This window comes from Acinetobacter sp. ANC 4910 (assembly GCF_004331035.1).
GTDB lineage: Bacteria > Pseudomonadota > Gammaproteobacteria > Pseudomonadales > Moraxellaceae > Acinetobacter.
Genome location: NZ_SJNT01000009.1, coordinates 1 through 115,343, shown reverse-complemented (window position 1 = coordinate 115,343; position 115,343 = coordinate 1). Strand labels below are relative to the sequence as shown.

Genomic DNA, 115,343 nt, shown 5'->3' with positions numbered 1-115,343 from the left:
CGGTTCAAGCTTTGGAAATGGAAAAAATGGTTCAGGTGGCAGCGTGGATACTACAGGTGCTATTGGCCAGAGTAATTTTGCTTATCGTTTCATTGCCGACTATTCAGACCAAGATTATTGGCGCAATTTTGGTTATAACCAGCAAACTTTAATTGCACCATCGTTGGCGTGGGATAATGGTCAAACCCAAGTGAACCTGAGCTATCAATATCGTGATTTTGATGTGCCTTTTGACCGTGCGACAGTTTTTGATCCGACAACCAATAAGGCATTGCCTATTTCAAAATACACGCGTTTAGATGAAGCCTTTAACCAAACCAATGGTGAAGATCATCTGGCTCAGTTAAGTATAGATCATCAAATCAATGATCAATGGTCTGGGCATTTGGGTTATAGCTATAATTATGAAACTTATGATGCGAATCAATTACGTATTACCAAACTGAATACCAGTAATCATACCGTTACACGACGGACTGATGGCACATTAGGCGCTGAAAGCGTTGATAGTGCGGGTCAAGCGTATTTAGAAGGGCACTTTAATGCGCTCGGATTTAAACATGACCTTCAAATTGGTTCTGATATCGAATACCGAAAATATTATCGACCAAACATGGTTCGAGCTGAAAACACCACAACACTTGATTATTTAAATCCTGTTTTTGGTAAAGTGACTGCATCTAGCAGTATTGATGCAAATGCCAGTGAACAAACCGATAAATTGCACACGTATGGCTTCTATTTGCAAGATGCAATTCATTTAACAGATCAATGGATTGCCGTTTTAGGTGGTCGATATACCTATTATCAGCAAATGGCGGGACGAGGACGACCATTCAGTATTAACACCAATACCAATGATGATGCATGGTTACCACGTGCAGGTTTGGTGTATAAATGGAATGATCAGTTATCTGTATACACCAGTTATACTGAGTCGCTGAAGCCTAATTCTTCAATTGCACCGCTAAGTGGTGGTCAAATTGATTCAGATGTACAGCCTGAACAAGCCAAATCCTATGAGGTTGGTTTGAAATATGAATTAGATGATCGTCTAAAGGCCAATTTTGCTTTATATGACATTAAAAAACGCAACGTACTGGCCAGTGTAACCAACACAACAACAGGTGAGAATGAGTTACATACCTCTGGCAAAGTGGGGTCTAAAGGCTTAGAACTGGATGTAACAGGACAGATTACCGATCAGTTAAATGCAACCTTGACCTATGCATATACCGATGCAAAAGTGCTACAGGATGAAGATACAGATTTAATTGGTAATCGCTTAAATAATGTGGCTAAAAATACTGCATCTTTAAGTTTTACCTATGATTATGGTCAATTGGGTCTTGGAAACCTAAGAATGGGACTCAGTGGTAATTACGTTGGTAAGCGAGTTGGAGATACTGAAAATAGCTTTACTTTACCAGAGTATACTGTAGCCAATGCTTTTGTGAGTTATGACACCCAAATTGCCAAGCAAGATGTCAACTTTAAACTCAATCTCAATAATCTCTTTGATACGACCTATTACACAGCCAGTGTCAGCAATTTAACGGTTTCACAAGGTGATGCGCGTCAGGCAGTATTAAAAGCCACCATGAAGTTCTAAAGATATTTTTGTTTATCATTATAGAAAAGGGCGTCTAAATGACGCCCTTTTGATTTTGATTACCACATTAAATCATCTGGAATAACATAAGCAGCATACGGATCTTCTTCATCTGTGACTTGCTCATTCTTTTCAGAATTGTTCACAATAATAAAGCCCGTCATTTTTTCATTAATACGATCTGCCAGTGCTTTAGGCAAATATGCATAACTGTCTTGATCTTTGGCAATGACTAAACTGCCAGATACTAATGCGTTATAGACTTGCTGCTGTAAATACACTTTTTTGATTTTGGTTTCATCAATAAATTGATAGACCACATCACCAGCAACATCTTTAATTTTATGTTGTTGAATCATTTGTACAATTGAAGCTTTTAATTCTTTCTCTTGTAAAATACTTTTCTTTTCTTGCTCAAGGGCTTGATCTTTTGCCATTTTCTCTTGTTTGTCTTGGGCAATTTTTGCTTTGATATCAGCATCGTCATTTTGTCCAGTGCGTTGCTCATGCACCGCCTGTTTAGACAGTTTTTTTGCCTTTTTGTTGTCTACCAGACCAGCTTTTAATAACTGTGCCTGTAAAGCATTTTTAACCATAATAAATTCCAAAAGGGTTAATGATGACGATATTGAAAGTAAATGATCCAGTACACCAGACTTAAGCAGAAACTTAAACCGACTGGAATGAGATACGCGTTTAATTTTAAATAAGGATAAATCAGGCTTGCAAGCAGTCCACCTAGCAGAAAGCCAAATAAAATGAGTAAATGTAAAATTATTCGCCGCCGCCCAACTTTTAAACCGATCAATCGGTAGCCTAAGGCAAGTCCTAAGTCAGTGAGAACACCAGATAAGTGGGTGGTACGAATAATAGTTCCCTTGTAATGACTGACCATTGCATTCTGGATTCCCATAGCCGCACAAGCCCACAATAAAGCATAACGCGGTAAATAGGGCAAAATGAGCCAACACAGTAGGATAAAGAGAGCAACTAGACTCAGTGGAACACCATAGCGTCGACCCAGTTGGAACGTGCTATTTCCAAGTATAAGTCCGCTATAGCAAGACCCCGCGACATAGCAGAGGATAACCAGAAAGAGATAGAGAATTGAAGCAGGATCCCAATGGACAATTGCCATCGATAACATACTCACATTTCCAGTCATATGAGAAACAGACTGGTGCAATACTGTCACCAGTCCGAGTACGTTAATCATGCCCGCATTAATTGCGAGGAAGAATGCCCCTAGTTGCATCCAAAACGGTAAAGTTTGAAATGGCATATCGCGATACAACCATCCAATAAATGTCTAAATTATTATTTATAAAATAATATTAACGTGACGCACGATCAACAGCTACAGTAAATAAAACATCTGTAGATGAGTTTAATGCAGTTTCAGTTGAGTCTTGTAGAACGCTAATGACCATACCAATAGCGACCACTTGCATTGCGATATCAGAAGAAATACCAAATAAACCACATGCAACTGGAATTAACAATAATGAACCACCCGCAACACCCGATGCACCACAAGCCGAAATTGAAGCCACAACAGATAAAATTATCATGGTTGTAAAATCAACTGAAATACCCAAAGTATGTACTGCTGCTAAAGTTAATACAGTAATGGTCACCGATGCACCAGCCATATTCACAGTAGCCCCTAAAGGAATGGCAACACTAGCTGTTGCTTCATTTACCTCTAAGCGTTTTGCCAAATCAAGGTTGACAGGAATATTGGCAGCAGAACTACGTGTAAAGAATGCGGTAATACCACTTTCACGTAAGCATTGGAATACAAGTGGGTAAGGATTTTGACGAGTTGTTAAAGCAACCAAAATTGGGTTAATCACCAACGCAACAAAGAACATTGTTCCAATCAAGACTGCTAAAAGCTGAGCGTATGCCGATAATGTTTTTAAACCAGAATCTGCAAAAGTTACAGCGACTAAACCAAAAATACCGACTGGTGCAAAGTTAATCACAATACGGATGACATGATTTACAGCATTTGCCGCATCTGCAATAAATACTTTGGTGCTGTCATGTGCGTGACGGAAGGCTAAACCAAGAGCAATCGCCCAAGCTAAAATACCAATAAAGTTGGCTTCGCTAATTGCTGTAACAGGGTTTGCAATAAAACTTAAAAGTAAATTCTTTAAAATCTCTGCCAAATTTCCTGGTGGTTGCAATTCCCCTTGTGCAGGAACGTCCAAAAATAAAGTACTTGGGAAAGCTAAGCTTGCAGCCACAGCACTGAACGCAGCTAGCAACATGCCCACTGCGTATAAGATCATAATTGGGCGAAGGTTTGCACTATGTCCAACTTTAAAATTGGAGATGGATGCCATAACCAATACAAAAACTAAAATAGGCGCAACAGATTTTAGGGCCTTAATAAATAGGTCACCTAAAAGGCTCAAATAAGGAGCAGCATTGGGGAACAAGAAGGCAACTGCCATCCCTAAAATAATGGCGATGATGATTCGCGTAACTAAACTTAAACGCGCAAAAGCTGAGAACATAGGTTGACCTTGTCAGTACTACGAGGGCAGAGGATAAAATTAAGTGTGCAATTCTATACCTAAAATTTAAAATGGATAAAATATATTTTGATATAAAAACTAACTTATTCTTTTTAAAGTTGATATTTTTTGATTTAAAACAAGGAAAAACCGAATTTTATTGCAAAAAATGCCTTTATGAAGGCAGCAAATCTGAAATAACAGCTTTGAAATTATTTACTTAGCTTTTCAAGTTAAACTTAAAAATTCTGGATTTAAAGCCTGAATGGCTTGGTAATGGGTTAAATGAATGCGTCCATCTAACTTCTCATAAAGTCGGGAATGAATGAGTTTATCCATTACAGGTCCCTTGACTTCGGAAAGGTGCAGTTGAATATTGAGTTTATGCAGTTCAGCATCTAATTCTTCTAATACTTCCAAGGCACTATAATCAATACTACTGACCCCAGAGCAGTTAACGACTACAAATTGCACATGTTTCTGTTCACTGACGGCATTAATAAAAAAGCTTTTGAAACTACTGGCATTTAAAAAGTTCAAACCTTCATCGATCCGCAAGGAAAGAATAGAGTCGACGGTTTTGACTGGATAGCGTTGTTGATTCCGAAAATGCTGAGTCCCTTCGACCAGTCCAATCACAGCCATATGCGGACGACTAATACGCCAGAGCATTAACAGAAAGGTTGAAATAACCCCTAAAATTAAACCTGTAGAAATATCGACGCAAATCACCCCAAAAAATGTAATCCACATGGCAATACCATCTGCTTTAGAATAATGCCATGTTTCAAAAAATGTTTTTAAATCAACCAGTTTCCAAATTGAAACTATAATTGTTGCAGCGAGAATAGCTAAAGGGAGGTTTTTAAAAAATCCTGTAAAAAATAAGCTGACAACGACAATAAAACAGGAAGATAAAATACCAGCCATCGGCGTTTTGGCACCAGCATCGGCATTTACGACGGTACGTGACAAACTTCCCGTGACTGGAAAGGCAGAACTTATACCTGCACTCAAGTTCGAAAGCCCTAATGCAATTAGCTCTTGATTAGTATTTAAAGCACTACGTTGCTGTAATGCTGTCGCTTGAGCAATTGAAAGCGATTCGACAAAACTAATCATGGCAATCATGCTTGCGCCAGGAAGAAGTTGTAATACCAAATCCCAATCCCAGTTCGGAATTTTTAAAGGTGGAAAGCCAGAGGGAATTTCACCTACTGTTTTAATCCCTACATTTTCAAGTTGTAAAACAGAAACCAAAGTAATAGACAAAACCACGAGCAGCAGCGGTATCGCTTTAATCAAAAATCCTGAAAATTTAAACCGTTGTTGGATATGACCTAAATTTAGCAATTTGGGTATATAAATTAAAAACAGCATGGCTGCCATGCCAAATAGCAAAGTACCTAAATGTGCATGCTTTACATTCTGATAAAAGCTGATGATTAGTTCAGGGATATTGTTTGATTGAAGGGGGATATCCAGTAAAAACTTGATTTGTCCCAAAGCAATAAGTAAAGCCGATGCAATAATAAAGCTATGGATAACAGGGTGGCTGATCAGTTGAATGAGAAAACCAAATTTGAAGATGCCCAATAAGAAAGAAATAATCCCCACCATCATTGCCAGTAAACAGGCTGCTTGAATATATGCTTCTGAACCTGCCTCAAAAAATGGCGTTAGTGTGGCAAAGGTCATCATCGAAATAATGGCCACAGGGCCAATCGAAAGTGTCGGACTACTGCCAAAGAATGCATAAACAATCATGGGCAACATGCTGGCATACAAGCCTGTAATTGGGGGTAAGCCTGCGAGCATTGCATATGCCATGCCTTGTGGCACCAGCATGGCAATTACAATGACGGCGGAAAGCAGATCAGATTTAAAGTTGGAAAAATTGTAATCTGCAAGCCAAGTAGAAGCTGGAAAATATTTTGAGTATGATTTCTTTGAATTAGACATAGACTGATCTAAAGCGCAACTTTAAATATATTATGCACAGAAATCACAACAAGAAAGGAAATAGAATAATGATTTTATTTAACTTAATACAGACTTGGTACAATACAGTTCATATAAAGTTTGCAGTACCTGTACTAATTTTTCATCTTTAATGGAATAAAAAATTTGTTTTCCATCACGGCGCGTACTAACAACATCACTTTTTCTTAACATCATGAGTTGCTGAGACAGCGTAGGCTGAGTAATTTGAGTGATTTGTTCAATTTGCGAAACATTCAGTTCTTGTTTTGCCAAATGACATAAAATAAGTAAACGATCCGTATTAGCAAGTGATTTTAAAATACTCACCACATGTTCAGCAGAATTTCGCATCGATGTAATTTCAAAATCATTTTCCATTGGTACGTCTCATTAAAATCAGCTCACTATTATAAGCGCACAATGTGCAGATTACATGTAGCTAAAATTTCAATCTAGATGGTTTTTAATGAAAACAATTATTAGATTTTCTTATAAGTAATCCTGATTACGGCATGCAATTTGATTAAAATTACATGCCGTAATTGATGGCACTTAACTTTTTTTAACTTTTACACTGTCATAAAAATGTTTAAGTTCTTTTTCATTAAATAGGCTTGCATGATCAAATGCATCTTGGTGATCTTGTGCATACCATGCTAAACGATGTTGCATCTGGGTCACAAAATCTGGCGCGAGTAATAGATGTTCGCGGGTAACCTCAGCAAGTCCCAACTTTTTCAAAGTCGTTAAATATCCTTTTAAAGTAGCACTGTCGAAATAGTAGCCTTGAGTAATGACTTTGTTTTGACTTAATTGCTGCAATGCTGCTTTTGCCATTTTCTCAAACACTTTTTCAGAGAAGGTTTGCGTATTTGCATATTGAGTAAATATGCTTTGCATGACAACGAAGTTATTTAAGCTATGCTCTGACAATGCTGCAAGCGTTTGTAATCCTGCGACATGGGCTGGCAATTGCACGACTTGTGTTGCATGGCGTTCAATCCATTGCGAATCCACAAAATGATCTAAAATAGTGTGGATCTGCGTTTCTACATCTTCTGGTTGCCATTTCAAAAAGAATTCTTCTTGAACAAATGGATATAAAGACTGTACCAATTGAATTAACTGAGAAACCTCAATTTTTTCATAATGTTGGATAATACGTGCAACCAGAGCCGGTAAAATAAAGCAATGCAGAATGTTATTGCTGAAATAGCTCAATAGAATTTTTTGGCTCTCTGCAACGCGCACCCATGTTTCTGAGTTTTGATGATGGATTTCAACTTGCTTTAACTTTAAGGCGTATTGAATGATTTCTGCACTAGAAAGTTCAGAAATAATCATTCGATCATCATAACGGTTGTGTTGCAGTAATTTCCGATACTGATCAAGCGCCGTAACTAAACTTGATTCAGTCAATTGATGTTCTGGCGCGTTCAGTAGAATTAAAGAAATGATGGAAATCGGGTTAATCACCACCGCTTTATTGATATTTTCTAAAATTGATTGTGCTGTTTGATCGACTGTATTAACCACTGAAGCAGGCAGTTTATCATTGAGTTTTAGTTTAATTTTTTCAGCATCTTGCTGTTTTAATACATCATCCAGAAAAACAGGCTCGCCAAAGTTAACGTACACTTGCCCAAAAACTTTCTCAATTTTACGCGCTGAACTTAAAATACCCCAAAGTGATTCGGCCTCTTTGGGCTTGCCACTGAGTTCATTTAAGTATGAAGTGCCTTCCAATAGTTTTTCATAGCCAAAATAAGTCGGAATAAAAACAATAGGTTTGGAATTTCCTCTTAAATGGCTTTGAATGGTCATCGACAACATGCCTTTTTTGGCTGGTAACAATAACCCTGTACGTGAACGTCCACCTTCAATAAAATATTCTAAAGGGGTATTACGCATTAGTAGACTATGTAAATACTCTTTAAATACAGAAGTATAAAGTTCATTGCCATTGAAACTTCGTCGAATAAAGTAAGCACCCGCACCACGGAACAATTGGCCGACAATTGGTAAATTCAGGTTAATGCCTGCTGCAATGTGCGGCACCATCAAACCACGGTTAAAAATCACATAAGACAACAAGAGGTAATCGATATGACTACGATGGCAGGGGGCATAAACAATTTCATAGTCCTGAGCCAACTCACGCACGGTATCAAAGTTATGAACTTCAATGCCATCGTAAAGTTGAGTCCATAGTTTGGTTAAAGCAAGATAGCCAAAGCGTAGCGTGGAATAGGAAAAGTCAGAGGCAATTTCAGTTAAATAGTGTCGTGCACGATGTTCAGCTTCAAACATACTGATATTTTCATCGATACTTTCTTTGCGAATAGCTTGTTTAACGCCATCGCTAATCAAAAGGTTATTAATGACATTACGACGGTCAGATAAGTCGGGTCCTAAAATTGCCTCTTTATATTTATTAAAATTAGCATTCAGTTCTTTCATTACATGATGTGCAGGCGAGAAATTAGGACTTAATTCCTTCGCCTCGGTTATTAACTTTCTTAAAGAAAGTGGCTTGTGAAATTCCAGATAATTTTCACGCCCATACAAGGAAATATTCATGGCTTGTTTGAGTGGCGATGGCGTTGACCATGCATCTGCAAACAAGGCTTTATACCAAGAATCCTCGTATTCAGGAGCACGTCCCCACAGCATAGTCACAGGAACTAAGTCGACATCCAATTCTGGATTTTTCTCTAAAACTTCAATTAAATGAATGAGTTTAGAAGGGTAATGCAATCCTTGTTTAAGATGGTTCTTTTCATTCAAAACTAAAATGGAATCTTCTTCTTGAACCGTTCCAATCTTTAAGGGCTGATAGACTGAAGGTAACTGTCTCTTTTGCGCTTCATTATCAATCAGTACGGTATTACTGAGAGAGGCATCTTGTAATACATAGCAAATAGGGGTGTCGGACGAAGCTGAATATTGCTGTTCCAGTTCAGAGGTCGTGCCTAATACTTGTGGACTCACCACTTTATTTAGAATTTTCTGTGTGAGTTGACGATAAAATTGGCGATAACCTTTATTGGACATTGTTATTCCTATGAACCATGTTTCGAGGATTATTTTGTTCAATGTTGTCTAAGAATACAAATGCTTTTGCTGCTAAATAGAACATAAAGCATGTAACAGATCGTATCCTTGAAGAAATACGACAATAAACAGCACATGAAGATGAAAGCGAATCGGCATATTTTTTGCTGAACTCTAGGAAACACATTTTTCTTAGAGGTCAATCATTATGCATTATCAGGTTTTTCCATCACAAAAAATATCCGCTGAATATATCATTTTATCGGCGGGTTTAGGTGGACATGGGCAGTTTTGGACACCGCAAATACAAGCACTACAACAACATTTTCATGTGGTGATTTATGATCAAGAGGGTTGCCATAAAAATGCGGTCATCCTTAATGAAGACTATAGTATGACCCACTTGGCCAAACAGGTCATGGATTTATTATCCATGTTGAACATTCAAGAATTCCATTTTGTTGGGCATGCTTTAGGGGGTTTTATTGGGGCGGAACTGGCTGTTTTACTTGAAAAATCTGAAAAAACCATGTTGTCTCTCTCAGTTGTAAATGGCTGGCAACAGTTAGATGCACATACACACAAGTGCTTTAGTACACGAATCGCCTTATTACAATATGCGGGTGTCGAAGCGTATGTCCGAGCACAGGCATTATTTTTATATCCTCCTGCATGGATTTCTGCACATATTTCAGATTTAGAAATTCAGGAAAATAAGCAGATCGAACAATTTCCGCCTTTGCTGAATGTCTTCACGCGTTTGAGTGCTTTAATGAGTTATGAACTGAAGGCTGAAACGATTTCGAGTTTAAATAAAATTCCAATGTATTTAATTGCGACTGAAGATGATTTTCTAGTTCCTTATCAGCAAAGTCATCATTTAAAACAACTATTTATGCATGCTGAATTAGATATTTTGCCACATGGGGCGCATGCAATAACTGTTACGCAACCTGAATTATTTAATCAACTACTATTAGAAAAATTGATCAAACAATCAGCTTTAAATTTAGCAGCAAGTTAACAAGCTTGGTTCATTTTCACCATCATATAGATTGATATAAATATTCAAAAAGGCACTGCTTGGTTCAGTGCCTTTTTATTTCATTTATTTTTCCATCTGGTCAAAAAAATGCACAAATTTAGATCATGAATCACAAAAAAAGTGCATGTGAAAAATAGTTAATTTACCCTTTGGTAAAATACGTAAATTTTATAATTATTTTAAATTATTGATATAAATAGAAAATATAAAGTTGGCACACTCCATGCACTCATAAAATTAAGAATATAAAAATTTATATCCCAGAAAATAACAGGGTATAGGTTTTGAGAAATTTCATAATTGAATGAGGATGTAACACATGAAAATAGGTGTCTTTTGCCCAATCGGGAACAATGGTTGGTTACTTTCTGAAAATGCTCCACAGTACATGCCGAGCTTTGAACTCAACAAAAAAATAGTACAACGTGCTGAGCATTATGGTTTCGATTTTGCCTTATCTATGATCAAACTGCGTGGCTTTGGTGGCAAAACTGAATTTTGGGATCATAACTTAGAAACCTTCACACTCATGGCGGGTTTAGCTGCGGTTACCAGCAAAATTAAAATTTATGCGACCGCAGCAACTTTGGTGATGCCACCTGCAATTGTTGCACGTATGGCTTCAACTATTGATTCTATTTCGAATGGTCGCTTTGGTTTAAATGTCGTGACAGGCTGGCAAGCGCCTGAATATACGCAAATGGGTATGTGGCCAGGTGATGAGTACTTTGGTAAGCGCTATGATTATTTATCTGAATATGTACAAATTCTTCGTGAACTGTGGGCTACAGGTAAGTCAGATTTCAAAGGCGAACATTTTGAAATGCAGGATTGTCGTGTTAGCCCAACCCCACAAGCAGATATGAAAATTATCTGTGCAGGTCAATCGGATACAGGGCTCGCATTTTCTGCACAATATGCGGATTACAACTTTGTCTTTGGGAAAGGTTTAAACACACCAACCGCTTATGCAGAAATCAATGATCGCTTAAAAGCACATACGGATAAAACAGGACGGGATGTTCAGACTTATGTGCTGTTTATGGTGATTGCCGCTGAAACTGACGAAGAAGCATTGGCAAAATGGCAAAGCTATAACGATGGCGCAGACATGGAAGCAATTAACTGGTTGATGAATCAAGGCGGCAAAGACACCACTTCAGGAACCGATACCAATATTCGTCAAATGGCATCGAGCGTATCTCCCGTCAATATCAACATGGGCACTTTGGTCGGTTCTTATGAAAAAGTCGCAGCCATGTTGGATGAAATTGGTGACATTAAAGGCACAGAAGGCATTTTATTGACCTTTGATGATTTCGTTCAGGGTGTGGAAGATTTTGGTCAAAAAATTCAACCGCTTATGCAATGCCGTCAACACATTGTAACGGATCTTACACAACAAGCACCTGTAACTGTTTTGGAGAAATCAGCATGAGCCAAATCCATACACATACAGTCATCAGTGATTTTACCGAAGCCACAGGTCAAGGCAAAACCTTAAAAGCAGAACCTGAAAATATTCAGTTTGCGCCTGAGCAAACTGCCTTAATCGTCATTGATATGCAGAATGCCTATACTTCAATGGGTGGCTATCTGGATTTAGCCGGTTTTGATATTTCAGCGACCCAACCTGTGGTGCAGAATATTAAAAAAGCAGTTGAAGCAGCACATGCAGCCAATATTCAGGTGATTTACTTTAAAAACGGCTGGGATAATCAATATGTGGAAGCGGGAGGACGTGGTTCACCAAATTTTCATAAATCCAATGCGTTGAAAACCATGCGTAAACAACCCGAACTACAAGGCAAATTATTGGCAAAGGGCGGTTGGGATTTCGAACTGATCGATGAGTTACAACCTTTAGCCCAAGATATCGTGATTGAAAAACCTCGTTACAGCGGTTTCTTTAATACCGCATTAGATAGCATGTTACGTGCACGAGGAATTCGTAATTTGGTTTTCGTGGGTATTGCGACCAATGTTTGCGTGGAATCGACCTTAAGAGATGGTTTTTTCCTTGAGTACTTTGGGGTGGCATTAAAAGATGCGTGTTATCAGGCGGGTTCAGCAGAAATTCAAGCTGCAAGCCTCTACAACATCAAAACCTTTTTTGGTTGGGTGTCCGATACAGAAAGCTTTGTAGACACTTTTGTTCCCAATATTGACCAACTTGCCAAATCTGCCTAATACGGAGCGATCACCATGCCTAAACAAGTCATTATTCCAGCAGGAACATCAAAACCATTAGCACCCTATGTTCCAGCCACCCAAGCAGACAATATCGTCTATGTCTCAGGCACATTGGCTTTTGATGAAAATAACAATGTGGTTCATGTGGGAGATGCGGCTGCACAGACCCGACATATTTTAGAAACCATTCAAAAGGTATTAAAGGAAGCGGGTGGTAGTTTGGAAGATGTGACCTTCAACCATGTTTTTGTTAAAGATTGGGCGGATTATGCCGCGATTAATCAAGTCTATGCCGAGTATTTCCCGGGAGATAAACCTGCACGCTACTGCATTCAGGTCGGTTTGGTTAAACCTGATGCTTTAGTTGAAATTGCCAGTGTTGCTCATGTCGTTACCGTTTAATTGGTCGCGAGATTAGAACCCAACAGGAGAACAAAAATGAATGCTGAATTGCTTAAGAGCTTAATCAAAGAAGAATGTTTACAAAAAATCTATAATACGCAAAAAACTACACATATCGAAGTCGATCAAAAAGCCTTCCGCGAAGGCATGTCAAATCTGGGGGCAGCAGTCAATGTGATTACGACTTCTGGACCAGCAGGCGTCGCAGGCTTTACTGCCTCTGCCGTATGTAGCGTGACAGATACACCACCTACGTTGTTGGTGTGTCTTAATCGTTCTGCATCTGTATTTGAGACTTTTAAGACCAATAAAGTGTTATGTGTTAACACTTTGGCTTCTCATCAAATGACTCTTTCCAATGTTTTTGGTGGCAAAACGCCAATGCCTGAACGCTTTGCTGCGGGTCAGTGGGAAACGTTGGCTACGCAGGCGCCTGTTTTACAGGACGCCTTGATTAGTTTTGACTGTGAAATTGTGCAAAGCATGAGTGTGGGGAGTCATGATGTTTTGTTCTGTCGGGTCAAAGCTATTCAACACACTCAGGGCTTAAATGCGCTAATGTATTTTAACCGTGCTTATTGTGAACCACACCGTATGTGCTAAAAACACACCTTAAAAGAAGGAGGGGAAACCCATGCAAGAAAAACAATCGTGGTTTCCGAAATTTAAGCCTTATCAAGGCGACTTAGATACAACACCTGTTCAAATTGATGAATATCTTCCAGTAGGACGCAGTATCGTTCTAGGCTTGCAACATGCTTTTGCCATGTTTGGAGCAACGGTACTGGCACCGTTGCTGATGGGGTTCGATCCTAACTTAACCATCTTCATTACGGGGATAGGCACGATTTTATTCTTCCTGATGACGGGTGGTCGTATGCCAAGTTATCTGGGGTCAAGTTTTGCCTTTATTGGAGCTGTCGCGGCCGCAACAGGTTACGCTGGTGCAGGTTCAAATCCGAACATCGCTTTAGCCCTTGGGGGAACAATAGCTTGTGGTTTGGTGTATGCAGGTATTGGCCTTGTGGTAATGAAGACGGGAACAGGTTGGATCGAAAAGTTGATGCCGCCGATTGTCACAGGTGCCATTGTCATGATCATTGGTTTGAACCTTGCACCCATTACCATTAAAAGTGTATCGACCAATACATTTGATACGTGGATGGCGGTAATTACCATTGTTTGTATTAGTGCGGTTGCGGTGTTTACACGTGGTATGGTGCGTCGCTTGTTGTTACTGATTGGGCTGTGTTCTGCTTATTTTGTGTACTTCTTGCTTGCCAATGTCATGGGTTTCGGTAAACCTATTGATTTCTCAATTATTGGCAATGCTGCATGGTTTGGATTACCGACGTTCCATGCACCCGTCTTTAACGCAAATGCCATGTTATTGATTGCACCTGTGGCGATTATTTTAGTGGCGGAAAACTTGGGACATTTCAAAGCAGTTTCAGCCATGACAGGGAAAAACCTGTCGCCGTATATGGGACGTGCATTTTTCGCAGATGGTATATGTACCTCTTTATCTGCTTCAGTTGGCGGTACAGGCATGACCACCTATGCAGAAAATATTGGCGTAATGGCAGTCACCAAAGTCTATTCAACCACTATTTTTGTAGTCGCAGGGATCTTCGCTATTTTACTTGGTTTATCACCAAAATTTGGCGCCGTGATTAGCACCATTCCTGTTGCATTGTTAGGTGGAGCATCCATCGTTGTATTCGGGTTGATTACCGTAGCTGGAGCAAAAATCTGGGTCGATAACAAAGTAGATTTTACCCAAAACAGCACCTTAATTATTGCAGCCGTGAGTTTAATTATGGGCGCAGGCAACTTCAGTTTACACATCGGTTCATTTGACTTGGGCGGTATTGGTACTGCAACACTGGCAGCAATTCTACTCAATCTCTTCTTAAACCGTGGTGAAGAGACTGTAGCAAAAGTTCAAAGTGTGGAAAGTGAAGCGAACAACAGCGTTGTGCAAGGTTCTTAATGAACCTGAATGGAGAGATCAATTGAGTCAAAGTATTGCTTTTATTGGATTGGGTGCGATGGGTTGGCATATGGCTTCCCATCTTCCTAAGCTCGGTTTACCTGTGTATGTCTGGAATAGAACGACCGAAAAAGCCGAACAGCATGCACAGCAATTTGCTACGCAAGCCGTAAGTTTGGAACACGCCGTACAAGCCGATTTTATTATTTCCTGTTTGCCGACCAGTGCGGATGTTGAACAGCTTATTGCACAATATCCTCCTAAAGCGGGCAGTATCTGGATTGACTGTACCAGCGGTGTGCCAGATTCAGCACGCAAGTTATCTCAGCAGCTTGGGCAAAATCAGGTTACTTATTTAGATGCACCTGTTTCGGGCCAAACGATTGGTGCGGAACGGGGAACCTTAACCGTGATGTTGGGTGGAGATGAGCAAGCCTACCAACGCGCGTTACCGATCATTTCTGCATTTTCAGGCTTGGTTGAATATGTTGGAGATAGTGGTTCAGGTTTTGCGGTGAAAGCAGTGAATAATGTGTTGATGGCCACCCATTTGTGGGCTTTGGCGGAGGGATTAACTATTCTTAAACAACAGCAAGTTGATGTTAGGGCTGCCTTAAACTGTATTAATCATTCCAGTGGTAAAAGTACGGTGTCTGATTCGATCATGGCGCAGAAGGTGTTGAACCGTAGTTTTCCTAAAACCTTTGCCTTGAATTTATTGCAAAAAGATATTGGCATAGGCTTAGATTTAGCACAACAGCAAAATTCAAACGTGCCAATTTTTGAAAGTATTCAAGCGTTGTTTAAAGAAACTCCAACAGCGCAAGCCGAGCAGATGGATTTTACCGCGGCTGTGTCTGTACTCGAACAATGGAACCAAACGACATTAGAAGCCTAAAGTTGAAATGGCATAAGGACATGCCAAAATCTTCATCGTGAAATAGATGCATTAAAAGAGAAATCAACAGAAATTTTCAACTGTATTCTGTATTTGCTAAAAATTGGTTGTATGATGATTTAGTTATAAATAGTGAATAAACTTAGGGATATAACATGACGACTGATTCAGCCTTTCCAACACCCAATAATTTAGGGATTGCAGTTTATAGTAACAATGCAGAAGCGATTGGTAATACACCATTAGTACGCATTAATCGCGTTATTTCTGGTGGCGCGAATGTGTTTGCCAAAGTTGAAAGCCGAAACCCTGCTTTTTCAGTGAAATGCCGTATTGGTGTGGCACTGATTGCAGATGCAGAAAAACGTGGCGTATTAAAAGCGGGCATGCATATTGTAGAACCGACCAGTGGTAATACGGGTATTGCTTTAGCATTTGTTGCTGCGGCAAAAGGTTATGACATTACTTTAACCATGCCAGCGAGCATGAGTATTGAACGCCGTAAAGTGTTAAAAGCATTGGGTGCAAACTTAGTATTGACCGAGCCAGCTAAAGGTATGAAAGGTGCTATAGATGAAGCTGTACGTTTAGCGGCTGAGCAGCCAGAGCTTTATTTCCTCCCGCAACAATTTGAAAATCCTGCAAACCCACAAATTCATGAAGATACAACGGGTCCTGAAATTTGGACAGCAACCAATGGTCAGGTCGATATTTTAGTTGCAGGTGTCGGTACAGGTGGCACAATTTCAGGAATTTCACGATTCTTTAAAAAAGTAAAAAACCAAGCATTGTATTCAGTTGCGGTAGAACCTGCTGAATCTGCAATTATTGGACAAACCAAACGTGGTGAAGCGATTACTCCTGCACCGCATAAGATTCAAGGCATTGGGGCAAACTTTATTCCGAAGAACTTAGACCTTGATTTGGTGGATGAGGTTGTGGCAATTACCAGTCAAGATGCAATTGATTGGGCGCGTAAAATTGCGACTCAAGAAGGGATTTTAGTGGGTATTTCAAGTGGTGCAGCGATGGCAGCAGCAGCACAATTGGCAGCGCGTCCTGAAAATGCTGGCAAAAACATTGTGGTGATTTTACCTGACAGCGGTGAACGCTATCTATCTTCAGTTCTGTTTGAAGATATTTCTGCTGATTAAGTTGGTTTGATCTAAATGAAACGTAAATCAGCCGCTGTATAAGTGGCTGATTTATAGGTTATATTTGTTAAGCACAACGCGTTTGTAAATAGGCATTAGCATAATTTGATGGATTTTGACGGTCTAAACGTTGACTAATGTTTTGACTGGCTTGCATCAATGCTTCAACATCAATGCCAGTTTCAAAGCCCATACCATTGAGTAAATACAACAAATCTTCGGTACTGACGTTACCCGAAGCGCCTTTGGCATAAGGACAACCACCTAAACCCGCAATTGAAGAATCAAAAACACGAATGCCTTGTTCTAAGGATTGGTAAATATTGGCAATGGCCATGCCGTAGGTGTTGTGAAAATGTCCTGCCATGAATTGAGCATCTAATTCGCTTAAACAAGCTTCCCACATGTTTTTGACACGGTTGGGGGTTGCTGTACCGATGGTTTCACCCATAGAGACTTCATAACAGCCCATATCAAATAAACGGGTGACAACTTTGCTGACTTGTTTCGGATCAATCGCACCTTCATAAGGGCAATCAACCACGCAAGACACATAACCACGAACTTTTATGTCATGTTCTTTGGCTGCTTTTAGGATGTCGGCAAATTTTTCAAAGCTTTCATCAATGGAACAATTAATGTTTTTTTGCGTGAAGCTTTCAGAAGCTGCGGTAAACACCGCAACCTCTTTACAACCGACAGCCAAAGCAGATTCAAAACCCTTCATATTTGGCGTGAGCAAACTGAATTGAACATTCGGGTCCTTGGGCAATTGAGCATAGAGTTCATCACTCAATGCCATTTGTGGCACCCACTTCGGAGACACACAAGAACCGACTTCAATGGCTGTAAGTCCAGTTTGCATTAAATCCAGAATCAGGTGTTTCCGATCTTGAAGGGTGAGTGAGGTTTTCTCATTCTGCAAACCGTCACGTGGACCGACTTCGACAATTTTTACAAATTCAGTCATGCCACTTCCTCTGCTAAAGCTTGAAATTCAACCAGTTCATCACCTGCTTTGACTTGATCACCGGGTTGGAAGTAGGCCGAAGTAATCACACCATCGCGTGGAGCACGAATGGCGTATTCAATCTTCATGGCTTCTAAAGTGAGTAAGATGTCATCTTTTTTCACTTGTGAATTAGCTTCTACCAAGACTTGAGTAATCACGCCCGGCATTGGCGCTTTCAGATTGCCCTCATTTTGTTGAGTATCATCATGACCATAGTTTGGACGCATATAGGCAAACTTGTGCGTTTGACCATCTTTGAAAATGGTTAAGTGGTCTGCATCTACACTAAAGGCTAATTTCGATTGTTTGCCATTCAGATTGAGCTGACCTGAATGAGCATCAAGCAGTTGCCCTTGAATTGGGTATTCCTGACCTTGATAGTGTGCAACAAAGCCATTCTTAATCGCTGTAAAACGAACTTCTATGCTGTGTTGATTGAGCTGCAATTTAACGCTGTATTGTGTAGTGACATTGACACGCCAAAACGGTGCTGATGACCACACAGAATTCGCATTTTGCTGCTGATGAAAGCGTTTTAATAATTCAATAAATGCGGCAGAAACAATGGTTTCATCTGAAGCTGTTTCTGCATTCATTAAGAAAGCATCTTCACGTTGGATTAGGTTGGTATCCAGTTTGGCATTTTTAAATGAATCACAACGGATAATACGGTCTAAGAAGGCAATGTTATTGCCTAAACCTTCGACATGAAACTGACTTAAGGCATGGTGCATTTGAACCAATGCTGCTTCACGGTTTTCGCCCCAAACAATTAGCTTGGCAATCATTGGGTCGTAGAACGTGGTAATTTCATCGCCTTCAACAATTCCGCTATCCACACGTACATGCTGATTTTGATTTGGATAATGTAAATAACTAATTTGACCAATCGCAGGAAGGAAGCCTTTTTCAGGTTCTTCTGCATAAACCCGCGCTTCAATCGCATGACCATGAATGTGTAATTCATGTTGTTGCTTTGGTAAGGGTTCACCATAAGCCACGCGTAATTGCCACTCGACCAAGTCTTGTCCTGTGATCATTTCAGTTACAGGATGTTCTACTTGTAGGCGAGTATTCATTTCCATGAAATACGCCGTACCATCTTGTTCCACAATGAATTCCACTGTACCCGCACCAACATAATCTACTGCACGTGCAGCATCAATTGCAGCTTGGCGCATCGCCTCCAGTTTATGTTGTGGCATCAGTGGCGCAGGTGCTTCTTCCAGTACTTTCTGATGGCGACGTTGTACTGAACAATCACGTTCGAATAGGTGCACATAATTACCGTGGGTATCACCAAAAACTTGTACTTCAATATGGCGCGGTTGTATCACATAGCGTTCAATTAACACGTCATCATTGGCGAAACTCGATTTTGCTTCACTTTTACAAGATGCAAGTGAACTTAAAAAATCAGCTTCGCGTTCAACCAAACGCATCCCTTTACCACCACCGCCAGCACTGGCTTTAATTAACACTGGATAGCCAATTTGATCTGCTTGCTGTTTTAGGAAAGCTGCATCTTGATTGGTGCCATGATAACCCGGAGTTAAGGGCACACCAGCTTTTTCCATTAAAGCTTTAGAGGTCGCTTTTAGACCCATAGCTAAAATGGCAGCAACAGGAGGACCAATAAAGGTAATGTTGTTTTTTTCACAAGCTTCTGCAAACTGGTCATTTTCAGATAAAAAACCATAACCCGGATGAATCGCTTGTGCCCCTGTAGTTAGAGCTGCTTGAATAATACGATCAATCTGTAAATAGCTTTGAGAAGCAGGGGATTCACCAATATAAATGGCTTCGTCTGCTTGTTTGACATGTTGTGATTGAGCATCGGCATCTGAATAGACGGCAACTGTCGCAATGCCCATTTTTTTCGCAGTGCGAATAACACGACAGGCAATTTCACCACGGTTTGCAATTAGAATTTTTTCAAACATTGTTCTGTCCTTATTATCGTTATGCCGTTGCCTTAATCCAAGCTGGGCTATGTTTGTTTAAAAAAGCATTCAGTCCATTTTTTGCTTCTTCGCCTTGACGCACATGGGCAATATGTTGCGCGGTTTTAAGCAATAGGCTTTCATCGACACTTTGTTGATTCACCATATGAATCAGTTGCTTCGATGCAGCTTGTGCTTCAGGTCCACCTAATAATAAGGCTTGTATCATGTCATCAATTTTGGCATCAAGTAATTCAGGTGTGGTCACTTCATGGACTAAACCAATTTGTAGCGCTTGCTCAGCCGTAATACGTTCAGCCGTAAGAAAGTAACGTGAAGCCTGACGTGCGCCAATTGCACGAATTACATACGGACTAATGGTTGAGGGTGCCAATCCCAAACGAACTTCTGACGTTGCAAATTTTGCATCTGTACTGGCTACACAAATATCACAAGCCGAAGCAAGTCCCATACCTCCACCAAAGGCGATGCCTTGTACACGCGCAATGGTTGGTTGCTTTAAAGTTGCTAAGCTTTGCAGCATTTTCGCAAGTTTTAACGCATCTGCTTCATTGTCTGCTTGAGAGGCTTGTCCTGCTTGTTTCATCCAGTTTAAGTCAGCACCAGCAGAAAAGCTTTTACCACGACCCGCCAAAACCACCACGCGAATATCATTACGTTCATTCAACTGTTGAAAGCAGTGATGTAGTTCCTCAATCACTGTCGTGTTGAACGCATTATGAAGTTCAGCGCGATTGATCCAAACCGTTGCTACTTGCTGTTGCTGTTCGAGTTGTAAAAATTGATAGTCCATTTTTCACCCCTTACATGCGGAACACGCCGAACTTGGTTGGTTGAATTGGCGCCGTCAGTGCCGCAGCCAAACTTAAACCTAACACTTGACGAGACTGAGCAGGGTCAATTACGCCGTCATCCCACAAACGTGCAGAAGAGTAATATGGATGACCTTGACGTTCGTATTGATCACGAATGGGTTGTTTGAATTCATCTTCTGCATCGGCAGACCAAGATTCACCTTTTTGTTCAATTTGGTCACGTTTGATGGTCGAGAGTACACTCGCTGCTTGTTCGCCCCCCATCACCGAAATACGTGAATTTGGCCAAGTCCATAAAAAACGTGGGGAGTAGGCACGACCACACATGCCATAGTTTCCTGCGCCAAATGATCCACCAATAATCAAGGTCAGTTTAGGCACATTGGCGGTGGCGACGGCCATGACCAGTTTGGCACCGTGTTTAGCAATCCCTTCATTTTCGTACTGACGTCCGACCATAAAACCCGTGATGTTTTGTAAGAACAATAATGGAATATTGCGTTGTACACAAAGCTCGATAAAGTGCGCGCCTTTTTGTGCTGACTCAGAGAATAGAATGCCGTTATTGGCAATAATTCCGACAGGCATACCATAAATTTTGGCAAAGCCCGTAATTAAGGTTGTTCCAAAGCGTGCTTTAAATTCGTCTAAACGCGAACCATCGACAATACGGGCAATAATTTCACGCACATCAAAAGGTTTACGGGTATCACTTGGCACAATGCCGTAGAGTTCTTCGGCAGGGAAAAGTGGTTCTTCAATTGCTTCTGCTGTTTTATTCGGCTGAATATTTAAATTCGCTACAATATTTCGCGCAATCTGAAGGGCATGTTCATCATTCTCTGCCAAATGGTCAGCGACACCAGAAAGGCGGGTGTGTACATCACCTCCACCAAGGTCTTCGCTGCTGACCACTTCACCTGTTGCCGCTTTCACTAAGGGTGGACCACCCAAGAAAATCGTACCTTGGTTACGCACAATAATGGTTTCATCCGACATGGCAGGGACGTAAGCACCACCTGCGGTACAACTGCCCATCACGACGGCAATTTGAGCGATACCTAAGCTCGACATACGGGCTTGGTTATAGAAAATACGCCCAAAGTGATCACGATCTGGAAACACTTCATCTTGCATAGGTAAATATGCACCGCCTGAATCCACCAAATAAATGCAAGGCAAGCGGTTTTGTTCTGCAATTTCTTGTGCACGTAAATGCTTTTTCACCGTCAGTGGATAATAAGTTCCGCCTTTTACCGTTGCATCATTGGCAACGATCATGCAGGTGACACCATTCACTTGACCAATCCCAGCCACTACACCTGCAGCAGGAACATCATCAGGATAGACGTTATGTGCCGCCAATTGTCCAATTTCAAGGAAAGCGGTTCCTGCATCAATCAGTTGATCAATTCGATCACGCGCCAACAATTTGCCACGAGCAATATGTTTTTGGCGCGCGCTTTCACCACCACCTAAGGCAATTTTCTGGCTGATCTGTTTTAAATCTTGCACAAGATTCAACATCGTTGCCTGATTGTTTTTAAATTCTTCACTGCGGCTGTTCATTTTACTTTGCAGTTGGTTTAAATCTGAGCCTTGGTTTGCAAAAGTGATGTTTTGATTGCTCTGTTTTGGCATTTTCACCAGATTCAACTCTTCATGACCGCTTTGCATTTGGGTTTGTAATTGATTCATATAAACTTCCTTGTATAAAGTGAGCCAGAAGCATTAAGCCGTTTCGTTAAATAATTCACGACCGATTAACATGCGGCGGATTTCAGAAGTTCCTGCACCAATTTCATAAAGTTTTGCATCACGCCACAAACGACCTGCTGCAAATTCGTTGATATAGCCATTGCCACCCAATGCTTGAATGGTTTCACCTGCCATCCACGTGGCTTTTTCAGCAGCATAAAGAATGGCACTGGCAGCATCTTTTCTTAAGCTACGGCTATGTTCAGCTTTGTCGCATTCAGCACCCACTGCATACACAAGCGCTTTACAAGCTAACCAAGTTGAATACATATCAGCAATTTTGCCTTGCATGAGCTGGAATTCACCAAGCGCCTGCCCAAACTGTTTACGATCATGAATATAAGGAATCACGGTATCCATGCAAGCATCCATAATGCCAAGCGGACCAGCACTCAGTACCGCACGTTCATAGTCCAGACCACTCATCAGGACTTTTACGCCATTCCCCACACCACCTAACACGTTTTCTTTGGGTACTTTTACATTGTCAAAAAATAGTGGATAAGTATTTGAACCACGCATCCCTAATTTATCTAAATGGTTACCATAGCTAAAACCAGGCATGTCTTTTTCAACCAAGAATGCCGTCATGCCTTTAGCACCTGCTTGTAAATCGGTTTTGGCATAAACCACCAAGACATCGGCATCACCGCCATTGGTAATCCACATCTTTGAGCCATTTAATAGGTAATGATCGCCTTGTTCTTCTGCTTTTAATTTCATGCTGACCACATCAGAACCTGCATTCGGTTCAGACATTGCCAATGCACCGACAAATTCACCAGAAATAAGTTTAGGCAAATAACGTTGTTTTTGTTCTTCGTTACCATTTCGCTTAATTTGGTTCACACATAGGTTAGAATGTGCTCCGTAAGACAATCCTATAGCGGCAGATGCGCGTGAGATTTCTTGCATAACAATAATATGCGCTAAATAACCGAGGTTGGAACCACCATACTCTTCGCTTACTGTTAAACCATGTAAGCCCATGTCACCCATTTTCTTCCAAAGGTGTGCAGGGAATACATTGTCACGATCCACTTGTTGAGCAATTGGTGCAATTTCTTTTGCACAAAATGCAGCAACCGAATCACGCAGTGCGATTAATGTTTCATCTAAACCGAAACTTAAGGTTTGTAGATTAAGTTGTAATGGAACGTGTGCGTTCATGCTGTTCATCCTGAGGTTATATTTGTTGTCCAATAAGCATTGTTGTTGTGCTTGTAGTTTTACAATACATCTATTTTTTAAAAAAGTGAACTAAAATTCACAAAATGATTTACAATTCATTTTATCTGGATGAGAATAAGATTATGAGCTATAAAAGATCGACATTGATGCAAGAGCGAATGGAACAAAATCGACAGTCGATTTTGCAATCTGCGCGAGAACTTATTGCTCAAGGGGGATTTAAAGATGCCCAAATTCAAGCGATTGCGGAACGTGCAGGCGTTTCTAGTGGCTTGGTTTACCGCTATTTTGATAATAAAAGTGAAGTCTTAATTGAAGTGTTGTCTGAAGCGATTCAGCATGAGGTTCATATTTTGAATACGATTGCGAGCAGTGAAGAACTTACAGCACAACAAAAATTACATAAGGCAGTCACGACCTTTGTTAAGCGGGCACTGAATAGTCCTCAACTGTCGTATTCACTTATGTTTGAACCTGTAGATCCAATTATTGAACATGAGCGTTTTCGCAGTAAACAATTGATTAAGCAAAGCATTAACGAGATTCTTGCCGAAGGGAAAGTCAATGGTGAGTTTGGTTTTGAAGATTTAAATACGGTGGCGTTATGCATTGTCGGAAGTATGACTTTTGTCGTGATTGAACCTTTAAATCCATCTCGTAATGTGATGTTTGATCAAAACTACAAAGATTACTTTGTGAAACAGGTTGCAGACTTTTGTGTACAAGCTGTGCAATTACAGGAACGTAATTAGATAGTCTTATATGCAAAGGAGGGAAATCCGTACAAAGTAATCTCTGTGATCAAAATAAAACAGTAAGAATCAGAATTACAAAGAATCAAGGAGAGTGATTCAAATGACACAGGTACGGTTAAGCTATGCGTATGGAACCAGCAGTCAACCTTTACTGGGCATGACCATTGGTGAAAAATTTGATCAGGCATGCGTGCAATATGCAGATCAGGATGCTGTGGTCAGTGTGCATCAGAATGTACGGTTAAGCTATAAAGAGCTACAAGCACAGGTGAATGCTTTTGCTTGTAGCTTACTCAAACTGGGATTCAAAAAAGGCGATCGTCTTGCCATTTGGTCACCCAATTGTGTGGAATGGACCATCACTCAATTCGCTGCATTTAAAGCGGGTATTATTCTCGTTAACCTAAACACTGCGTATAAAAGTAACGAGCTAGAATACGTACTGAATAAGGTGTCGTGTAAAGGTTTAGTCATTGCATCGCAATTTAAAACCACCAATTATCAAGAGCTTTTATTAAAAATTGCACCTGAAATTCAAGAGGCTGAAAATAAATTATTAAGTTCACTACGCTTACCTCATTTAAAACACGTGATTAAAATTGATGATGCCGTGCATACAGGTATTCATCGTTTTCAAGATCTTTTGGGGCAACCTACAGCAAAACAACTTGATCATTTAGAAGGGGTTGCAAGTGAGTTGCAGTTTGATGAAACCATTAATATTCAGTTTACTTCTGGGACGACGGGCAACCCGAAAGGCACCATGCTTACGCACAATAACATTTTAAATAATGGTTATTTTGTCGGTGAAGCGATTCATTTAACTCCGCAAGATCGCGTGTGTATTTCAGTCCCTTTGTTTCATTGTTTTGGCATGGTGATGGGGAATTTAGCCTGTATTACACATGGCTCAACCATGGTCTACCCATCGGCTGTGTTTAATCCTTTAGATAGTTTAAAAGCCATTCAGCAAGAAAAATGTACAGCAGCTTATGGTGTGCCCACCATGTTCATTGCCACTTTAGAGCATGAACAATTCAATGACTTTGATTTGAGTAGCTTACGTACAGGCATTATGGCAGGTAGCCCGTGTCCGCGCGAAATCATGCAACGTGTCATGGAGCGAATGCACATGACGGAAATTACCATTTGTTATGGCATGACCGAAACAGCACCTGTGAGTGCACAAAGCTCGACCAGTGATACGGTTGAACAACGTGTCGGTACAGTAGGTCGTGTACATCCGCATTTAGAAATCAAAATTGTGGATGAAGCAGGCAAAGTCGTGCCGCGCGGCAAACTCGGGGAACTCTGTGTTCGTGGTTATTCAGTGATGTTGGGCTATTGGGAAGATGGTGAAAAAACCCAAGAAGTGATTGATAACGCACGCTGGATGCACACAGGTGATATTGCTGAAATGGATGATGATGGCTTTGTAAAAATTAAAGGTCGCATCAAAGATGTGGTGATTCGCGGTGGTGAAAATCTGTTCCCGAAAGAAATTGAAGATTTCTTATATACCCATCCAGATGTCAGCGATGTACAGGTGATTGGTCTGCCAGATGCACGTTATGGTGAAGAACTATGTGCTTGCATCATTTTGCATGAGCACCATGAAACCACAGAAGAAAGTATTCGACGTTACTGTGCTGAACATATTTCACATAATAAAGTGCCACGTTATGTGCGTTTCTTTACCGAGTTTCCAATGACCGCTTCAGGTAAAGCACAAAAATTTCGACTTCAAGAATTCATGCGTAAAGAGCTGAATTTACTGGAAGATATTGCATAACGTAATCATCTGACTCGGAGTTTCCCTTTACTCTGCTTTAGGGTAAAGGGAGAAAACGAAAAAGTCTGAATAAATCAAATAGAATAAGGAAATCATGATGCAACTTCGTCACGATTGGACTCGCACAGAAATACAAAATCTATATCAGCAACCCTTTTTAGATTTGGTTTTTCAGGCACAACAAGTACATCGACAAAATTTTAATGCGAACCAGATTCAAGTCAGCACTTTGCTTTCTATTAAAACAGGAAAATGTCCTGAAGATTGCAAATATTGTTCGCAATCTGCACGTTATGATTCAAAACTAGAAGCAGAAAAGCGTATTGCTGTAGACAAGGTCATTAGCGAAGCCAAAGAAGCATTAGCGTCTGGTTCTTCTCGCTTCTGTATGGGGGCTGCATGGCGTAACCCGCATGAGCGCGATATGCCTTATGTACTAGAAATGGTTCGTGAAGTAAAAGCTTTAGGTTTAGAAACGTGCATGACTTTAGGCATGTTAAATCAGTCTCAGGCTGAACGCTTAAAACAAGCAGGTTTAGACTATTACAACCATAATTTAGATACCTCACGGGAACACTATCCCAATATCATCAGTACCCGTACTTTCGATGATCGTTTAAATACGCTTGAATATGTACGTGGTGCAGGCATGAAAGTCTGTAGCGGCGGTATTGTGGGTTTGGGTGAAGACACTGCCGATCGTATTGGTCTATTACTTGAACTTGCGACTTTACCTATTCACCCAGAATCCGTGCCAATTAACATGCTTGTTCCAATTGAAGGCACGCCATTGGCAGATGTTGAAAAACTTGATGTCACTGAATGGATTCGTACCATTGCTGTTGCACGTATTATTATGCCAAAAAGCTATATTCGTCTTTCTGCGGGTCGGGAGTCTTTAACTAACAGTGATCAGGCCTTGGCATTCATGGCAGGTGCAAATTCCATTTTCTCGGGTGAAAAACTGCTGACGACGCCTAATGTCGCACAGGGCAAAGATCAACAATTATTTCAAAAATTAGGTTTAACGGTTGAGAGACCAAAACCATCCATTGCGGAACTGACTTTGGATGCAATGTCGGTAGCTTAAGCAAAATCTGAAAGCAGCACGCAATGATGAAAAAGCATTTAGCACATTCATATCATCTACATAACAATTAAATAGAGTGCAACATGGCGAAAGACTTTAATAACCAACAAGTGGTGGATGGATACGATGAACATATCCGCAAGCTTATTCCAGGCTATGAGTTAACGCATCAGCAAGTCGATGCCATTTTAACTCATCATTATGCCGAACAAGAACATGTAGATATTTTGGTGGTGGGCTGTGGAACAGGATATGAAATTCAATATTTGGCGCAAAAGCATCCAACTTGGAACTTTACTGCGCTAGATCCATCGCATGTCATGTTATGTAAGGCAAAGCAACATCTAGAAAAGCAAGGTGTTTTAAGCCGTATTCGCTTTATTCATGGCGATACAAAATCTATCGGCACAACTCATACTTTTGACGCAGTATTATCCATTCTGGTGGCTCATTTTATTCCATTGGAATCAAAGCAAAACTTCTTTAAAGACATCTTTACTCAACTAAAGCCCAATGGGATGCTGCTGACTTATGACTTAATGAAAGAAACAGAAGCCCATGAAATTTTTGTACTGAAGCAACTTTGTGAAAATAATGGCTTAACAGAAGGTCAGAGTGAAAAAATGGTTGAACGTTTACAGCAAGATTTTTTCTTGGTCTCGCCAAGAATGGGGCAGCAGCTCTTATCCAATGTTGGCTTTAAAAAGGTTAAAACCTACAGCCAAATTCTAAATTATTACGGATTTTGTGCAGTGAAATAATGCTCATTGAAACAACAAACTTAATTTAGGAATACACAAAAGAATAAGGATATGAATATGCCTGCTTATTATCGTTTAATACAACGCGAACAACATGTGGATGGAAGTGTAACTGCACATTATCAATCAAATATTCATGCACAAGGCGCTTGGAATCCGCATGAGCAACATATGGCACCTGCAACAGGCGTAATTTGTGCAGAATTGGAACAATTTTTACCTCGAGATGACATGCGAATAGGGCGTATTAGTCTCGATATTTTTGGTCTAATTGGATTTGGCGATTTTAGTATTACCACACGTTTGATTCGAGGTGGAAAAACCATTGAGCTGATTGAAAGCGAAATGCAAGCCAATGGTAAAACCTGTATTGTGGCCCGTGCATGGAAAATGCTCACCCAAGACACGCATAGTATTGCGGGACTTGAAGATCAAAAAGTTCTACATCCAGAGCAATTACCTGTTTGGGATGGCATGAAGTGCTGGCCAGGCGGTTATATTCAGAGTATTGAAACCCGTGCTGAAGCGTCCCGCAGAGCAGGAAAAGGACTCGTTTGGCTCACCAACCCATGTAATATGGTGGAAGGTAAAACCACATCAGATTTTGTCAAACTCATGGGTATGGTGGATACTGCAAATGGTGTTGTGCCACGCCAAGACCCTCAAGCGGGCTGGGCATTTCCAAATTTAGATTTGCAAATTCATTTGTATCGTATTCCTCAGGGACAATGGTTAGGTTTAGACGTCGAACAGCAATATGGTACAGATGGCATTGGTTTGACCAGTGCAGTCCTGCATGATGTACATGGCCCCTTTGGTCGCAGCGAACAAATCTTAACCTTGCGAAAACTTTAATCTAAGCCATAAAAGCTAAAGTTGAATGATACATTGCTGACTTAAATTTTTAAGCTCAGCATGATTCACTTGAACATTGCTCCATTTCGCCATTTGCTGAATCAGCCATTCAAAATCTTCAACTTTAGGGGTGGCTGTATCTTCTATGAAATTTCGAATAATATTTTGAATTTTATAAAATTCTTGAACGTGGATACGATCGGAACATTCAAATTGTAAAACCTCATATTCGGTTAATAATGCCCAAATTTGGCTAAAATCCTGCATGGTTTTGATTTCACGCTGGGCTTTTTGAATGGCTTGAGTAATCGCTTTTAAGGTATTCGGATGGGCTGTCGCCCATTCTTTGGTCACAGCTAACACTTTATCGGCAACTTCAGGAATAATATTCTGGCTAGAAGCCACAATTTGACTCAATCCTAAGACTTCACCTTGCGTATTCCAAGGTTCCCCGACACAAAACCCATCAATCACCTGATTATTTAAGGCTTCTACCATATAAGGTGGCGGTAAAATTCTGAGTTTAATGCTTTGGGCTAATTCTGCATCTGCCAGTGCGAGCCATTCACGAATACAAAAATGATGAATGGAATTGGCAAATACATGTGCCAATTGAATATTTTGCCCGTGTTGAATCGCGGTCACAACTTTAGCTGCGACTTCCTTTGCGGTGTCATTATGGGTAATGCCCAGATCAAAACATAATTTTTGACTTAAACTGATATAAGCGCGATTTACACTTAAAACCAAAGGGGTTTGAAATGGAATGCCAATATGATCTGTACCGATTGAGGCTGCAGGTAAAATACCTGATAAACAGTGTGCTGCATCTAATAATCCAAAAGCCAAACGGTCTCGCAAACTGGCCCAAGAGGCTTCTTTAACCAGTGTGACATTTAATCCAAGTTCATCAAAATAACCACGATGTTTTGCCCAAAGTATGGAAATACAATCGAGCAATGGAATATAGCCAAGTTGAATATGTGTTTTTTCTAATGTAGCCATAGCTTAATCCTTCAACTTGGTTTGTAGTAATTCTTGCGCATCGAGTAGGCGACGCGCCATTTCTCCCATGGTAATCCGATGGCTCATGGCATTTTTACGGAGTAACTGAAATGCTTGATCTTCAGTGAGTTGATGCAGTTGCATCAAAAGAACTTTGGCTTTTTCGACATCTTTCCGATCGGCGAGTTTACTTTTGGTCTCTTTCAAATCTGCCAGTAATTTCTTATGTTTTTTGAACTGCTCAATCGAGATCTCTAAAATACTGTCCAATTTTGCAGGATCAATACCATCGACAATATAAGCGGTAATTCCAGCATCAATGGCACTCTTAATCATCTCTTTTTGGCTATTTTGGGTAAATAGCACAGTCGGTAAATCAAACTGACTCACACAACTTTCAATAATGTCACGATGTGGATGATCCATATCCAGCAAAATGACATCGGCCTGCAAATGTTCTAATTTGAACATATTTAAATGATCGATGGTTAAGCAGGCCACCACATCAAAATCGTGCTGAAGCAGTGAATCTTTTATATAGTTGGCACGATCTTGATCATCATCAATCAGGGCAATTTTAAGCTTTGGCATATTTGAGCGATCGCTATTGGGCTGCTAATCAGGGCAGAACTGATGTTTATTTTGTAGCATTAGTAAGCAATAAACATGCCGATGTGCCATTTTGGTGATTAAACATACAAAATAATACAAATAAGCAAATTCTAAAATTCATCTGTGCACCATTACAAAGCAAAATGTGCAATTTCGTGGCAAAAACTCACATGATGGGGTGTTTCGATAGTAATCATTCAATCTTTGAGATTGAGCATAATTTCAGCACTAATATAAAAAACAATCGTTATTTATAAAATTATCTAACTAAAACAGTATCTTAATTGAATAACACCAATATTGGCATAGCAATTGCATTATTCATCTTGAGTCAAAGACGACTCTTAAAAAATTTGTAAGACGGCCAACGATGTCCGTTCTGATCGACCTGTAAAGCAGATCACTCTGCCGAGCAGGAATTTATATACGTTCAGTTCAGGAAGGAGAGGGTTATGTCTTCAAATTTATATGAGAAAAAAGCCACAACAATAAGTCTTTTTAATTTTAAGACTTCAGCGATGCGGGCCTTCCACATGAGTTGGCTCGCTTTTTTTGTCTGCTTCTTTGCATGGTTTGCCTGTGCACCGCTCATGCCTGTCATTGCAGGCGAATTTCATCTAACTAAAGATCAAATTGCGAATATTAATATTGCAGCCGTTGCGATTACGATTTTGGTTCGCTTGATTGTTGGTCCACTCTGTGACAAATACGGTCCACGCAAAACTTATACTACTTTACTTATTCTTGGCAGCATTCCTGTATTTGGTGTTGCATCGGCCAACAGTTATGAATCTTTTCTATTCTTTAGATTGCTCATCGGTGCAATTGGCGCAAGTTTCGTCATCACTCAATACCATACTAGCATTATGTTTGCCCCGAATGTTGTCGGGACTGCAAATGCTACTACTGCGGGTTGGGGAAATGCGGGGGGCGGTGCCACTCAAGCTTTAATGCCACTGCTACTTTCAGCTTTAGTGATGTTCGGTGTCGAACAAGCTATGGGGTGGAGAATTGCCTTACTTGTTCCTGGTGTCATGATGTTGATTGTGGGCGGGCTGTACTGGAAATACACACAAGATTGTCCGCAAGGCAACTTTAAGGAATTACGTGCTCAAGGCATTCAAGTTGGTAGCGAGAAAAAAGGTGGCCTAAACATCTTAATGCATGCAGCCCGTAACTATCGTGTCTGGATTCTATTTGGCTCTTATGCCGCATGTTTTGGTATCGAAATTTTCATTCATAACATTGTCGCTATGTACTACGTGGAAAACTTTGGCTTTGGACTAAAAGAAGCAGGTTTGGCTGCGGGTATTTTTGGACTTTTGGCACTGTTTGCCCGTGCTCTGGGTGGCATTATTTCGGACAAGGTTGCAACTAAAAAAGGCTTGGATGGGCGCACTAAAGTCTTGTTCGGCATGATCCTGATGGAAGGTTTGTTCCTGATTGTATTCTCACAAATGAACACTGCGGTATTGGCCATTTTAACCATGACGGTGTTTGCTTTGTTTACTCACATGGCTTGCGGTGCGACCTATGCACTGGTGCCATTTATTGATCGTGATGCCTTAGGCGGAGTTGCAGGTATTATCGGTGCGGGGGGCAACGTGGGTGCGGTTGCAGCAGGTTTCCTACTTAAAGGTGTCTTAGATATTCAAACTTGCCTCATGGTTCTGGGTGGATTGGTGGTGATTGCAGCAAGTTTTGTGCTCATGATTCGCTTTTCGGTCGAACATAAAGAGAAAGAACAACGTTTATTTGAGCAAGCCGTGCTTGATCGTAACAACATGGCATAAGTAAAAAAAATTTAAGGAGAAAGAATATGAAACTACTTATGATTGGTCACGGTATGGTCGGGCACAAGTTCATTGAGAGTGTACTTGAGCAGGCAGGTGACGAAGTAGAAATTACCATTTTGGCAGAAGAACCACGTTTGGCATATGACCGCGTGCATTTAACTGAATACTTTTCTGGAAAAAGTGCAAAAGATTTATCACTTGCACGTGCAGACTTTGCCGATGCCTATGGAATTGACCTACGTTTAAATACCAAAGCTACTGCAATTGATCCAGAAAATAAATTGGTGACCACCAATCAGGGTGAAACACTTAGCTATGACAAATTGGTTTTAGCCACAGGTTCTTATGCTTTTGTACCGCCAATTCCGGGTAATGAACGTCAAAACTGTTTTGTTTACCGTACCATCGAAGACTTAGATGCTATTAAAGCTGCAAGTTTAAATGCAAAAACAGGTGTGGTGATTGGTGGTGGCTTATTGGGACTTGAAGCAGCAAAAGCACTTTGTGACCTGAACCTAGAAACGCATGTGGTGGAATTTGCGCCACGCTTAATGGCCGTGCAAATTGATGACTTAGGCGGCAAAGTACTACGCACTAAAATTGAAAACCTCGGGGTTAAAGTTCACACCCAAAAAGCCACTCAATGTATTGAAGATGGGGCATCCGCAGTTCATGTAATGAAATTTGGCGATGGCTCAGAACTCGAAACGGATATCGTTTTATTCTCGGCAGGCATACGCCCACGCGATGAACTGGCACGCTCAAGCGGTTTAGCCATTGGCGAGCGTGGCGGTATTGTCATTAATGATTATTGCCAAACCAGTCATGACGATATTTATGCCATTGGTGAGTGTGCGCTTTGGAACAATAAAATCTTTGGTTTAGTGGCACCGGGCTATGACATGGCACGTATTGCAGCCAAGCATATGATGCAGCAAGAATGTAATATTTTCGCTGGTGCAGACATGAGCACTAAATTGAAGTTAATGGGTGTAGATGTCGCATCCATCGGTGATGCACATGCCATGACTCCAAATTCGTTAAGCTATTTCTATGCCGATGAAGCTGCATTGGTATATAAGAAAATTGTGGTCAATGCAGAAAAAACCAAACTTTTGGGCGCGGTATTGGTGGGTGATGCCAAAGAATATAGCGACTTGCTGCAAATGATGTTGAATGGTCTGGCATTACCTGAAGTCCCAGAAAGCCTTATCATGCCAGGGTTTACCGACTCAGGTGCCAAAGCAGGCGGCAGTGGCGTCGATTTACTGCCAGACAGTGCGACGATATGTTCATGTAATAACGTATCGAAAGCCGATATTTGTCAAGCGATTAGTGACGGCTCGACCTCTTTGGGGGCATTAAAGAAATGTACCAAAGCTGCGACGGCTTGTGGGGGGTGTGCACCATTAGTAACGCAGGTATTGAAATCTGAATTACAACGTCAAGGCGTCACGGTCAACAATCATATTTGCGAACACTTCCCGTACTCGCGCCAAGAGCTGTATCACTTGGTTCGTGTGAATGAAATTAAAACCTTCGATGACCTGATTCACCAGCATGGGCATGGTTTGGGTTGTGATATTTGTAAACCAACGGCTGCAAACATCTTGGCTTCTTGCTGGAATGATTTTGTACTTGAACCAAGTCATGCAGGCTTGCAAGACAGTAACGACTACTACTTAGGAAATATCCAAAAAGATGGTTCTTACTCCGTTGTACCACGTATGGCAGGGGGTGAAGTCACACCAGATGGCTTAATTGCTGTAGGTCAAATTGCTAAAAAATACAACCTGTACACCAAAATTACGGGCGGACAACGTGTTGATATGTTTGGCGCACAAGTGCATCAACTGCCGTTGATTTGGGAAGAGTTGAATGCCGCAGGTTTTGAGTCTGGTCATGCTTACGGTAAATCATTACGTACGGTTAAATCTTGTGTTGGCAGTACATGGTGCCGTTATGGTGTAGATGATTCAGTCGGTTTGGCCATTTTCCTCGAAAACCGCTACAAAGGTTTACGCTCACCACATAAATTAAAAATGGCAGTTTCGGGTTGTACCCGTGAGTGTGCAGAAGCTCAAGGTAAAGATGTAGGCGTGATTGCCACTGAAAAAGGTTGGAACCTTTATGTTTGTGGTAACGGCGGCATGAAACCACGCCATGCAGAACTAATCGCATCTGACTTAGATACCGAAATGCTGATTCGCTATATCGACCGTTTCTTTATGTTCTACATTCAAACCGCAGATCGTTTACAACGCACCAGCGTATGGCGCGACAACATGGAAGGTGGTTTGGATTATCTGAAATCTGTGATTATTGAAGATTCACTGGGTTTAGCCACAGAACTAGAACGTCGTATGCAGCACATTGTTGGAACCTATCAAGATGAATGGCGTACTGCGGTTGAGAACCCTGAAATTCGTAAACGTTTCCAAACCTATATCAATGCCAATGCTGAGCAGCAAGCTGATCCGCATATTCAATTTACCCAAGAACGCGGACAAATTCGCCCATTAAACAGCGCAGAACGCGCTGAAGACCGTATTCCAATGGTTGAAGCATAATAAGGAGAACATAAATGACTATTTTAAATGATAAAAATATGCTTCCAGATCAAAACTGGGTTGAGGTCTGTGATTTAAATGACATCACCCCGAATACGGGCGTAGGGGCTTTGGTTGAAGGACAAGCGATCGCTTTGTTCCGTGTAGGGACAGAGAAACGCGTTTATGCGCTGAGCAATAAAGACCCTTTCAGCCAAGCCAATGTCATGAGCCGTGGCATTATTGGCGACTTGCAAGGTGAACGCGTCATCGCATCACCCATTTATAAGCAGCATTTTAGTTTAGCCACTGGACGTTGCTTAGAAGATAAAGATCAAAAACTACTGGTGTTCCCAACCAAAATTCAGGATGGACGTGTTTGGGTGAGTCCAACAGCGCAAAAAACCTATATCACCAACAATGGGCCTTCTTCAGAAAAAATGCAGTTGGTTTTGGTTGGAAATGGTTTGGCAGGTATGCGTTGTCTTGAAGATTTATTGGATATGGCACCAGATCGTTATGAAATTACCGTAATTGGTGAAGAACCGTGGGGTAACTATAACCGCATTATGCTGTCGCCCGTGTTATCAGGTGAAAAAACCGTAGAAGACATTATGTTGCATCCACACGCATGGTATAGCGACAAAGGTATGCGTTTTATTGCAGATGATCCTGCCGTGAAAATAGATCGTCCACGCAAACAAGTACATACCCAAACAGGCATTGTGGTGGATTATGACCGACTCATTTTAGCCACAGGGTCTAAACCTTTTGTGCCGCCAGTAAAAGGCGCAGACCTAAAAGGCGTCGTAAGTTTCCGTGATATTTATGACGTCAAAACCATGCTGGAATATTGTGAAAACAAACCTAATGCAGTGGTGATTGGTGGTGGTTTACTCGGTTTAGAAGCTGCCTATGGCTTAAAACGCCGTGGTATGAATGTCACCGTTTTACATTTAATGAATCGAATTATGGAACGTCAACTGGATGATCGTGCCAGTCAAATGCTTCGTCATAGTATTGAGCAAAAAGGCATTCGGATTATTACCGAAGCCAATACTGAAGAGCTAATCGGTACTGATGGTCAAGTCAGCCAAGTGCGTTTAAAAGACGGTACCGTATTAGATGCAGATTTGGTGGTCTTTGCAGTCGGTATTCGCCCGAATATTGGCCTAGCGCAAAGCGCAGGACTCAGAACCAACCGTGGCGTCATGGTGAATGACACCATGCAAACTTTTGACCCAAGTATTTATGCAGTGGGTGAATGTATTGAACATCGCAGTCAAACCTTTGGTTTAGTCGAGCCTTTATGGGGACAAGCTTTTATTTGCGCGAGCCACTTGGCAGAACATGGCAGTCTGACCTTTAAAGCCCCAACGGTTCCAACCCAATTAAAAGTCAGTGGTGTCGATGTGTTTTCGGCAGGGAATTTTGAGCCTAAAGATGATTTTGAAGACATCATTTTAAATGATGAAAAACGTCAAATTTATAAGCGCATCATTATTCAACAGGACAAAGTCATTGGAGCTGTTTTGTTTGGAGATACGGAAGATGGTGCTTGGTATGCCGAATTAATTGCAGATCAAACCCCAATTTCCAACATTCGCAATAAGCTGCTTTTTGGTCGGGATTTTGCATTAAAAAAAGTAGGCTAATTCAACAACCATTATATTTTTGCTGCCATGAGTTTAAACCTAAGAAGAGGGAGCACCGTATGACCAGTATTCCATTTGTGGAACTCCAAAGTTCGACTGCTCCAGTCACCGAGAGCACAAAAACCACCTGTCCGTACTGTGGTGTGGGTTGTGGTGTAGTTGCACATGTCAAACATACGGCGCAAGGTCAAGTTGTGAGTGTAGAGGGGGATGCATCACATCCCTCCAACTATGGAAAATTGTGTATTAAAGGCAGTAATTTGGCGGATACCCTTGGCTTAGAAACGCGTTTATTACAGCCCATGCTCGGAAGAAATACACAGCAAAAAATCACAACTTGGGATACTGCACTCAATCAAATTGCACAGCAATTCCAAAGCTGTATAGAGCAATATGGGGCTGAAAGCATTGCATTTTATGTATCGGGGCAATTACTGACCGAAGATTACTATGTGGTGAATAAATTCGTGAAAGGCTACTTAGGTACAGCCAATATTGATACCAATTCCCGTCTATGTATGTCGTCTGCTGTGGCCGCACATAAACGGGCTTTTGGTGAAGACATTGTTCCTGCCAGTTATCAGGATTTTGAACAAACCGATATGGTGGTTTTGGTGGGTTCAAATACGGCGTGGTGTCATCCCGTATTGTATCAACGGATTATGCAAGCCAAAGCCGAACGCGATATTTTTGTGGTTGTGATTGATCCACGTTTTACCAGTACTTGTGAACAAGCCGATTTACATTTGCCCATTCTTCCAGGGCAAGATATTTCTCTCTTTAATGGACTCCTACAATATTTACATCAAAATGGGTGTGCTGATCAATCCTTTATTGATGCATATACGCAAGGTATTGACGCTGCTTTGCAGAGCAGCCAAGCAGAACAAAATCCAGAAGATGTCGCAAAACAAACAGGAATTACACTGGAGAAATTACAACAGTTTTATGCAAAATTTGCACAGACTGAACGAGTAATGACCCTATTTTCAATGGGGGTCAATCAGTCTTCGCAAGGCGTGAATAAAGCCAATGCCATTACCAATTGCCATTTATATAGTGGAAAAATTGGGAAAATTGGGGCAGCACCATTTTCAATGACAGGTCAGCCGAATGCGATGGGTGGCCGTGAAGTGGGTGGTTTAGCCAATATGTTGGCAGCTCATTTAGATATTGATAACCCTCAACATCAGCAATTGGTACAAAACTTTTGGCAAAGTCCCGTCATTGCTAAATCTGCTGGATTAAAAGCAGTTGATTTATTTGAAGCCGTTGAAAGTGGTAAAATTAAAGCGCTTTGGATTATGGCCACCAATCCTGTGGTGAGTTTACCCAATGCAGATCAGGTCAAACGTGCCTTAGAAAAATGTCCTTTTGTGGTGGTTTCGGATATTTGCCAGAACACCGATACGACAGCATTTGCCGATGTTTTACTGCCCGCTTTAGGTTGGGGAGAAAAAGATGGCACGGTGACCAATTCTGAGCGACGTATTTCCAGACAACGGGCATTTTTAGATGCGCCGGGAACGGCTAAAGCAGACTGGTGGACAGTTTCGCAAGTGGCAAAAAGAATGGGATTTTCTGGTTTTAATTTTGAAAATGTCAGCGAAATATTTAACGAGCATGCACAACTTTCAGCCAGTGAAAATGTACCCTTAGCACAACGTGATGAATCAAAGACTTTCCGTTATTTTAATTTACAAGGTTTAACAGGGCTAACGGAACAAGAATACGATGATCTCAATCCCATTCAGTGGCCAGTATGGGATAAACAGCAGTCCATTGAAACAGTACGACATATCTATGCTAACGGGCAATTTAGCCATCCTGATGGTAAAGCCAAATTTATTGCTGTTGAAAATATTGCTCCTGTAAATGCCTGTACCAGTGAATATCCTCTGGCTTTGAATACAGGTCGTATTCGTGATCAGTGGCATACCATGAGTCGAACAGGCTTATCGGCCAACTTAAGTACGCATCGTGCAGAACCATTTTGTGAGATTCATGCACAGGATGCTTTGAAATATGGCTTGAAAGAAGGGGACTTGGTCGAAGTGTCTTCGACTTGGGGACGCTGTGTCTTAAAAACTTCTATTTCGCAAGGTATCCGTCGTGGGCAAATTTTTGCTCCCATCCATTGGAACGATCAAGTCGCTTCAGATGCCCGCATTGGTCGAGTGGTCAATCCTGTGGTAGATGCTATTTCAGGTGAGCCAGAATTTAAGCACACACCCGTGATGCTACAACCTTTTTATACTCAATGGCAGGGCGTATTTTATGCTCGCAATGAGTACGCCGCTATGGTCAAGGCCTCTATGGAGGCCTGTGTGTGGTGGACCAAAGTAACTACTGCCAAAGCTGTTCGTTATGAACTGGCAGACCGCCGTAAATACGATGACATTACCAAACATTTAAAAGAACTTTTACCGTTTCAAGATGAAAGTTTTGAATGGTTAAATGTCGACGATCATTCGGCACAAATCAGTCATAGCATTGTCTTAAAAGATGGCATTTTGATAGCCAGTTTATATATTGCCCCACGTGCTTTACTGCCAGACCGAGACTGGGTTGCAGGATTATTTAAGCGTGAACGATTGAGTGCCATGCACCGTAAAGCGTTATTGGCGGGTCAACCTATTTCGATGAACAACAATGAAGGCCCATTGGTGTGTAGTTGCTTTAAAGTGGGTAAAAATCGAATTATTGAAACTATTAAAGAGAAAAACATTAGCAATGAAAAGCAAGTTACAGCTTGCTTAAAAGCAGGAGGCAATTGTGGTTCTTGCCTACCTGAAATTCGCGGCTTAATTAAAGCCTGTCAAACGGAGGATGTGGAATGATTCAAACTTATCCTACCACTGATCTTGTCATTCTTGCAGGAGGACAAGCGCGACGTATGAATGGGATGAATAAACTTTTACAAACTTTTGATGATCAGATTCAGCTTTTAAAAATTCATCAAACCCTAAAACATAAAGTGAATTCTATCTGGGTGAATAGTCATCGTGACTATTCACTTTACCGCGCATTGGTACCGAGCATTGCCTATTATCAAGATGAGGAATCTGGGTTTTTAGGTCCACTGATGGGCATGAAAAGCGCTTGGACACATGTCCCATCGGACTATGTTCTATTTATTCCTTGCGATGTGACCTATATTCCATCCCGTGTACTTGAGAAACTTCATGCCGTACTGGCAAAAAGTGCACAGGCAGAAGTAGCTTATGTCGAATTGAATGGACGCGCACTATATCCCTTCTGTTTGTTAAAACGCAGTGCGTTAGAGCAATTAAACCGAAACATTGAACTAAAACAGTTCAGTCTAAAAAAGTGTTTTGCTGAACTGCACCCTCAAGTTGCACGGTTTAATCATAAAAACCTATTTTTTCACAGTATTAACTCACTTGATGAACTACAACAGTACCAACAATTAAAATTTCTTAACTAAACCCAGAGATAGCACAAAGTTGGAACACTTATTGCTAATTAATTCATAGCTATGAGCACAATGAAAGTGCAATCGGTAAATAAGCACAATCATTGTGCAATCGGTCATTCCCAACTGGAATAACACGTATGACAATATCAACACTTAAAACAAGGGCTGCTTTTATTGACCAATTTGGTCGCAGCAAGCGTAAACTCAGAATTTCAGTGACCGATCGCTGTAATTTTAAGTGTGTTTATTGCATGCCTGAACATCCAGAATGGATGAAAAAACATCAGATTTTGAGTTTTGAGGCATTGTTTCAGTTTTGCCAATTTATGGTGCAAAACGGGATTGAACATATTCGCATTACAGGTGGAGAACCTTTAATGCGTCAGGGTGTTGTACATTTTGTTGCAGAACTGCAAAAACTGAAAAAAATAGGGCTGAAACAAATTTCGATGACCAGCAATGGTCATTACTTAAAAAAATATGCACAGGATTTAAAACTCGCGGGGCTAGACAATATTAATGTCAGTTTAGACAGTTTAGATGCAACACAGTTCTTTCAGCTTACCCAAAAACAGCTTCAACCTGTATTGGAAGGCATTCAGGCTGCTTTAGAGGTCGGTTTACCTCTTAAAATCAATAGTGTACTGATACAAGGCCAAAATGAAGACCAAATTATTCCCTTGGCGCAATGGGCAAAAGACCTCGCTATTCCACTGCGTTTTATTGAATTTATGCCTTTGGATGGAGACCGACATTGGAACGCTGAACATGTGGTCAGTGAACAGCAAATTTTAGATATGCTTGCAACCAAATTCAGCATAAAACCCTTAACAGAGCATACGCGTAGCCCAGCAAGACAGTATTGGGTCGACGGACATCAAATTGGCATTATCTCGACCATTACCCATGCTTTTTGTGGTGAGTGTGATCGCGTTAGGCTTACTGCTCAAGGCGAGTTTTATAACTGCCTGTTTGCCACACAGGGGCTAGCACTTAAACCTGAAATTGAGCAACTTCAGACAAAACAAAATGCAAGTCTGTTACAGCAGAAACTTGAATCTTATATCTGGAACAAAAAAGCAGGGTTTCATGCCATTCAGGCCCAGCAAACCCATAGAAAAATTAGTATGCACATGATCGGAGGTTAATATGTTGCAATCAAATTCAACCATCCAAATTAAAATTGAAGCTTATGGTGCCGTTGAAAAATTATTGCCTGAAAACCTTGTGATTTACAGCCCGCCCAATAGTGATATCGGGGTAGCCTTAAACCAAGTCATGTCACTTTATCCTGAAGCTAAAACCCTGATTGAGCGCTGTGCCTGTGCAGTGGGTGAAGACATTATCCCGCGTCATTTCACTATTGAACATGCAATGACACTCGTATTGCTATCGCCAGTGGCAGGGGGTTAAGTCAGATGAGCCTGAAGAATTTCCCACGAGTTCAAACCACCGCATTAACGCAAAGTGACTTTGATGGTATTCAACATTTTCCTGAATGTGGTGGCATTGGCATCTTTATCGGGACAGTACGTAATCACCATGAAGGCAAAGTGGTCAAAGCATTGAAATATACCGCTTATGCACCTGTTGCCGAAAAAATGATTCGTGCCATTGAGCAAGAAATTCAAGCCAAATACCAAGTGTCTTATGTTCGGGTGGTTCACCGCATTGGTGCTTTAGATATCGGCGATACTGCAATTATTGCCATGGCTTATGCAGCACATCGTCGAGAAGCCTTCCAAGCCTGTGAAGAAGCGGTGGAACGAGTCAAGCATGAAGTCCCTGTCTGGAAGGAAGAGTTTTATGTAGATGGTTCGAGCCAATATGTAGAAGGTTGCTGTATCCGTAAAGATCAGGATTATGTTGCCGTTACAACGCCTGTTGCGTCACAGACCCATCATGGATCATGCCAACACCATCATCACACAGCAACGGCAGCCGTTTAATATTTAGCAATAGGAAAGCATCATGAAAAATGTAGGCATGAAAGCCGAAAGCTATAGAACCGCAGTAGCAACAGGTATTTTGTATGCGCCTGCACATTGTATTGAACTGCTCCGCAATGGCAATACTGAAAAGGGCGATGCGCTAAAAACTGCCCGTATCGCAGGAATTCTTGCAGCAAAGCGTACTGATGAACTGATTCCCTTGTGTCATCCCTTACCCATTTACCGTGCAGATGTGGAATATGAACTATTTGAGCAGCATGTCTTAATTACGGCAACCGTTGAAACCATTGGCCCAACAGGCGTGGAAATGGAGGCTTTAACCGCGGTGAGTCTGGCAGGATTAACCCTCTATGACATGCTTAAACCACATTGCGAACCAGAAGATTTATGCTTAGACCAATGTAAACTGGCGAAGAAAAAAGGGGGCAAGTCTCACTATACTCGCGCACTAAAAGATGCCATTCCCGCGTCAATCATTGTCCTCTCCGATACTGTTGCCGCAGGCAAAAAGCCTGATACCGCAGGTTTAAATGTGTTGGAAATCCTTCAAGAAGCCAATTTTAAAGAGATTGCGTATCAGGTGATTCCAGACAGTCCTGAACAACTGTTGGCATTAATCGAACAGCAAAAAAATGAGTATCCTCTTATTCTGACCGTGGGTGGAACAGGGCTTGGTCCGAAAGATCTTACTGTAGAAACCCTACAGCCATTAATGAAACGAGAAATTCCGGGGTTGATGGAAGCCTCTCGTAGTTTTGGTCAGAAACGTACACCCTATGCAGCGCTTAGTCGTGGTGTTGCAGGTTATATCGACCAGAGTCTAGTGATCACTTTACCGGGAAGCCGTCAGGGTGCGAAAGAATCCCTCATTGCAATTCAACCTGCATTAATTCATCTGTTTGATGTACAGAAAAATATTCCCCATGCAGGAGGGTATCAATAATGTCGGGTTGTGGTGCTGAAACAGGATTGATGAGTGTAGATCAAGCCCTTGCGACGATGGTAGATCGAGTTCATACATTAGCCAGTGAAAGTATTCCATTGCAACAGGCATTGAATCGATACTTAGCAGCAGATATTCACTCTGAAATTGATTTGCCCTTGTTTAGTCAAAGTGCGGTTGATGGTTATGCCATATGTAGCAATCAGCCAATCCTAGAGAATTCCAAGTTTGAATTGATTGGTGAAATCCGAGCAGGGCAAGACACAAATTTGACCTTAAATCACGGACAGGCACTACGTATTTTCACAGGCGCAAAAATCCCTGAAGGTACAACAACAGTTGCAAGGCAAGAAATTGTCACATCATTGGGTCCTGATCAAATTCAAATCAATATCGCCTTAGAAATACATGCCGATATTCGTGATGCAGGAGAAGAATTGAGTCGTGGACAACGACTGGCAAACCAGGGACAGCATTTAAGTGTTGGGGCCATTGCTGCATTGGCGATGGCAGGAGTTCAACAGGTTGAAGTCTATCAATTTCCCAAAGTTGCTGTGGTCATTACTGGAGATGAAGTTGCTAAAACACTGGATGATTTTACTTCGGGTAAAATTTTTGATGCGAATGCCCCGTTAATCCAAGCATGGTTTGAACAACAGCAGCAAAACGTCAACATTTATCATGTCGAAGATACCAAACTGGCGCTACAACAATTGATTCAACAACTCAAACAAGAGTGCGACGTCATTTTGACCACGGGTGGAGTTTCGGTTGGGGATTATGACTTTGTGCGACCCGTTGCATTAGCGCAGGGCTTTCAGCAAATCTTTTGGAAAGTGAAACAGAAACCTGGTAAACCGATGCTCTTTGCAGAATATCAACGTGCATCTGGTGATGCCTGCTATTTATTAGGACTGCCGGGTAATCCCGCTGCGGTATTTGTCGGCATGCAAATTTATGGTGCTACTTTATTAAAAACATTACAAGGTCAGACTCAATTACCTAACTGGTTTAGTGCAACCTTAAAGCAATCCATTAAAAGTGATTCGAGAGAACGTTTTCTGAGAATGTTTGCTCATTTTGAGCAAGGGCAATTATGGGTCGAAAATTTATCGAAGCAGCAATCACATATGCTGAGTAATCTGATGCACGCCAATTGTTTGGTTCGAATTCCAGAAAATCAGGTTTTAAGTGCAGGATCAACGGTACAAGGGCTTTTCCTTTAACTTCACGATAAGATCATCTCTAAATGTAGGAGTTGTCATTCAATGAAAATTAAACATGTATTCATGATTGTCATAACCTCTATTTTGAGTATTCCTACACATGCCAATACGGTAAAAGTCTATGCCGCAGCCAGTTTAACCAATGCTTTAACTGATATTTCCAAACAGTATCAAGCACAATATCCAAAAACTAAAATTGTGCCTGTATTTGGCGCATCTTCTGCTTTAGCCAAACAGATAGAAGCAGGGGCAAGTAGCGATATCTATTTCTCTGCGGATCTGGATTGGATGAATTATCTGGTACAAAAACAGAAAATTAGCGGTAAGCAAGTCCGTCCTTTTTTATTGAATCAATTGGTCGCAATTAGCTCGCGTCAATTAAATATTCCGTTTCAAGCCAAACCAGCATTTAACTTTGCAGGAGCTTTTCAGGGATACCTGTGTACAGGGCAAATGGAATCGGTTCCTGTGGGGAAATATGCCAAGCAAAGTTTAATTAAACTGAATTGGTTCAATCGATTGAAAGGTCGAATTGTAGGAACCGATGATGTGCGCGCTGCTTTGGCATTTGTTGAACGCGGGGAATGTGTTGTTGGAATTGTCTACAAAACCGATGCACTCATTAGCCAGAAAGTAAAAATTATTGGGACTTTCCCAGCCAATTCACATCATCCAATTATTTATCCCATTGCACTGACTCAGCAAGGTGCAGCGAATCAAGACGCCAAACAATTTGAACAATATGTGCGTACGAATAGCCAAGCCAAGCAAATTTTTCAACGCTGTGGTTTTGTTTTAAAACAATAGGACTGAATCCATGTTAAGCCCAGAGGAACTCAGTGCATTATATTTATCAGCCAAAGTTGCATTGTTCGCGACATTGCTGAGTTTACCCTTTGCAATTGCATTGGCTTGGGTTTTAGCACGTTATGAGTTTCGGCTTAAATTTTTGTTAGAAGCCATCTTACAAATGCCGATGGTATTACCTCCTGTGGTTTTGGGCTATTTACTCTTGGTTTTATTTGGACAACAAGGCTGGATTGGGCGCTACTTAAATGAACTCGGTATTCAGGTGGTTTTTAATTGGAAAGGCGCTGTGCTCGCTTCAATGATTGTAGCTTTTCCTTTGATGGTACAGCCCATTCGTCTGTCTTTTCAATTGATTAATCAACAGCTTGAACAAGTAGCGGCAACTTTAGGGGCAAGTCCGATACGGGTGTTTTGCAGTATTAGTTTACCTTTGGCAATTCCAGGTATCATTATTGGGAGCATCTTATGTTTTAGCCGTAGTCTGGGTGAATTTGGTGCAACCATTACTTTTGTTGGCAATATTCCAGATGAAACCCGCACGATACCGATTGCAATTTATTCATTTCTGCAACAACCCAACGGTGAAGAAATGGCAATGCGCTTAGTTGCACTTTCTATGCTGTTGGCCTTTAGTGCATTAATTGCCAATTATGTGATTTTGCAAAAATATCAAAAAAGATTAGGAGTTTAAGTCATGTTGAGCTGTAAATTCCGTTATCAACGAGCTGATTTTAATTTAGATATCCAACTTGAAATGCAGCACCCAATTTTAGGCATTGTCGGTTCATCGGGAAGTGGTAAAACCACCTTGCTCAAAAATATAGCAGGATTACTCAATCCGCTATCGGGTGATATTCAATTGGGTTCTCAAACTTTATTTGCTTCATCTCGGAAGATCAACTTAGCTCCCCACCAACGACAAGTTGCTTTAGTCTTTCAACAAGCTTTGTTATTCCCTCATTTAAATGTTCAACAAAACCTAAAATATGCAGAAAAACTTCAAGATCCTCAGAATATCAAATTTCACTCTGCACAAATTGTAGAATTATTAGAATTAGAACACCTGATTCAACGCAAAGCCCATCAACTTTCAGGGGGCGAAGCCCAGCGTGTTTGTATTGGACGCGCATTACTATCATCACCCAATTTATTACTTTTAGATGAACCACTTACAGGTTTAGATCGTCAACTCAAGCAACAAATATTGCCTTTTTTAAAACGCATTAAAGATGAACTGAATTTACCCATGATTTATGTCACACATCATATGGATGAATTAAAAAGTTTAGATGCGGAGATTCTAACCATGCATGAGGGCAGATTATTAATTTAAATAATTAAGAAAATACATACAATCACTGAAAAAGATAGAATTTGATATTGGCGTAAATCCGAAAAAAAGCGATGATATATGCCTATTGAAATAAGATTAGGATTTCTATTTTAGTGTTCGAACTTGACTGTAAACTTCTTAGCATTTTTTTCTATGTGTATAAATTTAAAAGTGTTTCGGTTGCTGCAGAACAACTCTGCATGAGCCAACCTGCGGTCAGTAATAGCTTAAATAAAATTCGTCAACATTATAACGATCCGTTATTTTTACGTATTGGCAATGAAATGATGCCAACGGAACTTTCCAAACAGCTCTTTCCTTTGGTGAGTGAAGCCTTAAACCGAATTGAATTAATTAATAATTTCACCATCGATTTTGATGAAATGAATTCTCATCAGCAATTTAACATCGCCATGACAGATGTATCGCATTTGGTGTTATTGCCTAAGATGTCACAATACCTGAAACAGCACGCACCCCATGTAAGATTAAATGTGCGTCCGATTACTTCCGAAACCAGTTATCAAATGGCGAATGGTGAAATTGATCTGGCAATTGGTTTCTTGCCACATATGGAAAATGGCTTTTATCAACAATTGTTATTTGAACAATACTATGTGGTAATTGCCGCGAAAAACCATCCACGTCTAACACCAAATCATTTGACCATTGAACAGTATTTGGCAGAGTCACATATTGATATTGATGCAGGCATTGGTCATTATCATATTGAAAATGAACTGTTAAATTTGGATTTAAAACGCAATATTATCATGCGCTTACCAAGTTACTTGGGTGTCGGTTTGGTGGTACAAGAGTCCGATGCGATTGCAACTGTGCCTTATTACCTGAGCGAAGTATTATTGTCGCGTGGCAATTTACAAATTTTTAATGCACCAATCGCATTTCCGACGTATAGCGTAAAGCAATTTTGGCATATGTCATGTCATCATAAGACCAGCCATCAATGGTTAAGACAAATGTGCCATGAAATTTTAGCGCGATAAAAATTTCTCAAAATATAAAAAAGAGGTCTAATTAGACCTCTTTTTATTGATGAATTTTATAGTCTTGATTACTGTTGTGTGTCGCATTCATTAATAATTTGCCCTGTATGCTTAGGCGTGATTAATGGTGCTGTCGGACGTGGGCCTGTGTACTGTAGGCCAATTCCTGCATAAACATCATCTGCCGCAACTTCTGTTTCAAAGCGTTCTTTGTCACGTTCTCGGATTTCACGACTAATTTCTTCAACCTCATTTAGGTCAACGCCGAGTTCTTCTAAAATCGCACCACCAAATACCATAGCCGACTCAAAAGTCTCCCGAATCATGTAATCGACATTTTGTTTGGCCAAATGTAAGGCATGTTCACGGTCATAGGAGCGTACCAATAGTTTAGTTAAAGGAAATTCATGTTGTACCAACTCTACAATTTTATTGGTGGTGTCTTTATGGTCTACACACACCACAATGGCTTCAGCCGTATCCGCTCCTGAGGCATGTAAAATATCTAAGCGAGAACCATCTCCATAATAAATGGTAAAACCAAAGCGTTCCGCGTTTTGAATCATGTCGATATCATTATCAATAATCGTGACATCCACCCCTCGTGCGAGGAGCAATTGACTGGTCACTTGCCCAAAACGACCAAAACCAATCATCAGTACTTTACCCGAAAGCCCATCTGCAATGCGTATATTGTCTAATGAAACTTGTGCTGTTTTTTGGGTAAATCGTTTAAATAGAATACCGATAATTGGCGTAAGAATCATAGACAAAACCACAATTGCGGTAAGATTCGAGCGTTCGACAGCACTAATCACTTGTGCACTCATTGCTGCGGTAAACAGTACAAAAGCAAATTCACCGCCTTGCGCCATCAATAATGCCCGATCAAGTGCTTCGGTATGCGGGCTTTTGGTTAAACGCGCGGTAAGATAGATCATCACTGCTTTAACACACATCAATGCAATGACGGCACTGAGAATGAGTGGCCAGTTACTTTTCACCACGTTTAAGTCTAGGGACATGCCAACACCGAGGAAAAATAAGCCAAGTAAAATCCCACGGAATGGTTCAATATCAGCTTCAATTTGATGGCGGAAGGTTGATTCTGAAAGTAGTACGCCCGCTAGAAAAGCACCCATTGCCATAGAAAGCCCACTAATTTGCATGAGTAAAGCTGCGCCTAATACAACCAATAATGCTGCTGCGGTCATCACTTCACGTGCTTTCGCTGCTGCTAATAGACGGAATAGGGGGTTGAGTAACCAATAGCCCGCTGCGATTAAACCAGCAATTGAAATTAACCCAATACCAATATTTTGCAAACGCACCGAGGTGCTTTCAACAACATGATTTGGTGCAATAAACGCGACTATTGCGAGTAAAGGAACAATCAGTAAATCTTCAAATAAAAGAATAGAGACAATTTTTTGTCCGCGAGGTTGTGCAATATCGCCACGATCGCCCAAAAGTTGCATCACAATTGCGGTAGAAGTGAGGACAAAACCCGCAGCACACACAAAACTCACTTGCCAAGGATAACCATAAACTAAGCCGACGCCAGTCAGCCCAAGTGAACACGCGATAATTTGCAAAGTTCCGAGTCCGAAAATCTCCTTTCTTAGACTCCATAAATGTGAAGGACGCATTTCTAGCCCAATCACGAATAGATACATCACAATTCCAAGTTCAGCGATATGTAAAATTGATGCTGAATCATAGAAAAAAGCCAAACCAAATGGCCCAATAATTAATCCTGCAATTAAATAACCTAAAACAGAACTCAACCCCAAGCGTTTGATCACTGGTACAGCAATGACTGCGGCTGTAAGCAAGATTACTGGGGAGATGAGACTAAGAGAATCCGCTTCTGCACTCATATATTTCACATATTTATTGAATTATTTTGAAAAATATTAACTGATTATGCGGTCATAGGACATCATAATTTGAGCTTGAATCAGATTGAAGTACAGAACTATAGACGCCAAATTGGCTTTAAGAATATTTGATGAGTCTGATTTAACATCATAATTTGTATTGCATCAGAATCAAATTTGAAGATTTCGATTCTGATGCAAATATCACGTAGGGTCGTGTTAGAGTTATTTTGTACTGTGATATCAAGGCATAAATGCTGAGTCGGCATTCACCACAAAAATTACACAGATACAAAAAAATGCACAGTATAAGAAAAACCAAACAATCATTCGCTTAAAGGCTTTATCCGAAATAGAACTGTCCGCATATTTTTCTGGCTTTCTTGAACCTTGATCATCATTCATCTCAAAACTCACTCTATTATGGCTTGTAATGATTATGGCTAAGTTTTGCAGATTGAAGTAGATACACTTTCTGAATAAAAAACTATAACAGAGAAAAGTGATTTTAAGCTTCTGTTATGTTTTTTATGTGAGCGATCCATGTTTTAAATCCATTTTGCTCACTTGAGCCTTATATAAAATGACGTATCTGTCTTTTATTGAATAAAGGTTTTGGGTCTTGAATAAAGCATTCTATTTTCCTTTAAACTCAGGTTTTCTTTTTTGTACCATTGCCATTACACCTTCATGTGCATCTTCTGACTGGAACAAAGCAGGTAAGTAGGATGCTAAATTTTGTAAGGCATAGGCTGTGCCTCTTTGTTGAGCTTCTTGTGCAGAACAGATTAAAGCTTGAACTGCCAAAGGTGCCGCTATAGAAATTTCCTGAGCAATTTGAGTTGCTCGAGCAAACTGCTGACCACAAGCGACTTTCTCAGAAATAAGATTCAAATCTAAAGCAGTCGCAGCTGTAAAACTTTTTCCAGTCAATAAGTATGGCATCGCTTTTTGCCAACCCGCTGCTTGAACAAAGCGCACTGTTGCGCCGCCAAAAGGCATAATGCCACGTAATACTTCCATTTGTGCAAACGTACAATCTTCACTGGCAATCACAACATCGGCATTTAACATCAGTTCAATTCCTGCGGTAAAACAGGTACCTTGTACAGCAACGACAACGGGCTTGGTTCTGGGTTTACCACTAACTCCCCAAGGGTCAATCTGATCAGCCGTAAAATTAAAAATGCCTTGAGCCAATTTATCTTGCAGCTCAAGTAAATCCAACCCTGCTGTAAAATGATCACCATGTGCAAAAATAATGGCACATCTTAAAGATGGATCTGCTTCATATTCAGTGAGTGCCTGAGATAATGCCAAGATCATATGACTATCAAAAGCATTTCGTTTACTGACACGGTCTAAGCCAATGAATAAAAGATGATCTTGGACTTCACGACTTACGGTTCCATTTATTTTATTCATCGTCATACACCTGAGTTATTGTGTTTAGTAATCTGCTTTTATTATGGAATGACTTTGATGAAGATAAAGTGAAAAACTGTATGCAAATGATATTAGGTCAACTCCACTGCAAAATTGCAGCAGAATATAAAAATTACTTTTTAATCAGAATAATAAAAAATTAATTGGATAAATTTTTCTTCTGGGAAGATACACTGCGTATTGAATTGATTGAGTATACAGACGAAAAAAAAGGAACTTATGACTAAGTTCCTTTTTTTGAGCTATTGCATAAAAATATTATGCAGATTGCTTAGGATGTACCATGTTTTGTACTGAAAGTACGTCTGCTAAAACTTCATCAGAAAGCAAGTTTTCAGCTTTAATGAGCGCCAAAATACTTTGACCAGATTCGTTCGCTTCTTTAGCAATACGAGTCGTCGTTTCATAGCCAAGGTATGGGTTCAATACAGTAATAATACCAATTGAGTTATCTACCAAGTGTTGGCAATGTTCAGCATTCGCCACAACATTTTCAATACATTTCAATTGGAACATACGCATTGCTTTACCCAACAAATCAATTGATTCGAAAAGTTTAAAGGCAATTAAAGGTTCCATTGCATTTAACTGTAATTGACCCGCTTCAGCAGAAAGGGTAATCGCTAAGTCATTTGCAATAATTTGGTAACACGCCAAGTTCATTGCTTCAGGAATTACTGGGTTCACTTTACCTGGCATGATTGAGCTACCTGGTTGGCGTGGTTCTAAGTGAATTTCATTTAGACCTGCACGTGGACCACTCGACAATAAACGTAAGTCGTTGGCAATTTTAGCAAGTTTAGTCGCCGTACGTTTTAAGAAGCCTGACAATAGAACGAAATCGCCCATGTCTGAAGTTGCTTCAATTAAGTCAGGAGAACTTGAAATGTTCTTTTGCGTAATTTGTGACAACGCTTCAATTGCGTGTAAACGGTATTCAACTTCAGTGTTAATACCTGTACCAATTGCTGTACCTGCTAAATTCACAACACTTAATGCATTCGGCATGATGCTGTAAAGCATATTCAAGTCATTTTGTAAGGTATTAGCAAATGCACCAAACTCTTGACCTAAAGTCATAGGCACAGCATCTTGCAACTGGGTACGACCCATTTTTAAGATATGTGCAAATTCTTCAGATTTCACACGGAAGCTGTCAATTAAGCTTTGGAACGGTGTGTTAAGTTGATCTAAAGAAAACAATAAACCGACTTTAATGGCTGTAGGGTATACGTCATTGGTTGACTGTGACATATTTACATCATTATTTGGGTGTAAATATTTATATTCGCCTTTTGCATGTCCCATGTATTCCAAGCCAATATTTGCAATTACTTCGTTTGCATTCATATTGGTTGAAGTACCAGCACCGCCTTGAATCATATCAATTGGGAATTGATCATGATATAAATCATTCATCAACTGCTGGCAAGCATGTTGAATTGCATTGTATTTATTTTCTTCTAATTTATTTAATTTAAAATTTGAAACTGCACATGCAGATTTAACCATTGCCAAAGCTTTAATGAAAATTGGGAAATGGCTTAATTTATTCGGACTTAAATTGAAATTTTCCAATGCACGTAGCGTTTGTACACCGTAGTAACAATGGAATGGGACTTCTTTAAAACCGAGTAAATCTTTTTCAGTCCGTGATTTAATTTCAATATTCATTAAGAAATGCTCTATAGCGGGAATAATTTTATCTTAGAGCGAGAAGACCTAGCCTGACTAATGTAAAAAAATATTTATCCATGCAATTTTTGCATAACACTGTATAATTATTAACATCGCTTAGATTATGGACAGCGCAAATGTCATTGGAAATTCGTTGGATTGAGGATCTACTTGCTTTAGAACAAGAAAAATCCATCTCAAAAGCGGCCGAACTCAGACATGTAACACAATCTGCCTTTACACGCAGAATTCAAGCTATTGAAGATGCTTTAGGTTTTCAAATTTTAAAACGCTATAGCAAAAATGTTGACTTTACGGATGCCGGTCAAATTCTGTTATCATCGGCAAAAAATATACAAAATCAATTAGATACAACAATTAAGTATTTGGAAAAAAATATTAAAAACAATGAGCTTTCTATCAAGTTCGCAGTATCTCATTCACTCATTACCCAATTTTTCCCCAACTTCATTCACAATTTATATACAGATATTAAAGATCTACAACTTGAAATTATTGCAGCCAATATGAAACAGGGCATGCGATTATTGAAAGAAGGTTCATGTGATTTCTTAATTTGCTATTGTGATGAAGAAACTCTAAAACAGTTAGACCATGCAATTTTTGCATTTCATAAAATTGTGAAAATGGAAATTCTTCCTGTGGCTTCTGCACGTGATAAATACGAAAAATACAGTTTAGATCAACATTTTCCTTTGCTGTCTTATAGTAAGCAAGCTTATTTAAGAAAATGCGTTGACCGTGAAATTGAAGATAAATTGGATTATCGAATTTTATATGAAACAGATAATGCTGGAGATCTAAAAGCTTTGGTTTTACAAGGACTAGGCGTTGCTTGGTTACCTAAACTTTTAGTAGAAGAAGAAATTTCTGAAAATAAATTGCGTGTCTTAGATGGTTATCACTTCTTCCAAGATATTTATATTATTCGCAGTAAAGTTATATATTCTCAACGTATGGACTATATCTGGAATACTTTAATTAATTAATAATATTTAGGCATTGAATAAATAATTTTTTATCTGTTAAATTTTTATTTATTCAATGCCTAATTGTAATTTTTTGAGCGTAAATAACACACATAAATCTTTATTTTTTGTCGGGGTTCACATTTCTAAATTTCCCCCAACGATTGCTTTACCGTACAACTTTTTGAATGTTTTTTATCAATCTGGTCTTAACAATGTGGGTTCTTGTTCCAATTTTTGAGCAAGAAATTCAATCAATACTTTTAGTTTTGGTGGCAAATGTTTTGTCGCTGGGTATAACAGCCATGCTCCACCACTATAATAGGTTTTAAAATACCAGTCTGGCAAAACTTGAATTAACTGCTTATTTTTCATTACTTTATTTGCTACAAAGAACGGTAAACTGGCAATTCCAAGATGCTGTAAAGCAGCCTCAAGTCGTACTCCAGTATGATTCGCAGCGTAGCGACCTTTGACATGGACTGAAAGGCTTTTATTTCCTTGTTGAAATTTCCATTTGGAATCAATTGCTTGTTCACCCAAATAGATACACTGATGTTCTTTCAAATCATGTGGGTGCTGAGGTGTACCAAACCTTGATAAATACTCAGGGGTTGCACAAATTACATGATCTATTTCTAAAAGTTTCCGCCCCATCAAACCATCATGCGGCTTTTCCGTAATACGAATAGCAAGGTCAACTTGATCTTCAATTAAATCAATGTATCGGTCTTCTAAAAGCAGTTGAATATCAATTTTAGGATAAAGTCTTAAAAATTCAGGCAAATAGGGATGAATAAGATAATGTCCAACTGCTTTAGGCACACTCATTCGAATTTGACCTTGAGGCTCTGAGTGGAATTTTTCTGAACTTTCCATCACAGCTTGAGCCGCATTGACCATATCTAGACATCGCTCATATACGGCTTGCCCACTTTCACTTATACGTAACTTACGGGTTGTTCTTTGTAGTAGTCGAGTCCCTAACGCTTTTTCTAGACGTGAAATCGCTCGACTGATTGCAGAAGGCGTTGTTCCAAACTGACGTGCTGTTTCAGAAAAACTGCCTGTTTCAACCACTTTTACAAATGTCACCATTTCATTCAGTAAGTTTAAATTTTGATTTGTGCTCATGAGGCAAAAGTTATTTGATAATTTTCTAGATTATCACCCCATAGACAAAGTTATACAATTTTTTCATATTTAGATACTGTTGTTATTTCATGGTAAAAAATCTTTATTTATCTGGTGTTACTGAAAGTTACGTCGAAGTTGTGGCTTGTACTTTACTGGAAAATGGTCAATTTGAAATTAAATTAGAAAACACGCCATTTCATCCTCAAGGCGGGGGACAACCGAGTGATACAGGATATATTGCAGAAAGTGAAGTTCTGCATGTTGCATTTAAAAATGGAGCCATTGTTCATCTCTGTAAATGCGCTGTAGCCTTAGGTCAGGTATATGCAAAAGTTGATATTCAATCCCGTCAACTCCATAGTCGCTTACACAGTGCAGGACACTTAATTGGGCATATTATTGAAACTTATGGTTGGCAGCCAATCAAAGCACAACACTGGCCCAATGATGCAAAAGTACAGTTTTCAGCCACTGAAAAGAGTGAGCTTCTAGATTCTATTTATTTACAAACCCTGATTCAGATGTTTGTAGATGCTGATTTACCAGCAAAACTTACGCTTAATGAATCTGGATTTCGTGAAATTCAGTTTGGTGAACTGAATGCTTATCCTTGTGGCGGCACACATGTCCAATCTTTATCTGAAATTGGTCCTGTCGACATTCTTAAAATGGAAATGAAGAAAGGGAAACTTTCTGTACATTATGCTTTAGCTACAGGTATTTCTGGATGAGTGTGTATTACCATGAATTTCTAACCTTGGCGCTCATACATTTTCTTGCAGTGATTATTCCAGGCCTCGATTTCATTATTAGTGTGCGGCAAAGTACTCAACACGGTTATCGAATCGGTTGTATGACAGCCGTGGGAATTGGTTGTGGCATTTCCGTTCATGTGTTTTATACCCTAATGGGGGTTGGACTGGTTCTGTCACAAAATCATATTTTCATGAGTCTTTTTCAAATAATTGGTGCCTTATATTTACTGTATTTAGGCTGGAATTGTTTGAAAGGAGGGTCTACACCAATTGAAATCAATATGGAGGCTGCTTCTGGACACATAAAAATGTCTTATCATCAAGCATTCATGACAGGTTTTTGGACCAATGCACTGAATCCCAAGGCAACCATTTTTTTCTTGGCCATTTTCACCAGCATAGTCAGTACAACTACACCTTTGTTCACGCAGATACTGTATGGCGGATGGATGTGTCTGGTGAATACTTTGTGGTTTATTGTTGTCAGTTTGATCTTTACACAACCTAAAATCAGATCAGGCTTTCTAAAATATAACTTTCTTTTAGAAAAAGTGATGGGGCTATTATTGGGCGCGATCGCAATACGGTTAATTTTAGGTGTTGAATTTTAATCATCAGCAAAGCTTAATTTTATGATAATACGATTTAAATCATCATCTTAAAAACAAAATAAAATTTTTATAATGCAACTAGGTGAGATGTTTTGAAGCACCTAGTTTTTCAATTTAGACTGTTTGATAAATGCGAACGAGAGTCTAAATAAGTCTAATTTTGGACCTTGAACTGACCCAATACAACGCTATTCGCTAATATCATTGGGTAGAAAGAACGCATGGGCAAGCATTTACAGCCATTAAAGTTGAATAATGTTTTACAGCTTTTAAATGGAATCGAAATGACAAGTTTTTTTGATTGATCGAAACAAAGAAAGAGCTATGTTTAACTCTTTCTTTATTTCTAAATACTTATTTTAATTACAATTTACAGCTAAAATTCTCGGCTTGCTCACTGTCGCCCTGACCGTTATAACGTGCAATCAAAGGATATGGACAAAGTGGACGAGTACGGTTTGCTGACCAATCGCTAGGCAATTCCATATTCACTTGCCCACTGGCATTACCTTGACCGCGTGCACCAGCAATAATTCGGTCTGGTGCCTGACCATATTCAACCCAGTTGACCAGTGCCTTGAGTGCGTCAAACTGATCGGTTGAGATGCCACCACGAGAGTGGTTCATACCCGGAACACGGAAAAATCGGACAAAACTCGGAGCATCGCCAGAGGCATTATTTTGATATTTGAACAGTAGCTTGTCATACCAGTTTTGTGTGTCATCCACTGAAAACACCCCGTCGGCCGTACCTTGTACCACAATCATTTTGCCGCCACGTTGATGTAACTGATCCAGACTTAATTCATTGGGCGGAATCATGAAAGACATAGCACTTTCTTGATAGGTTTCATTCGTTGCCGATAATTTTGCATAGTCCACGTCAAAATTAAAATTGAAGGCAAATTGTCGAGAGTTTTGTATCATGCTTGGATCTGGTGGAACCTGAAAAATAATCCCAACAGCCACAGGGTCACGCGCTGTCCCAACAGAAGAGTCAAACTTCCAACTGGCCCAATTACTGCCCACTAGTCCTGGATCAAAAGGTTGTGTGGCATATAATGCTTCACCACTCGAATTGACAGGACCACGATAGATATTCGCAAGTACGTCAATTTGATCTGTGCTTAAACAACTTCCATCACGCTCAACTGCACACACAGGCACATCACGATGAATATCAAAAGCAGTGCGACAAGCTTCTACATCTTGAACTAAGCCATCGTTAACACCATCTAAACCATCACATTGACCTAGAATGGCTTGTGCAAGAACTTTTCGTTCCGATAGCGTAAGGGCTGTACTCAAATCATTTTCATCCGTAGCCACACGGCGCAATTGTTGTGCGGTATAGAGTTGAGCTGCAGCAGCACGTGGTAGATGGAAACCCGGGGTACTGGCGAGAATGCCATCATACTGATCTGCCAAACGGGTTGCTGCCATCATGGCATGGCGTCCACCGTTTGAGGTTCCACCTGCATAAGAACGGTCTGGGAGTTTTCCATAAGCAGCTTGAATTAGATTTTTTGCCATGGGGGTGAGTTTGGTAATTGCACCGTAACCATAGTCTATTCGAGCTTGTGGGTCTAATCCGAACAATGGATTTTGTGAAGCATTGTGTCCAGCATCAGATGAAATAACAGCAAAACCATCATGCAGTGCATTGGTCAATGGGCCACCGCTGCCCACTTGCCCCGTAGCTGTGGCAATATTGCCATCGGTTCCGCCATTGCCTTGATAAAGAAAGCGGCCATTCCAGTCTAGTGGTAAGCGCATTTCAAAACCAATTTGATAGCTTTGGCAATCAACAGGGCTGACCCGCGGGTACATGTAGCCTGTAATACGACAGTGTGCCGCAATATCTTGACCTGCAACTTTTAAGCTACCTGCTGCTTCTAAGCTTGCAGAAGTAATACTGGTGTTTGCATATTTAAACCCTTGTAAATCCGCGCATGCACCTTTTAAGTTGGTTCCGACGGCTGGAGAAAGTTTCGGAATTGTAGCTGTGGCTTGTGTGGTATTTGAGCTGTCATTATCGCCACAGGCTGAAAGACCAACACATAAGGTCAATACACTTAACGGTATGAACCAATTTTTTTGTTTTAACTGCTTTTGCATGATTGAAGTTCCATATCAAACAATGTCGTAGGTTAGGGGTTAAGTACCATAAAATTTGCAGTACTTCTGGCAATAAGTTTCTGGTTTTGCCATGCTTCGCTTTCAATATTGAGAATGACTTTGCCTTGCTTGATAAAGCGACATTTGGTGAGTACCGTACCGACCAAGCAAGGGCGTAAAAAATCCATCGTGAGATTAATGGTGGTGGCAGGTGTTTGCTGATTGGCCAAATAGGCAAATAAACCCATCACATCATCCAACATGGCGCAGACCATGCCACCTTCTACGCTGCCTCTAGGGTTAGTAAAACTGTCGAGTGCCACGTAGCTAATTTCTAGTTCAGTTTGATCTGCATTCCATTGAATGTTATGACCTCCCAGAAGACGATGAATTGGGGGAAGGTTTGTTAAAGTGTTTGGGGTCATAATGAAAGATCCATTTCTCGAATAATGCCTAAAAGATAGATAGAGCTTCGATGCTTATTGCAGCGTGTAAGCATCATAAATTACGGCTTTACCTAAACGCATAGCACTCCCTACGGCTACCGTTTGGTTCAACCAAGCATATTTGGGTGAGCTGGTTTCAAATTGCATGGTGATTTTGAAATAGTATTTGTTCGGATCGACATCTTGACCCTCTGCAAGTTGTTTCAATACTTCGGTTGATCCATGTCGATAACCTTTGGTTTGAAGATAAATCAACGCGCCATCTTCAGTTTCAAGTAAGTATCGAGTGTCAATGATGGCAAGACCTTTGCTATCGACAATTTGCCAGTCGGCACCATTATTTAAAATGCGACCTTTAAACGCGTTGCCTACAAATGATCCACCCGTGATTGGAATAATGCGGCGTTTGCCACTATCACTGGTATTTCCCAGCTCCCAAACGGGCGCATTCAGATCGACACTAAAAGTAGCCAAAGGTTTAAGATGAAGCGGTGGTGGTTGATTGTATGTTTCAGCTTGAGCGAAGGTCATCAAACTTAATCCAAACAACAGTACCAAGACTTTTTTCATGAATTTCCCCTAAAAAAATGGAGGTTCTGACCCATGCAGAACCTCCATTTGCTTATTTAAACTTCCATGTGTAATCGATATTGATGCGTGTTTCGTTGGATGGTTTAATGTTGGCAGTAGAGAGCATATTGTTGTCATACATCGCGTAGCGAGCACGTAAACCCAGATTTTTTAATGGCCCGTTTTGTACCGTATAACCAATATCAAAATCAGTTTCATGTTCTTTTAAATCGGTTCCACCCAGTTTTGGCGCATAAATATTGTCCCCTCTGGTGTAACGGGTCATAAAGCGTAAGCCCGGTACATAGTTTTTGAAGTCGTATTCATAACGTAAGCTATACACATGCTCTTTAGGGTTCAAAAACTCCGCAGGCCAAGTGTCAATTAGCAGTCCCGTTTCTCCTCCAGTTAAGTAAGGAAATGCGGTGTCACCGCTATGATGGAAAGTCGCCAAAATAAACTTATGGTTTTGATGTTTGTATTCAAAATAGGCATGAATCAGATCATTATCCACTAAACCTGCTTTGGCTTGACCTTCATCACGGCTGCGGTAGTAACGCAATTGTGAACTTAAATTATTGTTCTCATTGAACTTATGATTGTAGGTAACCCCAAACATAGATTGGTCATATAAGTCTTCGACATTCATATAAAAACTGGTGAGTTTAGTATTGGGAATGAGTTGGTAATGACCTCCCAAATAATAAAGTCCATCTGTTTCTGCACTTTTAAAGCGCCCATTTACACCTGATATTTTAATGTTTTCGTAATTGCTTGAATCACGATGATTGACCTGATCAATATAAGCCGATTGAAAATCCAGATTTGGAATATCTTTCGATTCTAAAGAAATCCCGCGATAGGTTTGTGGCAACAAACGCGCAGGTGAGGCGACCAGTACAGGATTCATTGGTCGAAGTGTTCCAACCTTTAATTCGGTTTTACTGATTTTAGATTTACCTGTGACTCCAATTTCTCCATAACTTGAAGCAGGTTCATTGGTCACAGTATCTCGTGGTAAGTTTCCTGTTCCTGCATAATCTGCACTGGCATTCAGTTTAAACCCAGCCGTCGCTAATATATCCAAGCCAAAACCAACTGTTCCTTCGGTATAGCCCGAATTGGCTTTTAGAATAAAGCCTTGCGTCCAATCTTTGGCGGCAGGGTATTTAGATTGTTCTTGATAATCACGATCAAAATAAAAATTTCGTGTGGTTAAGTCGACCGTGCTGTTATCAATAAAGCTACCTGCAAATACTGAGCTGGAGAGCATAAGGGTAGAGTACATCCATAATTTAGACTGCATTGCATTTCTTCCTGAAATATCATTGTTGTTTTACATTCAGACCTCGGTCCGAGGTCTGTTCTTCATTTCTTGTTTAAACGAATTATTTTCCGAGTAATTCACGCGCGACAATTTCTTTCATAATTTCATTGGTGCCGCCGTAAATTTTTTGTACACGTGCATCGACAAAAAAACGTGAAATCGGGTATTCCTGCATGTAGCCATAGCCGCCAAACAGTTGTAGTAATTGATCAATCACATCGCATTGGGTATCGGTAATAAAGCATTTCAAAGCAGCAACATGGCTGACGCTTAAAGCATCTCGACTGTATTGTTCCGCACATTGATCGACAAAAGCCTGAGCCGCTTTGGCCTTAATTTGTGTGTTGGCCAATACAAAACGCGTGTTTTGCATATGACTTAAAGGCTGACCAAAGGCTTTACGTTGCTGCACATAATCACTGGTGATTTCAATAGCGCCTAAAATTGAACCCAGAGCCATCATAGAAATACTTAAGCGCTCACGAGGTAACTCCTGCATCAGGTAGGAAAAGCCTTGACCTTCTTCGCCCAGTCTTTGGTTCTTAGGGACTTTGACCTGATCAAAAAATAACTCAGCGGTGTCTTGGGCATGGAGTCCAATTTTTTTCAAAGATCTGCCTTTTTCAACACCTTCTAATGCAGCATCAACCAGTAGCAAAGAAATGCCTTTTGCTCGCGCTTCAGGATTAGTCTTTGCCACCAATACAATCAGGTCAGCATGTATCCCATTGGAAATAAAGGTTTTTGAACCATCCACCAAATAATGGTCTTGATTCAGAATAGCTTGGGTGCGAATGGCTTGTAAGTCCGATCCTGCATTGGCTTCGGTCATGGCAATGGCTGTTACGACTTCACCTGTAACCATTTTGGGAAGCCAATATTGCTTTTGTTCTTCACTGCCTAAGTTTTGAATATATGGAGAAACCAGTTCATTTTGCCCTCCAATTGCAACGGCTAAAGAGGTAAAACCTGCTTGTGCAGTTTCCTGTACCAGCATCAGTGAGTAATGAACAGGTGCGCCATAACCGCCATATTCTTCAGGAACATCGACACATAAAAAGCCATTTTCTCCAAGCAGATTCCATAAGCATCTTGGAATAAGCCCGTCCTGTTCCCACTGTTCATAGTGCGGTGCGACATATTCTTTTAGAAAGCGTCGATAATTATCTCGAAACAGTTCAAATTCAGTATCTTGCTGCATACTTAACCTTTTTTTGGCAAAAATAAGGGTAAAGCCCAAAATAAATTGAGCTTTTTTACTGTTATTTCAGTGGTTTAGTTGTTTAAAGTTGGGACTCGAATAATCAGCGAATTCTCGGTCTGTTTTTGATACAACTCTTCAATTTTCTCGGCACGACGCTTAATGATATTGCCTTGATTAAGATTACCTTTATCGGTAACTTCACCCGCATCCAGTTGCGGCGCTTCAGTTTGCAGATACAGCATAGAGACGCGATTGGAACTTCCTGTTGCATCCTTGTTGTAGTGCATTAAAAATTGACGGAACCATTGCTGGATTTTTGGGTGTTTCAAAATTTCTTCAGCGCGATGTTCTGATAAAGACAGCCCTGCATATTCGGCACAAGCATCTAATTTAGGGAAAATCAAAAGGCCAATTGCATTTAGATTTGAACCAGTAATACAGACATCTTGAATCAGTCGATTGCCTTGAATTAAAACCTTATTGCGAAGGGTTCCGACATTTACAAACGTACCTGTATTGAGTTTAAAGTCTTCTGCAATACGGCCATCGTACATTAAGCCCTGAGTTGGATCATTGACATCAACCAAGCGGACTGCATCTCCAGTGTGGAAAAAGCCTTCTTCATCAAAAACGATGCTTTCTTGGTCTGCATTTAAGCGCCAATAACCTTTCATGACATGTTTACCACGGACACAGAATTCAAGTTTGTCGCCATAAGGAACCAATTTAATTTCGCAGCCCGGTGCTGGGTAGCCAATAAAGCCTGCCATAACACGCGGCCCTGTGGTAAACGCACAAGAGGGGGCTGTTTCCGTCATACCAAGCCCACTCATAATGCGGATTTTTTCACCACAATGTTGTTGTGCAATTCGGTCTAGTCGGTTCCAGCCTGCCTCGGATAACGCAGCACCAGCAAAAAACAAAATTTTTACTTTGGCAAAAAAACGATCACGCAGTTCAGCATCTTTTTCCAGTGCATCGGTGAGTTCTTCCCAGCCTTTGGGTACGTTTAAATAAACTGTAGGTGAAATTTCTTTTAAGTTTCGAATCGTTTCATCGAACTTACCTGCGACAGGTTTGCCATCATCAATATAAATGCTTCCACCGTTATATAAGGCAATACCGACGTTGTGGCTACCGCCAAAGGTATGATGCCACGACAACCAATCAAGCAATACTGGTGGTGTTTCTTCAAACTCTGGGAAGGTTTGTAACAACATTTGCTGATTCACGCTTAGCATCAAATGCGTGGTTGGTACAGCTTTCGGCAGTTTAGTCGAACCCGAGGTAAATAAAAACTTGGCAATTTGATGTTCATCTAAACGTTGATAATGCTCCTGCACATTCGTGACAGGCGTATCTAAAAGTGATTGAAATGAAGTGCAACTATGTTCACCTAGAATCCCTTTATTGGTAACAACTTCAATCTCCGTTTGGGCACAACTTTGAATGGCTTTGGCGAAGGCTTGACCGTCACTGGCATAGACCATGCCCGGAGTAAGCACGTCAAACACATGTTTGAGTTTGCCAAAATCTTGTGAAATCAGTGAATAAGCAGGGGATATGGCAGAAAATGGAACACCTGCCAACATTGCAGCCATCGATAAGGTTAAATGCTCAAGATCATTACCCGATAAAATAAGCAAAGGGCGTTGTTCGCTCAAATCGCGATTATGTAAGGCTTGGGCAATATGCCAGGCACGTTGTAAGGTGTCGGCATAACTGAGTTTGACCCACTCACCCTGAGAATTTCGTTTTGCCGCAAAAATATGTTCTGGTTTGGTTTGTGCAAAATGAATTAAGCGATCAGTCAGTTTTTGTGGGTAATTTTTAAGTTGTTCTTTAGGGTGAAGATACAAGACCTGATCTCGATAAACATAATCGATATCATGGCTCCCCAGTTTTACGAAGCGTTCGCGATCTTGTGATTGAGTAGCATTCATTTGCATTGGTTTCACTCCATGGAAAGCGCATCACTGCGCTTTAACTTTTGCATCATGCATTTTTATTGAATATTAAAGTCGGATCCAATTGTTAAATTGGATAATGACGCGGCTGTGTTTGTATGGTGATCCAACGCAATTCTGTAAATTCGGCAATGGATGCTTTACTCCCAAAGCGCCCATAGCCACTGGCTTTGGTTCCGCCAAAAGGCATCTGCGCTTCATCGTGCACGGTTGCACCATTAATATGGCAAATACCCGAGTCAATTTGTTTCGCCACATCTAGTGCTTGTGCAATATTTTGACTAAACACAGCAGCAGATAAACCAAACTCACTGTCATTTGCAAGTTTAATGCCTTCTTCAACACTGCTAAAACGTTGTACCGTGCACACTGGGCCAAAAGATTCTTCACGATACAGCAGCATGTCTGGATGAATATTCAAAACCAAGGTCGGTTGCATAGCAGTGTCTTGTACATGAATGCCAAGCGGTAAGTCAGCACCTTTGCTTTGAGCATCCTCTAGCAAATATTGAATGCGATTTGCTGCGCGTTGGCTTTCCAATACACCTAGTGCGTGCCCTTTAAATGTTGGATTTCCTGCATGAATGGTACGGGTCTTTTCAATCAGTTTTTCAATAAATTGATCTGCAATTCCATCTTGAACGAGTACGCGTTCGGTAGACATACAGATTTGCCCTTGGTTGAAGAACGCACCAAATGCAACCGCATTGACAGCTTCATCAATGTCAGCTTCATTAAGAACGACAACTGGGGCTTTACCGCCAAGTTCGAGTAGAACAGGTTTTAAGTATTTGGCTGCGGTTTCTGCAATAATTTTCCCGACTTTGGTAGAGCCAGTAAAATTAATTCGTTTGACCGCAGGGTGCGAGATCAAGCGTTCCACAATTTGTGGTGCGTCTTCAGCAGCATGAGTAATGACATTTACCACACCATCGCCAAGTCCTGCTTCATGCAACACTTGACCAATTAAACGCTGTGTTGCAGGGCAAGCTTCAGATGCTTTGAGTACCACAGTATTACCGCAGGCTAGTGGCATCGCCAACGCACGAGTCGGTAAAATTATAGGAGCATTCCAAGGCGCTATGCCGACTACAACCCCGCACGGAACACGGATCCCCATTGCCATATTGCCCGGCACATCGGACGGAATAAGGCTGCCATCCATTTGTGTGGTCATGGCTGCTGCTTCACGCAACATATTGGCAGCAAGCTGGACATTGAACCCATACCATGTCGCAGTTGAACCTGTTTCACGCATCCCAATTTGAATAAATTGATCCGTTCTGGCATCCATCAAGTCCGCTGCTTTGAGTAAACGTAAACGGCGTTCAGTCGGGGAAAGTTTCGACCAAACAGGAAAAGCCTTTGCCGCAGACTCTATAGCTAAATCGACATCTGCCAAAGTTGCCGCCGCCGCAATACTGGCGACTTGACCATCAATCGGGCTAATTCGTTCAAACGTCGCCTGATTCGATGCATCGACAGATTGCCCGTGAATCAGCAATTGCACCTTATGAATGTTTGATGTGTCTACAGATTCATCTTGTTTTAACTGTACATTGTGCATGGGTTGTATCCTTACTTAACCATTTTAAAAACCAGAAATTAGCCAGTACGCTTGTAGCTTTGTAAACCCGGTTTAATAGATTTTTCATCTAGGAACTGTTTCAGACCTTCTTGGCGTCCGCCTTCGGTATCGCGATGGTTACATTGATCTAACTTGGCATATAAATAGTCTTCATTTTGATCCCAAGTGAGTTCACGACAGCGTTTAAAGCCATTTTTAGCAGTACGCAATACCACAGGATTTTTCTCTAGTAAAATATTGGCAAGTTCAGTGACTTCTGCTTTAAGTTGAGCCAAAGGCACACTTTTATTGACCAAGCCCATATTTTCCGCTTCTTTTCCGCTAAAAGTCTTGCCCGTCATAATGTAATACAGCGAGGTACGGTGTCCAACGGTATCTGCCATTGCTTTACTGACCAAGTTGCCCGGTGGAATTCCCCAGTTAATTTCAGATAAACCAAAGGTTGCTTCGTCTGCTGCAATGGCTAGATCACAGGCCACTAAAGGAGAGAAGCCGCCACCGAAACACCAACCATTAACCATAGCGATGGTTGGTTTTGAATACATACGCAATAATTGCCACTGCCAGCGGCAAGAATCACGACGGATACGTTCTTGTACAATTTCTGGTTGGCTATCTACTTCACGGAAATATTCTTTCAAATCCATGCCTGCTGTCCAAGAGTCACCAGATCCTGTTAATACCAACACGCGAGCGTCTTGATCAAGTTCTAATGTTTCGAGAACATCAATCATTTCACGGTTTAATGTTGGGCTCATGGCATTTTTCTTTTCTGGGCGGTTAAAAATAACCCATGCAATACCATTTTCAATTTTTACATCAACAGTTTCCCAACGGTTTTCATATGTCATGTGCTTGCTCCTTGAATGACAGTCTGGTTGTTCTTCACTTAAATTAATATCAGTTAAACTTACATTCAAGTGTTTTTTGAATTATTTTGCATAAATTTTTTATATTATTGAAAAATATAATTAAAATATTTTTTATAAAAAATAAATGAATTTTGGTATTGATTTTTAAATCAGCCTAACTGATATTCTACAGGTGTTCGATGAACAGCACAAAACAACAAGATGTCATGGAAATATCAAAAGAAGGATTTAGTTATGGATAAAGTGCATCAGCCCTCGGGAAGGGCCAAACTCACTTTGCTGTTATGTTTTGCGATCGCAATTTTTGAAGGTTTCGATCTTCAATCTATGGGGGTTGCCGCCCCACGTATGCGTGCAGAATTTATGTTGGATAATGCCCACATGGCTTGGGCTTTTAGTGCAGCCATTATCGGAACCTTACCAGGTGCGCTTATCGGTGGGCGGCTTGCCGATATTATTGGTCGTAAAAAAGTATTAATTTTCAGCATCTTAATTTTTGGCGCGATGTCATTAGTGACTGCCTTTGCTGCAAATTATGAACTACTGTTAGCCATTCGTTTTTTGACTGGACTGGGTATGGGCGGTGCTTTACCAATGATGATTACCTTGGCATCAGAGGCTGTATCGTCTGACCGTAAAGGCACAGCGGTGAGTATTATGTACAGTGGTATTCCCTGCGGTGGCTTACTCACTTCTGTAGTTGCGATGCTTTTGTCTGGTGATGCAGAGTGGCGTCATATCTTTTATGTGGGAGGGATTGCCCCGATTTTATTAATTCCACTGTTGATGAAATTCTTACCTGAATCAACAGACTACCTAAAACATAAAACCCAATCGGCAACGCCTTTTTTGGAAGTGCTATTTGCTAAAGAACGAAGAATGTCGACGATTCAAATTTGGATCAGTTTCTTCTGTACGTTGGTGGTGCTGTATTTCTTACTAAATTGGCTGCCTCTATTGATGGGCGCTCAAGGCCTGACTAAGCTTCAAGCCAATTATGTGCAAATGGGCTATAACGTTGGTGGGTTTTTTGGCTCAATTCTAATGGGCATGATGTTAGACAAAATACGCATGAGTTTCGTGATTAAATTTATTTATCTCGGCATTTTGGTGTCTTTGTGTTGTCTGTCTTTTTCTCCAACCGTGGCGGTGCTGGCACTCTCAGCGGTGGGTTGTGGGTTATTTATTGTAGGTGGACAGTCTGCATTATATGGACTTGCTGCCATTTATTATCCAGCCGAAATGCGAGGCACGGGTGTAGGGGCAGCGGTTGCCATCGGTCGTATAGGGTCTTTTGCGGGTCCATTGCTTGCCGGTTTTTTACTGTCATTGGGGCAAAGTGCTACGATTGTGATTGGTTCAAGTATTCCAGTGATTCTGATCGCAGCAATTTCTGCCTTGATGCTTGTCAGAAAGCCTAAACAGCCTGTACAGTTAATACAAAGTACGACAGCTCGTTAAATACAAAGAAGTATGAGAGTTCACTCTCATACTTCTTTTTTAGTTTTAGCTTTTATGATGAAAAATTATGATGCGTTCAAATACCGTTGATAAAAAAACAGAAGATGGCCCACGTTTAAGCTATACCATCGCACGTATAGATCGGGTAATTAGTAAATATTTAACAGAACATTTAAAAGATTTAGACATCAGTTTGCCGCAGTTCACGGCGTTATCTGTTTTGGCCTCTAAAAATAATTTATCGAATGCCAAACTCGCAGAGCGTTCATTTATTAAGCCACAATCGGCCAATAAAATTTTACAAGATTTATTGCAACATCAATGGATTGAGAAAACCCCAGATCCAACTCATGGTCGTCGTATTTTGCTTACAGTAACAGAAAGTGGTTTGGCTAAATTAGCCGAGTGTAATGCGGTAGTTGAAGCATTGGAAACTAAAATGTTGCAAGGGGTCGATATGAACTTGGCTTATTTAATTCGCAATAATTTAGACATTATGGTCAATAACTTAAAACAATCTAAAGTTAAAACACCTTTAGAATAAGCCAAGATGAGGCTTTAATATCCCCATGCATAGATAGAGATGTTTTCTCTGTTAGAAATATATTGTCACTTGATGATTGATCTTGCTAGCATGACTTTGAAATCTTTTAACAAGTGTGGCTAGGGATGTCTTCAGGGCAACAAGTTTTAATTAAATTAAGAAAAATGATTATCGCGGGTGAGCTTGAAGGCGGCAGTCGCATTGCTGAAATTCCAACGGCAGAGTTGCTTGGGGTATCTCGTCAGCCTATTCGTATGGCCTTCCGCTTGTTGGAACAAGAAGGTTTATTGATTAAGAATCCAACCCGAGGTTATACGGTCCGTGAAATTTCCAATCAATTGGTCAATGATGCCTTGGAAGTTCGCGGAGTACTGGAAGGTTTAGCTGCTAAAACCTTAGCAGAACAAGGTTTATCGGAACAGCAGCAGCAAACTTTAAAAAACTGTATAGAACAAATAGAGCAACTCTTTGCAGAGCATACTGAATTTGGGGATGAAGAGTTAGAACGTTATCATGAGTATAATGTCACCTTTCACGACACAATTATTCAAGGCGCACAGAATGTTGCGCTTATTCAAGCCTTAGCAAAAAATAATCAACTTCCTATGGCTTCCGTTCAAGCCATTACCTATGACGAATCACGAGCCTTATCTGAATATCGCCGCTTACACTACGCACATTTGCAGCATTGCTCTATTTATGAGGCTTTGCTTCAGCGTCAGTCGGGCCGTGCCGAAACTTTAATGCGAGAACATAGCAGTGTTGCGTTGTTAGGCGAAACGGTCAAAAACATATTGACTGAGGTGTAATAAGAAACTCCCGCTCAATGCATTTGAGCAGGAGTAAAACGAGTGTTCCTATAACTCAATCACCAAATGTTTGGATTTAGCGCGAGAGCAGCAAGGTGTGAACTGATTATTCAAGGCACGCTCTTCATCCGTCATAAATACATCTCGATGATCTGGAATACCTGAAACAACACGGGTAATACAAGTACCACAAATGCCTTGTTCGCAGGACACAGGCACATCAAAACCATGCGCTAACAAGGCATGAGTTACGGTCTGTTCTGGATGAATTTCAATTCGCTGTCCTGTGCCAGCAATTTCCACAGTAAATGCTTCATCATTTTCCTGCTTGCTTTGCTGTGCTACAAAATGCTCCTGATGCAGTTGTTCGGCTTGCCAACCCGCTGTTTCAGCCGATTGCATGACAAATTGCATAAAGCCTGTTGGCCCGCAGACATATAGGTGTTTACTTGAATCGGGCTGTTGCAATACCTTTGCCATATCACATTGAGTATCAGCTTGGTTTTGAATGTGAAAATGAGCTTGATCTGCAAAGTGTTGGGTTAAATTTCCATAAAAAGCGAGCATTTCATGACTACGTACAAAATAATGCAGTTCAAATGGAATCTCTAGTGCTTTTAAACGGTAGGCCATTGAAAGAATAGGGGTAATTCCAATTCCACCCGCAAACAGCATTGCTTTTTGTGTTTGGTTATGTAGCGCAAATAAATTACGTGGCTGCCCAATACTTAATACATCACCTTCTTGATAGTCATTATGTATGCAACGTGAACCACCTCGTGAGTTTTCATCGTGTAGCACCCCAATCACATAGCGATTTTTTTCACTCGAACAGTTAGAAAGTGAATATTGCCGTGTAAGTCCATTTTTAAGATGGACATCAATATGCGACCCAGCCTCAAACGATGGCAGGGCCGAACCAGATGTGGGAATAAGTTCAAAGGCACGAATTGAGGGCGTAAGCTGATGAATTTTATCAATAATAACGTCCATGTTTTTATCCTTAAATCACATGAATATTTGGAATTTGTGCTGTATGGCGAGTTACCGTTGTTTGTCTTTCTTCGGCAAGCAAACGCTCAATCACTTTGCGTGATTGCACACCACCTGCATCAATATTCAGCATCAGTAATTTACGCTGGGGATTATTGAGAATGTTTTGCTGTTGTTGTTCCAGCATTTCCAAATCTTCAGTAAAAATTTTGCCTTGTCCTTCACGAATTTGATCAGTGAGTTCTGTATTTTCAGGCTGAAAGTTACGTGCCATTCCCCAGAAATACCAATGTGAAGTTTCAGTTTCAGGCGTAATAAAATCCACCACAATTGAAGACACTTTCTTGTCTTTTGGTGCGTCATAGCCACCATGACCTGCATGTGCGACACCCACTTCAATATGTACATTACTAGGGGCGAAGAAATGACAACGCTGCCAGCGATCTACAGGCACATCATCTGCAAGATGATTACCTCGAAGTGCCATTTGCCAAAAAGGAGGGGCAATCACATTGTCCATATAACGTTCGGTAATGACATGATCACCTTCTACCTTTGTGATTGGCAGTGATTCATCAATCTCTTTTTGACCAATACTGCTGGAATGCACATAGGTTTCATGGGTTAAGTCCATGAGGTTGTCAATCATCAGGCGATAATCGCATTGAATATGAAATAAGCCTCCGCCATAACTCCACTCAGGATGATCGGCCCATTCTAGTACAGGAAGTTTAGATTCATCTGCAAGATTTTTCTCACCCGGCCACACCCAGACAAAGCCCATTTTTTCAACTACAGCATAGGCTTTATTGCATGGGAAGCCGTTCACGCGTTGTGCTGGCATTGCTACAGTTTTTCCTTCACAGCCCATGACCAGTCCGTGATATCCACAAACTAAATTGCCATCTTCAACATAGCCGAGTGAAAGTGGTGCGCCACGATGCGGACAGAAGTCTTCAACAGCAGCAACTTTATTTTCTTTGCCACGATAGAAAACAATTTTTTCACCGCAAATAGTACGACCTAATGGCTTATCTTGAAGTTCTTCAGGGCGGCATGCGACATACCAAGCATTTTTTATGAACATTATGATGACTCCGTGTCAATTATTGGATCCAATTTATGTCTCTTTAATCGTTTTGTCAAATGTGATTTGGGTGTTTTTTATGAAAATGGCGCTAAAATTATTCACTTCAACAGAGTTTGTATTTTTATAAGATTCAACTATGGATCCATTTCACTGTTAAATTTAGATGCTTAGGTTTTTATTAAATGGATCCAGATATATTAATTTTGAAAATTTTAAAATCATTTTCGCCTTTATATTAATAAAAATTACAAATTAATGATTTGATTTATATAGTTTTTTAACTGTGATATAAAAAACCAAATAAATTAGTTGATTTTATGGATCCAATTATACAGTATAGAAAAAGAGCAGGATGCTTCATAAAAATGATCTCTATGTATAGAGGATCACTTTCATTCTTAATTATCCCTTCTAGGCAATTATGGATATGGATATGCATAATCACCCAATGTTGTGTTCCCACATGGTCGTGTGTATTTCCGTTCCTAATTGGGAGTTACACAATGCAAAGAAATGTTTTAGACGAAATTAACAATACTAAAATGAGCCGTTACCAATGGTTCGTGATTCTGATTTGTCTATTTCTGAATGTCATTGATGGTTTTGATGTCATGGTGATGGCGTTCACAGCACCGTCAGTATCTGCGGAATGGGCTTTGTCTGGTGCACAAATCGGGATACTCCTCAGCGCGGGTCTATTTGGTATGGCCGCAGGTTCCATTTTCTTGGCACCATTAGCAGATAAAATTGGCCGCCGTTTCTTAATTCTGATTTGTTTGATTATTGCAGGGTTGAGCATGTCTGCATGTGGGCTTGTGCAAAGTCATAGTATGTTGGCTGCACTACGGTTCATTACAGGTGTTGGCGTTGGCGGGATCTTGGCGAGTAGTAACGTACTGGCAAGTGAATATGCAAATGCACGTTGGAGAAGCCTAGCGGTAAGCTTAATGTCTACAGGATATGGTATTGGCGCAACGTTAGGAGGCGTACTTACCTTTGTTTTAATTGAGCATTTGGGCTGGCGTTCAGTCTTTTTAGCGGGTGGTATGACCACGCTGATCATGTTCGCTTTTGCTGTGTGGTTATTACCTGAATCACTTGATTATTTGTTGGCAAAAAAACCTGTCCGTGCCTTGGAAAACACAAATATGATTCTGCAACGTATGCAGTTGATGTCTTTAAACGTGCTGCCAGAGTCTGTACAAGTTGAACAACAAAAGGGCAGCGATGTTGCGAAACTGTTTCGTGGCCATCTAGGATTCCAAACCTTGTGTTTATGGTTCGCCTTTTTCTTGGTCATGTTTGGTTTCTACTTTGTGATGAGTTGGACACCTAAAATTTTAATTGCGATGGGCATGTCGCGAGATCAAGGCGTCAGTACAGGTATTCTAATTAGTATTGGTGGTATTTTTGGTGCAGCAATTATTGGTCTTTTAGCTTCACGGATTAAAATTTTCTACGCGCTCAGCTTATTTTTAGGCTTAACAGCACTCTGTATTTTCCTATTTGTTGCAGTTTCATCACAAGTGAGTATTGCACTGCTGGTCGGTTTATTACTCGGTATACTTATTAATGGCTGTGTTGCAGGACTTTATTCAATTTCACCGACCATTTATGAAGCGGATATTAGAAGTCGGGGTGTGGGGTATGCAATTGGATTTGGGCGTATTGGCGCCATTTTATCTCCAACCATAGCAGGTCTATTTTTAGATCAGGGTATGACACCACAGCATCTTTATGCGTACTACGGCATTGTATTTATCTTGGCAATTTTCCTGATTTTAATCTTGGGTAAAGCGGTGTATCGACATCAAAAAACTCAAAATTATTCACTCAATACATCAATCTAAATATCTGTTTAACAATTAAAAGCTGAGATAAAAATGAAAAAGACATCTTTATGGATGGGGATCTGCTTGTGCCCAATTTTTGCCAACATGGCACATGCACAGTTCATTGCAGACAGTCAGGCCGAAATCACATTACGCAACTTCTATTTTGATCGGGATTATAAAAATGATCCTTATCCTTATACAGCAGCTCGAGATTGGGCTCAGGGTCTTATCTTTAAGGGACAATCGGGTTATACCGATGGAACCATAGGCTTTGGTGTAGATGTCCTTGCCATGGCTGGTTTTAATTTATTGGGAAGTCAAGCAGATGATTACGCACGGACTGGTTTATTAGCTGTCAATTCGGACAATTCAAGAGATGATTATTATGCAAAAATTGGTGTAACGGGCAAAGTCCGATTGAGTAAAAATGAACTTTTTGTAGGAGATTTGGTTCCGCAACTTCCGACAATATTTTCTTCGCCGGCAAGACTACTCCCGCAGACTTATCGTGGTGTGAGATTCGTTTCTACAGAAATTCCTAAACTGCAATTGGAAGGGTTTTATGTCGATAAAGTCCGCCAACGTGATTCTATTCACTATACCGATGTGGGTATTGATAATATCAATCATCGTTTTGATCGGGCTGCAACCACTGATCATTTCTATACGCTTGGGGGAGCTTATCAACTCAGTGATGCCTATCGCATCCGTATGTATCATGCTGAATTACAGGACATTTATCAGCAACAATTTCTGGGTATTAATGGTAAGCAACCCATTTCAGATCAGTACAATTTTTTAACCGATGTTCGCTTTTTTAACAGTAATGATACGGGAAGTGAAAAAATAGGCACTGTGGATAATCGTCACGTCAGTGGGTTGTTTGGTCTCAACACACAGGGACATACGCTCTCAATTGGTTATATGCAGTCTTTTGGTAATACAGGTCTGCCATTTTTATCAGGCGCTGAAAGTCCAGTTACCCTAGATTTTATGAGTTCGGACTATTCAAATAAAGATGAAAAAGTGGTTTCTTTACGTTATGACTATGATTTTAAAAATGTCCGTCTAGGTGAAACTTCACTCAATGGTCTGCGCTTTATGACACGCTATGCCAAAGGGGATGACATTGATTTATTAGCATATGGCAGCCAACGTTTTGAAGAAGAGTCTTTAGAGTTTGAACTGGGTTATCGCATACCAGAAGGGAGTTTAAAAGGCTTGGGGCTTAGAACACGTTTTTCTCATTATCGGAATGATATGCCAACCAATATGACCTTCCATTCAGCAAATGAAACACGTATTAATGTGGATTATAGTTTTAAATTTTAATACGATTTTTCCCTAGTCTTTTTAAAAGATAGCTTATTGATATTACATATGAATAAGCTATCTCACAGCAGTTTAAATCATAAAATTAACTTATATAAATCAAAAAATTAGACAAAAATCATTTGCTAAGAACAAAACTTCATTCAGTTTTTGACATCGTCCTATAGAAGCCCAAGATACCTAAAACAGGACCAAGCAAAAGAATCCAAGCAGAATCTAAACCTATATGATCGAAAGCATAGGTCGTAAATGCAATGGATACGATGGTTATCGCAAAGCCAATAGAATTCTGAATAGAAAGTGCTGCGCCCAGTTTTTCTGGTGGGCATGCAACCGAAGCCAATGCAGAAAATTGTGGTGAGTCTGCAATGACAGATGCACTCCATACCATAAGAACGATTAGCAGTGACCACGCCGGTAAATAACGCCAAGCCAATGCAAAAATCAGACAACATAGACCAGAAAGGAATAAAGCGCCCATAGCAACGCGATCACTACCATACTTTTTTGACCAATATCCACCTAAAAGACAACCGACAGCACCACATGCCATAATTAAAAATGTCGCCAATGGTACATTCGATAAGCCTAGGGCTTTTAAAACGCCGGAGTGAGCAATAAAAAGTGGCAATATCGTCCAAAAAGCATATAACTCCCACATGTGACCAAAATATCCAAGTGCGGAGGCTTTAAATTTTTTGATTTTAAAGACCTGAAATGCATTTCCAGTCGCCATGTTTTTTTTAGCAACTTTCGCACTTTGGTCATCACCCAATATAAAAATAAGCAATGCGGCAACTAATGCCAAAATGGATGAGAAAGTAATCACATAATGCCAATTTAAATTGGCAGATAAGCCATTCAGTGCATGGGGTAATGCAGTACCCAATGTGAGCATGGCGACTAAAAGTGCCAAAACTGCTCCAGCTCGATGAGGTGCCCATTGCACCACCAACTTCATCCCAATGGGGTAGATGCCAGCCAAACAAATCCCCACACAAAAGCGGTAAATCATGCCATCGATTAAACCTTGTGCTAACCAAGCAAAACACAAATTAAACAATGCACCCAACAGTGCTGCACCAGTAAAAATAGAGCTTGCTTTAAAGCGATCTGCAAAACCCGTAAAGGCAATCAAGAAAGTACCAATGATAAAACCAGCTTGTACGGCATTGGTTAACCAACCAATATCAGCGATGCGAATGTGCCATTCTTGAATTAAATTGGCTGCTGCACTATTTGCACTAAACCATAAGGATGTTCCAAAAAGTTGGGCAAAAGTAATAATCAGGATTGCGTGTGAAGAAAAGAAGTGATGGGCTTTGCCGTGTATCTTAAAATCCATACGCGCTATCCTTAGCTTGTTGGTGTGAATAAAGTCTTTTTAGACCAATACAATTCTATTCTTATACGAATAAAACTTTTATTGCCTTATTCATTTTATCGGTATTTTATTATTTTAAAATTTGATTTTCATCATAAAGCATATAAGCACTGCCATTAAACTACTTATTAAAGAGCATGATGCAGTCGAGATTTAATCGTGGAAATACAGGTGATAAAATCCAAGACCGATCAGAAAAGAATAGAGGAAACTGGACTTTTAGCATTAGAACAATTTCTTCTAGATGTTTTAACCTGCACAACCACAATCAATACTGGTTCCTGCGCGAGCATTGTCGCCCATTGTTTGGTAACCATCTCGTTTCCACCAGTCTAGACCACCAATCAGTTCTTTAACCTGAAAGCCTAAAGTTGCCATTTTTAGCGCTGTTTTGGTCGAGGCATTACAGCCAATACCATCACAATACGTTACATACAGCACAGATTGGTTCAAATGCGCCAATGTCTGCTGTGTAATACTTCGATGAGGGATATTAATAGCATGCGGAATATGTTCATGTTGATAAGCTATTTCGCTGCGCCCATCCACAACTATGATCTTTTGTCCCTGACTTAATGCTTCAAATAAATCCCAAGAGTCCATTTCATAATTTAATTTGGCTTGATAGAATTCTAATGGTGATACAGCCATACTTATATCTCCTTGTAACGTATAAGATTATCTCGTTTATATCCTAACATTACTTTTCATATTTTCTTGCCCGTAATGTTATATAAGTTGAGTCTTAAATATAAATCCTAGAAAATCTAAAATTTTCATTGTTTATAGTATTTTAAATAACATCTTCAGCATTAAATAAATCAGTTTGTTTAATGCTTGCAACGCTTCAATTAATAGCACAATTTTATTGATTAAAATACTTTAAAAAACCAATCCATGAAAGTAGATGAATTTTAGTTCATATGATTGAAGAGCCAATATTCATCTATATCAAGGGTTGTTAAGCATTCTGATCACGAGAATACTTAAATGTAATTTTTATTAAGATTAGGTTTTAAAAGTTGAGAGTAAGATACTGGTTTCACTATTATAAATACCAGAAATACATCGAATTCTTTCTAGGACTTTATCAAAGTTTTCTAGAGAGTCTGCTCGAATTTCAACCAAAATATCCCATTTCCCATTGGTTTTATGCAAGCGTTCAACTGCTGAATCTAGACGTAATTCGCTAATGACTGATCTGGCTTTAGTGCCTTCCACCATAATGCTCATCCAGGCGCGAATAATATTTTTTTCCACATCTGGACGGTAGCGCACGGTATACCCCGTAATCATGCCAGATGTTTCCATATAGTCGATTCGGCTCCTGATAGTCGGACGAGATACCCCCGTTTTTTCCGCTAAATCTGTGACAGACATTCGGGCATTTTCTTTTAGAAAACCGAGAATAATTTGATCAATTTCACTCATTTTGCATCCTGCAATTGTCAATTTGGAAAAAAATAATTCATTTTAGAAAAAAGTACAAATTTTTTAAGTCATTTTGATTTTGAATAATATACAAATGCGCTAAGCCTGCTGAAGATTCAGTTTCATGTAAAACTTAAATTCAGCTCGAGATCGAATCAATATCGTGTTGATCAACATGTATCTCTAAGGGTTTTTAAGCGCATATGGAAGCTTCAGTCGTTAAGGAAAAATAGATGACTACAAACTTAGAAAATCATACTCGTAAGGCGATTGTAGGCACTTTTCCTCAATCCTTGATTTCACATGGTCTAAAAAAACTGTCCACGTCAGTTTTTGTTTTCTATAACGAAAAGCTACACGAAATTTAAGTCCATCGCACAGGAACATTAGGAAGCAGCTTGAGCGATTTTGGTGAAAAACCAAAAAATGAATTTAGAAGATATTGGAGAGACAGCAGAATGAATAACTTAGCATTGACACGCCAAAACTTTAATGATTGGATGGTTCCAGTTTTTGCCCCAGCAAATTTCATCTTAGTTCGTGGTCAAGGTTCTCAGGTTTGGGATCAGGATGACAAGCAATATATTGATTTTGCAGGTGGCATTGCAGTAAATGCTTTAGGTCATGCACACCCTGTGGCGGTACAAGCCCTGACTGAACAAGCGACTCAACTTTGGCATATTGGTAATGGTTATACCAATGAACCTGTTCTTCATTTAGCAAAACAGCTCGTCGAAAATACATTTGCAGACAAAGTGTTTTTCTGTAATTCGGGCGCAGAAGCAAATGAAGCCGCTTTAAAACTGGCACGAAAAGTTGGTTTGCTAAGTGGTCATGCAAATAAAAATCAAATTGTTGCTTTTAAAAATGCATTTCACGGCCGCACGTTATTCACTGTAACCGCAGGTGGTCAACCGAAATACTCTCAAGATTTCGCACCTTTACCAGAAGGTATTCAACATACTGCTTTTAATGACTTAGAGCAGGCAAAAGCAGTGATTAATGAAAATACTTGCGCTGTTATTGTTGAACCTATTCAAGGTGAAGGTGGTGTACTGCCTGCAGATATCGAATTTTTAAAAGGCTTGCGTCAACTTTGTGATGAACATGGCGCCGTACTGATTTTTGATGAAGTCCAAACAGGTGTTGGTCGCACTGGCTCACTGTATGCCTATATGAATACAGGTGTTACCCCTGACATTTTAACGACTGCAAAAGCTTTAGGCGGTGGTTTCCCTATTGGTGCGATGATTACCACGAATCAATACGCAAACATGTATGCGGTAGGGGATCATGGGACGACCTATGGCGGTAATCCATTGGCGTGTGCAGTGGCAAATGCAGTATTCGAATTTATCAACACGCCTGAAGTTCTAGAAGGCGTTCAGCAACGATTTGATTATTTTGTCACTGGTCTAAATAAGATTAATGCGAAATTTAATGTCTTTGAACAAATCCGTGGTCAAGGTTTACTCCTTGGATGTGTCCTAAAGGCAGAACATGCGGGTCAAGCCAAAAATATTGTCACTTTGGCAGCCGAGCAAGGCTTACTGGCACTGGTTGCAGGCCCTAATGTTGTCCGTTTCACGCCTTCACTGATTATTCCATTTGAAGATATCGATGAAGGGCTAAGCCGTTTTGAGCAAGCCCTAGAAAAATTTTCTCAAGAATTGAAGGAGTGTGCATAAATGATGATTATTCGTTATATCCGAGAAAATGATATCAATGACATCTACCAACTTGCCGAAAAAGCAGGCTATGGGCTTACATCATTACAGCCAAATCTGGAAATTTTGTCAGCAAAACTGAAACGTGCATGCGATACAGTACGAGGTAAACTGAGCAAAGCAGATCAAGGCTATTTCTTCGTTTTAGAAGATACCAGCATCAACAAAGTGGTCGGACTCTGTGGTATTGAAGTTGCTTTGGGCTTAAGTGAACCTTGGTATAACTTCCATGTTGGTACTCAAGTACATTCCTCAAAAACACTGAATGTGTATAAGTCACACCAAACCTTGTTTTTAAGCAATGACCATACTACGTGCAGTGAATTATGTACGTTGTTCCTCGATCCTGATTATCGTAAAGAAATGAACGGAAAATTTCTTTCAAAAATCCGTTTCTTATTTATTGCAGCGTTCAGAAATATTTTTGAAAAACGCATCGTTGCAGAAATGCGCGGATATTCAGATGAAGTCGGTAACTCTCCGTTCTGGGATGCAGTCGGACATAAGTTCTTCGATATGGAATTTAGAAAGGCAGATTATCTCAGTGGTACAGGCCAGAAATCTTTTATTGCAGAACTGATGCCACGCTATCCTTTATATGTCGATATGTTGCCTGCGGCAGCCCAAGAAGTGATTGGCAAAGTCCATCCAAATACCTTACCTGCATATAAATTATTGTTAGGTGAAGGTTTACGTTTCCAAGGTTATGTCGATATTTTTGATGGTGGTGCGACTTTAGAAGCCGATGTAGAGAACTTACGTTCAATTAAAGAAAGTGCAGTTCTCCAAGTTGAAATTGTTGAAACAGCAACTTTGAATGAAGCAGAACCGTATTTAATTTCAAATGACCATTACCAAGACTACCGTGGTCTTTTGATTCAGCATGATCCTGAACAAGAAACCATACAGTTAACTCAAGCGCAGGCTGAGCAACTCCAAGTAGCTCAGGGTGATGTAGTTCGTGTGTTGTCCTTAAATCCAAAGGAACACAAAGCATGATTCAGGGCAAACAATTTATACAAGGGCAGTGGCTGAATGGGCATGGCGCTGAATGGGTTAAAACAGATCCAGTCAGCAATCAAGCCCTTTGGGCTGCACAAGCAGCCAATCAAGAGGATGTTGAAAAAGCTACGCTTGCTGCACGCCAAGCATTCCCATTATGGGCTAAATGTTCATTAGAGCAGCGTATTGAGATCATTGAACGTTTTGCAGCACAATTAGAGCAGAATAAAAATCATCTGGCAGAAGTGATTAGCCAAGAAACCAGTAAACCCCTTTGGGAGACACTGACAGAAGTTCAGTCCATGATTGCTAAAGTGGGAATTTCTGTACGCGCTTATCATCAAAGAACAGGCTCTAGTGAAACCATCATGGCAGATGGTGTTGCGTCATTGCGTCATCGTCCGCATGGGGTATTGGCTGTATTTGGGCCTTATAATTTTCCTGGTCATTTGCCCAATGGGCATATTGTTCCTGCCTTAATTGCAGGAAATACTCTTGTATTTAAGCCAAGTGAATTAACCCCATGGACTGCTGAAGAAACGGTAAAACTCTGGCAGCAAGCAGGTTTGCCTGATGGTGTTTTGAATCTGGTACAAGGTGGACGCCAGACAGGTGAAGCATTGGCAGCTTCAGCGCAGATAGATGGTTTACTTTTTACTGGCAGTGCCAATACAGGTTATCACCTGCATAAACAAATGGCGGCTAGTCCGGAAAAAATTCTCGCTTTAGAAATGGGGGGCAATAATGCACTCATTATTGATGAAGCGGTTGATGTAGATGCTGTCGTACATTTAGCCATTCAGTCTGCTTTTGTTTCTGCTGGGCAACGCTGTACTTGTGCACGCCGTATTCTGGTAAAAGAAGGTGCAAATGGTGATGCTTTTGTACAACGTTTTGTTGAGGCTGCACAAAAATTAGTAGTGGGTCACTGGAATCAGCAACCACAGCCATTTATGGGTGGGGTGATTTCATCTCAAGCTGCCGATTTGATGTTGAAAGCACAACAACAATTATTAGCTCTAGGGGCGACTGCACTGCTAGAGATGACACGTCCTGACGCTGAAAGCTCACTACTTACGGCCGGGATTCTTGAGGTTACAAAAGTTGAAGTCCCTGATGAAGAATACTTCGGCCCTTTAACCACCATCTGTCGTTATAAAGATTTTGATGAAGCCTTGAGTCTTGCAAACAAGACTCGTTTTGGTCTGTCTGTTGGTTTAGTTTCGCCAAATCGGGACTTGTTCGAACGCTTAATTATTGAAGCGCGGGCAGGAATCGTAAACTGGAATAAACCCTTAACAGGCGCATCTAGTGCTGCACCATTTGGAGGTGTAGGGGCTTCAGGGAATCATCGTGCAAGTGCTTTCTACGCAGCCGACTATTGTGCTTGGCCTATGGCTTCACTGGAAAGTGACAAAGTCATTTTACCCGAGAAACTTTCACCTGGTATTTGCTTATAAATATCAGGGTTTTTAAATACTCAGGATATTTATAATAGACTTGATGGTTTTTATTTTAAATCATCAAGTCTTAAAATAAAGCACACTAGACTAATGGATAATTGCAACTATTTACCCGCATATTTTTTAGCTAAACGTACATTTTTAATTAAACAAGTGCTTTTTAATTAAGCAGAAATAAAGAGTAATTAAACAAAAAAGTCTAAAGTGTGCTGTATGATCCACCAGAAATTTTATTCAGTTAAAAATGGCGCTAAATCATATTTAACCTGATTATCAATTAGTCATTTATTGGGGTTTTTATTGGAGTGGTTATTGGTTTTTAAATAAGTCATTTAAGTCATCCATTTAATTAAAAGCGATCAAGCAAGGCTTAAGAAAGCAGAATAAATGGATTTCTACTCTCAATTATTTAAATTAATCTTATGTGTAATTTAAATAATTGAGATTATTCATTATGTGGGTTAAGTCGTTATTAAAGGATTTGTAACGGTTGTTATAAATTGGAGTAAACATTACATGAGTAAGAACAAGGGAAAGCAATTTCTAGAAGGAGACCTTCTTGGAAGTCAGCACATGACTGAACAAGATGAAGAAAAATTGCAACGCTCATTGACAAATCGTCATATCCAGATGATTGCCATTGGTGGCGCAATTGGTACTGGATTATTTATGGGTTCGGGGAAAACACTGAGTATTTCAGGAACTTCGATTATTCTGACCTATTTAATTATTGGATTTTTCTTTTTCTTTGTTATGCGTGCAATGGGAGAACTATTGCTTGCAAATACAAATTTTAAAACCTTCGCCGATTTTGCGACCGAATATTTAGGCCCATGGGCAGGTTTTTTTCTAGGTTGGTCTTATTGGTGTAACTGGATTATTACCGCTATTGCAGATGTTATTGTGATAGGGGGGTATATGCAGTTCTGGTATCCCGATATGCCCGTATGGATACCTGCCTTTGCTTCACTCGCCATTCTTACTATATTAAACTTTGTTGCAGTAAGAATGTTTGGTGAATTAGAATTTTGGTTCTCACTGATTAAAATTGTTGCGATCATCTTATTCATTGTCGCGGGGCTGTATTTAATTAGTACCCACTATGTATCTCCGAATGGTGTCACAGCATCTTTCTCACATTTACTTGAAAGTGGCTCCATGTTCCCATACGGTTTAACTGGTTTCTTAGCAGGCTTCCAAATTGCTATTTTTGCCTTTGTCGGTATTGAATTGGTCGGAACCACTGCTGCCGAAACCAAAGACCCACACAAATCACTCCCTAAAGCCATCAACTCTATTCCATTACGAATTTTGTTGTTTTATGTGGGTTCATTGATTTGTATTATTGCCGTGACATCTTGGTCACAAGTCTCACCAGAAAAAAGCCCATATGTAGAAATGTTTACCCATGTTGGCTTACCAATTGCGGCGGGTCTAATTAACTTTGTTGTTGCGACATCAGCTCTGTCTTCTGCAAACAGTGGTATTTTTGCGACTAGTCGTATGTTATATGGTTTATCTTTAGAAAATGATGCACCGAAAAGCTTTAGCAAGTTATCAAAACGTAAAGTTCCGATTCGTGGCTTAGTTTTCTCTATGCTGTGCGTAACACTTGGAACGTCAATTCTATTTATTGTGCCAAATGTCATGACTGCATTTACGATTATTTCTGCATTAACGTCAATTCTATGTATTTTTACATTTATGTTGATTGTACTTTCTTATATTGCATATCGTAAAAAAGACCCTGAATTACACCTCAAATCAAATTATAAGATGCCTGGTGGACTCTTCATGGCATGGTTTACTATGTTGTTCTTGGTTTTCACGATTGTGATTTTAGCTTTCGATCATGATACTTTAATCGCGCTTGTGCTTTCTCCAATCTGGTTCGTTGGTCTCTTTATTGGTTACCGCTATAAAAAGAAAAAGATCTTAAAGCTTAATCTATTAGATCAAAGCAAGGTGGATTACGTTTAAAACGTTTCTTTAAAATCGATTTAAAAAAATAGCTAGAGCATTTCGTTCTAGCTATTTTTTTTAAATGAATGAACTCTAAAATTTAGATAAGATACTGATATGAATAAAGTCATCTAAAAATAAGGATAAAATTCAATAAGATTTGTTTTATTTAAAATTATTTCAGCTCTTCTTTTTCTGAAAAAAAAAGCTTAGAGTATCTCTATAACAATAATCTTCTCAAGGATCGCGGGGAGTCATAAAATGAACAATACCCAGAAAATAATTTATGCTTTATGTTTCATTGGCCCATTTTTTTCTATAGCTCAAGCAGAAACCTTATCTGAACATTCTGATTTGGCAAGTATTACGGCTAGCTCTGGAGAAAGTGAATCGAATTTATCCGATCAGTATGCAACAGACACCACAACATTTTCGAATGCAGCTTTATCCATCGCATCCTTTTCTGCCTTAGCTCAATATGAACGTGCAAGTAATAAAAAAAATGAAAGCATGCAAATGCCGCCCGAAATAAAAAATCTAGAAGAAACAAAAGCAAATGCAGCAAACACTGTCTTTCGCCGATACAACTATCTATTGAGCAGTCGCTCGGCAGATTATAGCTCGAAGACCAATTATTGGTGGAATGCCAGTAATTACAGTTGTATCGCAACAGTTTCATACAATGGACGAATTAATGCTGTGAATAGAGTCAATTCTTCTGATTGTCAGTGATTTCAAATAAGACCAAAATCGAAGTGAGAGTGATATTTTCAGTCTTAAGAGAGAAGGATGAGGAAGATTTAAATTGTTTTTTTGCTAAGTAGTGATTGGCAAAATATTACAAACCTTAAAAAAAGTATATTTTTTAGATACAAAAAAAGGGCTAGAAAATAACAAAAAACATCACAAAAAAGGTTTCTTAGAAAAAAGCCGAGTGATTGAAAGTATGAAAATTAAAAAAATAAAAGGCAGATTCATCTCATTTTTGCTGAATCTGCCTTTAATGTTTAGATCAATAACGTTAATTTAACGCTTAGTAGTTCCAGAACATGTTTTGAATTTCTTTTGCATCATTGGTTTTAGTTAATGCTAAAGCCATTAAAAGACGTGCTTTTTGTGGATTCAAATCATGTGCTGCAATCCAACCATATTTATCATCAGGTTGTTCGGCATTACGAAGTACAAACCCTTGTGCAACACGTGATGAACGTACAATTTGAATACCTTGTTCATCATGTAATTTTCTTACTTCAGGGACTAAATAATTCGCCATTGAACCATTGCCCGTACCTGCATGAATAATTGCTTTTACACCAGCTTTAGCAAAAGCTTGGTATGCATCAGGCATCATGTTGTCTGAACCATACACAATTTGCACACTTGGTAATGCATCACCCTGAATTTTTTCAATATTAAATTCAGAATTATTGGTATGTTTTTTTACAGAACTTCTGAACCAGTAAGGCTTACCTTCAACCAAAGTTCCTAAAGCTCCCCATTGACTTACAAAGGCATTGGTGTGAATGTTGATTCCTTTTGTCACATCACGTGCAGCAAAAATCGAGTCATTCATTAGTACCATCACGCCTTTGTTTTTTGCTTCATTAGATGAAGCAAGCGCGACTGCACTATACAGATTTAAAGGACCATCTGCAGATAGAGCAGTAGATGGACGCATAGAACCTACCAATACAATTGGCTTGTCGGTATGTACAACTAGGTTAAGGAAAAAAGCGGTTTCTTCCATGGTGTCCGTACCATGAGTAATCACTACACCATTCACTGACGGTTTTTTGACTAGATCATTGACTTGACGGGCTAAAGATAACAATTCCTTATCTGTAATACTTTCAGATGCAACTTGAAGTGCCTGAATACCCGTGACATTTGCTAAATCGTTTACTTGAGGGACTGCTTTAATTAACGCATCAACAGGTACTTTTGCAGCACTGTAAGTTGCGCTGTTTGTTGAACTTGCACCAGCGCCTGCAATAGTTCCACCCGTAGCAACAACAACAACATTGTTTTTTGCATAAAGCGACATAGATGATGCAAGGAGGGTAAGTGCCAAGCCGCACGATTGGAGAGTTTTACTTATCATTAAACAAATCCTAGTTCTGTCAATTCCACTAATTGTAATGTTTGATTTCAACAAACATATTTCATATTTAAGATTCTTTAATTCAAACAGTCATTGGCATTTTGTATAAATACTTAATAATCTTTATGCATTTTTTGCATAGTAAAATACTTTTTTTCATTGTTAATTTGAATTGATATTGTTTAGATTCTGCCAAGCACCCCTAAGTCAAATGGATATTTGGCATAGTAGGAAAAAAATCATAACATCCTATAAAACAATAGGATGTTTTTATCGATTTTAGGGTATTAAAAGGAAATTTTATATGAATCAGAAGAAACTATTAAAATTTATTCTAGTTGCCATGGTATCTGGAATATTAATTGGTTGGCTTTTTCATAGCAATTTGAGCATTACTCAGGCTGAAAACATCGCTTCATATTTTAAGATTCTTACAGATGTATTCTTAAGATTAATTAAAATGATTATTGCACCATTGGTATTTGCGACGATCGTCTCTGGTCTCATTTCAATGGGTAAATCATCATCTTTAGGTTCAATTACACTTAAAGCAATGAGTTGGTTCATTGGCGCTTCACTTATTTCTCTACTTTTGGGTATGGGTTTAGCCAATTTATTTCAACCTGGCGCAGGTATGAATCTCCCAATACCGACTGCACCAGTTGATGTAGGTGTAACAGCAACGAATCTAAGCTTACAAACCTTCATTACGCACATTTTCCCAAAAAGCTTCGCTGAAGCCATGGCGAATAATGAAATTCTACAGATTTTGGTATTCTCCATTTTCTTTGGCTCTGCATTAGCATACGTGCATCATCAGCAAGATGAAGGTACGGTAATTGCAAAAATTCTTGATGAATTGTGCCGTGTCATGTTCCGTATTACAGACTATGTCATGATGTTTTCACCAATTGCTGTGTTCGCAGCAATTGCATCGGCCATTACCTTAAAAGGTCCGCAAATTATTCTCGACTATAGTGTTTTTATTGGCGAGTTCTACACAAGTTTATTGATTCTTTGGACAATCATTATTGGTGTCGGCTATATTTTCCTTAAAAAAGATGTTTTCCGTTTACTTAAAACAGTACGTGAACCAGCCGTTTTAGGTTTTGCCACTGCAAGTAGTGAATCAGCTTATCCAAAGCTTATGGTTGCTTTAGAAAAATTTGGTGTACCTAAGCGTATTACCAGTTTTGTGCTGCCATTAGGTTATTCATTTAATTTAGATGGCTCAATGATTTATATGTCTTTTGCGGTGTTATTCATTGCACAAGCCTATAACATTGAATTAAGTCTATCTCAGCAAATCTTAATGCTTTTAACCTTGATGATTACCAGTAAAGGGATTGCAGGTGTATCTCGTGCATCATTGGTGGTTATTGCGGCAACATTGTCGATGTTTAAACTACCAGAAGCAGGCATTTTGCTTATTCTTGCAGTAGACCATTTCCTCGATATGGGGCGTACCGCAACCAACATTATTGGTAACAGTGTTGCAACTGCTGTAATTGCTAAAACTGAAGGCAATAAAGTTGAAGAGCACGAAAGCGTTTTGGCACAACCGCTCATTCCAAATGATCAAAATGCATCCTAAGCAATCAAAATCATTGTATTGCTGAAAAAACATCGCTTAGGCGATGTTTTTCTTTTTATGATCATAAAATAATAATTTTTAATAAGATGAAAAGGTGGGTGCTAAACGTTTTCACTTTTTCTTATTATAGAAAAAGATAAGCAGCACCAGAATGATCGCCATGATGAATGTAATAATAATTGTTTCCATAGCTTGACCTATTAGGCATAGATTTACTCTAATTTTAACATAGACTTAAAAACTCGGATCACTTTTTCGTTGAGAGTTCAGTTTTAAGTTTAATCGGGTTTATTTAGCTTTACACTCAATGCTTTCATCAGATTGATTGCTGTTTAGAGTCAATTCCAATAAACAGTAAGAGCATTGAAGAGATTTTTATATAATAAATTGGGTAGAAAAATAAAAACGCTTTGATTACACAATCTTTTAGGCTAACTTAGCCCTGAAGTGCATTGTCTGAATTACAGATAGCCATTGATTTAAGACAAGAAAAAATAGAGTCCTCTGTTGAGTGACCACACAAAGTGCATAACACTGCTCCTTATGTTAGGTAGTCTCTAATTCTTTTGTGTAACTGATGCTCACTTTCTTCAATGTTTATCAATCAATTCGGAATTTATAGAGTAAAACTTATGTTACATAAGTTTTTTTTCTGTTTAACTCAACATTGCAGAAAGTCACTTAATTACATTTGTGCTCTCATTCCTATGACTACACAGGTTTTTTGCAGTATTGAAACTTAAGAATAGTCATCTATTCAAAAGCATGCTGTGCTAGCAATGAGCTTAAGTAGGGTTCACATTCACTATAGACTTCTTTTATGGCTGCAAAATTGTTAAATTAATAAAGTAGGTTTAATCACAAAATGATCAAAAACAGAGAAACAAATCAACAAAACTAACTGTGAATAGCTACAGGTGATGAAGACAAAAAACAGAGGATGTTATTCAATACAACGTCTCTAAATTTATTCCGTGACTTAGGATATTCCTTATGTCGAATTTTATCATTGTTGCTAAGCAATCGGGCATAGAAGTGTATTACGGCACTCGTCACGATAAGCAAACCATACTGGGTTCGCTTCCAGAATGGTTGGCTAGCTTAAGTGATGGTGACTGTCTGTATACGGAAAAAAGAGCAAAATCCTTAGTGTTACTTTTACAATCCCATTATCAGAATTCTGATCAAATCACAGATATTTCTATTCAAGAAATATAAAGCATTCTATCGATTATTTTTCCAGATACACCAATAAGCCAAAAGCCAGTGTTTTGAATGATATACACATCCTATCTGTTATATTGATTTCGGCGTGAACTGTACCTATTGTTAAATTTTATGGACAGTAAAATAACAACAAAGTTAGCGCAGCTCTAGGGATTCACGATGAATTTTTTACTTAAAAAAAATAAAGCATGGTTTGTATTCTTTATCATTACCTTATATTCATTTCTCGGGTTCTTTATCGGCTTCATTATCTGGGAATATTTTTTAAACTAAGCTCTCCTTTTATTAGCAAGACAAAGCCCGCTTATAAATAGATAAACACTTTACATATTTATATTGCTCGAAACGAATCGAGTAAATCTTTATATATTTGCTGGAAAAAATTAGCTATCGCTCCGAAATCTGGGCGATCAAAAGATCTAATTTTTTGATCATTTCATCATTCATTTCGAAAGAACAGTTGATACGAATATGGTTTTGCTTTTTATTTTTCCGATAAAAAAGAATACTTGGCGCCACACCAATATCATTCAAAATCAGTTTTTCATAAATGCGACTGCTATCGATATGTTCTGGTAGGGTAATCCATAGAAAATAGCCCGATGGATAATAACTGACCTGACAATCTTCGGGCAACGATTTTATTAGATATTGATAATATTGGTTTTTTAACCGCTTCAGTGTATTCCTCAAACTTTTTAAATGTTTTTCATAATGGCGATGCGTCAGATAATCCGCCAGTGCATTTTGAATAAAGGAGTTCACCGAAATGGTACTCATTAATTGTACATGCTGTATATGTTCCGAAAATTTCCCGGCATAAACCCAACCGACACGAAAGCCTGCACCCAGCGTTTTGGAAAAAGAAGAGCAGTGTAGTACCAAATTTTGCTGATCATAATATTTCATTGAAAGTGGCTTTTTTTGATCGTAATAAAGCTCCTCGTAAACATCATCTTCAATTAAATAAATTTCATGCTCATGTAAGAGTTTTGCCAGTTCAAATTTTATGTCTTCATTCACCGTAAATCCAATTGGATTGTGGCTATTCAGCATAAGCAAACAAACTTTAATGGAGTAGGTTGTAATTGCTTTTTTAAAGGCTTCCAAATCTAGACCATGTTCAGGATGCTCTGGAATAGTAATGACTTTTAAACCCAAATTTTCAGCAGCTTGCCATGCGCCATAGAAAATAGTTTCTTGTAGAAGAATATATTCGCCCGCTTGAGTCATGGCTTTCAGTGATAAGTTTAAAGCATCCAACCCGCCAGAAGTAATGACGATGTCTGAAGGATCGGTTGGAATGCCTTGCATGCAATAACGTTGGGCGATCTGTTTTCTTAATTCATAATTACCGGGAGGCAAACTCGGCGTTTGCTCATAGCTAATACGGTGCTTCGCCTGTTGCGCTAAGGTTTGCATCAGCTTAGGAGAATAAAGCAACTGGCTATTTGGAAATGCACTTCCCAAAGGTACAATTTTTTCAGATTGAATTGATTTTAAATATCTAAAAACCAAAGAGTTAATTTCTATTTTTTCATTCAAAACAACTTTTTTGGCCAAGGCAACCTGTAACGGATTTTCAGCCACAAAATAGCCTAATTTCTCTTTTGAGTAGATAAGTCCTTGTGCTTCAAGCTCTTGATATGCATTCATGACAGTAATCAGGCTAAATCCTGATGCTTCGGCTTGTTGGCGTAAAGAAGGAAGCTTTTCGTGTGGCTTCCAAGTCCCCGTTTCAATCAGATGTTTTAGACTTAGTGCAAGTTGTTCTGATTTATACATAAGGTGTCATGCTCATATAAGAAATGGATAGCTGTATTCACACAGCTATCCAAAGTTTAAAGTAGGAGGTTTATCATTAATATGCAAAGCTTAACAAAAGTCTAAAGAATCCAGCAATTAAGCTAAGTGATAAGAAACCTAAACACCATAATAAAATGAACCATGCTGTTGGACTTAATCGATTTTGCAATTTTTGGATTGGATTTTGCATTGTCGTTATCTCCATTAATGATAGCCTTCATCACCTATACGTACTTTGTCACGAAATACCCAATAGGACAAAAAGGTGTAGATCAAAATAATTGGAATTAGAATGATGGCGCCCACCAATGCAAACTTCATACTGGATTCAGGTGCCGCTGCTTGCCAGATGGATACAGAAGGAGGAATGATATTCGGCCATAAACTAATCACAAAGCCCGTAAATGCGAGAAAAACCAGACCTAATGTGAAAACAAAAGGTTGAACATCTTTTTGCTGTGCACAAGCTTTAAGAATTAATCCAGATAAAATCAGAACCAAAACAGGTACAGGGCTAAAATAGTAAAGATTCGGCAGGCTCAACCAGCGTTGTGCAATTTCAGGATGGCTTAGTGGTGTATACAAACTGACTGCACCAAATACAACCAATAAAACCATGATCAGCTTGGGCATCAAGCTATACATTTTGTGTTGTAAATCTGCCTCAGTTTTCATAATCAACCATGCACAACCTAAGGCCGCATACATAATTACCACGCCAATACCAACGAATATAGAGAACGGCGTTAACCAATCCAGTGCACCACCACTATAAATGCCATTCTGAGTTTCAATTCCTTGAATATAAGCACCTAGAATCACACCTTGAAAGAAACTTGAGAAAAAAGAACCGCCTATAAACGCCAAATCCCATAAGTGTTTAGTACGATGTGCTTTAAAACGAAACTCAAACGCTACACCTCTAAAAATCAAAGCCACGACCATCAGAATAATCGGCATATACAGTGCAGATAATACCGTTGAATAAACCAGAGGGAAGGCGGCAAATAATCCTGCTCCGCCTAAAACCATCCAGGTTTCATTGCCATCCCATACAGGCGCAACCGTATTCATCATTACATCGCGTTCTGGTTGCCCTTGAATGAATGGGAAAAGAATGCCTATGCCAAGGTCAAAGCCATCCATGACCACATAAATTAATACACCCAACCCAATAATGCCGACCCAAACTAAAGCAAAATCAATCATGGTGCTTCTCCTTGTGATCAAAGTTATTATCGTTTGGCAGGCCTTCAGTCGTATCAATAGCTTCATCAACCGCACTTAAAGGTCGCATTGGCGTTTTAAAATGCCCAACGCCTGTGAGATGCGTATCTATGCTGTCTATAGCTGTTGGACCAGCTTTGATCAAACGCAACATGTAGTAAATGCCTGCACCAAATACAATGGTATAGACCAGTACAAAAATAATTAAACTGATACCCACTTGATTTGCGGTGACCGTCATGGACAAGCCATCTTTGGTTCGTAAAACGCCGTAGACTACCCAAGGCTGACGACCAACTTCTGTTGTGACCCAACCTGCAAGTAAGGCGATATAACCCGTGGGTCCCATAATCGTGGCAAACTTATGAAACCAACTGCTTTCATATAAGTTACCTGTTTTACGCAACCATAATGCGGTGAGTGACATAAACACCATCAGCATGCCGAGCCCCACCATAACTCGGAAACTCCAGAACACCACTGGAACAGGTGGACGATCTTCAGGAGCAAAATCTTTTAAACCTGTCACTTTGCCATCTACAGAATGGGTGAGAATTAAGCTGCCTAAATTTGGCACACCAATCTCCATCATATTCCGTTCATTTTCCATATCAGGTAATGCAAATAACAGTAAAGGCATGCCATGATCATGATTGGTTTCCCAATGACCCTCTATCGCAGCCAATTTGCTGGGTTGATGCTCTAAGGTATTCAAACCATGTTGATCCCCAATTGCTACTTGCAGGCAGGAAGTTACAAGAACCATCCATAGTCCCATCGAAAAGGATTTTTTCACCAATTCATCACGGCGCCCTTTGAGTAAATGCCATGCAGCAGTGCCCACCACCAATAATGAGGACACAAGAAATGCTGCAGTTGCCATATGTGCAAAGCGATATGGGAAAGAGGGATTAAATACAATAGCCCACCAATCAGTAGGCACAATAATGCCTTTTTCTATGGCAAAGCCTTGTGGTGTCTGCATCCAACTATTGGATGACAAAATCCAGAACATGGAAATACAAGTTCCGATAGCGACCATAAGGGTAGCAAAGAAATGAGCTTTGGGATTCACACGTCCCCAGCCAAACAGCATGATGCCTAAGAAACCCGCTTCAAGGAAAAAAGCACTGAGGACTTCATAAGTGAGTAAAGGCCCTGTAATGGAACCTGCAATTCGTGAAAATTCACTCCAGTTGGTACCAAACTGATATGCCATGACAATACCTGAGACGACCCCCATGGCAAAGGCGACCGCAAAAATCTTAATCCAGTATTTGAACAGATCCTTATAAATTGGATTTTGAGTACGTAACCATTTCCATTCCAATAGGGCCAGAAAACAAGCTAAACCAATTGAAGTTGCAGGAAAGATAATATGAAAAGAAACAGTGAAAGCAAATTGAATTCTAGCCAGTTCTAGCGCAGTTAACCCAAGGCTCATAGAAACCTCCTTTGCAAACTACAGCGAATACAAACGAGACAAGCAAAGCGTAGTGCAATGTCATAACTAACTATAGATCGTTTCATAAAAACTACCTACTTTAAATAATTGTCAAGATTTTGCAGGACAATATATTTAAGCTGTAGGTACAAGATACCGATAATAAAAATATAACAGAACTAAAAAGTTCTAGCATTTCTGTTATATTTTTATTTATAGTTTTTTGTAGCTACTTATGACAATCAAATAAGATGAAAATAGATCGAAATAAGTCAATTTAGTCGGTCATGAAATGTTTGTAACTCAGAGTTTAAACAGTATTCCTGAAATTGTTGAAAATGAAATTTTTTCCGAAGTACTGCAAAAGAAGCTTGCACAACACTATGTCAACTTAGAGGCAACATTACTTAGGGCTAAAGTTTTACGTGAGCTCTCAAAATCTAAAGTGCACTATATTATTCAATCTGCAATTCAAGCACATCAGTACAATGTGGCGTATTTATTTTCTCCCTTTGTTCTTGCAAATCTGAACCAAAAGGTCATCTACCAGAGTCCAGCAACCGATGCTGTTTTGGATATTTTAAATCCATATTATCAGGCAGGGAAAAGCCAAAATTTTAAGGCTGATGCCGCGCTGGAAGCTCTCAATCTGTATGTAGATTTGAGTTATCTAGAGCTTAATGCAGTTGATTTTTTTTATTATTCCTTACTCAAGGCACTTTCTAGAACAGACGTTTCCAATATCTATCTGATCACTGACTTAAAACTGAATAGACAAAAGATAGAAGAACTTGAGAAATTTTTAAAAATTCAAATTCATATTATTCAAACTGATCCATATGACCAAATCACAGATTGCACTGAACTTAACATGCATAAGTTACTGTTTAAACGTAAAGATCAAACTTATATTGAAATATGTGAAAAATTTTCAAAATTAAACGCACAATTACTCTGCGCGAATGGAAGTTATAGCTTGGAACAGGCATCTCGACTGATTGAAGATATGTTTTATGCAGAACATATTTATGAAAAATTATCGGTTTATGCTGAATACATTCAAACTTGCTTACAGAAAGATGTCTCGAATCTAAAGATAATGGCTTAATTGATGCTGTTAAATGCCAAATTCAAGCAAGTATGGTGAAATATAATTTAATCTTTGGTAGGTCTATTACCTAAATAGTTATTATTACAGGTTTTATGACTTAATCCATATGACAAAGATTTTGGCTTAACACCGTTAAAATGTGAAAAATTACTTAAAAAAATTACAGCAAAACTTATGATTACAAATGGATTTCAGCGATAAACCTTTCGTGCATTAATTAGCGACCTGATAAATTGGGAAAAATTCGAATCCTATAATTTTGATTAAACTTCATACAACAAGCATAAAATTATTTTAGTTGCAATTACCAAAAGAGATACTTTGCGCGCAAAGTATTATTTTTGTAGAATAACGCTCTAATTATAGAAGTACAAATTAGTGGAATTTTTTAAAATGAATTGTTCTATAGATATTTTATTGAAAATAAAAAAATGGGGAACGTTAACTTTATGATGAAAGCCAATAAAGAAAAAGCTTCCAAGAATTAAGAAATGCTTTGCCAGAATATGTTGATATTTTTTATGCGCTCAAAGTTAATCCGAACCTATCGGTTGTCAAATTAATTAAGTCTTACGGCGGCAACACAGAAGTATGTTTTTAACGATGGTGACATGATCCTCGGCTCACTTTATCAAAACCAATTCAGTTAACTGATGAACAAGCTGGTCGCTTTCTAAACGAAATTGATTGTTTTTTGACTATTCTGCTTGGAACAAGTGGTTTATTTGTTGGTGATAAATTTCATTCGAAATCACAGTATTTAGGAAAAAATGCAAAAGTAAGCTGGTACGAAGGTGGTCATCACTTACATTTAGAAAACTTAAGTCACGAGATGATTTTGGATATCAAATCCTCTTTTGCAAATTATTGATAACTATTTTTATATTTAGGCGCTTTATATGAATGACATTTGGATTGCTCCCTCAATTCTAGCAGCAAATTTCGCCCGTTTAGGTGAAGAAGTGAAGTCAGTATTAGATTCTGGTGCAGATATGATTCACCTTGATATTATGGACAATCACTATGTTCCCAACTTAACCATGGGGGCTCAAGTTTGTTCTGCACTTAGGTCTGAAGGAATTCAAGCACCGATAGATGTGCATCTGATGGCTTCACCAGTAGATTCCTTGATCGTTGATTTTGCAAAAGCGGGTGCAAACTATATCTCTATTCACCCTGATGCCACTATTCATTTAGATCGTTCAATTCAGCTCATTAAAGACCTAGGATGCAAAGCTGGCTTGGTGTTCAACCCAGCAACTTCGCTTGATTCATGCAAGTACCTTATGGATAAAATCGATTTAATGCTCATTATGTCGGTAAATCCAGGATTTGGCGGACAAAAATTTATACCTGCTGTTCTTCCTAAAATTGCTGAGGCACGAAAGTTAATCGATTCAAGTGGTAGAAATATTCGTCTTGAAGTGGATGGTGGCGTGAATGCGGGCAATATCGCTGAAATTGCTAAATGGGGCGCAGATACATTCGTAGCTGGAACGGCGATATTCAATACTTCTAATTATCAAGAAGCTATTTCAGAAATGAAAAATGCTGCAAATCATCATCGAATTAGCTAAATCCCCATCTATATAATTAGAGCCTCAAATGACCAACTTTGCACCACTTAAAAATACTAACTTTATTAGAGCCTTACAAAAACAACCCGTAGATCGAACACCAATCTGGATGATGCGCCAAGCTGGTCGCTATCTTCCTGAATATCGAGCCGTGCGTAAAATGGCAGGAAATTTCATTAACCTAATGAAAACACCTGACTATGCAACTGAAGTAACTTTGCAGCCAATCCGACGTTATGATTTAGATGCAGCAATTGTATTTTCTGATATTTTGACTATTCCTGATGCAATGGGTTTAGGTTTATATTTTGAAGAAAATCATGGACCTAAATTCAAAAACCCTATACGTTCTGAACAAGCGATCAATAATTTAGAGATTCCTTCCCATGAATCTTTATCTTACGTATATCAGACAGTCAGCCAATGTCGTCATGAGCTCAATGGCAAAGTCCCATTGATTGGATTTTCTGGAAGTCCGTGGACATTGGCTTGTTATATGGTCGAGGGACAGGGTTCAAAAGATTTTATTACGATAAAAAGTATGCTTTATAGCAACCCCAAAATATTACATCAATTACTAGAAAAAAATGCTCAAGCCGTTGTACAGCATCTTAAATGTCAGGTAGAAGCTGGCGCACAGGCCATCATGATTTTTGATACGTGGGGAGGGTTACTAAGTCGAGCTGCTTATCAAGAATTTTCCCTAAAGTACATTTCCTTTATTTTAGATAGTTTAAAAGACCAGTTAGGTGAGCGTTCAGTTCCTTCAATTGTCTTTACAAAAGGAGGTGGTCAATGGCTTGAAGAAATGGCAGGATGTGGAGCGAATGCTTTAGGACTCGACTGGATGACTGATCTGGATTTAGCACGTCAGCGAGTGGGTTCTAAAGTTGCCTTGCAGGGTAATCTCGACCCCGCAGTATTACTTGCCCATGATTCTGTAATTCAAAACGAAGTGAATAAAGTCATGACATCTTTTTATGGAAAACAAAAAGATGATACAGGTTTTGTGTTTAACTTGGGGCATGGAATTTCGAAGGAAACAAACCCAGATTCGGTGTCCGTGTTAATTGAGGCTGTTCATCGTTTTTAATTTTTTCAGGACATAACAGATGAGTTCGATGCTAGATACATTTAATTTTGACAAAATGCTCTGTTTTACACTGTATTCGACGACGAATGCTATGATGCGAAACTACACCAAACCATTATCTGAACTTGGAATAACATATCCTCAACTTCTGGTGTTGGCTGCTCTTTGGAATCAAAATCACTTGTCATCTAGCGAACTGAGTGAGCAAACTTTGTTTGATCTTGGTTCACTCACACCGATCATTAAACGACTTGAGAAATCAGGTTTTGTTGTAGTAGCTATAGATACACTTGATCGTCGCCGTAAATATATTTCATTAACTGAATCTGGTCAGAATTTAAAAGATCCTGTTGCGAAAATCTTCCAAGATACTAAGTGCAAACTCAATCTGAATGAAAATGAAGTGAATTCGACCTTAAAAGTCTGTGCAAAAATTAAAAGCGAACTTAAGCTTTAGATAAGTGAATGGTATAGAACCTATTGTTTATGGGGGTTAGGAGAATCATATCCCATGTTTTTCCTACCGATTCAAAGGCATGTAGGTTTTGTATTATGTCGAAAAGACCTATTAAATTAATTTTTGTTTAACTCAAATCTAATATTGACAATATTACATAGATACCAATATAGTTTGGTGGCTTACTATTTTGTGACTAACTAAATGCCTCTTGATAAAAAATACCAAGTGCTTCTAAGTGAAGTAAATAAACGTCAACTTCCTGATATTAAAAGTATTGAGCTGTGCTTTTTAACACTTTCTCTTGCTTCACATATAGATAAAGATTGTGCAGACCAACTTTCTGTCCATGGTTTATCTGAAGGACGGTTTATTTTGTTATTTTTGCTTGATGCAGCAAATCAAGAAGTAGCACCGAAGACTTTAGCTGAGCAAGCAGGTATCACCCGATCAACAGTTACAGGTCTACTTGATGGTTTAGAGCGTGAAGGGTTGGTAGAACGACATGCTGATACAGAAGACCGCCGTGCTCTCAAAGTTAGACTTACATTGAAAGGGGAGTCTATGGCTAAAAATGTATTTGATCAGCATAGCCGTTGGATTGCAAAAATATTTGGAAATTTATCTACACAAGAGCACAAACAGTTAACCCAATTATTAACAAAGGTTTCCAATAATCTTCATCACAAGGAATAATTATGAATCAGTATTTGATCGAACTCTATACCCCTAATTCAGCTTGGAAAGCATTATCATTAGATGAGCGTACCCAATATTTAAATAATGTTGGAGCTGCGATGGGCAAATTATCGGATCTTGGTGTTAAAGCATTAACACTCACACAAATTGACTCTAATGTTGATCAAAGTAGCGAGCATCAATTTTTAGGAATTTGGCATTTCCCTAACGAAGAAATTCGTGATGTGTTACTTGCTGGTATTAAAGCGAGTGGTTGGTATGACTATTTCAACCATGTTAATGCTGCTGGCAAGGAAACTAGCTTTTCTGAACATATTACGGCACTGTCCAATATTTAACTTTAGAAAAAAATTAATGACCTAGTTAAATATCATAAATATACCTATATGCTTTCACAATAAAGCCACTCCAGATTATTAATTATGGAGTGGCTAAATCGGGGTGGACAATTCCTCTGTGTCCAATGAAATTCCTCACCCAAACTGCATTTAGTGGATTCAAATTGGGTATCCGTTGAGAGCGAGGATAGATCTTATCAACTTTGACATGAGTTCACTTCACATGGACAAAGTCGGTTTTGTTTAATTTAGCTAAATATAGCCCAAAAGCGTTATTGCACCATTTAGTAAACTCATTGTAAGGTCATATCTCTACTTTATAGCAATAAAACTGACAGACTTTACAATGAACATTCATCATTTACGTAGTGCTACTTTTATCATTGAAACTGGGAACAATTTTATTCTTATTGACCCAATGTTAGGTAAAAAAGGATCTCTCCCTGCATTTTCCTATTTGAAATTTAAGGCTGAGAAAAATCCGTTGGTTGAACTTCCCGACAATGCAGCGGAACTTTTAGAGAAAGTCACGCATTGTTTTATTACGCACAGCCAAACCTTCAATATCAGAGCATTCCAGCATACCGATCATTTAGATCGAACTGGAGAGAAGTTTTTAGCGGATAAACAAATTCCTGTATATACGTTTAGTAATGATGCACCTTACCTGAAAAATCTGGGTCTAAATGTTCAGGCAGGAATTGAGCATTGGAAAGAAATCCAGTTTTTGGGTGGTCGCCTCGTTGCTGTCCCTGCGAAGCATGGGCATGGTTGGATCAGTAAATTTATGGCGAATGGTTGTGGCTTTTTTCTGGATCTACCGAATGAACCATCAATTTACATCAGTGGTGATACCGTGCTCACTGAGGATGTAAAAACTGCGATTTTTCAGTTTAATCCAGATATTACTGTTGTGGCAGCAGGCGAAGCACAAATGGATGTTGGAAAACCCATCTTAATGACTGAAAGTGAAGTCAGAAAATTTATCCAACTTTCCCCAAAGCATGTGATTGCGAATCATTTTGAGGCGTTAAATCACTGCCCAGTGAAAAGAGCGGATATTCAAAATCTTGTTACCGAAATTGGGGAAAAAGATCGCGTCTATATTCCTGATGATGGACAAACCCTGAGTTTTCATTTGAACTAGTACATCAACGAATATGAAAACCATAGCCGATGTTTATACAGTTCAAGAATGACATCAATGTTCGCAATGGAAAAGATGTAGATAATGATAAAAGGGCTCAACAGGTCACTAGGGAAAATTTTTCTTTAGCGCATTTATATTTATTTGAGTTATGTAAGCTAGAGCCTCGTTTAGGGTATTTAACTGATGCTAATCGAGGGGCTAGTTCATAAATAATTTTTAAACTTATCTATAACTTCCAATATCTTATTCATATAAATTATTTATTTAAAACAATTATGGCTTATAAACCTAACGGATATATTTGAGAAGATTTCCAAAATTTCCTCGCAGCTAATGATTATTTTGAGATTCTCTATATTGTATTTATGCTCACCATTAAATTGTAAATATAAAGTAGCTGAACCTGATCTATAACCTGAGTATCAATACCACCTCAGTTTGACCCTGTATCAGCTACTCATTTATATAAATCTATTTCTCTTATTCATGTTCTTTACAAAGACTCAATGCAAGCTCATCCCAACGTTGTATCGCCGTGTCCATCGCTTGTATTTTAACATGACCAAAACCACGTACATCTGCTGGTAATTGAGCGATTTGCTCAGCAACAGATAAGTCATAATTTTCAGGTGCAGAACTAATGGCGTTGACAAATGCGATATATCGATCACGCCATGCATGTTCTTTTTGACGTTCTTGCTGTAAAGCAAATGGATCAAGGAAAGTTTCTCTAAGCCATTGTAGTCGACCAAGAATCATCATCGGAATACGCATCCAATAGCCGAAAGCACGTTTGCGTATGGCACCATGAGCACCCAAAGCAGGAGGGGCTAAGTGATAGGTTAAACGTAACCCTTGACCAAACTGTGCTTCGATTGATTGTTTAAAGCTTTTTCCTGTGAGTAAGCGTGCAACTTCATATTCATCTTTATAGGCCATGACTCTATAGAGCTGTGTCGCAATGGTTTCCGCTAATTCTTTTGGCAATACTTTGGCAGCTTGTTCAGCAAGATTTCGATACTGAGCTGCATAATCTTGATTCCAATACTCGACCAGACGCGCAGAACGATCTTCAACGAGTTCAGCCAACGTGGTTGGTTTACGCGTTGTTGGTATGGTTGCAATAATGCGTTTGGCTAAGTCAGGGTCACTCATCAGATGACAACCGATGCGGAAAGCTTCAAGGTTTTTTTCAGTAGCTGTGCCATTTAGGTGAATTGCCTTTTCAATACTTTCACGTTTCAACGGAATCTGACCCGATTGCCAAGCCATACCAAGTAAAATCTGATTTGCAAAGATCGCATCACCTAGTACTTGTGTGGCAATACGTGTTACAGGTAAAGATATAAGTTTGCCTTGTGTCGTCCGACCACGAAGTCGCTGAATTAAATCTGTAATTGGTGCATACCAGTCACGCGACTCAAGGAAAGCAGAAGTAGGGGAACCATCTTCATTCACGATGACAACAGCATCCGCTTTTAAACGTGAAAGTGCTGCATTACTTCCTGCAACAATGGCATCTGCACCGATTAAAATATCACATTGACCCGCAGGGATTTTGGTTGCAGAGATTTGCTCATCTTCTGTCGCAAGTTGTATGTAGGAATAAACCGTACCCCCTTTTTGGGCCAGTCCAGCCATATCCATGATACGTGCAGCTTTACCTTCCAAATGAGCCGCCATTCCAAGTAAAGCGCCTGAGGTAACCACACCTGTACCACCCACACCCCCGACCATAATACGGATGGGTTGTTGATCCAGTTCAGGAATAATTGGTTTTTCTGGCCAGCCAGCACCAATACCTTCGAATATTTCTGGGCGTTTCATGTCGCGGGTATGTACCGTCACAAAACTTGGACAGAAACCTTCGACACAAGAAAAGTCTTTGTTACAACTACTTTGATTGATTTGACGTTTCGTTCCTAATGCTGTTTCAACGGGTTCAATCGATAAGCAGTTCGATTTTTTAGAACAGTCACCGCAACCTTCACAAATCTCACTATTGATAAAAACTCGCTCTGCAATATCTGGATAAGCATTGCGTTTACGGCGACGGCGTTTTTCACTGGCACAGGTTTGAACATAAATTAACGCCGTAACACCAGAAATCTCACGTAATTTGCGTTGTACATCATCTAGCTCATTTCTGTGATAAATCTCGACGTGAGACGCAATACCTTCTTCGGCATGAATCAACTCAGGTTCGTCTGTGACGATGACTTGTTTTGTGATGCCTTCTGCATCAAGTTGTCTTGTTAGTTGTGCCACGCTGAGGTGACCATCGACATGCTGTCCACCGGTCATGGCAACGGCATCATTGTAAAGAATTTTGTAGGTTATATTGAGTTTTGCAGCGATCGCTTGGCGAATGGCCAGATAGCCTGAATGGAAATAGGTTCCATCGCCGAGATTGGCAAAAATATGTTTTTCATTGGTGAAATGAGAAGCGCCAGCCCAACTTACGCCTTCGCCTCCCATTTGCGAGAATGTTTCTGTGCCATGATTCTGTAACACGGCAATATAATGACAACCGATCCCGCCCAGTGCACGACTGCCTTCGGGTAACTTAGTTGATGAGTTGTGAGGGCAGCCACTACAAAAGAAAGGTTTGCGTTCTGCAATATCTAAAACATGCTGTGACGCTTGCTCTGCTTTTTGTAATAGCTCAACTTTATTCTGAATTTGCGTTTTTAAGTTTTCTGGAATATCTAATTTTAAGAACCGAGCTGCCAACATTTTTGCAATCGGTTCAGGTTGGAACTCATAGTGACCAATCAAAGGGGCTTCATTAATTGATGTACTCCATTCACCTTTTCCATCACAGGCTTTACCAATGATACGAGGGCGTTTATCATCTGGAAGCGCATAGAGTTCATCTTTTATTTGTACTTCAAGAATTGGGCGTTTTTCTTCTACAACAATCAGTTCTTCTAAACCTTCGGCAAATTCACGCAAACCTTGCGGCTCTAAAGGCCAAATTAAAGCCACTTGATACACTCTCAGTCCGAGCTGTTGGGCCGTTTCACCTTCAATTCCTAATATACGTAAGGCTTCGATGGTATCTAAATAACCTTTACCACTTGCTGCAATACCAATACGCGCATCAGCACAATGCCACGTCACCTGATTCAGTTCATTTTCATGGGCATAAGCCACTACAGCGGGTAAACGATATTTATAAAGACGCTCTTCTTGTTGAATGCCATGATCTGGCCAACGAATGTTGACACCATCTGCTGGCATTTGAACATTTTGGGGTAAAACAGGAATGACTCGATTTAAATCCACATGAACAGAAGCAGAGGTTTCAACAATTTCACTGACTAACTTCATCGATGTCCATACACCTGCAAAACGTGACATTGCGACCGCATGTACACCTAAATCAAGAATTTGTTGTATGGAAGTCGGGTAAAAAATTGGAATGCCACAACCGATCATGACATGTTCTGACTGGTGTGGAATACTCGAAGATTTACAAGAATGATCATCACCAAAGAAGGCAACCACGCCGCCTAACTCTGATGTTCCTGCAAGATTGGCGTGGCGGAGAACATCTCCAGAACGATCTACCCCTGGGCCTTTGCCATACCACCAAGAGGTCACACCATCATATTTACCTTGACCTGCGAGATTGGCTTGTTGGGTACCCCAAATTGCAGTAGCAGCGAGATCTTCATTTACGCCAGGTTGAAAAACCACATGATGGTCTTTGAGTATGCTTTCAACTTGCCAGAGAAAATTATCATAATTTCCGACAGGGGAACCACGATAACCTGAGATAAAACCAGCAGTATGACAACCGTTTAAAGTATCCCGCCGTGTTTGCGCGAGTGGTAAACGCACCATGGCCTGAATACCTGTCATGTAAGCAGTACCATCATCACTTAAATATTTATCTTCAAGTGATACATCCTTGGTTGGAATCTTATTTGGAGTAAATTTTGTCGCTATATTCATTTATTTCTCCTTGGAATTTTGTAGTTCGAGCTACTTTCTTTTCTCAACATCCCGTTGAATATTTGGAGTAAATGACATACTAAAAAAGATTGATCAGTTCATTCGGAACAAAAAAACTGCTCAATGTATGTACATTAATGTCATTGTGATTGATCCAGACTGGTGCAACAATGCGTAATTAAGAAAAACATATTTACGTTATGCGCAAAAATCTTGATGGTGGATTACTCCATGCAATGCATGCTTTTCTAAAAGTCATTGATAGTGGAAGCTTTACGGCTGCCGCAGAGCAGATGGAACTCACAACAGCGCAAGTGTCCCGACTCATTAGTGAATTAGAAGGGCGTTTAGAAACAAAATTACTACAACGAACCACGAGACAGCACGCACTGACCGATATTGGTGCAACTTATGCAGAGCAATGCCGTCAAGTGCTGGCAATGGTAGAAGAAGCCGAAGCGCAGGCGATGGGAATGGCGACCAAACCACAAGGGAGGTTACGTGTTTTGAGTATGGCAAGTTTTGGACATCATTATGTGTCTCCAATGATGGCCGAGTTCTGTCAAACCTATCCAGAACTTACAGTGGAATACCGTACTTCGCAGAATGTCCCAGACCTTTTAGGTAAAGGAATTGATGTAAGCTTATATCTTACGGAATCTTTGGCTGATTCAAGATTTATGGCGCGTCAAATTGGGACAATATTTTCATTACTTTGTGCATCACCAGCCTATTTAGAAAAATATGGCGAACCAAAATCATTAGATGATTTACAAAAACACGCCTGTTTAAGATTAGTAAACCCATCTATTACACCGCAATGGCATCTCGTTAGTGAAAACAGTTGTTCCTATCAAGTTGATATTACAGGGCCATTGATTGCAGATACACCAGAGCTCTTACTGGACATGGTTCAGCAAGATATGGGCATCGCATTGCTTCCAACCTTTACCGTGATTGAGGCGATACGTACTGGGAAATTACGTCGCATTTTAGCAGATTGGAGATCACCTGATATTGGTGTTTATACCTTACTACCATCGCGTCATTTTATTGATGCTAAAACAAGAGCATGGTTAACGTGGGTAGAGCAGCATATTTCACCTAAAATTCAGAGTGATACAGAGTATTTTTTATAATTCCAATTCGCGATTCAAAACATTAGGGAAAGTCTTAAATAAAAGAGTAGATTTACCAGAAAAAAAGAAACCACAGTCCATAGATAATATGCCGGTAAAGATTGATGAATAAGTACAGATACAAAACAGTCGGCTATGACAGATCAAATGGCGTTTAAACAAAGCTAACTATATGTATATGCACGATACTGCAAAACGTATTGGAACAACTGCAAATATCGATAGGCTACGTGTCTAGATTACAACATAACCAAGATGGTGTTCATTTTCGTACTCGGCATCGTGAATATAAATATACGAGCATTCATGATGCTGAGCTGTTTTTGGGCTATTTATCAAATGAGCACAACCTCTAGTCATTTATAAAAATGATGGGCTTTTCTAAATGACTAGCATCAATTCAAGCTTGACTATAAAGTGTCTATAAAAGCATTTGCTGTTCACCTTGTATTCATTTAGCTTCTTTAATATTCCTCAACCTGCGCCGAACCAGTACCTAAAGCAATTTGTGAAACATTTAAACCTGTTTAACCAAACAATTGATCATTCATATTTATCTTCGATCTTATTCAGAAATTTTTAAGATGACTTTACCTTTTGCTCGTCCAGTATTTACATATTGGAAAGCATCTTTAATCTCACTAAATTCATAAGTTTTATCTACGACTGGATTTATTTTCCCAGACTCGACTAATTTTGAAATTTCTGATAACTGTTGGCCATTCGGCTGCATAAACAAAAATGAGTAGGTGATGCCTCTTTTTTTTGCTTTATGGCGAATTGACCAGCTTAATAGGGGGATAACACATTTTAGAAACCAGTTCGGATTAATTGCTTCTGCAAACGCTTGGTCGGGTGGGCCTGAAATACTGATAAGTCGCCCACCACGTTTTAGAACATTGAGTGACTTCTCTAAAGTTTTTCCACCTTGCGTATCTAAAACTACGTCATAGTCTTTAAGTTCTTGCTCAAAATCTGTCGTTTTATAGTCAACAATGATGTCTGCACCCAACTCTCTAACCCAACGAGTATTTTTACCACTTGTCGTTGTAGCAACAGTTGCACCTAGATGTTTAGCAAGCTGAATCGCAATTGATCCCACACCGCCTGAACCTGCATGAATCAGTACTTTTTGACCAGCTTTAAGTTTTGCAATTTCAACCAGTGCTTGCCATGCAGTCAATGAAACAAGCGGAAGAGAAGCCGCCAGTTCCATAGAAATATTTTGAGGTTTCAGTGCAAGTGAAGACTGCTGAACCACTGTATATTCAGCAAATGTGCCGTTTAGATCGGTCTTGGCATAAACTTCATCACCCACTTTAAACTGGGTAACCTTCGAGCCTACGTCTACAACTGTACCTGCAAAATCATTCCCCAATATAAAGGGGAACTTCACCGGAAGAATTGCTTTAAATTCGCCCTCTAAAACTCTTAAGTCGAGAGGATTAATGCTTGCTGCATGAACTTTAACAAGCACTGTATCTTCAGTTACAGAAGGCTTGGTTTGTTCATCGAATTGTACATTATCAATATTGCCATAGTGGCTAATGTAGGCTGCTTTCATTTGAAACCTCTATTTCTCGAAATTATTTTAAAGTTTTATAAGCTTGGGTTTGTTCTAAACTTTCAAGCTGCGATGAATTAATTTGTCAAAGATATTTGCAGGTGCAAATCGTCTTAACGCTTTTAAGCTTTTTGCAGTTTTTCCTGCTGTGTAGCGTGGCACAACATGTTGACTTTGAATGACTGTTAAAATTGTATTGGCAACCACACTCGGGTCATCTGACTTATTAATTGAATTAATCATTTGTTTATGTAGCTTTTCACGAGTTTGATCGTAAAAAGAAACTTTATTGTCTGCTTCGAGTAAGTTTACTCCTAAAGAAGTATTCGTATAAGCAGGTTCAATCAAAGATACACGAATGCCTTGTGATCTTAACTCGTGGTCTAAAGATTCAGAATAACCTTCGAGTGCATGTTTAGACGCAGAGTAAAGCGCGCCAAAAGGCATAGGCACAAGTCCAAGAATTGAACTGATATTTAAAATAAGTCCTGAGTTTTTCTGACGCATGTGCGGAATAACTGCGCGAGTCATTCGAACGGCACCGAAAAAGTTAGTATCAAAAATAGCCTGCGCTTGTTGCATTGAACTTTCTTCGGCACCAGCAGGTGCTATTGCAAACCCGGCATTATTAATTAAGACATCAATTTTTCCTTCAGTTGCTATTACTTTTTCAACGGCTTGGGCAACTGAATCATCTTGATTTACGTCTAACTCAATAAGATGGAATTTGTATTTTGATGAATTTTTCGCTTGTCGGCTTGTGCCATAAACAATAAATCCAGCCTCATATAAAAGGTTTGCTGTTGCTAAACCAATACCAGAAGATGCGCCTGTAATGAGAACTACTTTACCAGTCATACCATTTTTTCCAATTTGAAGGTGTTCGCTATTCAGTTTCACCTTGATTTTTTAATCATAATCTAAAAATAAAATAGTTACTACTAAAAAGATAGTGACAAATAAATAATGTGGTCTTATAGTAAGTATTAAATAAGTAGTAACTGTGAATGGTGTCGTTAATCTCAATAGATTGCTCATCAAAACAGTTAAATCAGTTGATGAATAGAATTAGGATCAAAACAAATGAAGCTTTTATTAAATACAGTTGCTATGAGTTTGACGGCGATATCTATTTTTAGTGCTCCCTTAACTCAGGCAGAGGTTGTGCCATCGGTTTCTTTTAATGAAACATCAATTCAGGCACATAAAGTGTCATCAAGTGCTGTTAGCAATCCGAAAGCAGGGCAACACGCTCAACAAGATATAAATTGGACAAATGTACCAACTCAATTTATTAGTGCTGGTGGCGTTAACTTCGCTTACCGAGAATATGGTCAGAAAAACGGTGGAACGCCTGTCATTTTCTTAAATCATTTGGCTGCTGTGCTAGACAATTGGGATCCAAGAATTATTGATGGAATTGCAGCAAAACATCATGTTGTTGTGTTTGATAATCGTGGTGTTGGTGCTTCTACGGGTAAACCAGCCCAGTCGATTGAGCTGATGGCAGATGATGCGATTGCTTTCATTCAAGCAAAAGGATTTAAGCAAGTTGATTTATTCGGCTTTTCGATGGGCGGCATGATTTCACAAGAGATTGCTTTGAAGCAGCCGAATTTAGTTCGAAAAATAATTTTATCAGGAACTGGCCCTGCGGGCGGTACTGGAATTAGTACAGTCGGGCGAGTTTCTAATTGGGATTTAGTTCGTGGAATGGTTACCCATCAAGACCCTAAAGTTTATCTATTTTTCACTCGTACAGAAAATGGTAAAGCTTCTGCAAAAGCCTTTATTCAACGTATTAACGAACGTACCGAAAACCGTGATAAAGAAATTACCATTTCTGCCTATCGTGCCCAGCTTAAAGCACTCAAAAAATGGGGAAATAAGAAACCAGATGATCTTTCTGTAATTCAACAACCTGTTCTTGTTGCCAATGGTGATCATGACCGAATGGTGCCAACAGTAAATACTTATGATTTAGCAAAGCGCTTACCGAATAGCTCACTTGTTATCTATCCAGATGCAGGTCATGGGGGAATATTTCAGTTTCATGATGATTTTGTAAAACAATCCCTCACGTTTTTAGCTAAATAAAAATTAGCTTAATCAGAAACTTAAATTCAGGATAAAGACAATGACTACTATTACTCATCAAACAGCCGAGACCCAATTCATTGAAGTAGATGGAGCAAAATTTGCCTATCGTCGATGGGGTAATGCAAATACAGAGCAACCACCGCTATTTTTTCTTCAGCATTTCCGAGGCAGTTTAGACAATTGGGACCCAATCATTACCAATGGTTTAGCACAAGGGCGTGAAGTCATTTTGTTTAATGGTCGAGGCATTGCTTCATCTACAGGTCAGCCTCGTACTCGTATTGAAGATATGGCAGACGACGCAGCAGCAGTCATTCGTGCATTAGGCTTAAAGCAGGTTGATCTATTAGGCTTTTCACTGGGAGGGTTTCAGGCACAAGATTTAGTACGCCGCCACCCTGAACTCGTCAGAAAACTAATGCTTTTAGGTACGGGACCAAGAGGCGGTAAACCACGTGGAGATGATCCAGAAGTCGCTGCTTTGGTATTGAAGCATGCAACAACTGCTGTGCCTTCTGAAGAAAACTTCCTCTTTTTATTTTTTGGCCGATCTGAAGCTGCTATTCAGGCGGGTCATAAATTTTGGAAACGTCGACATGAACGCAAAGATCAAGACACGCCAAGTTCAGTTGAAGTCATGCAGGCACAGATAGAAGCCAATATGCATTTTTTACCTAAACTTGATGAACAAGATCCTTTTGCACATTTACGTGAGATTAAACAACCTACTTTCATTTTAAATGGTGTCGATGATGTGATGATTCCGACCATCAATGCCTATCACATGGCACTTAACATTCCAAATGCTCAGCTATTTATTTATCCAGACGCAGGTCATGGTGCCCAATTTCAATACCCTGAACGCTTTGTAAAGCATGCAATCCAGTTTTTAGATGAATAAATGCATGAGTTCGAGCTAGTCAATTTGATGAATCAAGAAGGCAAAAATGATGAAATTTAAATTATTGCTGTGGATGCTGACCAAGCTCATGCAGCGTGCTGTAAAAAAGAATCCGAAATGTGCAGCTTTTGTGAAGGATAAAAATGTCACCTTTCAGATTCAGACGGCAAGTGGTGAAGGCCGCTATTTCGAAGTAAAAACCGGCAAGATTAACTCTTACTCTGGGCTAACCAAGTCACCAAGTTTTACCTTTACGTTTAAAACGGGTAGCAAAGGGTTTGCCGTGTTGTCAGCGAAAGACAGTGTAAACACTTTTTTAACTGCACTTAAAACACAAGACCTTGTCATTACCGGAAATTTTGTGGATGTGATGTGGTTTCAAAGTTTAGTGGACTTTATTCAACCCCATTCAAAACCATCTTTAACTGTGTGAGATAAGGCCATGACTCATCTGCAATTAAAAACCAATCTTTTGAATCAGCCTTTAACTCTGCCCAATGGTGTCATCATTCCAAACCGGTTAGCGAAGGCTGCAACCAGTGAAACCTTAGCCAGCTATTCAAATAATCCAAACGAAAAACATGTTCGGCTATATCAGCGTTGGGCAGCATCAGGGATTGGGATGATCATAACTGGCAACATTATGATTGACCGCAAAGCCTTAGGTGAGGCTGGCAATGTGGTGGTCGAGGATGAGCGTGATTTTGAAATTTTACAGAAATGGGCAAAAACCGTGACCGAACAAGGTTCTCAATTGTGGGCACAGTTAAATCATCCAGGAAAACAATCACCGAAAGGATTAAATGTACGTAATATTTCTGCATCGGCAGTGCCATTTGGTGCAGAAATGCAGTCTTTATTTGCAACACCACATGAAGCCACACACGAAGAGATTTTAGAAATTATTCAGCGTTTTGGCCGTTGTGCTGCGATATGTAAAAAGGCTGGATTTAGTGGCGTTGAGATTCACGCTGCACATGGTTATCTGATTAACCAGTTTTTGTCACCTTTGCACAATTTAAGAAATGACGAGTGGGGTGGCACACCTGAAAAACGTCGCCGTTTTTTAATGGAAGTTTATGCAGAGATCCGTAAACAAGTCGGTAAAGAGTTCCCAATTGCCATTAAGCTTAACTCGGCAGACTTTCAAAAAGGTGGCTTTACTGAACAAGACTCATTAGAAACCATTCAAGCTTTAGCAGATGAAGGCATTGACCTTATAGAAATATCAGGCGGCACCTATGAGTCTGGCGTAGCAAAAGCGCCACAAAAAGCATCGACAATTGTACGCGAAGCTTTCTTTATTGATTTCGCAGAAAAAGTGAGAACACTGGTAAAAACGCCGTTGATGGTAACGGGTGGATTCCGAACTGTAGAAGGTATGGATCAAGCTTTGCAGTCACATGCATGTGATGTCATTGGAATTGCAAGACTTATGGCAATTGAACCTGATGTATCCAAATCTTTACTGTCAGGAAAAAATGGTTTTCAGTCAGTGCAACCCATCAAAACAGGCATCAAGAAAATTGATAGTCTTGGCGTTATGGAAGTACTTTGGTACACCCAGCAACTCAAACGCATTGGAAAAGGTAAAGAACCAAAACCTAAGGAAAGTGGCTTATGGGCATTTATTAAATCGGTTTTACGCAGTGGTTGGGGAACCTATGCAACTCAACGTAGCAGAGCAAAATAACCAATTTATTTTAAATAGAACCCATAAAAAGCACTCTCATTGAGTGCTTTTTTAATTTAAATTATTCGCTATTTTTGACTAATCGGGCGAGTGCCAATTTCGGCACCAGTGATTTGATCAATCACAATCGGCTTAATTTCAGTCCCTTGTTCAGCATCAAGGAATATAGGCATTTTTTCAGGATTTTCAAACGGTTTATGCTTCCGTCCCCAAGCTCCAATCACAAACAAAACTGGTAGAAAATCGTGACCTGCTTGAGTGAGTACATATTCTTCGCGTGGCGGATGTTCAGAATATTGTCGCTTTTCAAGTAATCCTTCATCGACTAAAACAGACAACCGTTTTGTTAGCATGGTCGGCGCAATACCTAAACTTTTACGGAACTGATCAAAACGAGTGAAACCCGCATGAGCATCTCGCAATATCAGCATGCTCCACGCATCGCCAAGAACTGAAAGACTTCTTGCAATTGGACAGACTTCAAGATTGGTATTTTTACTCATAAGAAATTAATAAACTTGAATGTAACTACTAAAACAATAGTAACATGGTTTTATATTCTTAACTATGATAATTACTCTATAAAAGACAAGTGAACGGCGAATTAAAACCGAAAGGTGGCTCTTAATCACCTTCAGGTTTTTAATCCAATCTTTACTATAAATTTTTTTCAAAAAATGCTGCTAATTTATCGAATGGAATTAAATTCACACGATCATATAAATCAACATGTCCTGCACCTTTAACGTAATACAGTTCTTTGGGTTGCCCAGCCAGTTTATAAGCCTCTTCACTAAACTCTTTTGAATGCGCCTGATCACCAGTAATAAATAGCATTGGGCGAGGTGAAATGGTTTCTATGTCATTAAATGGATAGAAGTTCATAAACTTGATGTTACTGCTGAGTGTTGGGTGTGTGGTTGTTTTAGGATCAGCACCTTTAGCTGTAAATTCACCACGCGGAGTACGGTAGAAGTCATAAAACTCACGTTGAATTGGATGAGTATCCTGAGTTAATTCATGCACCGTTCCACTGGTATATTCAGTTTTTCCACCTGCAAACTCCACATAACGTTGCTGAGCAGCAGACGCAATGATCTGTTTTCGCTGTTCTAAGCTCTGAGAATGGTTTAGTGCATTACGGTTTGCCGCACCCATGTCGTACATACTCACAGTCGCAATCGCTTTCATGCGCGGATCAATTTTTGCGGCACTAATGACAAAACTACCACTACCACAAATTCCTAAAGCACCAATACGTTCACGGTCAATAAAATCACGGGTGCCTAGATAATCAACCGCTGCATTAAAAGCTTCACTATACATGTCAGGAGAAACCACATTACGGGGCTGTCCTTCACTTTCACCCCAGAATGGCAAGTCAATCGCTAAGGTGATAAAACCCTGTTCTGCCAACTTTTGAGCATACAGCATGGAACTTTGTTCCTTGACGGCACCCATGGGATGACCAATTACAATTGCAGGTGATTTTGCTCCCTTTTTAAGGTTTTTAGGGATCACCAAATTACCCACTACCTGCATATTGTACTGATTTTTAAACGTCACTTTTTGGATGTTGACCTGACTACTTTGGTAAAAATTATCTGCATTATTTAACATATCTGCTGCCATCACTGTGGTAGAGGAGAATAAACTTACTGTTGCTGCCGTAATGACTGCTAAAACAGATTTACGAAATTTTTGGTTGTACTGAATGACTGACATAGCAATCTCACTTATTCATCATTGGGAAGTTATTTCACTTGGCGAATCACAACGGTTAATTCCGACTGACTCAAAAACTCTTTTGGCAGGTCTTCCATTTTTCCTAGAAAAATAAGCCCATTTGCATAACCAACTTCAGAGTCTTTATAAAAAATCGCTAAATTTCCCCAAGGTGCGTAATAGCTAAGGTCACCTGTTTTGCCCGCATAACCTTTGGATGCTGACTGGGTTGATAGTTTATGGGGTAAAGTGGCTATTTTTTCTGAGGATGCATAATCGCTAAGCTTCAATGAAAGCGGCAGTTGTTTAATAAAATCTTGGGTGCTTGGTGATGAATCTAAGGTTGCAAAAATAGGCTGTTCTAAGCCTTCAACCTCAATTTGAATTTTCATTTTTGAAACTCTTGTCACAGTTGGATGATGGTCGAGGTTAGGTTTAGCGGTAGTAGTTAAGGCAAAGCAGCTCAAAAGAATTGCAAGCACAATCGAACAGCCAACAAAAGCATAGGAATATTTAGTTTTATTCATGATTAATATGCTCTTAAATTCATTGATGCAGATGCCTATTTCCTATCCACATTCCCAACCGACCATCGTATAAACCAGTTAAAACCATGTGTTGAAAACAGTTTAGGTGGTTTTATTTAGAATGATTAGACTAAAAAATCAGCATGGACTTATGAGTGGTATTCATTAATCATGCATTAAATTGACCTATTTCGCGTTATACTGGATGAGTTAGCAATAAATATAAAAGCTGATTTTTATGATCACCAAAGAAAATTACAACGATCTCTATGCCTTTCTGATGGTGACGCGAGAGGGAAGTTTTACTAAAGCCGCTGGAAAACTCGGTGTTTCGCAATCTGCACTCAGCCATACCATTCGGGGGCTAGAAGAAAGGCTAGGTATGCTATTACTGACGAGAACCACAAGAAGCGTCTCGCCAACAGAAGCAGGAGAGCGCTTAAGGCAAACCATTAGTGCCAGTTTCGATCATATCGACAATGAGCTTTCCTTGTTGAGTAAGTTAAGGGATACACCCGCAGGCACCATCAGGATTAATGCCAGTAGCCATGCCATCCGACAAATTTTGCTGCCAAAACTCCAACAACTAACCCAGCGTTATCCTGACATTAATATCGAATTAACGGCAAACAGTGGCATGGTGGATATTGTTGCTGAACGCTTTGATGCGGGTGTCCGTTTTGGTAGCCGTGTCGCAGAGGGCATGATTGCTGTTCGGATTGGTAATGATGTCAAAATGGCTGTGGTAGCAACACCTGAATATTTTGCAAAACATGGTCAGCCTCAATCGCCACAGGAGTTGACCCAACACTCCTGTATTGGTTTCCGACTCACCACACAAGGCGGTATCTATGCTTGGGAGTTTGAAAAAGATGGGCTGGAAATAAAAATCAAAATTAATGGGCAATGGGTCTTTAATGAATCCTATCATAGTGCCGATGCTGTACGGTTGGGACTGGGAATTGCCTATATTCCAGAAGATATGGTTGAAGATGATCTGCGTTGTGGACGACTGATCAAGGTACTGGATGATTACAGCATCCAGTTTTCGGGTTACCATTTATACTATCCACATCGGAGACAACAATCCCCAGCTTTAAGACTGGTTATTGATACTTTACGTTTAACCGATACCGCCGTGTAAATGAGGCAAATAGGGCACTCATCCCCAATACAACTGCACTTAAAATAAAGGTTGCCTGATAGCCTTGCCAGTCGAAAAGTAAGCCCCCGAAGGTTGCCCCTAAAGTAATTGCCAATTGAATAATGGCAACCATGAGACCACCACCAGTCTCCGCTTCATGAGGCAGAGAGCGGGTGAGCCAAGTATTCCATGCCACAGGTGCGGATGTACCAATCAAACCCCATAAAGCCATCAACACTGCAATCATCCAGACATGATGCCCAAATAAGATAAATCCACCTGCTAGAAATGCCATTGTGAGTGGAATCAAGATTAAATAACGATACAAATGTTTATGTAAGATGTGACTGATAATAAAAGTACCGAGCAAACCTGCAATACCTAAAATCAATAACAGCATAGAAAGCTGGTTTGCATCCACCAAAGTCACTTTTTCTAAAAAGGGGCGTAAATAAGTAAACAGTGCAAACTGCCCCATAAACAAGAACAAGATAGCGAACATACCTAAGCAGATCACAGGCCGTTTTAATAACAGGAATACATTGCCACTCATTTGTTGAGTCTTGACTGGAGGTAGTGAGGGCATGGTTTTAACTTGCCAGAGTAATGCAATCATGGCAATGGGAACAATACAAAAGAAAGCCCCACGCCAACCAATGACCGAACCCAAAAAACTACCTAAAGGTGCAGCAATAGTAGTGGCTAAGGCATTGCCGCCATTTAAAAGTCCCAATGCTTTTGGTATATCATTGAATGATACCAATCGCATTACAATGGCTGTGGACATTGACCAAAAACCGCCTATGACGATTCCTAGAATTGCCCGTCCTAACATGAATACAAGAGCATTATGAGCAAAAGTAATAATGATGCCTGAAAGTATCATCAATAGCATTAGCCCAAGCATCACGGAACGTCTATCCCAGTTTCTAGTGAGTTTACTTATCATCAAACTGGTAATAACAGCAAAAATCCCTGAGATTGCAATTGCCTGTCCAACCTGACCCTCTGTCATCTTGAGGTCAAGCGCAATTGGTGTAAGTAAGCTCACAGGCATAAATTCAGATGCGATCAGCACAGCGCAACATAGAGACATCACCACAACCGCGCTCCATGTAGCCGTATTCACCGTTATATCTGTTGAAGAGTTGTGTTCGATAGGAGAAGACATATACATACCTGCTTTAAAAATAAAGCATTTCTAAATTGAATTTGGAATGGGGGATAAACTAACAAATTAGAAAAGTATGAGTTAGAGGGCTTTGTTGAATAGAGTTATGAATGAAATGCATGAATAACTTGTGAATATAAAAATATCTTCTAGCATGAAATATTGAAAATGATTGCTGATAACAACATTATTTAGTGAAGTTCCCTAGAAATACACAATGCGGAACTTTAGTTTTTTAAACTTTAATTCTTTTACTTCATGATCTAAAAGTAGATGCTCAATATTTAATTAAGTGTTAACTTAATTATCTAATTAAATGAAAAATAACAACTATTTAAATATTTTCTAGCCAATTTTACATTGACACCTTAAATATTGAAGATTACCATTTGCGTGCTGGCCACATTGCCAGTCGGTTTTGACAGACCGTTTCACTCATACATCAGGGCTATTCCTTCTGAGGGATAGTTTTGTGTGTATATCTCGTTCCCTCCCGTTGCGGTAGGACGGGAGAGGGACACCTTCGGGTGTGCTAGTTGAGTGACTAGTCTGTCAACCCTCTTTCGTTCTGCCACCATAAATTTCTTATGCTCTGGCAGAACTCCAAATATAAGGAGTTGGCTTTGCACATTCATATTTTTTTGGCAGCCATTGTCAAAGTACACTATAACGACACAACTTAAAATTTTACCAAGCTTTGACCGCCGTTCGGCTGTTCAGGCTTTCATTTATTATTACTAAAAAACTTAGCAACAATAAAACTTGAGATGTGCTAGGCACAGTCTTTACGGCT

General features: G+C 39.7%; 100 protein-coding genes (1 of these 100 running past the window's edge). 58 read left to right on the top strand and 42 right to left on the bottom strand.

Annotated features, from left to right (window positions below; genetic code table 11):
- Positions 1–1,612: the 3' portion of a TonB-dependent siderophore receptor gene (locus E0H82_RS11485; protein WP_228258653.1), read on the top strand. The gene continues 518 nt to the left of window position 1, outside the view; 1,612 of the gene's 2,130 nt are visible here — the last part of the coding sequence; its start codon lies beyond the left edge, outside the window; it ends in the stop codon at positions 1,610–1,612.
- Positions 1,613–1,671: 59 nt separating this feature from the next.
- Here E0H82_RS11485 and E0H82_RS11480 read toward each other — a convergent pair whose 3' ends face one another.
- The 6 genes from E0H82_RS11480 to plsB form a co-directional block, all read right to left on the bottom strand.
- A complete protein-coding gene (locus E0H82_RS11480) occupies positions 1,672–2,208 on the bottom strand; it encodes a DUF2058 domain-containing protein (RefSeq protein ID WP_131264915.1) in 537 nt (178 codons plus the stop codon).
- Between the two features lie 17 nt (positions 2,209–2,225).
- Positions 2,226–2,894, bottom strand: a complete 669-nt coding sequence (locus E0H82_RS11475; protein ID WP_131264913.1) for a YoaK family protein — start codon at positions 2,892–2,894, stop codon at positions 2,226–2,228.
- Between the two features lie 52 nt (positions 2,895–2,946).
- A complete protein-coding gene (gene sstT, locus E0H82_RS11470; protein WP_131264911.1) occupies positions 2,947–4,140 on the bottom strand; it encodes a serine/threonine transporter SstT in 1,194 nt (397 codons plus the stop codon).
- Positions 4,141–4,368: 228 nt separating this feature from the next.
- Positions 4,369–6,102, bottom strand: a complete 1,734-nt coding sequence (locus E0H82_RS11465; protein ID WP_131264909.1) for a SulP family inorganic anion transporter — start codon at positions 6,100–6,102, stop codon at positions 4,369–4,371.
- Between the two features lie 78 nt (positions 6,103–6,180).
- The gene (locus tag E0H82_RS11460) at positions 6,181–6,501 is read right to left on the bottom strand and encodes an ArsR/SmtB family transcription factor (RefSeq protein ID WP_016168045.1); all 321 of its coding nucleotides are present in this window, start codon (positions 6,499–6,501) and stop codon (positions 6,181–6,183) included.
- 174 nt (positions 6,502–6,675) lie between these two features.
- Complete coding sequence (gene plsB, locus E0H82_RS11455) at positions 6,676–9,177, bottom strand: glycerol-3-phosphate 1-O-acyltransferase PlsB (protein WP_131264907.1); 2,502 nt, start codon at positions 9,175–9,177, stop codon at positions 6,676–6,678.
- A 208-nt stretch (positions 9,178–9,385) separates the two neighbouring features.
- Here plsB and rutD point away from each other — a divergent pair, with 208 nt between their 5' ends.
- From rutD to cysK, 8 genes are all read left to right on the top strand, one after another.
- On the top strand, positions 9,386–10,201 hold the full coding sequence (rutD, locus tag E0H82_RS11450) for a pyrimidine utilization protein D (RefSeq protein ID WP_131264905.1): 816 nt from the start codon (positions 9,386–9,388) through the stop codon (positions 10,199–10,201).
- A 340-nt stretch (positions 10,202–10,541) separates the two neighbouring features.
- Positions 10,542–11,660, top strand: coding sequence for a pyrimidine utilization protein A (gene rutA / locus E0H82_RS11445; protein ID WP_131264903.1), 1,119 nt, complete (start codon positions 10,542–10,544; stop codon positions 11,658–11,660).
- Entirely contained in the window at positions 11,657–12,412 is a 756-nt protein-coding gene (gene rutB / locus E0H82_RS11440) for a pyrimidine utilization protein B (RefSeq protein WP_131264901.1), read from the top strand. Before rutA ends, rutB begins: the two co-directional genes overlap by 4 nt.
- A gap of 15 nt (positions 12,413–12,427) precedes the next feature.
- A complete protein-coding gene (gene rutC, locus E0H82_RS11435; RefSeq protein ID WP_131264899.1) occupies positions 12,428–12,817 on the top strand; it encodes a pyrimidine utilization protein C in 390 nt (129 codons plus the stop codon).
- Positions 12,818–12,853: 36 nt separating this feature from the next.
- Positions 12,854–13,420 carry an NADH-dependent FMN reductase RutF gene (gene rutF / locus E0H82_RS11430; protein ID WP_131264897.1) on the top strand — a complete coding sequence of 189 codons (567 nt, stop codon included), beginning with the start codon at positions 12,854–12,856 and terminating at the stop codon, positions 13,418–13,420.
- Positions 13,421–13,451: 31 nt separating this feature from the next.
- A complete protein-coding gene (gene rutG / locus E0H82_RS11425; protein ID WP_131264895.1) occupies positions 13,452–14,810 on the top strand; it encodes a pyrimidine utilization transport protein G in 1,359 nt (452 codons plus the stop codon).
- A gap of 22 nt (positions 14,811–14,832) precedes the next feature.
- Complete coding sequence (locus tag E0H82_RS11420) at positions 14,833–15,708, top strand: NAD(P)-dependent oxidoreductase (RefSeq protein WP_131264893.1); 876 nt, start codon at positions 14,833–14,835, stop codon at positions 15,706–15,708.
- A 155-nt stretch (positions 15,709–15,863) separates the two neighbouring features.
- Complete coding sequence (cysK, locus tag E0H82_RS11415; RefSeq protein ID WP_131264891.1) at positions 15,864–16,862, top strand: cysteine synthase A; 999 nt, start codon at positions 15,864–15,866, stop codon at positions 16,860–16,862.
- 67 nt (positions 16,863–16,929) lie between these two features.
- On the opposite strand, the gene E0H82_RS11410 is transcribed toward cysK, so the two are convergent.
- The 5 genes from E0H82_RS11410 to E0H82_RS11390 form a co-directional block, all read right to left on the bottom strand.
- Positions 16,930–17,832 (bottom strand): hydroxymethylglutaryl-CoA lyase, encoded by a 903-nt coding sequence (locus E0H82_RS11410; protein ID WP_131264889.1) that lies wholly within the window; start codon positions 17,830–17,832, stop codon positions 16,930–16,932.
- Positions 17,829–19,817: an acetyl/propionyl/methylcrotonyl-CoA carboxylase subunit alpha gene (locus tag E0H82_RS11405; protein ID WP_131264887.1), complete on the bottom strand. Its 1,989-nt coding sequence runs from the start codon at positions 19,815–19,817 to the stop codon at positions 17,829–17,831. The genes E0H82_RS11410 and E0H82_RS11405 overlap by 4 nt, the downstream gene beginning before the upstream one ends.
- A 19-nt stretch (positions 19,818–19,836) precedes the next feature.
- On the bottom strand, positions 19,837–20,631 hold the full coding sequence (locus E0H82_RS11400) for an enoyl-CoA hydratase/isomerase family protein (RefSeq protein WP_131264885.1): 795 nt from the start codon (positions 20,629–20,631) through the stop codon (positions 19,837–19,839).
- A gap of 10 nt (positions 20,632–20,641) precedes the next feature.
- Positions 20,642–22,294 (bottom strand): carboxyl transferase domain-containing protein, encoded by a 1,653-nt coding sequence (locus E0H82_RS11395; RefSeq protein WP_131264968.1) that lies wholly within the window; start codon positions 22,292–22,294, stop codon positions 20,642–20,644.
- Between the two features lie 90 nt (positions 22,295–22,384).
- Entirely contained in the window at positions 22,385–23,581 is a 1,197-nt protein-coding gene (locus tag E0H82_RS11390; RefSeq protein WP_131264883.1) for an isovaleryl-CoA dehydrogenase, read from the bottom strand.
- Positions 23,582–23,724: 143 nt separating this feature from the next.
- Here E0H82_RS11390 and E0H82_RS11385 point away from each other — a divergent pair, with 143 nt between their 5' ends.
- The 5 genes from E0H82_RS11385 (at position 23,725) to E0H82_RS11365 (ending at position 28,855) form a co-directional block, all read left to right on the top strand.
- Entirely contained in the window at positions 23,725–24,354 is a 630-nt protein-coding gene (locus E0H82_RS11385; RefSeq protein ID WP_131264881.1) for a TetR/AcrR family transcriptional regulator, read from the top strand.
- A gap of 103 nt (positions 24,355–24,457) precedes the next feature.
- On the top strand, positions 24,458–26,149 hold the full coding sequence (locus E0H82_RS11380) for an AMP-binding protein (protein WP_131264880.1): 1,692 nt from the start codon (positions 24,458–24,460) through the stop codon (positions 26,147–26,149).
- Between the two features lie 97 nt (positions 26,150–26,246).
- A complete protein-coding gene (gene bioB, locus E0H82_RS11375; protein WP_131264878.1) occupies positions 26,247–27,239 on the top strand; it encodes a biotin synthase BioB in 993 nt (330 codons plus the stop codon).
- A gap of 83 nt (positions 27,240–27,322) precedes the next feature.
- Positions 27,323–28,000, top strand: coding sequence for a class I SAM-dependent methyltransferase (locus E0H82_RS11370; RefSeq protein WP_131264876.1), 678 nt, complete (start codon positions 27,323–27,325; stop codon positions 27,998–28,000).
- 57 nt (positions 28,001–28,057) lie between these two features.
- Positions 28,058–28,855, top strand: a complete 798-nt coding sequence (locus E0H82_RS11365; protein WP_131264874.1) for a thioesterase family protein — start codon at positions 28,058–28,060, stop codon at positions 28,853–28,855.
- Between the two features lie 15 nt (positions 28,856–28,870).
- Here the strand turns inward: E0H82_RS11365 and E0H82_RS11360 are convergent, their stop codons facing one another.
- Both E0H82_RS11360 and E0H82_RS11355 read right to left on the bottom strand, forming a co-directional pair.
- On the bottom strand, positions 28,871–29,860 hold the full coding sequence (locus tag E0H82_RS11360) for an ABC transporter substrate-binding protein (RefSeq protein WP_131264872.1): 990 nt from the start codon (positions 29,858–29,860) through the stop codon (positions 28,871–28,873).
- A 3-nt stretch (positions 29,861–29,863) separates the two neighbouring features.
- Entirely contained in the window at positions 29,864–30,451 is a 588-nt protein-coding gene (locus tag E0H82_RS11355) for an ANTAR domain-containing response regulator (RefSeq protein WP_131264870.1), read from the bottom strand.
- A 473-nt stretch (positions 30,452–30,924) separates the two neighbouring features.
- Between E0H82_RS11355 and E0H82_RS11350 the strand changes: the two genes are divergently transcribed.
- The 14 genes from E0H82_RS11350 (at position 30,925) to E0H82_RS11285 (ending at position 47,182) form a co-directional block, all read left to right on the top strand.
- Positions 30,925–32,265, top strand: coding sequence for an MFS transporter (locus E0H82_RS11350; protein ID WP_131264866.1), 1,341 nt, complete (start codon positions 30,925–30,927; stop codon positions 32,263–32,265).
- Positions 32,266–32,291: 26 nt separating this feature from the next.
- Positions 32,292–34,838 carry a nitrite reductase large subunit NirB gene (nirB, locus tag E0H82_RS11345; RefSeq protein WP_131264864.1) on the top strand — a complete coding sequence of 849 codons (2,547 nt, stop codon included), beginning with the start codon at positions 32,292–32,294 and terminating at the stop codon, positions 34,836–34,838.
- A gap of 14 nt (positions 34,839–34,852) precedes the next feature.
- Positions 34,853–36,472, top strand: a complete 1,620-nt coding sequence (gene nirD / locus E0H82_RS11340) for a nitrite reductase small subunit NirD (protein WP_131264863.1) — start codon at positions 34,853–34,855, stop codon at positions 36,470–36,472.
- 59 nt (positions 36,473–36,531) lie between these two features.
- Positions 36,532–39,312, top strand: coding sequence for a nitrate reductase (locus tag E0H82_RS11335; protein ID WP_131264861.1), 2,781 nt, complete (start codon positions 36,532–36,534; stop codon positions 39,310–39,312).
- On the top strand, positions 39,309–39,920 hold the full coding sequence (mobA, locus tag E0H82_RS11330; RefSeq protein WP_131264859.1) for a molybdenum cofactor guanylyltransferase: 612 nt from the start codon (positions 39,309–39,311) through the stop codon (positions 39,918–39,920). The genes E0H82_RS11335 and mobA overlap by 4 nt, the downstream gene beginning before the upstream one ends.
- A gap of 128 nt (positions 39,921–40,048) precedes the next feature.
- Positions 40,049–41,059: a GTP 3',8-cyclase MoaA gene (gene moaA / locus E0H82_RS11325; protein ID WP_131264857.1), complete on the top strand. Its 1,011-nt coding sequence runs from the start codon at positions 40,049–40,051 to the stop codon at positions 41,057–41,059.
- A gap of 1 nt (position 41,060) precedes the next feature.
- The gene (locus tag E0H82_RS11320) at positions 41,061–41,324 is read left to right on the top strand and encodes a MoaD/ThiS family protein (protein WP_131264855.1); all 264 of its coding nucleotides are present in this window, start codon (positions 41,061–41,063) and stop codon (positions 41,322–41,324) included.
- Positions 41,325–41,329: 5 nt separating this feature from the next.
- A complete protein-coding gene (locus E0H82_RS11315) occupies positions 41,330–41,860 on the top strand; it encodes a molybdenum cofactor biosynthesis protein MoaE (protein WP_131264853.1) in 531 nt (176 codons plus the stop codon).
- 22 nt (positions 41,861–41,882) lie between these two features.
- Entirely contained in the window at positions 41,883–42,806 is a 924-nt protein-coding gene (gene moaCB, locus E0H82_RS11310; protein WP_131264851.1) for a bifunctional molybdenum cofactor biosynthesis protein MoaC/MoaB, read from the top strand.
- Positions 42,806–44,032 (top strand): molybdopterin molybdotransferase MoeA, encoded by a 1,227-nt coding sequence (locus E0H82_RS11305; protein ID WP_131264849.1) that lies wholly within the window; start codon positions 42,806–42,808, stop codon positions 44,030–44,032. The genes moaCB and E0H82_RS11305 overlap by 1 nt, the downstream gene beginning before the upstream one ends.
- Before the next feature lie 42 nt (positions 44,033–44,074).
- A complete protein-coding gene (gene modA / locus E0H82_RS11300; RefSeq protein WP_131264847.1) occupies positions 44,075–44,839 on the top strand; it encodes a molybdate ABC transporter substrate-binding protein in 765 nt (254 codons plus the stop codon).
- Between the two features lie 10 nt (positions 44,840–44,849).
- Positions 44,850–45,533 carry a molybdate ABC transporter permease subunit gene (gene modB / locus E0H82_RS11295; protein WP_131264845.1) on the top strand — a complete coding sequence of 228 codons (684 nt, stop codon included), beginning with the start codon at positions 44,850–44,852 and terminating at the stop codon, positions 45,531–45,533.
- A gap of 3 nt (positions 45,534–45,536) precedes the next feature.
- Complete coding sequence (locus E0H82_RS11290; protein WP_131264843.1) at positions 45,537–46,175, top strand: ATP-binding cassette domain-containing protein; 639 nt, start codon at positions 45,537–45,539, stop codon at positions 46,173–46,175.
- Positions 46,176–46,288: 113 nt separating this feature from the next.
- Positions 46,289–47,182, top strand: a complete 894-nt coding sequence (locus E0H82_RS11285) for a LysR substrate-binding domain-containing protein (protein ID WP_131264841.1) — start codon at positions 46,289–46,291, stop codon at positions 47,180–47,182.
- 68 nt (positions 47,183–47,250) lie between these two features.
- On the opposite strand, the gene E0H82_RS11280 is transcribed toward E0H82_RS11285, so the two are convergent.
- The 4 genes from E0H82_RS11280 to E0H82_RS11270 form a co-directional block, all read right to left on the bottom strand.
- A complete protein-coding gene (locus E0H82_RS11280; RefSeq protein ID WP_131264839.1) occupies positions 47,251–49,062 on the bottom strand; it encodes a monovalent cation:proton antiporter-2 (CPA2) family protein in 1,812 nt (603 codons plus the stop codon).
- A gap of 243 nt (positions 49,063–49,305) precedes the next feature.
- Positions 49,306–49,467: a hypothetical protein gene (locus tag E0H82_RS16545; RefSeq protein ID WP_165492945.1), complete on the bottom strand. Its 162-nt coding sequence runs from the start codon at positions 49,465–49,467 to the stop codon at positions 49,306–49,308.
- A 231-nt stretch (positions 49,468–49,698) separates the two neighbouring features.
- Positions 49,699–50,487 (bottom strand): crotonase/enoyl-CoA hydratase family protein, encoded by a 789-nt coding sequence (locus E0H82_RS11275; RefSeq protein WP_416224500.1) that lies wholly within the window; start codon positions 50,485–50,487, stop codon positions 49,699–49,701.
- A 279-nt stretch (positions 50,488–50,766) separates the two neighbouring features.
- Positions 50,767–52,182, bottom strand: coding sequence for an aspartate ammonia-lyase (locus E0H82_RS11270; RefSeq protein WP_131264835.1), 1,416 nt, complete (start codon positions 52,180–52,182; stop codon positions 50,767–50,769).
- Between the two features lie 140 nt (positions 52,183–52,322).
- Here E0H82_RS11270 and E0H82_RS11265 point away from each other — a divergent pair, with 140 nt between their 5' ends.
- Positions 52,323–53,195, top strand: a complete 873-nt coding sequence (locus E0H82_RS11265; protein WP_131264833.1) for a LysR substrate-binding domain-containing protein — start codon at positions 52,323–52,325, stop codon at positions 53,193–53,195.
- Positions 53,196–53,372: 177 nt separating this feature from the next.
- Here the strand turns inward: E0H82_RS11265 and E0H82_RS11260 are convergent, their stop codons facing one another.
- Positions 53,373–54,308, bottom strand: a complete 936-nt coding sequence (locus tag E0H82_RS11260; RefSeq protein WP_131264831.1) for a LysR family transcriptional regulator — start codon at positions 54,306–54,308, stop codon at positions 53,373–53,375.
- Between the two features lie 89 nt (positions 54,309–54,397).
- Here E0H82_RS11260 and E0H82_RS11255 point away from each other — a divergent pair, with 89 nt between their 5' ends.
- Entirely contained in the window at positions 54,398–55,042 is a 645-nt protein-coding gene (locus tag E0H82_RS11255; protein WP_131264830.1) for an alanyl-tRNA editing protein, read from the top strand.
- Positions 55,039–55,677: a LysE family translocator gene (locus E0H82_RS11250; protein ID WP_131264828.1), complete on the top strand. Its 639-nt coding sequence runs from the start codon at positions 55,039–55,041 to the stop codon at positions 55,675–55,677. Before E0H82_RS11255 ends, E0H82_RS11250 begins: the two co-directional genes overlap by 4 nt.
- A gap of 363 nt (positions 55,678–56,040) precedes the next feature.
- Here the strand turns inward: E0H82_RS11250 and E0H82_RS11245 are convergent, their stop codons facing one another.
- The 8 genes from E0H82_RS11245 to E0H82_RS11210 form a co-directional block, all read right to left on the bottom strand.
- The gene (locus tag E0H82_RS11245) at positions 56,041–57,795 is read right to left on the bottom strand and encodes a tannase/feruloyl esterase family alpha/beta hydrolase (RefSeq protein WP_131264826.1); all 1,755 of its coding nucleotides are present in this window, start codon (positions 57,793–57,795) and stop codon (positions 56,041–56,043) included.
- A 32-nt stretch (positions 57,796–57,827) separates the two neighbouring features.
- A complete protein-coding gene (locus E0H82_RS11240; RefSeq protein ID WP_131264824.1) occupies positions 57,828–58,220 on the bottom strand; it encodes a PaaI family thioesterase in 393 nt (130 codons plus the stop codon).
- A gap of 54 nt (positions 58,221–58,274) precedes the next feature.
- Positions 58,275–58,811, bottom strand: coding sequence for a DUF3237 domain-containing protein (locus tag E0H82_RS11235; RefSeq protein ID WP_131264822.1), 537 nt, complete (start codon positions 58,809–58,811; stop codon positions 58,275–58,277).
- A gap of 52 nt (positions 58,812–58,863) precedes the next feature.
- Positions 58,864–60,117, bottom strand: coding sequence for an OprD family porin (locus tag E0H82_RS11230; RefSeq protein ID WP_213073963.1), 1,254 nt, complete (start codon positions 60,115–60,117; stop codon positions 58,864–58,866).
- A gap of 82 nt (positions 60,118–60,199) precedes the next feature.
- Positions 60,200–61,339 carry an acyl-CoA dehydrogenase family protein gene (locus tag E0H82_RS11225; protein ID WP_131264820.1) on the bottom strand — a complete coding sequence of 380 codons (1,140 nt, stop codon included), beginning with the start codon at positions 61,337–61,339 and terminating at the stop codon, positions 60,200–60,202.
- A gap of 74 nt (positions 61,340–61,413) precedes the next feature.
- Positions 61,414–63,300 carry a feruloyl-CoA synthase gene (locus E0H82_RS11220; RefSeq protein WP_171458287.1) on the bottom strand — a complete coding sequence of 629 codons (1,887 nt, stop codon included), beginning with the start codon at positions 63,298–63,300 and terminating at the stop codon, positions 61,414–61,416.
- 76 nt (positions 63,301–63,376) lie between these two features.
- On the bottom strand, positions 63,377–64,828 hold the full coding sequence (locus E0H82_RS11215) for an aldehyde dehydrogenase (RefSeq protein WP_131264965.1): 1,452 nt from the start codon (positions 64,826–64,828) through the stop codon (positions 63,377–63,379).
- Positions 64,829–64,914: 86 nt separating this feature from the next.
- Positions 64,915–65,748, bottom strand: coding sequence for a p-hydroxycinnamoyl CoA hydratase/lyase (locus tag E0H82_RS11210; protein WP_131264816.1), 834 nt, complete (start codon positions 65,746–65,748; stop codon positions 64,915–64,917).
- 255 nt (positions 65,749–66,003) lie between these two features.
- Between E0H82_RS11210 and mhpT the strand changes: the two genes are divergently transcribed.
- From mhpT to E0H82_RS11195, 3 genes are all read left to right on the top strand, one after another.
- The gene (gene mhpT, locus E0H82_RS11205) at positions 66,004–67,230 is read left to right on the top strand and encodes a 3-(3-hydroxy-phenyl)propionate transporter MhpT (RefSeq protein WP_131264814.1); all 1,227 of its coding nucleotides are present in this window, start codon (positions 66,004–66,006) and stop codon (positions 67,228–67,230) included.
- A 67-nt stretch (positions 67,231–67,297) separates the two neighbouring features.
- The gene (locus tag E0H82_RS11200; RefSeq protein ID WP_131264812.1) at positions 67,298–67,774 is read left to right on the top strand and encodes a MarR family winged helix-turn-helix transcriptional regulator; all 477 of its coding nucleotides are present in this window, start codon (positions 67,298–67,300) and stop codon (positions 67,772–67,774) included.
- A gap of 113 nt (positions 67,775–67,887) precedes the next feature.
- On the top strand, positions 67,888–68,583 hold the full coding sequence (locus E0H82_RS11195; protein ID WP_131264810.1) for a GntR family transcriptional regulator: 696 nt from the start codon (positions 67,888–67,890) through the stop codon (positions 68,581–68,583).
- 48 nt (positions 68,584–68,631) lie between these two features.
- Here the strand turns inward: E0H82_RS11195 and E0H82_RS11190 are convergent, their stop codons facing one another.
- The gene (locus E0H82_RS11190) at positions 68,632–69,576 is read right to left on the bottom strand and encodes a PDR/VanB family oxidoreductase (RefSeq protein ID WP_131264808.1); all 945 of its coding nucleotides are present in this window, start codon (positions 69,574–69,576) and stop codon (positions 68,632–68,634) included.
- 10 nt (positions 69,577–69,586) lie between these two features.
- Complete coding sequence (locus E0H82_RS11185; RefSeq protein WP_131264806.1) at positions 69,587–70,663, bottom strand: aromatic ring-hydroxylating oxygenase subunit alpha; 1,077 nt, start codon at positions 70,661–70,663, stop codon at positions 69,587–69,589.
- Between the two features lie 506 nt (positions 70,664–71,169).
- Between E0H82_RS11185 and E0H82_RS11180 the strand changes: the two genes are divergently transcribed.
- Together E0H82_RS11180 and E0H82_RS11175 are read left to right on the top strand one after the other, a co-directional pair.
- Positions 71,170–72,516 carry an MFS transporter gene (locus tag E0H82_RS11180; protein ID WP_131264804.1) on the top strand — a complete coding sequence of 449 codons (1,347 nt, stop codon included), beginning with the start codon at positions 71,170–71,172 and terminating at the stop codon, positions 72,514–72,516.
- Positions 72,517–72,549: 33 nt separating this feature from the next.
- Complete coding sequence (locus E0H82_RS11175; RefSeq protein ID WP_131264802.1) at positions 72,550–73,833, top strand: OprD family outer membrane porin; 1,284 nt, start codon at positions 72,550–72,552, stop codon at positions 73,831–73,833.
- 139 nt (positions 73,834–73,972) lie between these two features.
- Here E0H82_RS11175 and E0H82_RS11170 read toward each other — a convergent pair whose 3' ends face one another.
- The 3 genes from E0H82_RS11170 to E0H82_RS11160 all read right to left on the bottom strand — a co-directional run bounded on the left by E0H82_RS11170 (position 73,973) and on the right by E0H82_RS11160 (position 76,648).
- On the bottom strand, positions 73,973–75,178 hold the full coding sequence (locus E0H82_RS11170; RefSeq protein ID WP_131264800.1) for an MFS transporter: 1,206 nt from the start codon (positions 75,176–75,178) through the stop codon (positions 73,973–73,975).
- A gap of 288 nt (positions 75,179–75,466) precedes the next feature.
- Positions 75,467–75,868 (bottom strand): rhodanese-like domain-containing protein, encoded by a 402-nt coding sequence (locus tag E0H82_RS11165; RefSeq protein WP_131264798.1) that lies wholly within the window; start codon positions 75,866–75,868, stop codon positions 75,467–75,469.
- Between the two features lie 357 nt (positions 75,869–76,225).
- Complete coding sequence (locus E0H82_RS11160; protein WP_131264796.1) at positions 76,226–76,648, bottom strand: Lrp/AsnC family transcriptional regulator; 423 nt, start codon at positions 76,646–76,648, stop codon at positions 76,226–76,228.
- A 233-nt stretch (positions 76,649–76,881) separates the two neighbouring features.
- Between E0H82_RS11160 and E0H82_RS16755 the strand changes: the two genes are divergently transcribed.
- From E0H82_RS16755 to E0H82_RS11135, 6 genes are all read left to right on the top strand, one after another.
- Entirely contained in the window at positions 76,882–77,016 is a 135-nt protein-coding gene (locus E0H82_RS16755; protein WP_265937193.1) for a hypothetical protein, read from the top strand.
- A gap of 90 nt (positions 77,017–77,106) precedes the next feature.
- On the top strand, positions 77,107–78,336 hold the full coding sequence (locus tag E0H82_RS11155) for an aspartate aminotransferase family protein (protein WP_131264794.1): 1,230 nt from the start codon (positions 77,107–77,109) through the stop codon (positions 78,334–78,336).
- Positions 78,337–79,374, top strand: a complete 1,038-nt coding sequence (gene astA, locus E0H82_RS11150; RefSeq protein ID WP_131264792.1) for an arginine N-succinyltransferase — start codon at positions 78,337–78,339, stop codon at positions 79,372–79,374.
- Complete coding sequence (gene astD / locus E0H82_RS11145) at positions 79,371–80,837, top strand: succinylglutamate-semialdehyde dehydrogenase (RefSeq protein WP_131264791.1); 1,467 nt, start codon at positions 79,371–79,373, stop codon at positions 80,835–80,837. Before astA ends, astD begins: the two co-directional genes overlap by 4 nt.
- 519 nt (positions 80,838–81,356) lie before the next feature.
- The gene (locus E0H82_RS11140) at positions 81,357–82,820 is read left to right on the top strand and encodes an amino acid permease (protein ID WP_131264789.1); all 1,464 of its coding nucleotides are present in this window, start codon (positions 81,357–81,359) and stop codon (positions 82,818–82,820) included.
- Between the two features lie 243 nt (positions 82,821–83,063).
- Positions 83,064–83,534: a hypothetical protein gene (locus tag E0H82_RS11135; protein WP_131264787.1), complete on the top strand. Its 471-nt coding sequence runs from the start codon at positions 83,064–83,066 to the stop codon at positions 83,532–83,534.
- 301 nt (positions 83,535–83,835) lie between these two features.
- On the opposite strand, the gene E0H82_RS11130 is transcribed toward E0H82_RS11135, so the two are convergent.
- Positions 83,836–84,903 carry an asparaginase gene (locus tag E0H82_RS11130; RefSeq protein ID WP_016167979.1) on the bottom strand — a complete coding sequence of 356 codons (1,068 nt, stop codon included), beginning with the start codon at positions 84,901–84,903 and terminating at the stop codon, positions 83,836–83,838.
- Positions 84,904–85,207: 304 nt separating this feature from the next.
- Between E0H82_RS11130 and E0H82_RS11125 the strand changes: the two genes are divergently transcribed.
- The 3 genes from E0H82_RS11125 to E0H82_RS11115 all read left to right on the top strand — a co-directional run bounded on the left by E0H82_RS11125 (position 85,208) and on the right by E0H82_RS11115 (position 87,997).
- Positions 85,208–86,497 carry a dicarboxylate/amino acid:cation symporter gene (locus tag E0H82_RS11125; protein WP_131264785.1) on the top strand — a complete coding sequence of 430 codons (1,290 nt, stop codon included), beginning with the start codon at positions 85,208–85,210 and terminating at the stop codon, positions 86,495–86,497.
- Positions 86,498–87,490: 993 nt separating this feature from the next.
- The gene (locus tag E0H82_RS11120; RefSeq protein WP_131264783.1) at positions 87,491–87,715 is read left to right on the top strand and encodes a hypothetical protein; all 225 of its coding nucleotides are present in this window, start codon (positions 87,491–87,493) and stop codon (positions 87,713–87,715) included.
- A gap of 168 nt (positions 87,716–87,883) precedes the next feature.
- A complete protein-coding gene (locus E0H82_RS11115; protein ID WP_116763000.1) occupies positions 87,884–87,997 on the top strand; it encodes a hypothetical protein in 114 nt (37 codons plus the stop codon).
- 114 nt (positions 87,998–88,111) lie between these two features.
- Here the strand turns inward: E0H82_RS11115 and E0H82_RS11110 are convergent, their stop codons facing one another.
- The 3 genes from E0H82_RS11110 to E0H82_RS11095 form a co-directional block, all read right to left on the bottom strand.
- On the bottom strand, positions 88,112–89,509 hold the full coding sequence (locus E0H82_RS11110; RefSeq protein ID WP_131264781.1) for a PLP-dependent aminotransferase family protein: 1,398 nt from the start codon (positions 89,507–89,509) through the stop codon (positions 88,112–88,114).
- 225 nt (positions 89,510–89,734) lie between these two features.
- Complete coding sequence (gene cydB / locus E0H82_RS11100) at positions 89,735–90,739, bottom strand: cytochrome d ubiquinol oxidase subunit II (RefSeq protein WP_131264779.1); 1,005 nt, start codon at positions 90,737–90,739, stop codon at positions 89,735–89,737.
- Positions 90,732–92,201 (bottom strand): cytochrome ubiquinol oxidase subunit I, encoded by a 1,470-nt coding sequence (locus E0H82_RS11095; protein WP_131264777.1) that lies wholly within the window; start codon positions 92,199–92,201, stop codon positions 90,732–90,734. Before E0H82_RS11095 ends, cydB begins: the two co-directional genes overlap by 8 nt.
- A gap of 292 nt (positions 92,202–92,493) precedes the next feature.
- Between E0H82_RS11095 and E0H82_RS11090 the strand changes: the two genes are divergently transcribed.
- The 7 genes from E0H82_RS11090 (at position 92,494) to E0H82_RS11050 (ending at position 98,623) form a co-directional block, all read left to right on the top strand.
- Entirely contained in the window at positions 92,494–93,309 is an 816-nt protein-coding gene (locus tag E0H82_RS11090) for a hypothetical protein (RefSeq protein ID WP_131264775.1), read from the top strand.
- 902 nt (positions 93,310–94,211) lie between these two features.
- Positions 94,212–94,889: a ribulose-phosphate 3-epimerase gene (gene rpe / locus E0H82_RS11075; protein ID WP_131264773.1), complete on the top strand. Its 678-nt coding sequence runs from the start codon at positions 94,212–94,214 to the stop codon at positions 94,887–94,889.
- A gap of 28 nt (positions 94,890–94,917) precedes the next feature.
- Positions 94,918–95,982: a uroporphyrinogen decarboxylase gene (gene hemE / locus E0H82_RS11070; RefSeq protein WP_131264771.1), complete on the top strand. Its 1,065-nt coding sequence runs from the start codon at positions 94,918–94,920 to the stop codon at positions 95,980–95,982.
- A 19-nt stretch (positions 95,983–96,001) separates the two neighbouring features.
- Complete coding sequence (locus E0H82_RS11065) at positions 96,002–96,439, top strand: MarR family winged helix-turn-helix transcriptional regulator (RefSeq protein ID WP_131264769.1); 438 nt, start codon at positions 96,002–96,004, stop codon at positions 96,437–96,439.
- A gap of 204 nt (positions 96,440–96,643) precedes the next feature.
- The gene (locus E0H82_RS11060) at positions 96,644–97,135 is read left to right on the top strand and encodes a MarR family winged helix-turn-helix transcriptional regulator (protein ID WP_131264767.1); all 492 of its coding nucleotides are present in this window, start codon (positions 96,644–96,646) and stop codon (positions 97,133–97,135) included.
- Between the two features lie 2 nt (positions 97,136–97,137).
- Positions 97,138–97,476, top strand: coding sequence for a DUF6616 family protein (locus E0H82_RS11055; RefSeq protein WP_016167963.1), 339 nt, complete (start codon positions 97,138–97,140; stop codon positions 97,474–97,476).
- A 346-nt stretch (positions 97,477–97,822) separates the two neighbouring features.
- Complete coding sequence (locus E0H82_RS11050; RefSeq protein WP_131264765.1) at positions 97,823–98,623, top strand: MBL fold metallo-hydrolase; 801 nt, start codon at positions 97,823–97,825, stop codon at positions 98,621–98,623.
- 483 nt (positions 98,624–99,106) lie between these two features.
- On the opposite strand, the gene E0H82_RS11045 is transcribed toward E0H82_RS11050, so the two are convergent.
- On the bottom strand, positions 99,107–102,586 hold the full coding sequence (locus E0H82_RS11045) for an indolepyruvate ferredoxin oxidoreductase family protein (RefSeq protein ID WP_131264763.1): 3,480 nt from the start codon (positions 102,584–102,586) through the stop codon (positions 99,107–99,109).
- 200 nt (positions 102,587–102,786) lie between these two features.
- Between E0H82_RS11045 and E0H82_RS11040 the strand changes: the two genes are divergently transcribed.
- Positions 102,787–103,725 (top strand): LysR family transcriptional regulator, encoded by a 939-nt coding sequence (locus E0H82_RS11040; RefSeq protein ID WP_131264761.1) that lies wholly within the window; start codon positions 102,787–102,789, stop codon positions 103,723–103,725.
- A gap of 565 nt (positions 103,726–104,290) precedes the next feature.
- On the opposite strand, the gene E0H82_RS11035 is transcribed toward E0H82_RS11040, so the two are convergent.
- Positions 104,291–105,289 (bottom strand): NADP-dependent oxidoreductase, encoded by a 999-nt coding sequence (locus tag E0H82_RS11035; protein WP_131264759.1) that lies wholly within the window; start codon positions 105,287–105,289, stop codon positions 104,291–104,293.
- Between the two features lie 54 nt (positions 105,290–105,343).
- Positions 105,344–106,147 carry an oxidoreductase gene (locus E0H82_RS11030; RefSeq protein ID WP_131264757.1) on the bottom strand — a complete coding sequence of 268 codons (804 nt, stop codon included), beginning with the start codon at positions 106,145–106,147 and terminating at the stop codon, positions 105,344–105,346.
- Positions 106,148–106,372: 225 nt separating this feature from the next.
- Between E0H82_RS11030 and E0H82_RS11025 the strand changes: the two genes are divergently transcribed.
- Genes E0H82_RS11025 through E0H82_RS11010 form a run of 4 tightly spaced genes read left to right on the top strand, consistent with a single transcriptional unit; the run spans position 106,373 to position 109,983 of the window.
- A complete protein-coding gene (locus E0H82_RS11025) occupies positions 106,373–107,386 on the top strand; it encodes an alpha/beta fold hydrolase (protein ID WP_131264755.1) in 1,014 nt (337 codons plus the stop codon).
- A 40-nt stretch (positions 107,387–107,426) separates the two neighbouring features.
- Positions 107,427–108,290: an alpha/beta fold hydrolase gene (locus tag E0H82_RS11020; RefSeq protein ID WP_131264753.1), complete on the top strand. Its 864-nt coding sequence runs from the start codon at positions 107,427–107,429 to the stop codon at positions 108,288–108,290.
- Between the two features lie 46 nt (positions 108,291–108,336).
- Complete coding sequence (locus E0H82_RS11015) at positions 108,337–108,723, top strand: helicase (protein ID WP_131264752.1); 387 nt, start codon at positions 108,337–108,339, stop codon at positions 108,721–108,723.
- 9 nt (positions 108,724–108,732) lie between these two features.
- On the top strand, positions 108,733–109,983 hold the full coding sequence (locus E0H82_RS11010) for an NADH:flavin oxidoreductase/NADH oxidase family protein (RefSeq protein ID WP_131264750.1): 1,251 nt from the start codon (positions 108,733–108,735) through the stop codon (positions 109,981–109,983).
- A 68-nt stretch (positions 109,984–110,051) separates the two neighbouring features.
- Here the strand turns inward: E0H82_RS11010 and E0H82_RS11005 are convergent, their stop codons facing one another.
- From E0H82_RS11005 to E0H82_RS10995, 3 genes are all read right to left on the bottom strand, one after another.
- A complete protein-coding gene (locus tag E0H82_RS11005; RefSeq protein ID WP_131264748.1) occupies positions 110,052–110,486 on the bottom strand; it encodes a winged helix-turn-helix transcriptional regulator in 435 nt (144 codons plus the stop codon).
- A gap of 154 nt (positions 110,487–110,640) precedes the next feature.
- Positions 110,641–111,708: an alpha/beta hydrolase gene (locus tag E0H82_RS11000; protein ID WP_131264746.1), complete on the bottom strand. Its 1,068-nt coding sequence runs from the start codon at positions 111,706–111,708 to the stop codon at positions 110,641–110,643.
- A 29-nt stretch (positions 111,709–111,737) separates the two neighbouring features.
- Complete coding sequence (locus E0H82_RS10995) at positions 111,738–112,235, bottom strand: cyclophilin-like fold protein (protein ID WP_131264744.1); 498 nt, start codon at positions 112,233–112,235, stop codon at positions 111,738–111,740.
- Between the two features lie 238 nt (positions 112,236–112,473).
- Between E0H82_RS10995 and E0H82_RS10990 the strand changes: the two genes are divergently transcribed.
- Entirely contained in the window at positions 112,474–113,379 is a 906-nt protein-coding gene (locus E0H82_RS10990; RefSeq protein ID WP_131264742.1) for a LysR family transcriptional regulator, read from the top strand.
- On the opposite strand, the gene E0H82_RS10985 is transcribed toward E0H82_RS10990, so the two are convergent.
- Positions 113,342–114,550: an MFS transporter gene (locus E0H82_RS10985; RefSeq protein ID WP_131264740.1), complete on the bottom strand. Its 1,209-nt coding sequence runs from the start codon at positions 114,548–114,550 to the stop codon at positions 113,342–113,344. The genes E0H82_RS10990 and E0H82_RS10985 overlap by 38 nt on opposite strands.
- Positions 114,551–115,343 lie beyond the last annotated feature (793 nt).

What these genes read in the sequence shown, in the direction of transcription:
- E0H82_RS11240 (WP_131264824.1), bottom strand. Translation starts at nt 58,220, where the DNA reads ATGACCCCAAACACTTTAACAAACCTTCCCCCAATTCATCGTCTTCTG.
- E0H82_RS11050 (WP_131264765.1), top strand. Translation starts at nt 97,823, where the DNA reads ATGAACATTCATCATTTACGTAGTGCTACTTTTATCATTGAAACTGGG.
- E0H82_RS11110 (WP_131264781.1), bottom strand. Translation starts at nt 89,509, where the DNA reads ATGTATAAATCAGAACAACTTGCACTAAGTCTAAAACATCTGATTGAA.
- E0H82_RS10995 (WP_131264744.1), bottom strand. Translation starts at nt 112,235, where the DNA reads ATGAATAAAACTAAATATTCCTATGCTTTTGTTGGCTGTTCGATTGTG.
- mobA (WP_131264859.1), top strand. Translation starts at nt 39,309, where the DNA reads ATGATTCAAACTTATCCTACCACTGATCTTGTCATTCTTGCAGGAGGA.
- E0H82_RS11290 (WP_131264843.1), top strand. Translation starts at nt 45,537, where the DNA reads ATGTTGAGCTGTAAATTCCGTTATCAACGAGCTGATTTTAATTTAGAT.
- E0H82_RS11010 (WP_131264750.1), top strand. Translation starts at nt 108,733, where the DNA reads ATGACTCATCTGCAATTAAAAACCAATCTTTTGAATCAGCCTTTAACT.
- E0H82_RS11130 (WP_016167979.1), bottom strand. Translation starts at nt 84,903, where the DNA reads ATGATAAGTAAAACTCTCCAATCGTGCGGCTTGGCACTTACCCTCCTT.
- E0H82_RS11410 (WP_131264889.1), bottom strand. Translation starts at nt 17,832, where the DNA reads ATGACTGAATTTGTAAAAATTGTCGAAGTCGGTCCACGTGACGGTTTG.
- E0H82_RS11350 (WP_131264866.1), top strand. Translation starts at nt 30,925, where the DNA reads ATGTCTTCAAATTTATATGAGAAAAAAGCCACAACAATAAGTCTTTTT.
- E0H82_RS11265 (WP_131264833.1), top strand. Translation starts at nt 52,323, where the DNA reads ATGTCATTGGAAATTCGTTGGATTGAGGATCTACTTGCTTTAGAACAA.
- E0H82_RS11000 (WP_131264746.1), bottom strand. Translation starts at nt 111,708, where the DNA reads ATGTCAGTCATTCAGTACAACCAAAAATTTCGTAAATCTGTTTTAGCA.
- E0H82_RS16545 (WP_165492945.1), bottom strand. Translation starts at nt 49,467, where the DNA reads ATGAATGATGATCAAGGTTCAAGAAAGCCAGAAAAATATGCGGACAGT.
- rutF (WP_131264897.1), top strand. Translation starts at nt 12,854, where the DNA reads ATGAATGCTGAATTGCTTAAGAGCTTAATCAAAGAAGAATGTTTACAA.
- E0H82_RS11395 (WP_131264968.1), bottom strand. Translation starts at nt 22,294, where the DNA reads ATGCCAAAACAGAGCAATCAAAACATCACTTTTGCAAACCAAGGCTCA.
- E0H82_RS11125 (WP_131264785.1), top strand. Translation starts at nt 85,208, where the DNA reads ATGAATCAGAAGAAACTATTAAAATTTATTCTAGTTGCCATGGTATCT.
- E0H82_RS11095 (WP_131264777.1), bottom strand. Translation starts at nt 92,201, where the DNA reads ATGAGCCTTGGGTTAACTGCGCTAGAACTGGCTAGAATTCAATTTGCT.
- E0H82_RS11230 (WP_213073963.1), bottom strand. Translation starts at nt 60,117, where the DNA reads ATGCAGTCTAAATTATGGATGTACTCTACCCTTATGCTCTCCAGCTCA.
- modB (WP_131264845.1), top strand. Translation starts at nt 44,850, where the DNA reads ATGTTAAGCCCAGAGGAACTCAGTGCATTATATTTATCAGCCAAAGTT.
- rutD (WP_131264905.1), top strand. Translation starts at nt 9,386, where the DNA reads ATGCATTATCAGGTTTTTCCATCACAAAAAATATCCGCTGAATATATC.
- E0H82_RS11475 (WP_131264913.1), bottom strand. Translation starts at nt 2,894, where the DNA reads ATGCCATTTCAAACTTTACCGTTTTGGATGCAACTAGGGGCATTCTTC.
- E0H82_RS11025 (WP_131264755.1), top strand. Translation starts at nt 106,373, where the DNA reads ATGAAGCTTTTATTAAATACAGTTGCTATGAGTTTGACGGCGATATCT.
- E0H82_RS11355 (WP_131264870.1), bottom strand. Translation starts at nt 30,451, where the DNA reads ATGCCAAAGCTTAAAATTGCCCTGATTGATGATGATCAAGATCGTGCC.
- nirB (WP_131264864.1), top strand. Translation starts at nt 32,292, where the DNA reads ATGAAACTACTTATGATTGGTCACGGTATGGTCGGGCACAAGTTCATT.
- E0H82_RS11320 (WP_131264855.1), top strand. Translation starts at nt 41,061, where the DNA reads ATGTTGCAATCAAATTCAACCATCCAAATTAAAATTGAAGCTTATGGT.
- E0H82_RS11015 (WP_131264752.1), top strand. Translation starts at nt 108,337, where the DNA reads ATGATGAAATTTAAATTATTGCTGTGGATGCTGACCAAGCTCATGCAG.
- E0H82_RS11155 (WP_131264794.1), top strand. Translation starts at nt 77,107, where the DNA reads ATGAATAACTTAGCATTGACACGCCAAAACTTTAATGATTGGATGGTT.
- E0H82_RS11275 (WP_416224500.1), bottom strand. Translation starts at nt 50,487, where the DNA reads ATGAATAAAATAAATGGAACCGTAAGTCGTGAAGTCCAAGATCATCTT.
- E0H82_RS11360 (WP_131264872.1), bottom strand. Translation starts at nt 29,860, where the DNA reads ATGGCTACATTAGAAAAAACACATATTCAACTTGGCTATATTCCATTG.
- bioB (WP_131264878.1), top strand. Translation starts at nt 26,247, where the DNA reads ATGCAACTTCGTCACGATTGGACTCGCACAGAAATACAAAATCTATAT.
- E0H82_RS11030 (WP_131264757.1), bottom strand. Translation starts at nt 106,147, where the DNA reads ATGACTGGTAAAGTAGTTCTCATTACAGGCGCATCTTCTGGTATTGGT.
- E0H82_RS11405 (WP_131264887.1), bottom strand. Translation starts at nt 19,817, where the DNA reads ATGTTTGAAAAAATTCTAATTGCAAACCGTGGTGAAATTGCCTGTCGT.
- E0H82_RS11005 (WP_131264748.1), bottom strand. Translation starts at nt 110,486, where the DNA reads ATGAGTAAAAATACCAATCTTGAAGTCTGTCCAATTGCAAGAAGTCTT.
- E0H82_RS11315 (WP_131264853.1), top strand. Translation starts at nt 41,330, where the DNA reads ATGAGCCTGAAGAATTTCCCACGAGTTCAAACCACCGCATTAACGCAA.
- E0H82_RS11065 (WP_131264769.1), top strand. Translation starts at nt 96,002, where the DNA reads ATGAGTTCGATGCTAGATACATTTAATTTTGACAAAATGCTCTGTTTT.
- E0H82_RS11390 (WP_131264883.1), bottom strand. Translation starts at nt 23,581, where the DNA reads ATGAACGCACACGTTCCATTACAACTTAATCTACAAACCTTAAGTTTC.
- sstT (WP_131264911.1), bottom strand. Translation starts at nt 4,140, where the DNA reads ATGTTCTCAGCTTTTGCGCGTTTAAGTTTAGTTACGCGAATCATCATC.
- E0H82_RS11480 (WP_131264915.1), bottom strand. Translation starts at nt 2,208, where the DNA reads ATGGTTAAAAATGCTTTACAGGCACAGTTATTAAAAGCTGGTCTGGTA.
- E0H82_RS11020 (WP_131264753.1), top strand. Translation starts at nt 107,427, where the DNA reads ATGACTACTATTACTCATCAAACAGCCGAGACCCAATTCATTGAAGTA.
- E0H82_RS11380 (WP_131264880.1), top strand. Translation starts at nt 24,458, where the DNA reads ATGACACAGGTACGGTTAAGCTATGCGTATGGAACCAGCAGTCAACCT.
- rpe (WP_131264773.1), top strand. Translation starts at nt 94,212, where the DNA reads ATGAATGACATTTGGATTGCTCCCTCAATTCTAGCAGCAAATTTCGCC.
- E0H82_RS11060 (WP_131264767.1), top strand. Translation starts at nt 96,644, where the DNA reads ATGCCTCTTGATAAAAAATACCAAGTGCTTCTAAGTGAAGTAAATAAA.
- E0H82_RS11190 (WP_131264808.1), bottom strand. Translation starts at nt 69,576, where the DNA reads ATGGACGTTATTATTGATAAAATTCATCAGCTTACGCCCTCAATTCGT.
- E0H82_RS11250 (WP_131264828.1), top strand. Translation starts at nt 55,039, where the DNA reads ATGAGTGTGTATTACCATGAATTTCTAACCTTGGCGCTCATACATTTT.
- E0H82_RS11140 (WP_131264789.1), top strand. Translation starts at nt 81,357, where the DNA reads ATGAGTAAGAACAAGGGAAAGCAATTTCTAGAAGGAGACCTTCTTGGA.
- E0H82_RS11200 (WP_131264812.1), top strand. Translation starts at nt 67,298, where the DNA reads ATGATGCGTTCAAATACCGTTGATAAAAAAACAGAAGATGGCCCACGT.
- E0H82_RS11370 (WP_131264876.1), top strand. Translation starts at nt 27,323, where the DNA reads ATGGCGAAAGACTTTAATAACCAACAAGTGGTGGATGGATACGATGAA.
- E0H82_RS11245 (WP_131264826.1), bottom strand. Translation starts at nt 57,795, where the DNA reads ATGCAAAAGCAGTTAAAACAAAAAAATTGGTTCATACCGTTAAGTGTA.
- E0H82_RS11460 (WP_016168045.1), bottom strand. Translation starts at nt 6,501, where the DNA reads ATGGAAAATGATTTTGAAATTACATCGATGCGAAATTCTGCTGAACAT.
- moaCB (WP_131264851.1), top strand. Translation starts at nt 41,883, where the DNA reads ATGAAAAATGTAGGCATGAAAGCCGAAAGCTATAGAACCGCAGTAGCA.
- E0H82_RS11270 (WP_131264835.1), bottom strand. Translation starts at nt 52,182, where the DNA reads ATGAATATTGAAATTAAATCACGGACTGAAAAAGATTTACTCGGTTTT.
- E0H82_RS16755 (WP_265937193.1), top strand. Translation starts at nt 76,882, where the DNA reads ATGACTACAAACTTAGAAAATCATACTCGTAAGGCGATTGTAGGCACT.
- E0H82_RS11465 (WP_131264909.1), bottom strand. Translation starts at nt 6,102, where the DNA reads ATGTCTAATTCAAAGAAATCATACTCAAAATATTTTCCAGCTTCTACT.
- E0H82_RS11280 (WP_131264839.1), bottom strand. Translation starts at nt 49,062, where the DNA reads ATGAGTGCAGAAGCGGATTCTCTTAGTCTCATCTCCCCAGTAATCTTG.
- nirD (WP_131264863.1), top strand. Translation starts at nt 34,853, where the DNA reads ATGACTATTTTAAATGATAAAAATATGCTTCCAGATCAAAACTGGGTT.
- E0H82_RS11175 (WP_131264802.1), top strand. Translation starts at nt 72,550, where the DNA reads ATGAAAAAGACATCTTTATGGATGGGGATCTGCTTGTGCCCAATTTTT.
- astA (WP_131264792.1), top strand. Translation starts at nt 78,337, where the DNA reads ATGATGATTATTCGTTATATCCGAGAAAATGATATCAATGACATCTAC.
- E0H82_RS11115 (WP_116763000.1), top strand. Translation starts at nt 87,884, where the DNA reads ATGAATTTTTTACTTAAAAAAAATAAAGCATGGTTTGTATTCTTTATC.
- E0H82_RS11365 (WP_131264874.1), top strand. Translation starts at nt 28,058, where the DNA reads ATGCCTGCTTATTATCGTTTAATACAACGCGAACAACATGTGGATGGA.
- E0H82_RS10990 (WP_131264742.1), top strand. Translation starts at nt 112,474, where the DNA reads ATGATCACCAAAGAAAATTACAACGATCTCTATGCCTTTCTGATGGTG.
- E0H82_RS11180 (WP_131264804.1), top strand. Translation starts at nt 71,170, where the DNA reads ATGCAAAGAAATGTTTTAGACGAAATTAACAATACTAAAATGAGCCGT.
- E0H82_RS11385 (WP_131264881.1), top strand. Translation starts at nt 23,725, where the DNA reads ATGAGCTATAAAAGATCGACATTGATGCAAGAGCGAATGGAACAAAAT.
- E0H82_RS11045 (WP_131264763.1), bottom strand. Translation starts at nt 102,586, where the DNA reads ATGAATATAGCGACAAAATTTACTCCAAATAAGATTCCAACCAAGGAT.
- cysK (WP_131264891.1), top strand. Translation starts at nt 15,864, where the DNA reads ATGACGACTGATTCAGCCTTTCCAACACCCAATAATTTAGGGATTGCA.
- E0H82_RS11120 (WP_131264783.1), top strand. Translation starts at nt 87,491, where the DNA reads ATGTCGAATTTTATCATTGTTGCTAAGCAATCGGGCATAGAAGTGTAT.
- hemE (WP_131264771.1), top strand. Translation starts at nt 94,918, where the DNA reads ATGACCAACTTTGCACCACTTAAAAATACTAACTTTATTAGAGCCTTA.
- rutG (WP_131264895.1), top strand. Translation starts at nt 13,452, where the DNA reads ATGCAAGAAAAACAATCGTGGTTTCCGAAATTTAAGCCTTATCAAGGC.
- E0H82_RS11055 (WP_016167963.1), top strand. Translation starts at nt 97,138, where the DNA reads ATGAATCAGTATTTGATCGAACTCTATACCCCTAATTCAGCTTGGAAA.
- E0H82_RS11400 (WP_131264885.1), bottom strand. Translation starts at nt 20,631, where the DNA reads ATGGACTATCAATTTTTACAACTCGAACAGCAACAGCAAGTAGCAACG.
- mhpT (WP_131264814.1), top strand. Translation starts at nt 66,004, where the DNA reads ATGGATAAAGTGCATCAGCCCTCGGGAAGGGCCAAACTCACTTTGCTG.
- E0H82_RS11040 (WP_131264761.1), top strand. Translation starts at nt 102,787, where the DNA reads ATGCGCAAAAATCTTGATGGTGGATTACTCCATGCAATGCATGCTTTT.
- modA (WP_131264847.1), top strand. Translation starts at nt 44,075, where the DNA reads ATGAAAATTAAACATGTATTCATGATTGTCATAACCTCTATTTTGAGT.
- E0H82_RS11235 (WP_131264822.1), bottom strand. Translation starts at nt 58,811, where the DNA reads ATGAAAAAAGTCTTGGTACTGTTGTTTGGATTAAGTTTGATGACCTTC.
- E0H82_RS11260 (WP_131264831.1), bottom strand. Translation starts at nt 54,308, where the DNA reads ATGAGCACAAATCAAAATTTAAACTTACTGAATGAAATGGTGACATTT.
- E0H82_RS10985 (WP_131264740.1), bottom strand. Translation starts at nt 114,550, where the DNA reads ATGTCTTCTCCTATCGAACACAACTCTTCAACAGATATAACGGTGAAT.
- astD (WP_131264791.1), top strand. Translation starts at nt 79,371, where the DNA reads ATGATTCAGGGCAAACAATTTATACAAGGGCAGTGGCTGAATGGGCAT.
- E0H82_RS11225 (WP_131264820.1), bottom strand. Translation starts at nt 61,339, where the DNA reads ATGCAGCAAGATACTGAATTTGAACTGTTTCGAGATAATTATCGACGC.
- E0H82_RS11035 (WP_131264759.1), bottom strand. Translation starts at nt 105,289, where the DNA reads ATGAAAGCAGCCTACATTAGCCACTATGGCAATATTGATAATGTACAA.
- E0H82_RS11335 (WP_131264861.1), top strand. Translation starts at nt 36,532, where the DNA reads ATGACCAGTATTCCATTTGTGGAACTCCAAAGTTCGACTGCTCCAGTC.
- E0H82_RS11305 (WP_131264849.1), top strand. Translation starts at nt 42,806, where the DNA reads ATGTCGGGTTGTGGTGCTGAAACAGGATTGATGAGTGTAGATCAAGCC.
- cydB (WP_131264779.1), bottom strand. Translation starts at nt 90,739, where the DNA reads ATGATTGATTTTGCTTTAGTTTGGGTCGGCATTATTGGGTTGGGTGTA.
- E0H82_RS11170 (WP_131264800.1), bottom strand. Translation starts at nt 75,178, where the DNA reads ATGGATTTTAAGATACACGGCAAAGCCCATCACTTCTTTTCTTCACAC.
- E0H82_RS11165 (WP_131264798.1), bottom strand. Translation starts at nt 75,868, where the DNA reads ATGGCTGTATCACCATTAGAATTCTATCAAGCCAAATTAAATTATGAA.
- E0H82_RS11160 (WP_131264796.1), bottom strand. Translation starts at nt 76,648, where the DNA reads ATGAGTGAAATTGATCAAATTATTCTCGGTTTTCTAAAAGAAAATGCC.
- E0H82_RS11210 (WP_131264816.1), bottom strand. Translation starts at nt 65,748, where the DNA reads ATGACATATGAAAACCGTTGGGAAACTGTTGATGTAAAAATTGAAAAT.
- moaA (WP_131264857.1), top strand. Translation starts at nt 40,049, where the DNA reads ATGACAATATCAACACTTAAAACAAGGGCTGCTTTTATTGACCAATTT.
- plsB (WP_131264907.1), bottom strand. Translation starts at nt 9,177, where the DNA reads ATGTCCAATAAAGGTTATCGCCAATTTTATCGTCAACTCACACAGAAA.
- rutC (WP_131264899.1), top strand. Translation starts at nt 12,428, where the DNA reads ATGCCTAAACAAGTCATTATTCCAGCAGGAACATCAAAACCATTAGCA.
- E0H82_RS11255 (WP_131264830.1), top strand. Translation starts at nt 54,398, where the DNA reads ATGGTAAAAAATCTTTATTTATCTGGTGTTACTGAAAGTTACGTCGAA.
- E0H82_RS11090 (WP_131264775.1), top strand. Translation starts at nt 92,494, where the DNA reads ATGTTTGTAACTCAGAGTTTAAACAGTATTCCTGAAATTGTTGAAAAT.
- E0H82_RS11135 (WP_131264787.1), top strand. Translation starts at nt 83,064, where the DNA reads ATGAACAATACCCAGAAAATAATTTATGCTTTATGTTTCATTGGCCCA.
- rutA (WP_131264903.1), top strand. Translation starts at nt 10,542, where the DNA reads ATGAAAATAGGTGTCTTTTGCCCAATCGGGAACAATGGTTGGTTACTT.
- rutB (WP_131264901.1), top strand. Translation starts at nt 11,657, where the DNA reads ATGAGCCAAATCCATACACATACAGTCATCAGTGATTTTACCGAAGCC.
- E0H82_RS11185 (WP_131264806.1), bottom strand. Translation starts at nt 70,663, where the DNA reads ATGTTCATAAAAAATGCTTGGTATGTCGCATGCCGCCCTGAAGAACTT.